Consider the following 109,675-nt stretch of genomic DNA (forward strand, 5'->3'; position numbering starts at 1 on the left):
GCCGCCGCTGTGACCGACGCCGGAACGCGGCTGTGCCTCTGACATCACCTCGCCTCGCATCTCGCGTTGAGGACGCAGTCTGTCGGCATGGCACGACGGCCTCGGCCCAGTGCGAGCGGAGGCCGTCTCTGACGGTACCTGGGATCAGCAGGTGGCTGAGCTCGAGATGCGTACCGCATCGAGCTGGCCGCCGGTGACGGTGAATGTGCTCTGCGGCACGAGGCATGCCGTTGTGCCACCCACCCACCGGATGTATGCCACGTCGTCGTGGCGGGTGTTCACGACGGTGATCGGTGCCGTCGGCTTGGATGGAAGTGCCTGCCAGCCCGATGTCACGTCCTGGAAGTGGCCGATGATGTTGCCGTTCTTGATGAAACACACGTATGGGTATTCACACGTTGCTGTGGCCGCCCGGTCAGCGGCGCTGGCGGCCACGGTCGTGCCCGTGAGCAGCGCTCCGGCCACCGCGAGCGTGGTCACCCCGGCTCTGAGTCTTTTCATGGTCCCTCCCCATTTATTCAGTGAGAACAGGAGATATATATGACATATGCATAACAACATGGTGAGTCGTAATCAGGTCAGATTTTCGGATCTGCCGGACCGGTTGTTCCGCGATGGCAGTGAGCTCGGTTGTCGGCCCCGGCTGGCCCGGCGGGGAAGTCCCGTCATGGCCTACGCCTGGAGGGTCTACGTGGGCGGGGAAACATCGTCGAGCACACTGCGGCAGCGCATTCCTTGGCGCTCTGGAGGTCGAGTTGGGGCAGTCACCCGAGCGCGTAGTGGCCTTATGCTGCAACGCCATCGCATGGGTCACAGAAGCGGCTGACGGCGCGTCACCGGCCTCCAAATCGGCCATGAATGCGTCATGTGTCACCACCGGCCCGCCCTCGGCCTTGCGGTGATCGGCTTCAGCGATGTCGGCTTCCTCCTGCAGGCGCCGCAGCTTCGCGAGTTCGCCGACGGGGATCAGGGCCGCCGCAGGAGCACCGCCGTGGTCGCTGATCACGATGGTCTCGTGACCATGCGGGACCCGCTCGACCAGTTGGTCGAGCTCGCTACGGGTTTGAGTGAGCGGATATATCTGTTTCATTCCCAGAATGTACATATGGGGGAGTATGTGGGGAGCGGCGATCGGGTGACTTTGGCGCCGTGCGTACTGGTGGTTCCGTCGGACTGGTGACATGTAGCGCGCCGATCTGGTGACAACCACCGTGCTTCGCCCGATCGAAGCGGCAGGTCAGCGGATTCCGATGGTGACAACTACCGTGCTTCGGCTCACGTCGTGCCCGATCAGGGGCTGTCGGTTCTCGCCCACTGCTCGTCTAACGTGGTCGCGCCGACCGACCCAGCCACGGCCTCACGCTCGATCGTCATTTCACTCACTTGGCGTTTCCATGATCAACAGATCCGCCGTTGATCAGACGCTCCCAGCCAGTCACCCTGAGCTGTCTGCGAATGGCCTGGCTCAACCCTCTATCAACTGTGCCAGTGAGGACGCAGCTTCAGCATCTCCTCGCTCTGCGGCGCGGGTCCACCAGGTGCGTGCGCCGTCGGTGTCCCCCTGCTCGTACTGCAGGATCCCGAGGTTGACCATGGCACTGGTGTCGCCGGCGTTGGCTGCTTGGGTCCACCAAGAGCGTGCGCCGCTGGTGTCTTCCTCCTCTCGCCGCAGAAGGGCGCCGAGCTTGACCATGGCGTCGGTATGGCCGGCGTTGGCTGCTTGGGTCCACCAGGTGCGCGCGCCGTCGGTATCGCCCAGGTCGTGCTGCTGGAGGCCGACATAAGTCATGGCAACGGCGTTGCCCCCTTCTGCGGCGCGGGTCCACCAGGTGCGCGAGCCCTCGGTGTCCCCCTGCTCTTCGAGGAGGATGGCGAGGACGGTCATGGCAACGGTGTGGCCCCCTTCTGCGGCGCGGGTGTACCAGGTGCGCGCGCCCTCGGCGTCCCCTTGGTCGGATAGCAGGAGGGCAAGGGCTCCCATAGATCAGTGTCGCCTCGATCTGCCGCGCGTGTGTACCAGGTGCGCGCGCCTTCGGTGTCGTCCTGGCGGTGCAGCAGAGCGCCCATGGCTCTCATAGAGCTGGTGTGGCCTTGTTCCGCGGCGCGGGTCCACCAGATACGTGCGCCGTCATTGTCCCCCTGGTCGGATAGCAGAACGCCGAGATTGAACATGGCCTGGCTGTGACCTGCTTCTCCGGCACGGGTCCATGCCGCGGTCGCTTGGGGAAGTTGGCTGTTGACGTATGCCGCGTATCCGATGCTGTTGCAGGCATCCGCAGTGACGGTGGCGATGAGGGTGTCCCACACCTCAGCGCAGAGGCGGTCCGGCAGCTGGGCGGGTGCGGTCGGGACGGTGTGATGGGTGAGGATGTCGGTGACGCGGTAGCCATCGATGTGGCCGATGGTCTTGGCGTGGGGGCGGAGGGGCGCGATGTCTCCGGCGTGGTGGACGGGTCGGCAGGCCCAATCCAACGCATCGTCGTACCAGGTGGCGGTCGCGGTGGCGCACTGGGTACCGGTGAGGAAGTGGATGGCCAGGGCCTTCAGGACGGAGTTGGGGATGGTGTCGGGGTGGCCGCAGCGACGGGCGGTGACAGCGGCGGTCAGGACTGCCTTGCCATAGGGGTTGTCGGCCTGCTCCCAGCGGTGGATGAGTTCGGGAGCGGCGGACAGAATCTGAGTCATGCCCAATCTGCTCTCGCGGTGGGTGGTGGCCAGGGCGAGGCGGGGGCCGCGGCGGGCGAGTTCGGCGGCGCGTTCCCATTCGGCTCCGCTGAAGCCTGACACCGCGAATGGACGGGCCTGATTGAGAACATCGCGTGCGTTGTGTCCTGGCGTCTCGACGGGTTGCCCGGCCTCCGCACCAGCAAGCGTCTGATCCCCTTCTGTCGACTGAGAGCCCGCTGCAAGATCACCGACGGATCGGCTTTCAGGTGCCTCAGGGGTGCCGCGGAGTTGGTCGTAGTGGTCGGGCCAGATGGTCCCGATGAGAATGACCGGGCGTGCGGTGTCGGCCAGCAGGCGGCGGACGGTCGCGGCGCTGAGCGGGTTGCTGCCAGTGAGAAAGTCCTGGGTCTCATTGAGCCAGATGACGCTGTGACTGAGATCCACTCCGGCGGCTGCCAGCTCGTTCGCTTCGGCGCCAGTAGCGGGCATCAGCAGCCGCCAGTCCGGCAGGACCTGACGCAGTGCTTCGTAGGCGGTGCGGGTCTTTCCTGCGGCAGCCGGACCGACCAGCAGGGCGAAGCCGCCGGTGGTGGATCGGGCTGTGAGGTAGGTACGCAGGTTCGCGTCGATGTCGCGGGCGACGTACTCAGGAAGCTCGTCCGACAGGCCCACGCCCGCAGCACCAGCGGGCAGCGGGATGGCTTTATGGATGTTGAGCACCGCCCGACTTGTGACCTCCTCAACCCGGAGCACCTTGTCCTTGCGGGTCGGCAAGGCCCGCACGGCATCCGACGCACGGTTCTCGCGATCAGCGCGCGCCTTGATACGAGCCGCGTGAACGTCGCTGTGAGCTGACAGCAGTGGCTTCCACAGACCCAAGAGCGCCCCCGCGACAGCGAGCACTATCGGCACTGTCCATCCCGGTTGCGGCAGGTGCACGGCCTTGACCACCCCCGGCACAGCGGTCAGTCCAGCGACGATCAGGACCAGGACGGATAACCCAGACAACGACCTCAGCTTTCCCCACTTCATGACGTCATCCTCACTGTCATCCCTGGCTGAATCTCGGCGTGCGATCGCGGTTCAGGAACACACTGTCTATCCGTCTCCGGACGAGATCTGGTTCAATGTTGCCGAGCGTCAGACCACCCGCCGGGGCGTGTTCAAACCCGTGCGCGATGTCAACGCCAGGGTCCGCGCGTTCGTCGACGGCTGGACATCCGTTCGTGTGGACCGAGACCGCCGACCAAATCCTCGCGAAGGCCAACCGTCCAACTACTTCAAACACACGCCCCCAGCGCAGCGGTTCATGGGACGAGCAGTCGCTCGGTGATGGTCCAGAGTCGGCGGGCGTCTTCCGGGTCGAGCATGGCCGCGTTCGCGTCGGAGGGGATGCTGTCACGGGTGAGCAGGCGTTCGCTGTTGTCTAGGACGGCGATGTCGCTGTCTTTGAGGTAGACGCCGCCGGTGCCGTCGAGGAGCGGGCTGACTGCGCCGAAGACGAGAGTCGCGGCGCCCTGTTCGGCTGTCTTCTTGCCGGCTGCGGGATCGATGACCGTTCCGCCGTCGTCGTCGACGAGGCCCTGCGCGCGGTAGTTCGCAACTGCGCTGGGGGCGTGCGGTCCGGGGCCGATGACCACTCCCGGGTGCGCCGCGAACGCACGGATGCCGTCATCGGCGTACCGACGGTCGAGCTCGACGGTGAACAGGACGTTGGCCAACTTGGACTGGGCGTAGGCCGCGCCCGCGTCGTACCCGCTGCGGAAGGACAGGTCGTCCCATCGGATGGAGCCGAATCGGGCGGCGCCGGAGGTGGTGGTGAGCACTCGCGCGCTCCCGGCTAGCCGGAGGGCGGGTAGGAGTGCCCGGGTGAGTTGGAAGTGGCCAAGGTGGGTGGTCGCGAACGAGAGCTCGTTCCCGCGTGCGTCGAGACGCCGCTCGGGGGCGAAGAGCATCGCGGCATTGTTCACCAGCGCGTGGAGCGCCCGGTCGGCCTTCTGCCATCTCTGCGCGAAGGCCTCGATCGAGGCCGGGTCGGCGAGGTCAAGCCGCTTCACCTGGACGCCGCCCAGACCGTTGATGTCGTCGGCGTTGGTGATGTCGGTGAGGATCGCTGCGGCTCGTTGCGGGTCACGGGCGGCTACGGTCACCGAAGCCCCTGCGGTGACAAGCGAACGGGTGACCTCGCGACCGAGGCGACTGTGCCCGCCGGTGATGATCACCTCGCGGCCGCTGAGGTCGACCCCGGCCAGGACATCGGTCGCGGTGGAGGCGGCGGTGAAACCGCTGCCGATGGGGTGTTGTCTGGTTGTCACAGTGGCGTCCTTGCGTGGATCGAGATCTGTGTGGGGCGGGGGTGGTGGGGTCTACTTGGAGTCGATGTGACCGATGGGCTCGACGGAGGTAGCGGCCACGTCGGACCAGGCGGTTTCGTTGATCCCGAGCGCTGTGTGCAGGAACGCCGTGGTGGTGCGTCGTACCAGGTCGACTCGCTCGGGGCTTTCGTCGGTGGTGTCGGTCGAGTTGTAGTTCTGGATGCCGCCGAGCGTGTGCTCGCCGCCATGGAGGGTGACGAGGTGTCGAGCGCCAGGGCTGTGGTGGTAGACGTCGGTGAACCAATCGGGACCGCGGGTGGAGAGCGGTGACTGGTCCTGGTCGCCGGCGACGACGATCGAGGGCGTCGCGAGGCGGGTGAAGTCCGGGCTCATGAACGCGAAGTGCGCCTGCGCGAAGGGGGTGAGGTCCCCACGTGAGATTCCGGTCGTGGACAGGAGGACCCCGGCCTTCACGCGGGCGTCGGTGCGGTCCTCGCCGGACTGGCCGTCCGCGCCGATGACGCGCGCCCCGAGCAGCATCCCGACTGACTGCCCGCCCCAGGAATGTCCGGCAACCGCGAGGCGGTGAGTGTCGACACGACCGGTCAGCCCAGGGACCGCGGCGATGACGGTGTCCAGCTCGTCGATGACCTGCACAAGGTCGTCGATCCGGGTCTGCCAGATCGTCGGGTAGCGCGGGTCGGCGGGCGTCAAACCGAGGGTCGTGGAGTCGAGGAAGGTCGGCTGCACCACGACGAATCCGTTGGCGGCCCAATAGTCCACCAACGGGTCGCCCGCAGTCATCGACTGACCGAAGCCATGGGCGAAGACGATGACAGGCAGATCGGTGCCCGCGGCCGGTGCCGTGATGCGTACCTGCAGATCGTCGCCACGAGCCGGGGCGGGGAGAATCACCGGCCGCACGCTCAGGACCTGAGCGGCGGGACGGGGAGTTGCCTCAACGAGAGACACGAGAGTCCTTCCATGGTCACGGACAAGGACGACCCAAAACGGATCGTCGTTCCGCAACAATACGGAACGCGGATCCGTTCTTCAAGCCGAACCGGATCAATGTTCCGCACACGCGAGGGGCGTGCGATGATGAGGCGGTGAGCTCCCCCAGGAATGCAACCCGCGCGACCGACGCGCCTCGGCGACGCCGGGATGTGGAGCGTAATCAGCGGGCGCTACTCGAGGCCGCCGCTGTGGTGTTTGCCACATCGGGGGTCGACGCGCCGGTCCGCGAGGTTGCTGCGGCCGCCGGAGTAGGCGTGGCCACGCTCTACCGGCACTTCCCGACCCGCTCGGATCTGGTGGTCGCGGTGTACCACCATCAGATCGAGGAGTGCGCACAGGCCGGACCGCAGTTTCTGGCGTCCACACCGAGTCCCTTCAAAGCGACCCTGCACTGGGTGCACTTGTTCGTCGACTTCCTCGGAACGAAACATGGACTGGCGCGAGTCTGGGAGGGGGACGCCGACGAGTTCACCGCCCTGCACGTTCTGTTCCTCGACCGCCTCGTGCCGGTCCTGGCCGACCTGCTCGACGCGGCCCGCGCATCAGGTGAGGTGGTCGCACCCATCTCGGCCCACCGCCTCCTCCGCGCCGTCGGCGACCTCGTCGCCTGGAGCCCACACGACCCGGACTACGACGTGCGAGAAGTCGTGACCCTGCTCATCAGCGGTCTGAGGCAGCCGCAGCTCCATCGGACCGAATCAGCAGGACCGCGCACAGAACCCCTGTCGGACTCAGTCAACTGCGGGACGAGGCCCTCGCCCGACTGAACTATGTGCTGATCGCTGCAGAAGATCACCGCCGCCCAGTGCCGGAGTATCAGCCACAAGTCGATCTATCAGCCCTCGCGGGAAGCAGTGCACGCTGGCCTTGACACGGTCGACGCGGCGGCCGGCTCGTGGGAGTAGCGCGATGAGCATCGATCTCTTCATGAGCTGAGGGACGAGACTGCAGTTCTCCACCTACCGCGACGACGAGGACACCTCCGTGCCCGCAAGGAGCGAGTCTGACCTATTCCGTGCGCAGGAGATCGATGAGGGTGGGGACGATGGGATGCGTCTGGTGTGCCCGGTGCGCCACTTGTACGAGCGTTCGAGTGTCCGTTCCGCCGAGCGGCACCACCGCCACGCCGGCGGGAACCTGATCAGCCGCGCTCTCGGGGGCGATGGTCGTGCCCGTGCCTGCGGCGACGAGTTGGAAGATGCTGCTCCACTGGGATGCATGGAAGGCAATCACGGGTTCGACCTCCATCTCCCGAAACGGCTGAAGCGCCCGCGCGTAGGCGAGAGACCCTGCCGTCCTCGGAAATAGCACAAGGGGTGAGCCTGCGAGGTCCGCGGCCGTGGCCTGGGCTTCTTCGACGAGTGCGTGACCGCGAGGAAGCACGGCGACGTAGCCCTCGACGCGCACCGTGGTGAGGGTGATGCCCGGCCGATTCTCGGCATCGCGGACGATCCCGAGGTCCGCGGTGCCGCGCTCGATGTGGTCGAGCACGCTCTCGGTCGTACCCTCGTGGAGGTCGAGAGGCACGCCCGGGCGTTCGCCGGCGATCCATCGTGTGATCGTCGCCACGACCGGCGCGGCGGAAGAGATGAATGCGAGGTCTATTCGGCCGGACTCTCCCCTGTCGACACGTCGCGCTTCCTCGATGTCTTCCTCGATTCGCTGCAGGTGATCGCGCACCCGCGCCGCGAAGACACTCCCAGCCCGAGTCAGGGCGACCGATCTGGACGTCCGTTCGAACAGCGTGACGCCGACCGCCCGTTCAAGTTGGCGGATCTGCTGAGACAGTGCCGGCTGCGCGATACGAAGCTGCTGCGCGGCACGGCCGAAGTGCAGTTCACCAGACAGGACGCTGAAGGACCGCAGCAGACGCAGTTCGACCCGAGAATCCATTCTCCAATCTTATCGATCCCTTGGTTCATTCGTCTTAGACATCTGAATTCTGGACCGGCATGCTAGATGAATGGCCGCCACCTCCGACACTGTCCACATCACACCGCTCACCGACGCCGAGGACGCTGAGGCGTTTCAGCGGATCAACGCTGCGTGGATCTCGGAGCTCTTCGCACTCACAGACGAAGACCGCCGCGTGCTCGACGATCCTGTGGGTCAGATCATCGCGCCGGGCGGGGCGGTGCTCATCGCGCGCACAGACGATGACGCACGGGTCGGCTGCATCGCCTTGCTTTCCTACCCCGGTGATGTCTTCGAGCTGTCCAAGATGGGCGTCACCCCCGAGGCGCAGGGACACGGAATAGGCAACGCTCTGATCCGCGCAGCCGTCGAACATGCCGCCGCACGTGGCGGGCGGCGGCTGTTCCTTGGTACGAACTCCCGCCTCCAACCCGCCATCCACCTCTACGAACGGGCAGGGTTCCGCCGCATCACCAAGGACGATCTCCCCGTCGACGACTACTACGCTCGCGCGGACATCCTCATGGGCATGGACCTGACGACCGTCAACACTGACGCCCTCCCATCATCCGGCCGGTGACAACGGGGCCCGACAAGCACGAGCCGAATCACTGCCCGCGAACGTCAGTTCTTCGACCATAGACGGTCGACACCGATCGCCGACGGCCCCTAGGGACTGTCTCCAGTTGTGATCATTGGGCTTTCAGGATGCTGCTGATCCAGATGGTCGCTGCGCGGAGATGGAGTCCGGCGAGGTAGCTCTCGGGCGTCTTGTCGTAGCGGGTCGCGATGCCTCGCCAGTCCTTCATCCTGTTGATGGCCCGCTCGACCGTGTTGCGGTCGCGGTAGAGATCGGCATTGTGGGTGACGGGCCTGCCGCCCCGGCTGCCTTTCTTCCTGCGGTTGGCGGCCTGGTCCCTCTTCTCCGGGATGACTGCCTTGATGCGGCGTTTGCGCAGATGGGCTCGGTTGGCGCGGGAGGAGTAGGCCTTATCACCGGCCACGGCAGCCGGCCGGGTGCGGGGACGGCCGACCGGCAGACGGACCCGTACCTTGCTCAGAACCGGGATGAACTGCGGGCTGTCGGCGGCCTGTCCGGCGGTCAGAAGGAGCGCCATCGGTCGGCACCGCCGGTCGGCAGCCAGGTGGATCTTGCTGGTCAGCCCGCCGCGCGACCGTCCGAGCAGGGCGGCCTTCAGCCGGGCCCGCCGTCGTAAGCGGATGCGCCGGCGTTCGGCCCGGACCGGATCGCTTTTGCCGTCCTGCCCGCCTTGTCCCTGCGATGCTCCCCCTTTTGCCCGCCTGCAGATCCCCGGATACGGCGCGTACGCCGCGTCCAAGGGGGCGGTCGAGGCGATCACCCTCATCCTTGCCCGCGAGCTGCGCGGACGGGATATCACGGTCAACGCCGTCTCCCCCGGCCCCACCGCTACGCCGCTGTTCTTCGAGGGGAAGAGCCAGCAGCAGATCGACGGCATCGCCGCGGCCAACCCAATGGAACGACTGGGCACACCGAAGGACATCGCCGGGATGGTGTCGTATCTCGCCGGCCCCACCCGGTGGGTGAACGGTCAGGTGCTGTACGTCAACGGCGGTGCCGCGTGAGCGGGGACACGCCCTTGATGAGCACCGTACTGATCACCGGAACCTCCACGGGCATCGGACGCGCGACAGCCGAAACCTTGCTCTCGCAAGGCCACACCGTGTACGCGACGATGCGCGATGCGGAGGGACGCGACGCCGCCGCTGCGTCCCAGCTGGGGGAGTTCGCCGCCTCGCGGCCCGGATCCCTGCGTATCGCCGGACTCGACGTGACCTCGCAAGCCTCGGCGGATGCGGCAGTGCAGCGAGTCATCGATGAGGCCGGACACCTCGATGTCGTCGTGCACAACGCCGGACACCTCTTCGTGGGGTACACCGAGGCATTCACCGAGGACGACCTCACTCGTCTTCTCGACGTGAACGCCGTGGGTGCTCACCGCGTCAACCGAGCGGCCCTCCCACATCTGCGAGGACGTCGCTCTGGAACTCTCGTGTACGTGGGCAGCACGATCCTCGTCACGACACCACCCTTCCTCGGCCCGTACGTGGCGTCGAAAGCCGCCTTCGACGCCCTGGCCGTGGTCACCTCCTACGAAGTGTCGCAGTTCGGGATCGAGACCTCGATCGTCATGCCGGGTGCCATCCCGCACGGCACGAACCATTTCTCCGGGGCGAGTCGGGCCAGTGACGCTCAGGTGACTGCTGCGTACGTTGACTTGGACGCGCTGGTGGCGCGTACCAACGAAGCGCATGATGGACTTTTCCACCCGGAGCGCCCGGCCGACCCGCAGAGTGTCGCCGACGAGGTCGCCAGAATCCTGACGCTTCCCGAGGGCTGCAAACCGTTTCGCTCCGTCGTGGATGCCGCGCGTGCCGGCGTCGACCATGTGATGGCGTTCAGCGACCTCACTCGTGAGGCGTTCGTCCGCCGCCTCGGCTTCGAGGAGGTTCTGGAGTTGAAGCGATGAACCGGGGGAGGCGTGAACCCCGAGTGAGGTGCGCACCCGCCACGGCGGCGCTGCTCGCCGTCATCACGCTGGCCGGGTTCGCGGCGCCGGACTCTACCCCGTCGCCACGGCCGGGGCGCACGGGTGAGCTCCGGCGGCCACATCGTTCGCGACCCCAGGGAGAACGACCGTCCTCACCACCGGACTTGAGGCTCCATGGGGGCTGACGTTCCTTCCCGACGGATCCGCACTCGTCTCCGAGAGGACCACGGGTGAGATCCTGAGAGTGCCCGCTCGCGGAGGTGACGCGACCCTTGTAGGTGTCGTGCCCGACGTCGATGTGTCCTCCGAGGGAGGGTTGCCCGGAATCGTCGCGTCCTCCACGTTCAACGACGACCGGACCGTGTTCGCCTCTGTGTCGGGGGCCGAGGAGAACCGCATCGTCGCGCTGACGATCGCGGACGACTACGCCTCGCTCGCCGTCGGCCGTGTCCGGCTCGACGGTATCCGGACAGCGGACCGCCACCATGGTGGCCCCCTCGTGATCGGCCCCGACGGAATGCTGTGGATCGGCACCGGCGATGACTTCGAACCGGAAAACGGGCTCTTCCCAATCCAGGGTGTAGAGGACTTGAGGACACGAATGACGTAGTCCCGCTGCGCAACCGGGGGCGGCACGCATGCCCCATGGCGCATGCGTCACGCACTCAACGACGCGTGACGATCGGTTCAAGGCTTGGGGCGGAGGCCGTGCATCAGGGTGTCCAGTAGGCGATCGGCTCTGGCACGGTGCTCCGGCAGAGGGGCTACGGTGAAAATGCCGATCAGGTGGGCGGCGAGGTCTTCGGCGGTGACGTCGGTACGCAGCTCTCCGGTCGCGTGTCCGGCGCGGAGGATGCCGTCGATCGCGGCGATTAGGTCGGTGTGGGTCTGGTCGTGGGCGAGCTCGTTGGACTCGATCATTGCGAGCAGCGTGTTCAGCATGCCGTCTTTGGTCGCGATCCAATCCCCAAAGAGGTTCATCCAGCGCCGCAGCGCCTGGGATGGGGGGAGCGCTGCCAGGAGCTCGCGGGCGCCTTCGGTGAGTCGGGCCACTTGGTCGGCGTAGACCGCGGCGACCAAGGCTTCTCGGGTGGGGAAGTGCCGATAAAGCGTGGCGATGCCGACTCCGGCTTCGCGCGCGATTTCGCGAAGTGACGGTTCGGTGCCCGCGGACATGAAGACGCGGGTGGCGACTTCGAGGAGGTGCTTGCGGTTGCGTGCGGCGTCCGCCCGGGGCGCGGGTGGTGAGGGTGTCACTTTCAAAACGGATCACGCTCCGGTTGTGTTACGGTCTTGAGAAACGGATCATAGTCCGTTTCTCCGTTCCTAGTCTTCTCGAGGAGTCAGACCAGCATGAGCATGTCGACCAACACCAGCAGGGCTGTCCAGTTCGTCGATTCGTTCGGAGGACCTGAAGCCCTCGACCTGCGCGAGGTGCCCGTCCCAGACGTCGGCCCTGGCCAGATCCGCGTGCGGGTCATCGCGGCCGGGCTGAACCCTATGGACTGGTTCATGACCTCCGACGCAGACACTGCCGCCCGCTTCGGGCTGAGCCTGCCGTGCGGATTCGGGAACGACTACGCGGGCGTCGTGGACGAGGTCGGCGACGGGGTCGGCGAGTTCAACGTTGGAGACCGTGTGTTCGGCGGCGCCTTCTCACGAAGCGTCGCCGATTACGTGGTCGTGGACGCCCCCGGTCACATCGGCAAGGGCGGCGACGCGCACCACACGCCCGACGGCCTCGACGACCGCATCGCTGGCGCCCTGGCCATCGCGGGATGCACGGCCGCCGCCGCACTCGCCATCGTCAACCCCGGCCCGTCTGACACGCTGCTGATCGGTGGCGCTGGAGGCGGGGTCGGCGTGTTCGCCGTCCAACTCGCTCGCCTCGCCGGCGCGCGAGTCATCGGGACCGGATCGGCCGCCTCGGCCGACGCCCTGCGGGCACTGGGAGCCGAGCCGGTAACCTACGGCGAGAGCCTGGCCGACCGACTCCGCGAGCTGGCTCCCGACGGCATCACCGCGGCCATGGACCTGCACGGCACCGACACGATCGCGGTGGCACGCGAGCTCGGCGTACCGGACGCCCGCATGGCCACGATCGCCGCCGCTGTGGACGGCGTCACGCCGGCCAACGGCGCCAACGCCGCCCCCGGCGCCATCGAGAAGATCGCCCGTCTGGCCGCGGAGGGCCGACTCCGAGTGCCGATCGCCGCGACCTTCCCCGTCAACGAGGTCCGCGCCGCCGTCGAGCTGCAGGCAGGCCGGCACGTGCACGGCAAGGTCGTAATCGACCTCGCATGAGAACCAGGACCAGAGCCGCGACCACCCCGCGCTGCTGGAAAAGAGCAGCAATCCGAGAGTCGTGAATGTCAGCAGCGGCCTCGGTTCGTTCGCGCTCTTCCACGACCTGGACCGCATCGAGTCCCGCGCCGCCACCGTGCCGTACGCGGCGTCGGAGGCGGCGATCAACATGATGACCGCCCGCCTTGCGCGGCTGCTGCCCCACATCCACATCAACGCCGCCGACCCCGGTCAGACCTCGACCGAGCTGAGCGGCAACCAGGGCCACTCGATCCATGACGGCACGGACGCCATCGTCAACTTCGCTCTTGCCGGTCCCGACGGTCCCAGCGGCACGTACGCCGACCGCACTGGCGAACTCCCCTGGTAAGCAACCCACTTCGCAAAGGAACCACACGCATGATTCTCGTCACCGGAGCCACCGGAAACGTCGGCAGTGAGCTCGTCAAGCAGCTCGTCGACGGCGGACACGACGTCCGCGCCTACATCCGCAATCCCGACAAGGCGGCCCAGCTCCCGGATGCGGCCGAGATCGCGATCGGCGACCTCGATGACACCGCCGCTCTCCACAAGGTGTCCGAGGGAGTCGACGTCGTCTTCTTCATGCAGGCCGCCCCCCTGCCCGCGCAGGCACAGAACGTCGTGGACGCCGCCAAGGCCGGCGGGGTGAACCGGATCGTGGTGCTGTCCTCGATCGGCACCGTCATTCACCCTCGCCCGATCATCGGCGAGATGATCAACACCCGCGACGAGGTGCTCCGTGATTCGGGGATCGCGATCACCTACCTGCGGCCCAACACCCTGTCGTCCAACGCCCTGTGGTGGAAGAACAGCATCGACAGCGAGGGCAAGGTCTACGACCCGACCGACCCGGGCCTGACCTCCCCGATCGACCCCTATGACATCGCGCGCGTCGCTGCCACGGTTCTGACCCAGAGCGGCCACGAGGGTCACGGCTACATCCTCAACGGCCCCGAGGCGCTCAGCGCCAAGGAGCAGGTGGAGATCCTCGCCGATGTCCTGGGCCGCGACATCGAATTCGTATCCGTCACACCAGAGCAGTTCGCCGAGGTCAATATCGAGCGAGGCACCCCCGAAAGCCAGGCCCGCGGCCTGCAGAACCTCCACGAGCTGTTCCGTGCCGGCCGCTCCGGCGTTCTTGCCGACGACGTGCAGAACCTTACGGGCAGCGCCCCGCGGACGTTCCGTCAGTGGTGCGAGGAGCACCGCGTCGACTTCAACTGACACCACACGGGGGCGCAGTACCACACAGGTAGACCGCGCCGCGTGGTGACCGGCCTGCACGTTGACGGCCCGTCGGTACGTAAGCGTGCGCTAAGCTTAGCGTTTACTGATCTCGGCTCGTTAGGGTGATGTGGGGGTGTCCAGGGGCAGGCCGGTCCCGGCTATGAACCCATCGAGGGTGTCGGGTCGGTACTGCAGGCGTTTGAGCCGGTTGCGCACGAGCTTCTCCAGGCGGTCGAGAGCGACGACGGCGAGGTTGGCCAGGCTGCGTTTGACGTGTGCCCACACGCCCTCGACCGGGTTCAGATCGGGCGAGTACGCAGGAAGCAGGAACACCGTCAGCCACTCACGTTCAGCAACCAGCTCCTGCATCGTCTTGGAGACGTGGGTGTTGAGCCGGTCCCACACCAGCACGACGGGTGCCTTCACCAGTTGGTGGACGCCGTCCGGAAGGGCGATGTAGTCGCGCTCGCTCATGCTGCGTCGCGTGCCCTTGCCCGCGGGGTGAGTGAGCAGGCGGTGGCACAGCCGGGTGCGGGAGCCCGGGCGCCAGGCGATCAGCCCGGCCACCGACAGGCGCCCCGAGCGTCGTCCGCTGACGGTGACGACCGGGGTGTGGCCTCGCCGGCCCCAGGTGCGTCCTTTGGGCGGCCTGCGGGTGAAGCCCGCCTCGTCCTCAAAGCAGATGTAGCCCCCGCAGGCCGCCCGGGCCCTTTTACCTCCCCCCAGGTCGCCTCCTTCCAGCCGGTCACGGCCTGCTCGTCGCGCTCGGCCACCCTGCGTGCGGGCATCCGCGGAGTGAAACCGAGCCGGCGCATCAACCTCGTCGCGCCCGAGACGCTGTAGGAGACGTGGAACTTCCTGCCGATCAGCGTGGCCACCCGTGCAGCCGTCCACACCTGGTCCTCCGTCCAGCCGTGCGCGGCCGGCTCCTGCTCGAGATACCCGGCGAGCTTTTCCAGACAGCGCGGCGACAGGCGACACCGGCCCCCGCTCGGCCCTCGCGAAAGCAGCGCGTCGGCACCACCTTGCCGCCACAACCGCTGCCACTGGTAAGCCGACTTCACACTCACACGCAGCTGCCGGGCCACCTCGGGCGGTTTGATCTGCTGAGCGAACAGCTCCGCCGCCTGTATCCGCACCGCTTCCCGGCGCCGCCGTGCTGCAGGCGTCAGCCCGCCCCCATCCGCATATCTCACGCACCACGGACTACCGACAACACCACACCCACATCAGGATGTTCCGCAAACATCACCCTAACGAGCCGAGATCAGTAACGCTGGTCCTGCTGTGCTTTCCACAGCTTCTGTTCATGTGACCGCTGCGCACACGACTTCGGACACCCGCGCAAGCGACTTCGGAAATTGACACCTGCGGCCCTGGACGACCTGGGCATCCGGCCCGATGTGGCCTACGCGGCGCGCTCGCCGCTGCTGCACGCCCACCGGGCGGCGCGGGACGTGGCCTACCACTTCTTCGCCAACGGCTCGGCGACCGAGGCGGTGGACCACGAGGTCGCCATCGCCTCGCCCTGGGCGAAGGCCACCCCGTACCCGCTCGGCGCCTGGACCGGCGAGGTCGGGCCGGTGGCCGTCCACCGCGGCGACGGGACCCTGGCGCCCGGAGCCACCGCGCTCGTCGCGCTCGCCCGCGGCGCCGGGCCCGTCCACGCGATCAGCACCGATGCCGAGGCGGCCCGCTTCACGGACGGTGTCCTGGAGGTGGTGGACACCCGCCCCGGCGCTCGCGAGACCATGCTGAGCGAAGGGCGGTGGAAGTTCCTCGCGCGCATCGGTGAGCTGTCCGCGCCGCTGGTCCTGGACCGCTGGTCGCTGTGGGTGGCGGACTGCCGGCCGGGGAGCTCGCCCGACTGCCATGTCACGGTGGACCACCGGCTGGACCTGGGCGCCCTAGCGGCATGGCCGGACATCTCCGGCTTGGAGGACGTCTCCGGCGTCGGGCGTTACCGCACCACCGTGCGGCTGGGTTGTGGCTGGACCGGAGCCACCGGCACTCGGCACGCACTGGGGAGAGGTCTTCGAACACCTGCCGGGTCACCGTCAACGGCACCGCGCTGGGCCCCGTGGACCAGGCGACGGGCGTGGTGGACCTCCAGGGGCCTGCTGCGGCACGGCGAGAACACCATCGAAGTCGAGGTGGCCGCCACGCTGCTGAACCGGTTGCGCACCGTCCGCCCCGCGGAGTTCCGCGCCGCCGAGCGGCAGCGGTACGGCCTGGTCGGGCCGGTCCGCCTGGTGCCCTACGGACGGGCCGTGGTGTCCGACGGCTGAGCGACCGCGGCCCGGGGCGGCTGAAGTGCGCTCCAGAAAGGCCTGGTGAGGCGGGCTCGCGTTGCCATGGGCGTTATTGGCGCGGGTTCTGTCGTCGCTGCGGGCGGACCGGGCCGCATAGCGCGTGGTGTTCATAGCCGGTTGGTCGCGGCGTGGGGGACCCATGTGGGTTCCAGCAACCCCTCCATGAATGTCCCGGCGAGACATGAGTCTCGCTGAATCATATGTCCCATGGGGACGTGTGTGGGTTATGGTGAAGCCATGACGGCGACGACGCTTCACCACGGCGGCATGGTCCCGACGGAGGACCGCAGGCAGCGAAAGGCCCGACGGACCCGGGAGGCGATGGCGGCCGCGGCGCTCGATTTGATCCTGGAGCGTGGTCTTACGGCCGTCACCGTCGAGGAGATCGCCGAGCGTGCCGACGTCACCCGCCGCACTTTCAGCCGCCACTTCAACGGCAAGGAGGACGCGGCCCTGGACGCCACCCGCGCCGACGGCGTCCGTATCAACGCCGCCCTGCGTGCCCGTCCGGCCGACGAGCCGCCATTGCTCGCCTACCGCAATGCGGTCGGGGAGTGGCTCACCGCCCGTGATGCGCTGGGCCCGGCTGCCGCCGAGCGGTGGCGCGCGCTGCTCCGGCTCGTGGACACCGAGCCGGCACTGTTCGCCGCGTACGAGCGGATCCGGGTCGACGCACAGGGCGAGTCCGTGGCGATCATCGCCGACCGGCTCGGCACGGACCCCGCACGGGACCTGCGCCCGGCCGTCGTCGTGGGGGCCGCGGCGGGGGTGCTCACCGCGGCCCTGTGCGGCTGGGCGCGCGAGGAGCACCGGGATGCCGGGAGCCTCACCGGATGGGTGGACCGGGCCTACGACGCGCTCACCGATCAGATCGGCTCTGGCCGGGGCTGATCGTGTCCGGCAACGGCCGTGTCCGCCGTCTGGGCTCCCTGCGGGGCAGCCGTGCCGAGTTCATCGAGGTGCTCGGCCTGGCCAGGGCGGATGTCCTCTCCGCCCACACCGAGCCCTTCCCCTCGACGAGGCACCGCTCGCCCACGAGCGGCTGCCCGACGGATAGATCAACGGCCGCGCCGTGATCCTGCCCAACGGCTGATCCTCCCCGGCTTCATCCCGAAGAAAGTGAGTACCGTGAGCACCACAGAACCCGCCGAGTACGCCACCGAGTTCGCCGGCAAGACCGCACTCGTCACCGGCTCCGCCTCGGGCATCGGCCTCGCCATCGCCCACCGGCTGGGCCACGGCGGCGCCCGCCTCGTCATCGCCGACTACAACCTGGAAGGCGCCGAGGAGGCCGTCGAGCGGATGGAGGCGGAAGGCCTCACGGCCGCCGCGGTGCGCGTGGACGTGGCCGACCACGCCTCGGTCGAGGCCGCCGTGCGGTTCGCCGTCGACACTTTCGGCGCCCTGCACCTGGCGGTGAACAACGCGGGCATAGGCGCCGACGGCATGCCCGTCGGCGAGCACGACATCGAAGTCTGGAACCGGGTCGTCCGCACCGATCTGGACGGCGTCTTCTACTCGATGCGTTACGAGATCCCCGCCATGCTGGCCGCCGGGGCCGGCGCCATCGTCAACGTCGCGTCCATCCTCGGCTCGGTCGGCTGGGCGGGCTCCTCCGCCTACGTCGCCGCCAAGCACGGTGTCGTCGGACTGACCAAGTCCGCCGCGCTGGAGTACGCCGACAAGGGCGTCCGCGTCAACGCGGTCGGCCCCGGCTTCATCGAGACACCGGCGCTGAAGGCCATGGACCAGGATGCCTACGCCGGCCTCACCGCGCTGCACGCGACCGGCCGGCTGGGCCGCCCCGAGGAAGTCGCCGACCTGGTCGCCTTCCTCCTCTCCGATCGCGCGTCCTTCATCCACGGCAGTTACCACCTGGTCGACGGCGCCTACACCGCCCGCTGAGCCGGAGTGGAGGGGCCACCCGCCCGCCGTGGTCTCCGCGCCGGGCGTGGCGGTCGGACTGTTGGTGGGTGTGGAGCCGGCGGTTGCCGTGTTCGCCAACCCGATCTTCGCCCGGCTCCCGCGGGACGGCGGTTCGGCGGCCCGTAGCGACGGCGCCGGGTACTCGGCCGGATCATGCCGTTCTGGCGCCTCGGCCCGGTCGTGCTCGGAGCGCTGTCGGTCCTTCCAGGTGGGGGACCGACCGCGGGCGCCGGTGGTCATCACGGCCACATCCCGGCGGACCGGCGGCGGCTCGGCCGGTGGGACCGCTTCCACTACGTCCGCGTGGGCGCCATCGTCGGCGGGTTCGTCCTGTCGGCGGTCGCCCTCGTGCGACCGTCTGCGGGCAGTCCCGGCACTGGTGGAAGAGCTGCCCGCCGGTAGCGAGCGGGAAGCCACACGGGGTTCGTAAGGTCGAGGGGCTGGTGCGCGCGGTACTTCTTTGGCGTTTCCCCAGTGCCGGTGGAAATGGGACTTGAAGTACGAGGTGGGCTTGCTGTCCTCTACGCGCATGCCCTGGACGCGGTTGCCGACTGTGCGGGCGAGGAACACCACGCTGGTGTCCATGCTGGCCATGCTCATGAGGTCCACTGTGATCGGCCAGGTCACTTCCCCCATGCCGTAGCTGTGCAAGTCGCGGGTGTCCTGCCGGTGCCGGGCGGTCCAATCCGTATTGGTGCTGGTAAAGCCGGTGCAGAAGAGGCGGTTGACCGAGCCGCCTGCCCGCGCTCAGTCGAGCACAGCCGTAAAGTAGTCGGCGAGGGCCGCTGTGGAGGTGCTGAAGTCATCGGGGGTCTCGAGCCGCATGTACCAGGTGCCGGGGGTTGCGGCGGGCGAGGTAGTCGCCGGCTGCCCGCTAGTTGTGGTGTCGCAGGACCTTGGTTACAGGAGGTCCTCGAACGTCAGCTGCTCCGGAAAGGTGTTGATCGGTTCCGGCGGCTGGTCGAAGGTGACGCGGCGGTCGCTGCCAGGGGTCCGGCTGATTGGCGGTCGGCCGCCGAGCGCGGCGTTCGGGCGCTCGTGGTTGTAGTAGTTCAGGAAGTCGGCGAGGGCGACGCGGCGTTCGTGCTCGGAGGCATAGTCGCGGACGTACGCCCACTCGCGGGACAGGGTGCCGTTGAAGCGCTCGACCTTCCCGTTGGTTCTGGGGGTGTAGGGGCGCGTGCGCTTGTGCTTCGCGGCGGTCACGGCGAGAGCGTCGGCCCAGGTCTGGGACCGATAGCAGGCGCCGTCGTCGGTGAGGACACGCTGAATCGGGGTGATGCCGTGAGCGGCGAAGAACTCGACGGAACGGTGCCAGAACGCCGCCGCGGTGACCCCGCGTTCGTCTTCCAGTGCCTCGGTGTAGGCGAGCCGGGAGTGGTCGTCGATCGCCGTGTGGAGGTAGGTGTAGCCGACCTTGCCGGTGCCGGGACCAATGCGTTTGGAGGCGCGAGCGGCATCGGTGCCGACCCTGTGCATCCGCCAGCCGCCGCCGTCCGGGATGCGCCCGAGCTTCTTGATGTCGACGTGGACCAGGTCGCCGGGGTGTTCGTGCTCGTAGCGGATGACCTCGCGCAGCTGCTCGCCGGTGGGCGGGTCGAGGTCCCGGAGCCGGTTGAGTCCTCGCCGGACGAGGATGCGGTGCACGGTGGCCGGCGCGAGCATGACGCCGTGCAGGCGCTTGAGGTCGGCAGCGAGCCGGGCGGGCCCGTGCTTGGTCTGCCGCCGCAGCGCCTCTACCAGGTCCGAGATGTCCTCAGCTGTGCGGGCCGGACTCGTGGCAGGGCGGGAGGAGTGATCCAGTAGCCCGTTCTCGCCGTGCGCCTGCCAGCGGGCATACCACTTGGCCAGACAGCGGCGGGAGATCCCGGCTTCCGCCGCGACGTGCGCGATCGGACGTCCGGCGTCCACGCGCTCGCACAATCGGCGACGCCCTTCCGGCGTCAGCGGGGCGTTGGGGTGCCCCGCCATATCGACCCGTCGCAGTCCTCGGTGTGAGTGCCCATCAGTTTCAGCGTGCACGCGCCCACTGACAGCGCCCGCCGTATCGGCCCCAACTCGGCGTCCGCAGCCGCAGGAGGAGCTGACCGCCGCTCAGGCCCCGGCGGGGTGACGGCGCCGGGCGTCGGGAATGGCGCACTCGCCAGGAAGGAGCCACCGCAGCATCCCCGGCCCGTGGAGGCCGACGTCCATCCAGGTGATACCGGGATCAACCGCCCTGCCCACACCCCGAACACCTCCAGGATGAAAGGGATCTAAGCGGACACTCCATCGAATCCCTTCACGTCGGCGCGCGCGTGAATGATCGAGGCGGGGTGTTGTCGGTGCGGGTCAGCGTTCCACGGTGCCGATGAGTCGGCCTCGGGCGAGGACGGGTGCGGCGATGGAGGGCAGGAGGGCGCTGGGCCTTGCCTTGTCCGGTCCGGTTTTGCCGGGGATGGCGCCCAGGGGGGTCGCGAGGGCGAAGAGTTGGAAGGTGTAGTGGTGCGGTCCGTGGCCCTTGATGGGTGCGGGTCCGTGGTACCCGCGTCCGATGGCGGAGCGCAGCACCGTGATGCCGGGGGCGGGCTGCTGTGCGGCGAGGGCGCCGGGGGCGAGGTCGCGGACCGCCGGGTCGATGAGGACGACACAGTGGACGGCGGGCTTGGGGATGGGGACGTCGGTGTCCTCGACGACCAGCAGTAGTTGGGTGGTGCCCGCCGGCGGCGGGTTCCAGGCCAGGTGGGGGGAGAGGTTTTGGCCACCCGCGTTCTTGGCGTGGTGCTCTGGCGGGATCGTGCCGCCGTGGTCGAAGTTCCGGCTGCTGAGGTCCAGCAGTTCGGGGCCGTGCAGGTTCGGGCGATTCCACGCGGCGTGGGTCTCGCCTGACCTGCGGTTCTTCAGCAGTCGGCCGAGCATGGTCATCGTGTTGCTCCCAGCATGTCGAGGGTTTCATCGGGGGTGGCAGTTTCGCCGGGCTCGGGGAGGATCCGTCCGGTGCTGTGGCGGTGCGCCTCGGCGTCCGGGCCGGTGTCAGTGGTGGTGAGGTCGGCCTGCGTGGCGCGGTGGTGGTAGGCCCTCAGGTGCTCAGGCGGTCTCGGGTGATTTGATGGCTTCTGGCTGCTTGACGGCTTCCGTCGGGGTGCGGCCGGGCAGCAGCAGGCTCAGTACGAGGGAGAAGGCGGTGAAGCCGGCTGCCCACCAGAATGACTGGTCGAAGGCGTGCGCGGCCTGGGCCGCCGACCCCGGGTGGTGGCGCAGGGCGACGTCGAGGATGACGGCGAGCACTGCGACGCCGAAGGACCCGCCGATCTGCTGCGTGATGCGGGTGATGATGCCGGCGTGCGGTATCTGGTCACGCCGAAGGCCGACGAACGCGGCCGCCTGCAGGGGAATGGACACGGCGGCGAGCCCGAAGCCACGGACCACGAGTACCGCCATCAGGAACCACTCGTTGGTTGTGGCCGAGGCCAGTGCGAAGGGCACGGTGGAGAGTCCGACGATCGCGAAGCCGGTGAAGGCGACCCACTTGGCCCCGATTCTGTCGCTGAGTCCGCCAGCCAGCGGGCGGCTCAGGAGCGCGCCAATGCCCAGGGGGGCGACCAGCAGGCCGGCGTGGAGCGCGTCGGCTCCGCGCACCTGCTGCCAGTACAGCGGCAGTAGTGCCATGCCGCCGTAGAGCGCGGCTCCGGACAGGAACATCGACGCGGATGCGGACGCGAGCGGGCGGTGCGCGAGCAGCCTGACGTTGACCAGCGCGTTGCCGGCGCGACGGACTGAGTACAGGGCGAATATCAGCAGCAGGAGTGCGCCGACCAGTAGCGGGGCGAACGAGTCGGTACGGCCGAAGCCGCCTGCCTGTGAGGAGTTGGTGAGACCGAGCAGAATCGCGACCAGGCTGGGTGAGAGCAGCAGCCAGCCGAGGGTGTCGAAGCGCGGACGCGCGTCGGTGGCGTCCGGGTCCAGCATCCGCCAGGCGAGTATGAAGCCGACCACGCAGAACGGCACGTTCACCCAGAACAGCCACCGCCAGTCGAGCCAGTTCAAAAGGACGCCGCCGATCACCGGGCCCACGATCGGTCCGACCACGAACGGCAGGGTCACGATCGACATCGTGCGCCCCAGCGCTCTGCCTGCCGCCGCTTGCATGATCATCGTCGAGAACAGCGGGAGCATGAGGCCCCCGCCGAACCCCTCGATGATTCGGAAGACGATGAGGCTTTCGGCGTTCCAGGCCAGGCTGCACAGAATCGAGCCGACCAGGAACACGGTCAGCGAGAACATCCACACCCGCCTGCCTCCGAAGCGGGACTGGGCCCAGCCTGCGAGCGGAATCGACACACCGAGCGCCAGCAGGTACCCGGTGCTCACCCACTGAATCGTGGAGATCGGCACGTGCAACTGCTGCGAAAGGGTCTGCAGCGCAACACTGACGATCGTCGTATCGAAGACTACGGCCAGCGAGCCGACAATGAGCGCGACAGCGATCTTCATGACTTTTGGATCGATGCGATCCTCTGCGGTTGCCTTGGCCACGGTGACCCCTGCCTCTCTTTTGCGGGTTGAGACTGGATGCTGAGGGCTCTGGACAGGCGCAGCGGGGCGGCCCCGCTTCCAGTTCGGTCGGGATCAGATTCTTTGAGCCAGTCGATCGAGCAGCGGCGCGGCCGCCGCGAGCTGTTCCAGCTCCTGCGGTGTGAAACTGTCCGCCAGCGCCCGCGCGACCTGCTCGGTGCGAGCGCCGCGCTTGTCCGCCAGCGCTTGCCGACCCGTGTCGGTCAGCGCCAGGAGTACGCGCCTGCCGTCCCGCGGGTCGGCGCTGCGCTCGACCAGGCCTCGGGCCTGGAGGCCGCCGAGCGTGGCCCCCATCGCCTGTGCGGTGATCTGCTCCTGCCGGGCCAGCGCCGACGACGTCGTCGGGCCGGTGCGGTCCATCTGGGACAAGGCGGCGCGCTCGGGCATCGTGAGCTCGCCCTCGACCCGCGCTTGACGCACTCGCCTCAGCAGTGCGCCGATGCTGGTCAGCAGGGCGGTGGCGATCTCGCTGGTGTTCAGCTCGTCACTCATATACTAAAGCTACCTTATCAATTTGCCTTAGTAAATCCAGAGTGCCCTCGTCCGCCGCCCCGGCACGCCGTGCCGGGCTCCAGGCGGGGCGGACCCGGCCGCAGGAATCGCTCCGTGATCACCCGTGGCCGCCGGGGGTGGGCGCTGGACCGCCCCCTCGACGGCAGCATCCGCGCCGCCAGCCGTTTGAGCGCCGCTGATGTCGGCGTTGATCCGGTGGGACGGCGGCGCGCGGAGTCGTGCCACTCACCTTGGCCGAACCCCCAAAACGCCCGTCAGGATGTCCGGATCACCCCGGCGATCCGGTCGGCGTAGGCGCGGTACGCCTTGCGCCAGGCCGGGCCGGAGCCCTTCCCGGCAAAGGCAGCACACTGCTGAAGAGTGGCCTGGTAGAACGCGAGCGGGGCAGTGACGCGTACCGAGTAGCCCTGTCCGCGGCGAACGGTCCGGCCACCGCGCAGGGCCTCGCGAACAGCGTCGTCACCAGTGCTCTGCAGGTGGTCGGCGAGCAGGCCCGGCACGTCGAGGATCATCGCCGTGCCGGCCTCGGCCATCCGCGGCGCGGGCACCGCGCCGACGGCGTCGGGGAGGAGCGGGGTGTCGGGGAGGGCGCGGGCACCGGCGGCGTCGAGTGCCCGCCGGATCGTCTTGGGTGAGACGCCGCACTGCCGGGCGAGGCCCTTCACGGCGACACCCGCGCGGTAGGCACCGATGGCCTCAGTCGCCCGGTCCCTGTGAGCGAGGCCGGACGGCCGAGGGTCGTGCCGGAGGCTTCCACCCTCGCTGCATGGCGCAGCCAGACCCTCTCCGAGACCGTCCGCCGCCGCGCCGCTGCCCGACGCTGAGCTGTAACCAATCTCCCTGGACAGCACAGGGCGTGACGACCCTCAACGTCGCCACCCTCAACCGGTTCCAGCGGCTGTCGTGCGAGCTGCACCAGGGGCACTGCGAAGGGTGGGGCCTGTACGCCGAGCGGCTGATGGACGAGCTGGGATACTTCGCTGACCCGGCGTACAGGCTGGGGATGCTGGCCGGCGGGCAGCAGATGCGCGCCGCACGGGTCGTCCTGGACATCGGGCTGCACCTACGGCTCCCCATCCCCGCGGGCACCGGGTTCCACGAGGGAGAGCGGTGGACGCCGCAGCTGGGCCGCGCGTCTCTCACGGAACACTGCGGGCTCGGTCCACCAGGGTTCGTCGAGTTCGAGATCGACCGGTATCTGGGACGCCCGGGACAGGCCCTCGCCTACAAGCTGGGAGAGAAGGTGTGGCTGGAGGCGCGGGAGGCGGCCCGCCGTCGCGACGGCGCCGCCTTCGACCTCAAGCGGTTCCACCACCACGCGCTGAACCTGGGGCCGATGGGCCTGGACCTGCTGCGCGCGGAGCTGAGGCGCGCGGGTTGTGCTCGCTGAACAGGCGTGGACAGGACGGATACGAGCGGAGCGCACCACATGGTGAGAAAGCGAGCGATCGGATGATCACGGCAGTAGGACATGCCGACTTGACCTCGACCACATGGGATCTGGTGCAGGCCGAACTCCGGGAGCGCATGCACGGCCTGCCGCCCGACGCAACGGTACTGGTACGCGCCGGCGCCGGACTGCCCTTGGTGTTCGGGCGGGTGGTGCACGAGGTGGGGCAGCGCCTGGTGGTCCTGCTCCCGGAACGGGGCGATGCCTTCGCCGACGCTCCCTTCCACGACCGGCAGGCGCACCGGGAGTTGCTGGCCCTGGCCGAGCAGAAACGGATGCTTCCCTTCGACCCGCTGGACCGGGACGCCTGTGTGAGCGCGGACGAACGGCTGGTCAGCGGCTGCAGCCGGCTGCTGGCCGTCTGGGACGGTTCACCGTCCAGCGGGCAGGATGCCACCGCCCACATGGTCGCGCGTACGCCCGTGCCCGGGGTATCGCCGTGGAGGTCGTCTGGCCTGCGGGGGCCGCCCGTGAACCGGCCGGGCACACCGCGTCGCTGTGCGTGGCCGGGCACAGACGCTGACCGTCTCGCCGGCCGTCACCTCACCGGTGTCGTTCGCTGCCGGTCTTTTGCACGTGAGTGGTGTCGGCGTCGATGAGGGCACCGTTGGCGCCGGTCGGCTTGATGTCCGGCACGCGGGCGCCGTGCTGGTCGACCAGCGTGGAGTGTGGCTCGCCAGGTTCGAAGGCGTGGCGCTCTCCCCACTGGCGCAGGGTGAGGAGGACGGGGAAGAGGTCGCGGCCGGCGTCGGTGAGTACGTACTGCAGGCGGCGGCCCGAGGGCGCGGTCTGCAGGGTCAGGACTCCGTGGGCGGTGAGCTTGCGCAGGCGGTCGGTGAGGATGTTGCGGGCGATGCCGGTCCGTCGCTGGAACTCGGTGAAGGACCGCGCCCCGTCCATCGCGTCCCGGATGACCAGGAGGCTCCACCGGTCACCGACGAGGTCGAGCGCGCGGGCTATCGGGCAGTCGGGATCGGTCCAGGCAGGGCTCGGAGTGCCCGTGGAGGGGCGCGGCATAACACCTCCCGATGAGTTGCGGATTGAGACCATCATGCCCTACGGTCGAATTAGTTTCACTTTGCTACTCATCTCGTTAGGAGTGCGATGGACGTCTGGCGACGGTTACTCCTCGCGACCGTGTGCGGTGTCGCGGTAGCGAGCATCTACGCTGCGCAAACAGTGCTGCCGCCCATGGGAGACAGCCTCGGGGTGTCGACACAGCACGCCGGGTGGATCGTCTCGACCGGCCAGTTCGGCTACCTGGCCGGTCTGGTGCTGCTGGTGCCGCTCGGCGACGTGGTCGCCAACAGGCGCCGGCTCATCGCGGTGCACCTGGCCATCACCGCGGCAGGCCTGTTCCTGACGGCTGCGGCTTCGGCCGCATGGACGGCCTTCGCCGGGCTCGCGCTGGCCGGGATGTTCGCGGTCGTGGTGCAGACCACGGTGGCCTACGCCGCATCGGTCTCACCGCCCGCCGAGCGCGGACGCAACATCGGTGTCGTGACCTCGGGCGTGGTGGTGGGCATCCTGGGCGCGCGGGTCGTCACCGGTGTGCTCGCGCAGGCGTGGGGCTGGCGAAGCATGTACGCCGTGCTCGGCGTGCTCGCGCTCGCTCTCGCCGCTCTTGTCCTGCGCGCGCTGCCGCCCGAAGACAGCTCTCGCCGGCCTGCGGGCTACCGGCAGGCCGTCGTCTCGCTCGGCGGGCTGTTCGGGCAGCGTCTCTTCCTGACGCGCGGTCTCATCGCGTTCTTCCTGTTCGCATCGTTTGGCACCCTGTGGAGTGGCCTGTCCCTGCCGCTGGCAAACGCACCGTGGCATCTGAGCGAAAGCCAGATCGGACTGTTCGGCATCGCCGGACTCGCCGGCGCACTGGGCGCAGCACGTGCGGGACGGTGGGCGGACGCAGGACGGGCGATCCCGATCAGCGGCCTCGCGCTGGCTCTGCTCATCGTCTCCTGGGCCGCGACCGCGCAGTTGTCCTGGTCCCTGTGGCTGCTCGTCATCGGCATCGTGGTGCTCGACTTCGCGGTCCAGGTCGTGCATGTGAGCAACCAGCACCTGCTCACCACCGCGCATCCGGAACGCACCAGCAGCGTCATCGGCGGCTACATGGTCTTCTACTCCCTCGGCTCCGCCCTCGGCGCGGCCACCACCACCTCCGTCTTCACCTCCCACGGCTGGGCCGCCTCCAGTCTCCTCGGGGCCGGATTCGCCACCTGCGCGCTGATCGTCTGTGCAACCGACGGACGCCGGCGCTCCAAGACTTCGGACGTCCGTTCCGAGGCGGCAGACGTGCACCGTAGCGAGGAGGAGAAGCAGAGGAGCGAAACGGAGCAGGTCGCCCCCGTTGTGGGTTCTCGTCTCATCAGGGGCAGGTGAGATCGTCTGCTGTTCCTTCGACTGGGGTTCCTGCCTTGATATGAGATTGATCTTGTTTTGTGGCTGTTGTCTGGTGAGCTGCGTGTCTGACGGAACGTGCATCTGTGGCCTGGGGAGTTGAAGAGTCTGAGGTGCAGTCCCTCGATCTATCTGAGATTCCCTCACAGTCTTGAGAATCCTTATGGGGATGCGGGGTTGGCGCAGCAGTCGTGGGCCAGCTTGGGGTCGAACTGCGCACTGAGCGGGGGCACTCGCCCTACGACGACCGCACACCGATGCGCTCTTGGGTCTGGACGTCTTCGATCTGGTCCTGCTCGACGGGGCCTGGGATGTTGGTGCCTGCCGGAGGAGGGGTGCCTAGGGACTGTCTCCAGTTGTGATCATTGGGCTTTCAGGATGCTGCTGATCCAGATGGTCGCTGCGCGGAGATGGAGTCCGGCGAGGTAGCTCTCGGGCGTCTTGTCGTAGCGGGTCGCGATGCCTCGCCAGTCCTTCATCCTGTTGATGGCCCGCTCGACCGTGTTGCGGTCGCGGTAGAGATCGGCATTGTGGGTGACGGGCCTGCCGCCCCGGCTGCCTTTCTTCCTGCGGTTGGCGGCCTGGTCCCTCTTCTCCGGGATGACTGCCTTGATGCGGCGTTTGCGCAGATGGGCTCGGTTGGCGCGGGAGGAGTAGGCCTTATCACCGGCCACGGCAGCCGGCCGGGTGCGGGGACGGCCGACCGGCAGACGGACCCGTACCTTGCTCAGAACCGGGATGAACTGCGGGCTGTCGGCGGCCTGTCCGGCGGTCAGAAGGAGCGCCATCGGCCGGCACCGCCGGTCGGCAGCCAGGTGGATCTTGCTGGTCAGCCCGCCGCGCGACCGTCCGAGCAGGGCGGCCTTCAGCCGGGCCCGCCGTCGTAAGCGGATGCGCCGGCGTTCGGCCCGGACCGGATCGCTTTCGCCGTCCTGCCCGCCTTGTCCCTGCGATGCTCCCCCTTTTGCGAGGCTGCCTCCCCGAGTGCGGCCAGAGTCTGTTCGCTGACCCGCATGCCGGCGGCGTCGTGATGGGCCCGCGCGGTGGTGGAGTCCACGCTGACCAGGGACATGTCGATCTCGTCCCTGCGGGCGGCCTCGGCGATCGCTTCGTCCAGCAGGGTCTGGAAGACGCCCGCGTCCCGCCATCGCATGAAGCGGTTGTAGACGGTCTGCCAGGCGCCGAACCGCTCGGGCATCTCTCTCCACTGGCTGCCGGTGCGGAACCGCCAGATCACCCCCTCGAACTGCTCACGCAGCCGCTCGGGGTACGGGCCGAACCTGCCGACCGGCAGGAACGGCTCGATGAACTCCCACTCAAGGTCGGTGAGTTGCGCACGCGTCACAGCACAGTCTTATCGGACCGGCCCCCACCCCGGGGCTTGATCACAACCGGAGACAGTCCCTAGTACTCCAGTCTGGTTTCGCGATCTTGTCGCGGCCCCGGCTGGGAACGGGTACGGCCACCGCGTGATCATCGGGGGTGTGGACTCCTGAAGATCGGTGCGGTGGTCGGAGGCTACAACGTGGTGACATCGTCGAGGACGCTCCCAGAGGACAAGATGTCCGGGCTGGGACGTCTGTGGCGGTGCCGGCGCGATCCAGCCTTGATGCCGGTGTCTCAGGCTCGGGGATCTCTCTCGTTGAGTACGTCGAACTTGCGTACCTCATTGCGCATGTGCGGGCCCCACTTGGTGAAGAGCGCCATGACCTCCGGTGTGGCAAGGTGCCGATCGAGCGCCTCTTGGGACGCCCATTGCTCGAGCACCGTGACGGTTCCGGCCGCCGCGTCCTCCACACAGAACGAGATCAGCACGTTTCCCGGGTTCGCCGCAGCGATCGGGTAGGTCGCCTGCGCCTCGGCGATAAACGTTTCGATGTCGCTGACAGGGACGAAGACCCGGCCGGCAACGATGATGGCCGTCTGCTCGGTGTCTGCGATGGCGGCCGCCTTGTCCTGGAGCGCATTCATTTCTCATCCTTCGTGTTCCGGTGCAGGGCCGGACCGGCCCGCCTTGATGACGCCGTGCGCAGTCTGAGAGCCACGGCGCAGCCCGTGCAAGGTAAACCCTGACATCGGCGTCAGGTGCAAGAGCCAGTTGAGCGGTGAGGAAGTGGTCGGTTGTTCTCCAGTGCAGTTTTGCGATCTATCCAGTGGGTTCGTCGGCGGTTCGTCGTCGGTAGTGGCTGCGCCGGGCTGTTGCCTGATGGCGTCTGCGCCAGGTGGACCAGTGCAGTTGTCTGGCGACGGTCACGGCTGGCGGGTTGAAGACAAGGGTGAGGAGGTGGCGGATCTCCGGGACGGTCAAGGAGACCGGATCGTTCCTGCGGGCGGTGTGGTGGTGCGGATCAGCGCAACGGTTGGGGGCCGCGCTGGTGGCGACGGCGGTCAGGAAGGCCAGGGCGAGCATGGCGAGCGTGATGTGCCGCTGCCAGCTGGTCCAGTTGCGGACCTGGTAATGGTCCAGGCCGACCTGGCTCTTGGCGGCCTGGAAGCACTCCTCGACGCTCCAGCGGACACCGGCGACGCGGACCAGTTCGGCCAGCGTCACCGCGATAGGTGACCAGCACAAGTAGAAGGCGAGTTCACCGGTGGTCCAGTTCCGGCGGATCAGCAGATAGCGGTGGTGATCGGTGCCGATGTGGATCCAGGCCCAGTCGTAGTAGCGCGGGCCCTTCGCCCCCGGCCCGGCGCTGTGCCGCTGCCAGGCCGTGGCGGGCAGGCGGTCGGCGAGGGTGTCCGCGCGGACGGGAGTGCGGCCGTGGTTGATCCGAACCCGGATGGAGCGGGCGACGGCCATCACGTAGCCGGTGCCTCGCCCTCCAGGACGGCGCGGAGCTGGGGATCCTGGCCGTAGGCTTCGTCGCCTGTCACCCAGGCGGCGGAGGTGCCGGCGTCGAGGGCGGCTGTGATCATCTCCCCGGCCAGGCGAGGCTTGGTGGCGAACTGCACCGTCTCGGGTATCCCGGCAGCGCGGCGGCGCCGGGCATCGGTGCACCAGGAGTGCTCGGGCAGGTAGAGCCGACGGTCGATCAGCGTGCGTCCTTGGGGCGTGGTGTAGGCGAGGAAGACGCCGACCTGGCTGTTCTCGATGCGTCCCGCGGTGCCGGTGTACTGCCGCTGCACACCTGCCGAGGCGTGGCCCTTCTTTAGAAAGCCGGTCTCGTCGACGACGAGAACTCCGCCGTCAATGCCGAGGTGTTCGGCGACGTAGGAGCGGATGTCGTCACGGACGGCGTCGGCGTCCCAGCGGGCATAACGCAGCAGACGCTGCATGGGTCCGGGCCGGGCATGGCCGGCCTGTTCTGCCAGCCGCCAGCAGTTCTTGCGTTCGGCACCCGAGAGCAGTCCGAGCACATAGGCACGGGCGGTTGCACGGGGTTCCACCCGCCCGAACCGGCCCGCGATCCGGGCCATGACCTGGTCGAACATCGCCCGCCAGCGGGCAGGGTCTACGCTATGGCCTGCGGCCACCGCACGATCTTCAGGAGTCCACACAACCCCCGATGATCACGCGGTGGCCATACCCGTTCCCAGCCGGGACTGCGACAAGATCGCGAAACCAGACTGGAGTACTAGGCCAGGAACTGCCCCTCCATCTGGTCCCGCTGTCCCTGGTCCTGGAGGTACTGCCGCCATTCTCGGCCATCGTCGGTAGGCGCGAGATGGCTTCCCCCGTCCTGCCGGTCAAGCGGATGCGGATATCACGACGGACGACGCGGCGAGATCTGAGGTCAACGTGATCTGTTCAGTCGTCGGTCGCGGATGTCTTCCGGGGGTGGGTGGAGTAGACCTTGTGCCAGTGCTGGACCGAGCGAACCAGGTCATCGATGACGTGGAGGAGGAACTGGCTGGTGTTCTCCAGGCGCGCGCCGGCAGGGGTGGTCGCGCCCAGTTTCTGGGCTCCGATCTTGCAAGCTTCGGCAATCTGGGTCTGGGCGCGCGCGCTGGCCATGATGGAGTGGAATGCTACGTCGTCGTCGATGGAGTAACGTTCGGCGCGGCTGTGAGGGTCGCGCTCACGTTTGATGAGTGCCTGGTTTTCCAGGTAGCCAATGGCCTTGGAGATGGAAGCGGGGCTGACGTGCAGGCGTCGCACAAGTTCCGCGGAGGTGAGGCTCCCGCTGTCGGTGGTGAAGAGCGCGGCGAGCACCCTGGCCATCATCTGCGGGAGCCCCGCCTGAATCATCAGTTCCATGCTCTGCGTGCCCACTTCGTCCACGAGTCGTGGATCGCGTCCGCCGAGGTGGGCATCTCCTGGTGACGGTGTCGGCGGAGTGGTCTTGCGCTGACGCGTGTGTCCTGTGCCGACTCGGTGGGCCACCTCGGCGTGGTAGCCGCGCGGCCCGCCGTTGCGCATCACTTCGCGGGTGACGGTGGAGGTCGGCCGCCCGATGCGGCGGCCGATGGCGGCGTAGGTCAGCTCCTCGCGCAGTCCCGCGGCGATCTGCTGTCGGTCCTGGAGGGTGAGTCTGTCACCGGGCATCGGGTGTCCTCCACTGTCGGCGGCTCGAGGGCAGCTTAATGCAACCCGACTCTGTTGCATTAGTCGGCATGGGTCATGCAATGATTTTACGACTCTGACCAGCAGATATAGAGTTGCTTCATCTGGACATGATTGACGCCTATATGAATGCAACGTAACTTTCGCTGGATCGTAAAGGCGCTCATGTGGTGCCCGTCTCACCAGCGGAAGTGAAACCCATGACTACCGATCTCGGTCGACGCGCGGTCGCCGCGACTGCAGTACGCAAGGCGTACGGCGACCACGTGGTGCTCGACGGCATCGACCTCGACATCCCCGCGGGATCTGTCTTCGCGTTGCTCGGCCCGAACGGCGCCGGCAAGACCACCGTGGTGCAGATCCTGTCCACGCTTATCCGCGCCGACGCCGGCGAAATGCGGGTCGCCGGCCAGGACGTGGTCCGGGATTCGGACGCGGTCCGTGCCGCGATCGGCGTCACCGGCCAGTTCTCGGCGGTGGACAGCTTCCTCACCGGCCAGGAGAACCTGCTGTTGATGGCCGACCTGAACCGCCTGCCTCGCCGGGAACGGCGGCAGCGTGCCGAGGACTTGCTGGCGCGGTTCGATCTGGTGGACGCGGCCCGCAAGCCTGCGGCGACGTATTCCGGCGGGATGCGCCGCCGCCTGGACCTCGCGATGACGCTGGTCGGCCAGCCCCGCGTGATCTTCCTCGACGAGCCGACCACCGGACTGGACCCGCGCAGCAGGCGGACCATGTGGGAGATCGTCCGCAGGCTGGTGACCGACGAGGGCATCACGATCTTCCTCACCACCCAGTACCTTGAGGAGGCCGACCAGCTCGCCGACCGGATCGCGGTGCTGCACCAGGGAAAGCTGGTCGCGGAAGGCTCACCGGAGGAGCTCAAGCGGCAGGTCGGCGGCGGCCATATCACCCTGCGCTTCGCCGACCCCCGTGGCTACGATCATGCGGCCCGGACGCTGGACGTGGTGTCCCGCAACGATGAGACATGCACCCTACAGATCCCCAGCCAGGGCGATGTCCGGTCGTTGCGCGCACTGCTGGACTGGCTCGACCACGCCTCGCTCACCGTGGACGAATTGCAGTTCCACACCCCCGATCTCGATGATGTCTTCTTCGCCCTGACGGGCAACCCGGTCACGGAACAGGAGCCCGCCCGATGAGCTCCGTTTCCAGTGCTGTTTCCCACGCCTTTGCCGACTCGGCGACCATGTTGCGCCGCCAGTTGCGGCACATGCTGCGTTATCCAACGCTCATCCTGACGGCCGCCGGGGTTCCGGTGATCTTCCTGCTGCTGTTCGTCTACGTTCTCGGCGGCATCCTCGGGACCGGCCTTGGCGGGCCGTCGGGCGGCCGGGATGCCTACGCGAACTACGTCGTCCCCGGCGTCATCCTGATGACTGTCGCGACCGCGGCTCAGGGCACGGCGATCTCGGTAGCCATCGACATGACCGAGGGCATCGTTGCCCGGTTCCGCACCATGGCCATCGCCCGGGTCTCGGTACTCACCGGTCATGTGTTGGGCAGCCTGATCCAGACCCTGCTGAGTATCGCTGCCGTCATCGGGGTCGCGCTGCTGGTGGGATTCGAGCCGACCGCGGACTTCAGCGAATGGCTGGGCGCGATCGGCGTGCTCGCAATGATCATCCTCGCGATTACCTGGTTGTCGGTCGCACTGGCCATGGTCGCTAAGCGCGTTGCCACCGCGAGCAACATGCTGACGCCGCTGATGATGCTGCCCATGATGGGCAGCGGGTTCGTCCCCACCGACACGATGCCCGGAGGGCTGAAGTGGTTCGCTGAGTACCAGCCGTTCACCCCCTTCATCGAAACTCTGCGCGGGCTGCTGATGGGCACTCCGATCGACAACAGCGCAATCCTGGCCATCGGTTGGTGCGCCCTGATCGCTCTGGGCGGCTACCTTTGGGCCAAGAAGCTCTACAATCGCGAGCCCACCAAGTGAGCGGGGCTGCAGTGTCGCTTGATCGTCTTTGAAGTCCCGCCGGTGAGCTCGTCGACGAGCTGAACCGCCAGGCCGCCGAGGCCGGCATCACCGACGCCGCGATCGTCTCCCTGATCGGGGCCGCGGACTCCTTCACCGTCTCGACCATGCCCGAGGGCGACGCGCTCAAGGACACCATCACCAAGTACGGCCTGCCCGGCGAGATGACCGGCACCGGCGAGATCCGCCACGGCTTCGTCCACCTCCACGTCGTCGTGGGCGTCGAAGGCGACCGCGCCATCGCCGGACATCTCCACGAGGCGCACATCGGCACCCGCTTCGATCGCACCTACGTCATCCCCGTCACCTGACCGGCCCCGCGTCAGGTGCCCGTACACCTCGGCCCCGGCAACGTCCTTCCCCCGTGGGACGCCGCCGGGGCCGATCGCCGCCTACAGCCGGGCCGCCGGGTCGTCGGTGGCCATCGTCCGTAGCGGGCGGCGGCCTTGCTCGTCGAGCTGGGCGAGTTCGTGTTCATAGTCGACGGTGATCGAGCCGTAGTAGTTCACCGCAGAGCTGCGGGCCGGAGAGATGTGCGCCAGGACCTCGGCGGCCACCTCGCGGCCGGCGCCACGCAGTTCATCCACAGCCAGGCCCATGTACTCCGTGTGCCAGCAGATGACCGCATTCGTCGTGACGGTCAGGCACCACGCCTGCTCGTTCTGCTGCTCGGGCTGGCGGCGGGTGATCTTGCCCTCGCGGGCGTAGTGCAGCTGGCGGCGCAGGGAGTGGATGGACTCGCCCTTGTTCAGCTGCCGGGCGATCTTGCGCCGGTACGACGGATCTGACAGGTACTTCGCCGCGTAGATCGTCCTACGGATCGCCCCGTACTCCTTGAGCGCGGCGGCCAGCGCGTTCTGCCGGGAGGACGCGGAGAGCTTGCCGACGATCAAAGAGGCGGTCGCGTGCCCGTACTGCACAGCCGATTCACTCGCATGCGGAGCCGGACCGGGTGCCGCGTAACGCCGAGGGCATCGCGGTCGCGCTTGAGGGCGAGCGGCGGATGGAGTTCTACCGCGAGCTCCTGGCGGCCGCACCGGAGGACGCCGAGGGAGTCCTGCGCCGCTGGTGGTGCGAGGCGATGCTGGACACCGACCTGTCCGGTGGCCGGTTCACCGAGGCCGCGCTGAACGGCACCCTGCCCACGAAGAGCGTCGCGGCGGCCATCGCGCGTCGTCAGGCGGCCGGGCTGCCCGTTGAGTGAGTCGCACGGCCAGGAGCCGGAAGGTTGGCCTTGTGAACTGTCCGAAGAGGTCGACGCCTGGCCGCCGACACACGACTGACCGGCCAGCCAGGCGAGGGTCTGCTGCGGCTCACCTCCGCCTGCGCGGAGAAGAGTAGGGCCCTCTTCAAGCGCTGCAGGGTTCACGTCCTGAGGTCTGTCTTGCGCACGACCTGAGGCGTGGACACATGGCCATCGCGAAGGACGGAAGCTTGTACGAGCACGGCGACGTCGGCGGCCAGAGAACGGCTGGCTCCGTTCTCGGCCAGCCAGCGGGCTGCGGCGACAGTGCCGTAGGTGGACCAGCCGCCGATGAGTACGACGCGTTTGCTCAGGTTGAGGGGATTCGGGGCTCTGACGACGTAACCGCAGTCGCGTACGACCTCGCCGTCCGTGGCCTCTCCCGTATAAGAGGTGCCCTCCCAGGTGATCGCTCCCTCACCCAGTCGAAATGGCAGCGCCTCCGCCATGGCCTGCAAAATCCTGTGGGCGGCCTCGTTGTTCTTCGGTCCCCCCAGGACGAGCAGATCGTGCTCCATCTCATGGCCCGGCAGGTGCGCCGACAGGCGGACCCGCTCCAAGCTGAGATCCCGATAGGCGTGGGTGAGGGAGGGGATAAGTACGGACAGCGCCCGGACCTGTCCCAGGCCGGCCACGGGTCGTTGATAGCGGCCGGTGTCGATGTAAGAGGTGTCCAGAACGATGGAGAGTTCACTGGCACCCAGGTAACGCCAGATGCGGCGGGCAGGCAACCGTCTGACCACGAACCAGCGCACCAGGCCGGCGATGCCGGTGAGCAGAGCAGCCACCACCGCGCTGAGAATCTGCGAGCCCACAGCTCCAGCAATGCTGCCCATGTCGATCTCCCCCTTCACTGGCGCAGACCTTGACGTTCGCGCGCTGTAAGCCGCCGCCCTGGGACGATGACGGGCTGCTGGCCACCACCGCGATGACGCCCGGCTGACGACGACCAGGCCCAGGACGCGTTCACGGCTGCCAACCGCACCCCGGCCGGATCCACTGCTCCAGCCCCGGCACACCGGGACGGCTCACCTCCGCTCGCGCGCAGAACACGGGTGGTATCGCCGACGTCGAGTTGGAGGGCCGGGGCAGCTGCACCTGTGCGGGTAACACGCTCAGGCCAACACGTGGCTCCACACCATGACGGGAATTTGAGTACCCGTACTCAGGTCGCCGTCACTGTTTCGTGAAATTGTGGTGACATGGCGAAGAGCAGGACTGCCCGCGGAGTGAAGGGCACGCTCGTGTCGGCCGCGGCGGCCATCGTCTGTTACTGGGTGTGGGCCTCCCTGCTGGAGTGGGCGGACGACGTAGCCGAGGCCAGTGGGCGCGCGATGGGCGCCGGGTGGTTCGAGGGCCTTCTGGCGTTGATTACGGGCTTCCTGTCGATGCCGGTTCTGTTGTGGGTGGGGATGCGGCTGCTGGGCGAGCGGGGCAACTATCTGCTCGTCCTGGTCGGGGCCGTGGCATGGTTGATCATCGGTGGTCACGTGGCCGACGGCTTCGTCAGCGTCACGGCCACTACCGCGCTCCTCACCCTCTTTGCGGTGCTCGGCGGTCTGCTGTCTCTGGTTGAACTTCCGGGGGAGTGAGCGGCCGGGAACAGCCCTCCTGAAGAGCGCCTGGGGGGCCACCTCTCCTCTGCCAGCGCGAAGAGGACGGAATCGCGAACCGCCGTGCAGTCAGCTTGTACGGCTAACTCCGCCTGCGCGGAGAGGACGGTCGCCCGAGCAAGCTGGAGGTCAAGTCAGCACGATCGGGTTGGTGAGAGCGGCCATATGGCCGTGCGGGTGGCGTACCTCGATCCGGGCAAACGCCGAGTCTTCCGAGGTCGTGTGCCACTCGACGGTACCCACGCCGGAGTCTGGCAGCGCTTCGCGGTGGACTTTGCCCCGGTCGGTGTGGAAGCTGACGGTCGCAGATGGGACACCGCGTATGTGCGCGCGCACCATGACGGGTTCCCCGTGGGTTGCCAGGCGTTCGCCGATCCCCGCGTTGTGGTCGGCGGCGACGGCCGTGAGCGACAGATCGACGGCAGCCGATTCGGCGATCCAACTGCGGCCCACGCGGATTCCCTCGAGGACGGCCGGCGTGCTCAGATCCTCGGCGAACACGACGGTGTGCGGGATGCCGATCTGACCTTCAAGGTGGGTGTCGCTGTTGCCCATGGCCGGCCGCCAGCGCCCCGCGTGTATTCCCTCCGCCAGTCCTCGGCCCCACTCGGCGAGGGCGGCCTCGTTGTCGGCGTTCCACGGCCGGTCCGACGTCCACAGTCCGTTCCATACCTCGACTGCATCGAGGTCCCGGTAGGGGTACATGAAGCTGCCTGAGGGATAGGGCGCGTGCGGGTGCGCGGCCACGCACAGTCCACCGGATTCGCGGACCTGGTCCAGGCATGGGCCGATGAGTTTGTCCCCCACGCGATAGTCCCAGTCGATCACCTGGCCCGGGGCGATGCCGAGAGCGAGCCAGTGCCCGGTCTTGGTGGTCACCTCCTCACCCAGGAGGACCAAGAAGTCATCTGCGGCATGGCGTCCCCAGGCATTATGCGCGTTCGCGGAGTTGTGCTCGGTGGTGGCGATGAAGTCGAGTCCCACTGAGCGAGCGTCGGCTGCCAGTTGCTCAGGAGTGAGCTCGCCGTCCGAGTACACGGAGTGGATGTGGCAGTCTCCGCGATACCAGCTGGCTCCTCGGCCACGCGCTTGCCTAGGCGGGAATCCGGAGTCCGGCATCGCTCTCCTCGTCTACGACGGCCCAACCGCCAGACGAACGAGCCCAGTCGACACAGTGTTCCCAGCGCCGACTTGGCTGCGCCTGCGCCTGCGCATCGTGCACGCCCGCTCGGCTACATTCTGGCTCAGCCAAGGCCCGCCAGGACACGGCCGCCCGAGAGCCATCCATCAATTCCCGCTGGAACAACCTGCCCGAGCGTCGGAAACCTCACCCCCGTCGCCGTCATCATCCCCGGAGGCGTCAGCCAGGTCGCCCACCTCGCTCAGGAAGCCGATGAGCGTGATGGGCGGCAGCAACAGCTCGCCCGCCGAGCCGGAGAAAGGCAGGCTCCGCCGGTGCTCCGCCCGGGCTCACCTCCGCTTACGCGGAGAGCACATCGAGCTGCCGATCGGGCGCGGGTCAGCCATGTCGGTTCCATGTGGGGCCAGGAAGCAGCGATCATCTGGTATCGCTGATACCGTCGGTATCATGAGTGAGTCCAAAGAGCCCAAGGCCATGAGTCTGCGCTTCCCTGACCCACGGCAGCGTGCTGCGATCGCCGCCGCGGCCAAGAACGCCGGCGTCAGCATGCAGGACTACATCCTGTCGGCGGCCTTCGAGCGTGCCACCGCCGTCGAGGCGACGTTCCTGGAGCACTTCGAGGCTTCGGTAGCCCGCAGCCACGAGGCCTTCGCCGTCGAGCCCAGTGGCATCGATCCCGACTCCGAACAGCGCGCCGCCGAGCAGGAAGCACGCCGCGGCCTTGAAAACGACGGGCAGGGCCACGCCGCGTGAGCCAGCCCGACCCTGCCCTGCCGCCCCGCCTCGACGTCCCCTTCCTGCTGCATGCCGCCGAGCGGCTCCCCGGCGACCCGCAGGTCGACGACCTCGGGCCGCTCTACGCCGCCGTCGAACGCATGTATGCCCGGGCCATGGACCGTGACATCTACGGCTCTCCTCACCTCAAGGCGGCCGCGCTGCTTCAGACCCTGGTGAAACTCCCGTGTCTGGAGCACTCGAACGAGGCCTTCGCATGGCACAGCACCGAAGCCTTCCTCGCCCTGAACGGACACCGCCTCAACTACGCCCCGAAAGACGCGGTCGCTCTCGTCCGCGACGCGTCAGCAGGCTCCCTGGGCATCGCCCGGATCGCCCGCCAGCTTCGGGACTGGACCACCACCTGAAAAAAGGCGGGCAGGCACCCTGACCGTGGCCTAGCCGGCCGATACACCCTCGGGAGTCATTCGGCCACGTCCCGGTGGGAGGTGCGCGCCGGAGCCTGGCCCGAGGGACGCCCGACCTGCCGATGCTCGGCTCACCGCCGCTCGAGCGGAGAGTACCCCGGATGCATCAGCCCGCCTGGGCCTGGCACCGGCTCATGATCCGTTGCAACGAAGTCTGAGTCGGCTGCGAGAGCGACCGGCCTGGATGATGTCCCGCGTCAGCATCATCATGGAACATCGGCGGCCTTTCCGATAGAAACCACCAGACCGAATCCTCTACCCACTACTCCGGAGCGGCTGGGTAGCATCCGGCCATGGCTCAGAAGATTGTGACCGTCTACTCGGACGACCTCACCGGTGCGGAATCGGACGAGGTCAGCACGCACAGGTTTTCTCTGAACGGCGTGAACTACGAAATCGACCTCACCCCGGAGAACTACGACAAACTGGACGAGGCGCTCCGGCCGTTTATCGAGAAAGGCCGGAAGCTGGGCCGGACGAAGGAGACGGGCCGGGTGCGCAGGGGCGCCGCGAACGGTCCCAGCGCGGAAGAGGTTCGTGCGTGGGCTCGAGAGAACGGCTATGAGGTGAACGACCGCGGTCGCGTCCCCAAGGAAATCCGAGACGCGTTCGACGCCTCCCACTGACGCACGAACGATCGCCCCGGCGCAATGCCGGGAAGGGAACAAGAACAACCGCGCCGGTTGGACCGCCGTCAGGGGAACGTCATGAGGCGTCAGCTCGCCGTGCACCGCTGACCAGACTGCCAAAGCGGGGACTCCGGTGTCGTGGCCTCCGGTCTCAACCGAGCCGTCTGGCCGACCGCGGCGCCGGAGCCAGCCCCCTCAAGCGGTGGCCGGTCTACTTGGCGTACGCAAGGGTCCTCCACCCCGCATTGACCGCTTGGGCGCTGTCCGGCACCATCGGGTCCGGCTCACTGCCCTTCTCGTCCAGGCTGGTGAACTTCCAGTCCCCCGCGGCCCACACCAGGTCGGCCGTCTGCACGGTCGTGTCCGAGTCCGCGATCCCGCGGGCAGACAACTCGGTGTCGGTGAGGATCCACACCCTCACCCGGTCCTTGGATGCGGAGTCGATGCGGTACGCCCGGGAGTGCAGGGTGTAGTAGTTCCCCGTGTCCGACTCCCCGACCAGCGACAGACCCGCGCTGTTCCGGAGCGCCATGGAGAAACGCAAAGCGTCGTCGCCGATTTGCTTCTCCTTGCCCGGTTCAGCGGTGACACGGTACTGCTTCTCTGCTGCGACCGGGTTGAAAGCGTCGATGATGTCGTAAAAGTGGGCCGCCGCTGAGATAGCCCCGTTGAGGGTGCGCGGGTAGCCGACCGGCACCCCATCCTTCACGCTCTTGGCGCCGGGGAGCACGGTCGGCTCGGTCGTGCCCTGGGTCGGCGGCAGAGAAAAGGCATCTGGGGACTGGGAATGCTGCTGGTCGCCGGAGCCGCTCTTATCCGCACCCGACCCGTGGGTGAAGACCGCGAAAGCGGCCGCGCCCAGCGCCGCGGCCGCCACCAGGGCTGCCAACATGACCAAGCGGTTACGAGCCCGGTACCCGAGTTGAGGCTGCTGGTCGATGGACATCTGTGTACCTCCCCCACCCCTGGTCCGACAGCAGTCTTCTGTATAAGGCCTTGATCGCTCCGAAGACCATACGTGGCACCGCCCACGCGGCAGTACGGGGTCCGCGTGCCGCCTCCTCTCCAACATGTCCGCAGAGAAGCTGCGTTCATGCCCACCCGGCTCCGAGGGCTCGACCGTCTGCTGGTCAGCTTCGTGGACGGAGCGGGCGAGCACGCGCCGTGCGTACTCACCCAGCGGGAGTCCGGCGGCCGGCCGCGCTCGCCTTCGCCGCGCTCCAGGCGGTGCAGCAGGCGGCACCGGAGTACCGGCGGTGCGCCCTGGCGATGCTGGGCCGGACCGAGGAAGCCGAAGCCGAGGCACGGCGGGCGTACGTGACCGAGCAGAACCGCCGCTGGTTCCGCGCGAACCCGAACGGCGCCGACGCGGTTGCCGTCGCGACGAAGGCCGCTGACGCCGCCCGGATACGCACCGCCGAGTACCTCCTGGCCAAGCGGTTGGAGCAGCTGCGCGAGCTGGCCGCGACCCACACCGAGATCGAGACGGCCGCAGCTGTGCGGTGGCGGGACCGCATGCGCGAGCTCGCCGCTCGGCCCCTCGATGGCGACACGGCCGGGGCGGTGATCGCATGACCACCGGGCCGAGCGGCATCGATCTCGTCCGCCAGGCCCTGGTCGCCGCCCGCGAGCAGGCGAAGAAGAACGGCTCCACCCGCAGAAGGAAACTGAAGCGGCGCACCGGCCAGGTCGTACGGCGGGACGGCCGCGAGCCGCTCGGACTCGGCACCGCGATCACGGTGATGATGACCGAGCGCGGCATGGTCGCCCCGGCCGCCGGCGGCGACGTCCTCGCCCGGTTCGACGACATCCTCGCCGCGGCCGCGCCCGAACTCACCGGCCACGCCCAGGCGGTGAAGTTCGACGCGGACACCGGCCGCTTGGGCGTCGTCCCCGATGCCCCGGCCTACGGAACCAAGCTGCGCTGGAGCGCGCCGCAACTGATCGCGGCGGCCAACACGGACCGGAACGGGTCCTTGACCCGCGGGTCGCGGTCGCCATCGAGCCGCAGAACGCAGGCTCCTCAATGCGCGAGCCGGAGGAGGCATTCGGCGATGGGCAGGCCGCGATCGAAGAGCTGCGGGCGAAGGCGGCGCGGGCGGCGGCCGCGGACAGCAGCTGTGTTCGCGCACTGCGGCGGGCCCGTGCTGAGCGGGCTGGCTCCGCGGCTGCGGCCGCGCCTCGAGAGGCCCGTACCGCGGATCACTGGTAGGGCTGCTGGGCCTGGCCAGGGGCCGTCGGCGCCGGGACGGCGATTTCAGGAACGGCAGCCGCCCGTGCGGCACGCTCCCGGGTAACCTCGTCCTCCCAAAGACGCCGCTCTAGTTTGCGTTCCGTGCTGTAGACGGACGTCACGATCAACCCGGCGATGAGCACCCAGACGAAGCCGAAGATGCCCACGGCTTGGACGAACTGTGCTGTCTGCGGGGCAGCGGCACGCTTAGAGTCAGCCAGCCACCTGATCCGCAACACCTCGGCAACCACGTGCAGAATCACTGACCAGTACCAGCCGGAAAGCACGATCACGCTTGCGGCCTTCCTCCGTCTGCTCACACCGGCGGGCTCTGGAGTCCCGGACCGGATCGCAGCAAGAACGGCCTCGCGGCACCGTCTTCCGTTGTCCCGGCTGTTCTTTGTCAGCGCCGTCATTTCCAGTGAGGCGGCCACCAGGACGATCGGAATCACCGTCACCATCGCCGAGGCGAACTCCTCGGTCATCCGCACAGCCAACGATCTCCCCCTCCGCGCGCGTGCCAGAAGTGTAGGAGGCGATGCGTGCGCGCTCGCCGCACGGTCGAACGCACGAGCGAAAACGGGTTTGGAGGGAGGACACGGCGCCAGCCTGGGCATCGACGTCAAGCTTGAGCAGACCTACGGGATCTTGATACTGCACCGCCGCCTGGTCCGTGACTACGAGCACGGCACCGCCTCGTCCGCCGCCCTGCGCGCCCGGGCCCGGGACTGGTGCAACGAACTCACCCGGCGCTCGCACGAACACCCCACCGACGACTGACAAGCGATCGCGCTGAGGAGGGCTGGACGACATAGCGTCACGTTCAGCGATCACGTCAGGTGACGCGTGCGGTGGGTTCGCCGCGCAGCAGGTCGGGGCGGGCATCGGCGATCGCGAAGGCCCGTCTGAGCCCTTCTACCAGTGGCCGGTCGATCTGGTAGAGCCGGGCCCGGTCATTCCGCTGGAGCAGCCGGCACGTATCGGCCGGGCCGACGCGGCGCTGTACCGCCGGGATGCTGGTGAGGGTTCCGCCGATCTTCGCCTTCGTGATCGGGGTGGTCGGATGGTCGGCGAAGTACTGCTGCACTTCGTCGAACGAGGCGGTGCCGCCCAGGTCGGTGATCCGGCGCAGCACCGCGCGGGCACCGGGTATCAGGGAGGCGATCATCCGGAACAGTGCCTGCTCGCTCCAGCCGTCCGCGATGTCATCGTCGCCCAGGTCCTGCGGGCCGGGGCGTGGGTCGACGGGCGGTGGTTCCGGCCAGTCGTCGGGGGTGACGGGGCGCAGTCCGTAGGCGGCCTGCACGGCCGCTATCGCCTGGTCGTAGGTGTCCGTCTCGGTGTCGATCGTCAGCCGCACGATGCTCCCCCCTCGTGATCGCTGGCGGCATTCTTCCTCTGAGCTTCGCTCGGTGGCGGCCGACCGGGACGGGGAGTCTGTCAGGATGGTGGGCATGGCGAATGAGACGGCGACGCATGACGAGCGGCTGCGCGACCTGGAGGCGGAAGCGTTCCGCACCGGGCGGACGCTTGCGGAGCACAGCGAGCAGCTGACGACGATCCGCGAGCAGCAGCGCACGGCGTTCGGGAACATCGACTCCCTCGCCAACGCCGTCGGCGCGCCGGGGGACCGGTCGATCACCGAGCGCCTGGACACGATCGAGCGTGTCCTGTTCGCTCTCGCCCGTGCACAGGGCATCGACCCCGATGCCGCCCCCTGAGGCAGTCCAGGTAGCCCTGCCAGCCCTCAAGCTCACCTTGACTCTGTCGGGTCGGCGCTGGCCAGGGTGACCGCGAGCGCGATGTGGGGGACGGCACTCAGGCAGAGCTCCGCCGCCGTGCTCGGATCGGACGCGGTGCGCGCCTCCTGCAATGCCAGGAGACCGGTCAGCACCGCGGAGTCGACCGCCTCGTCGAGGACGTCGACGGCCCGGCACGAACAGGCTGCCCAGGATCTGCACAAGTTGTCCACCCTGGTGATCCGCGACTCCCGGCCGCTCACCACATCGCGCTCCTGGCCCAGTCGTGCCGCGCCGAACCGGCCAGCGCGCTGATCTTCGCCTGCCTGCTGCACCTCGCGGACAGGGGCGGAGCACAGTTTTGGTGGCAGTTCTCCGCCGGCGCCGGAAGCGCTACGGCGGCACTGTGCCTGTACCTGACGCACATGCAGCGCGGAGAGCTCCGCGATGCCGAGCACTGGGCACGCAAAGCCGCCTGCCTGGAACACCTGGAGAACCAGACCAGCCCCAGTGACGACCTGGTCAGCCTCCTGCGCCGGCCCCCAGCCAGGGACACCGCGGCAGCTGGTACACCCCCCAATCCATGATCAACCGCACCATGGCGATCCTGCACTCCGGTGTCGCCGCCAGCACGCGCGTCGTCGACAACCACGCCCTCGCCGATCAGCCGCTATGCCAGTCACTCGCCGTGGCGGTCCAGCGTCTGGAGACCAAATCCGACGCCGACTACGGCACCATCCCCAAAGCCTCCTTCGAACTCGCCGCCCGGCTGGAGGACTGCACAGCATCTTCCCCCTGACCCACGGCCCTTCTGCGGCGGGCAGCGAGTTGGGTGACGCGTGCGGGCAGCTTGCAACGCATGCCGCTGATCATCTGTAGCTGTGTCCGCCCCAGGCGAGTGGAACAAGCCGTCGACCGCTCGAAACCCGCCGCGCACTCAACCGGAGGTTTCGCCACACCCCGTCGGCCAGCACCGTTGAACCAGCGGCCCGGCCGCACCGGACGGGCCAACCGGCCGGAGGGGATAAGCATGGGCAAACAGGCGAAATGCGGATCGACCGACACCGCAACGGGCAGGCCTTGCCAGAGGCCGGCCATGGTGGGCTACTCCCGCTGCCAGCGGCATCGCGGGAAATGGAACAAGCTGCAGGTGAAGAAGACAAAGAAGCGCTGAACGCAATGGTGCCCCCGGCGCCGCAAGCGGCGGGGGCACGCTCAGTGCCGTTTTTGATCCAGCCGGGTGGCTGCCCTTAATGACGTGCACTACGTGTTGATCCGGGACCAGACTCGGCCCATGGGTTCTCGAGGACGAGCAGGAACGGACAAGGGCGAAGCGATCCCGGGTGACTACGACAGTGATCCCGGGCGCTTCGCCGCGAACCAGGCAGCCACGCAACGCTTCGCGGCACGAGGTGACGTTCATCCCATGGTCGCCCGTCGCCTGGCTGCCGAGGGTGCTCGGATCGTCGTCGACATCGGAGGCGGCAACGGCCTCCTCGCCGGTTATCTCGCCCGCGAACACGTGGGAACCGTGGTCGTCGACCGAGCGGGCCACGTCGGTCACGCTCCCCGTCCCGCCGTCCTCGGGGACGCCCTGAAGCTGCCTTTCCGGGACGAGTCGTTTGACGGCGCTGCCGCCCTGTGGATGCTCTATCACCTGGCCGACCCGGTGCCCGCCCTTAAGGAGGCGCACCGGGTGCTGGGGGTGGGAGGGCTTCTCGCCGTCAGCACGGTCAGCCGGCACAATGACCCCGAGCTGGCGCCGTTTCTTCCGGACTGGGGGACGCCGTTGAGCTTCGACGCGGAGAACGGGCCCGAACAGCTTGGCCGTGTCTTCGATGTCGTCGATGTCCGGCGCTGGGACCGGCCCATGGTCCACCTCGCTGACCATGCCGCTGTCACGCTCTTTCTTCGTGGCCGTGGGCTTTCGGAGCAGGATGCGCCCCAGGCCGCGGAGCGACTCAAGCCTCCGTTGACCATTACTAAGCGCGGCATGATCGGCTGGGCCCGCAAGCGGTGACGCGAGCCTCAGGTTCCTTCAGCCGGAAACAGAGCTGAAGATGCTTGCGCCCGGAGGGGCTCAGGCAGAAGGTCGGGGTTTTTGGACCAGTTTGTCGCGCCCTTTGCGGGTCAGGCGCCTGGTCATCAAGGTAGCGCGAGGAAGGCGTCCCACTCACTCCTTGAATGTCCTCGCTGGACATCGCTCCGCGCTCCGGAACCAGATCACAGAAGCGCAGCCGAGGCCGTCCGTGGATTTCGGGGAGCCGTAGCGGGGTGGCGCGTGGATGCGCGCGTCCCACCTCGGCCTGGAGGAGGTGGGACGCCATGCTGTCCCCACGCCGCCAGGCCCGGGGCGAGCGAGATGATGTGGGCGAGGAGCAGCCGCATGACGACGACCAAGCACCTTGCCACGCTGCAGTTCGAGGTAGACGGCCCAGCGGTCGAGGCCGAATGGACCGTCCCCGGCACTGCCCAGCGCCGGTACGCGGAATGGGTCGGACTCTACGGAACCGACCCGGCTGTCGTGATCAGGCTCATCGAGGAGACTGGCGACCGCCGCCGCGTTCACAAGACCTGGACGGCCCAGGACGAGACTGAGGAACAGACCACCTGAGCGTCTGCCGGCGCCTGAGTTTCCGGCTGGTGAGCCCACATCGCGTGGATCCATACGTGGCGGCGTGGTCGGCCCGCGTGGGACATACGATCAGCGGATCGAGCTGGCCCGTCCATTCCCGCAGGTCAGTGAACGCCTCTGGATTCAACGCCCCCCTCGGGGCGGGCGATGTCCTGATGGGCTCTGCTCTCCCTGCCGCAGAAGACCCTGATCGGAAGCCTGGGGCGCTGAGCGCCGTAGTTGGCGCGCTTTAGCTGGCGGTCTCTGAGCGTTGTACTTGGCGTGCACATGGGTGAAGCTGCGGTCTTGGCCAGGTGATGGTGGGGCTGCGTCGTTCGATGCACAATGTCGCGCAGGTGCCGTGGTGGCGACTGATGCGTTCGCGGGTGCCCAGGTCGAGTGAGCCGAGCCCGAGGTTCAAGCTGCGCTCCGGCGCGGGCTGGGACATTTGGGCCCCTGCGATCAGGAAGGCTCCTGATGATCCGTAAGTTCCGTCGAGCATGTGGCGTTCTCGCCCTGGGCACCGCCCTGTTCGCAGCCGGAGCGGCTGTGCCCGCCACCGCGTTCTCCGCGTCGGCAGCGGCGTCCGCCCCCTCTCAGGCGCGTTCCCTGCCCCCTCAGCAGAACGTCCCCGACCTGGACGCAGGCGGGCCGGCGAAGACCGTCGACTATCCGCCGGACGGGCAGCGGTACCACCAGCCCAGCTCCATCAGCATCCAGGCACCGCCGCACACTCGCATTGTCGGACTGGATCTGCGCTGCACAGGGATGTCGTGCCCGGTACAGATCGCCGGGGACGGCAAGTCCGCTACGGCGCAGGGCTCGGCCAGCACGTGGGACTTCATCCGGCCTTTCACCGTCCACGTCGTCGCTGACAGCGATGCTCCTCTGGCCGGGGGGACTTTCACCGGGAGCTTCACCCTGAACGGGGTGACGCAGCCGCTCACCGTGCACATCGCCCCCGGAATCCAGGGCATCATCGCGGGCAACCTCAAGAACACCAGCCCTGCGGGCGGAGGCGTACGAGTGCTCGCCGTCGACCCGGGCAGCAGCACCGAAGCCGCAGGACTCCTCCCCGGTGATGTCATCACCGAAGTCGCGGGAATCCTCACCCCCACCGTCAACGACCTCGATGCGGTCCTCAGCGGCAAGAGGTCGGGCGCCACCTACCCGGTCGTCGTCAAGCGCGCAGGCGCACTCGTGACCCTTCAGATCCCACTCGATCCGGAGCCGTAAGCGGCATCGAGCTGCGCATCATGTGGAAGAGCTGGAGGGCAAGGTCGCACGGATCAGCGAGCTGGAAGCGGAGGTCGCCCGGTTGCGTGAGGACGCTGCCAGCTCCCGGGCCCCGGTCGGCATGGCCGACCGGGATGTCGCGGAGATGCGCACGACGATGCGCGGTCACATTCAGGTCCTCAACGCGCTTCGCGAGACACAGGTTGAGCAGGTGCGGACTCTTCAGCAGCATGGCCGGATGTTGGAGCAGCTGGCCCAGGTGGTGGGCGGTCTTGTGGCCGACGGCAGGTCAGCTCCAGGCCGGGCAGTCCACCATCGCGCCCCGGCAGGATGGCATGGCCGAGCAGCTGGACCGGATAGAGACTCTGCTCGGCGGAGGCAGCTCCCAGGCGCTGCATGCTCGCTACCTGCGCCTGACAGATCCAGTGGCCGGGCATGCTACCGCGCGCAGTGCTGAGAGCCGCGTGCAGGCGGCCACCTGCACGGCCTGGACGGCCGACAGAGGAACCGTGCCCGGCGCGGCACGGCCGCGCATCAACCAGGGGCTGCCCCGCGGACACCACGGCCAGCCCCAGCCCCTCGGGCGACAAGGTTGTCCTCTGCGCCGGGACGCCCCGAAGCCGCTCTCTCACCCAGTGCGTCCTCCACTACTTCCCGCCAATCCATCCACTCACTGGCTCGGCGCCGAGGTCGAGTAATTTCGCCACGCCATAAGCCAACCTCGCCCAGATATGACCAGCTCAGGCCCTAGATGGGGTGTTTTCATGCTTAGTAAAAAAGGTGGGTACTTTTCGAGAGTATGCCATCAAGCATGACAATAAGGGCGGAAATACTTTCAGTCATTACCACTGCTGCACCTTTGCGTCGAAAGCCTGAACCGTCAAAGATCTCCTTGCTGTGTGACAAATCCGCTAAGGATCACTAGATAAGTGAAGCGATGACCTGGGGATCTAGTGATCATTTCAGGATTCGTGACCGTGGTGTGGTGCGTCTCTGAACTGGGGTTTTCATGGAACTGCGGTAGCTGGAGGGGGCCCTGACGTGCAGATTCAGTGATCGTCTCGGAATGTAGTGATCGACACAGGATTTTCCTAGTGCTGCGCGGCTGGGTGAATTTGTTGGCCCTGGTCAGGGCCGATGTGGTGGATTGTGCCTGGGCCACGTCCCCACAACGCGAGTCGGACCGGCGATGGCCGCCGCTGCCGGGGAGAGCTGTACGGAGGCGCAGCGCGGCGCCGCGCGCGTGTGCCTTCCAGGAGTAGCGGGCCCGCGAGGACCCCAATTGGCGATGACGTCGAGGAGCGGCTATGCCTCGTCTTCGTCGTCGGGGCGTTTGAGGTCCTGGTTCAGCGCACGCAGTAAGCCGTGGGCGAGGAGGAGCGCCGGCAGAACGAACTCCGGACGGTAGCTGTCGGGCGAGGCCTGGTGCGCTCCGAGGTGGCGGTTGAAGGTGTCCTGGGTGGTACCTGGCCCGAAGGCATTTCTCATGCCCGCCAGGACCAGGTAGTGCTTGAACTGCAGCAGCGTGAGGTCGCTCCAGTCGTCCGTGTCGTCCAGGACGCTGCCGATGGTGCCGTGGTGCCCGGCCTTCGACGGGTAGGTCACTTGAGGGAAAGAGCGCCGTATCCAGGCGTTGCCGTGCCTCTTCATCGCGGTCTCGAGGACGTTGCCCGCCAGGGCCTGGGCGCCCTCGCGGAAGCCGGCCCGCGCGGTGCGACTGGCAGCGCTCAGGATGGTGACCATGTCGGTGAGCTCAGGGTGGGTGACGATCTGGAGGCTGACATCGACGTCGTCGAGAACGTCGTCGTGGCGCTCGGTGAGGAGGGCGTAGCGCTCCTCACGCGTGGTGAGGGGAAGCAGAGCTTTGACGATCTCAGTCCGTGGCGCCCATGCGAGGGACAGCCCGTCGTCCTGGCCCAGGTCCAGGATCGTGTAGAGGTCCTCGGAGTCGAGGCCGCTGAGATTGGCGGGCAGGAAGAGGGCCGCTGTCGCCGCGAGTTGATCCAGCAGTGTGCGGGGGAGCGACACGCCGCGCACGACGCCGTTGATGCGGCTGTGCCAGTCGTAGATGTCGCTGAGATCGCTCTGGAGGGCCAGGACGGGTGCGGCGATCGCCTGGTACCGGCGCTGGACGTCCACAGCAGCCTGATAGGTCGCGTTGGCCGGTCCCACGGCGTGCACAATCGAGCGGCGTGTGGACTCGAGTATGCGGAGCTGGCGGCGGAACGGCTCGAGCTGCTTGTCGATGGAGTTGAGCCAGGCGGCCGTCTGCGTGGCGGACTTCATGAGACCGGACAGGTTGGCACCGGCGCCCTGCTGTGACTCCGCTTCCTGATTGAACTCTTCTTCACCGTCTTCTGTGCCGGGGGTGTCTTCGTCGTTCATCCACTCATGATCCTGCCTCTGGCACAGGTGAGCACTCGCATTTGTGGCTACAGGGCCCACCGCGCGAACCGTCCTTGGCTCATCCGGTGCAACGGCTGCCGGCACACGCAGCCGCGCCCGTAGAACCGGCGATCGAGGGTCGGCCAGGGTTGAGGACGCGCAGCCCGGACCAGGCGATGTGCAGCGGTAGCCCCACTACCCCGTGCTCGGGTCCGGTCAGCTCGTTGAGGTTGGACGGCAGGTGCCGCCGGAACCTCATTCGCAACACCGATGCGATGAAACTGGGGTCGTCTCCTCCAAGTAAGGCGACCCGCGGTCGAAACTGCTGGACGGGGACGCGTGGGAGCAGGCCAAGTCCACCGTGCAGGGATGCAGGCGTCGCCCTGCTTCTCTGCTTCACCCGGGGACGGAGGCTTCGCCGGAGTGCCCGGCGAGAGGAGAACCTGGCATCGATGGGGCAGCATCACCGACGTGCTCCCTGTGCAAAGGGAAACGGTCCGCGTCAACCGTGAGAGATTCACGAAAGACTGACTCCGGACTGTCACCGGCCACAACGCCAGGAGAAGCCATAGCCGTTGAGGACGCAGACGGGGAAAGGAAGAGGCGGCCAGACAACGAGTTTCTCCGCCCGCTCGCACTGCGTCAGGCCTCCAGCCGGGAGCGCTGAGCGTGCCTACCGTAGGTCATAGCATCGTCGGAGAGGTAGCGGGATGGCGCAACGGGAGTGGATGCGGTCCTGGCCGCACAATTGCAGAAGCGGGCGGCACACGACGCGGGGGTGCGGGAGTCCGCCTTCGCCTGCGTGGAAGCCCGCTGCCGAGGAGTCGACGAGGCGCAGGAGCCGGTCCACAGCGTCTCAGCAGCCGCAGACGTGCGTCTGTGCCGAGCAGTTGGACGCGGAAGCAGGACTGGCTGAACCGGAAACCGCCGGAGAGCTGTCGGGGCCCCAGCCGGCGGCAGCGTTGACCGTGGCGGAGGATATTCGGGGGTTCCTGCGGCGGGTCGGGCAGGCCACGATCAAGGAGATCATCGCGCATGTCGGGAACAGCCGCCCATGGATCGGCCCCAGGAATGTCGGCCCGGAGCTGAGCCGCCTGATCGCCTACGGCGACATCGTGCGGGAACGCACGGGCCTGTACCGTCCGGCTGCCCGCGAACAGGAGTGTGACGCTGGCTGACCACTCCCGCGTACCACCCGGAACGCACAAGCACCGCTGATCCCCGTAAACCGGCGGCACCTTGCGGATGCTTTTGGGCTCACGCACCCGTTTCGCGCAAGCCTGCCGGTATCACCTGCTCTGTTCCACCCCTGCGGACTCGGTGCGCCAACCACACCCGTCGGGACACGCAGCTCCTGCAGACTCAGGGCCCTCAGCCTGCGGGGGCACAGGAACATGTGTCAGCAGCTGCGGCAACAGGGCCTGACCACTGTGGAGCAATGCGTGGACCTTGGGCTGGGGCAGGGCTTCTTGCCGCAGGACCTCGCCGCGGAGCAGCAGGTCGGTGGCGTGGGTGGCGAGAGGCTCGGGAAGCCAGGAAGTTGCTGCGCGAATCCGGGTGAGGTTGCGGCAGGGGAGGGTGCGGGGCCGTTGTGCCAGGAGCCCTCGGTAGAGACCGGCGGCCGGTGCGAGTGGCGGCATTCCGGCTTCGCAGGCACGTTCGGCCGCCAACCGGGCGCATTCGAGACCGTCGAGGTCGAGCTCGGTGTACAGCAGCAGGTCGTTGATCGGATGCTGGCGTTCTTCGAAGCCCTCCAAGCAGGTGGTGAGGGAGGAGATCAGGTGGTCGCCTCCGCCGTAGGCCAGCCATCCCACTTCGTGCCGCCGTGGCCATGCGTTCAGGATTCGCCGGAGGCTGGTAAAGGCGGCGCTGTTCTCGACGATCAGCATCCATGGTGCGGGTCCCAGCTCGAACATCGCCAGTGGCGCCGGGGCGGGGAAGGCCCGCAGGTGGTCGGGGATGCTCAGGAGTCCGGTGGTGACCAGACGATGGGAGGTGATGCGGGCAAGTCGTTTCTCGTCCCCGTACAGCTCGTAGGAGCGTTCGGCGATCGGGACCGCGGCAGTGTCGGGCCGGTCCCGAAGGAGGGTGTTGATGGGGGAGAGGAGTGCGTCGTCTGCCCGGCTCAATGTCAGGCGCGTGGCGAAGGCCAGGGCCTCGACCCAGGCTCGGGGGCCCGGCCGTGCGGTCCGGACCCGGCGTGGGGTGGTCTGCTCGACCCAGCGTGGTAGCGGAGGGTGGGAGCTGTGGTCCCAGCCGCGGCCACCGGTGGCAGGAAGCCGGACGGTGCCGCAGGCGGCCAGTTCCTTAGCGGCGCCGGCCAGGACGCGGCGACGTAGGGGAGAGGTGATCAGGGCAGAGTCGCCCTCGTCGGCGGCCTGCGCCAGCAGGTCGAAGTCGATTCGTCGGCGGGTCTGCGTCTTGAGCAGGGCGGCCATGTGTTCTGCGGGAGTCATTGTTCGTTGTCCGGGGTGCTGTCGGGCCCTGCCTCAGGGCTCTGCTGGGGAATATCCGCAGCGTTGCCGCTCTCCTCGGCGCCGTGGCGGTGCAGCCGCGCGGAGGTGATGCCGTCGTCGTAGGCATGCTGCAGGCCTCGGCTGACCGCGTCTCCGTAGCGGTCGGCGATCTGGACGTACTGGATGCGGGTGCGGGCATCGATGCCGTTGCGCAGCCGGATGATGAGGGGGAACTTCTCCAGTGCGGGCAGGTCGTTGGAGGCCGTGGTGTAGACGAGCTGGATGCCGTGCGCGGCCGCGACCTTGCGCTGCAGGCCGATGAACGGTGTGTAGTTCGCCTTCCCGAAGGGGTTGTCCAGCACCAGCGTACCCACGCCACCTGATGCCTTGCGGCCCTGTTTGGCGGCGCGTAGCCGGGCGAGAGTGCAGTACAGCAGGACCGAGACGGTGAGCAGTTCCCCGCCGCTGAACTTCTGGATCTGCGTCACCGAGTTCCGCTGCACGATGTCGAGGGATTGCGTCGGCTTGATGATCTTTGCGACGACGTTGCCACGCCCGCCGAGAGCGGCCAGGACGAGTTGCTTGGTCAGCGTCATCGCATCCGGCAGGGCCGTGGCCTTGGCCGGGGTGCTCTGCGCGACGGCTGCGGCCATCCGGTCGATCTCGGTCGACAGTCTGCGGGTGAGTACCTCGTCGTCGGGCAGGTGACGGATCTCCAGGCTCAGGAACTGCTGCCCGGACCAGCTGCCGAGTCCCTGTGGCAGCCTGGAGTGGCGGGCCACCTGCTGCAGGTCGTCCAGAGCCGTCTTCACCAGAGCCAGACACGCCTGGACCACCATCAGTTGGTCGTCGGTGAACTCGGCCAGCTCACCGAGGACGACCTTCTCCCGCAGGCCGATATCGTCGATCAGCTCCGACAGCCGCACCGGATGGGCCAGGTCGGTCAACAGCCGCTCCAGCAGCTGTCCGTCGACCACATCCGCATAGGCCCGGTCCTGGGCCAGGGCGTGCACCTTGCGCAGAGATTTCTCGAGTTTCCTACGGGCGCTGTCGCGCTCCTCGGCAGCCGAGTCGACTGCCGTCACCACCCTGGCCTCCGTGGCTTCGGCCTGGTCGGGGGAGAGGACGGCCATGGATGCGGCACTGATCTGCAGCGGTTCAAGCAGGCCGAACAACGGTGGATCAAGGTCTTCCGGAGACGCCACGTCCGGCGGTGCCTGCTGTTCCGGGCCGCAGTGACGCTCTGCCGCCGCCTTCACCCCTTGTGCGCACCGGCTGACGGTGTGGGCCGCACCGCGTGCCTTCTCGGCGGCCAGATGCTGATCCGCCGCTTTCAGCTGGTGGGCGTGCACTTCCTCGCCTGCCCGTTCCACGGATGCCTGAGCCTTGGCCTGCGCATTCCGGGCGGCCTCGGCCTCGGTGAACGGTCCGGCCTGGTCCCTGCTCGCATCGTAGGGAGGATCGAGGGCCTCCACGGCAGCTCTGGCCTCGACCCGCGCCGTGTCCGTCTGCTGCTTCGTCTGCTTGGCGACGCCCCGGCGCTCGATTGCCTCATGCTCCGCTTCTGCCGCATCGGCCTGTGCCCTGAAGCGGTCCTCAGCGTCGCCCAACGGTGCGGAGCGCGCCAGTTTTTCGGCCCTGGCACGGACCTTCTCAGGCTTGCTGTCCAGTACCCGGGTCAAAACCGCGATGCGTTTGGCGCAACTGTCCGCACGCACCCCCAGCGCGTCATCTCCGATTTCGCTCTCCCAATCACGCCGGGCCTGCTCATAGCGCCCGCGCAGGGTCTCCAGCGCGGTTGCGGCCAGCTCGGCTGCGCTCAGCGCGTGCATTTGACCATCGGGGACGACGCCATCGAGCTGACGGGCCTCCAGCGCCTGCTGCCGAAGGCGGTCCTGGAACTGCCTGAGCTGGTCCCGGGCCTTCTCCTGCCGGGCTTCTGCCTCCTTCCCCGCCTTGTCGTACCGCCGCACAGTGACCTGGTGCACCGACAGGGCCCTTCTGGCCTGCTCCATCTCGGTGCGGCACGCGGGCCTCACGCGCCCGTGCTGGTCGGCCACCTCCCGTACCATGGGCAACCGGGAGGCCAGCTCCACCAGGCTCGTGGTGAGGACATCGATCTCCGCCCCCACGGCCTCCGCCTCCTGCCGTGTACGAGTGATCTCATCCCTCAGCAGACGGTCCTTGTCGTGGAGCGTTTCAACCTCCTGCTCCAGACGCGCGACAACCTCCTCAAGGGCTTCACGAGGGCCCGCGCCGAAGACATCCCAGTGGGCCTGCAGCCGGCGCGCGAGCGCGGCATCCGCCTCACGCTGACGGATCAGGCCGGCCATCCGCCCCTCCAGCCCCTCCAGCCGGAACTCCAGCCGGCCCCGTTCCCGCTCAGCGGCGTCCGGCTCCAGCAGCCCCTGGTGCACGGGCAGCACGACCGTCCCACAGCCGTCCGTGGACGCGATTGCCCGCCGCGCCTGGCCGTCATCACTCACCGCGATGACGGCCGTCATCACACCGGCACGTCGCGCAAGCGCCGCCAGGTCCCCACCGGGGACCGGCCCGCACACCACCACACCACCGACCAGGTGAGGCACGGCGGCCATCACCGCCTCATGCTCCTGGACGGCGAACGCTTCACGCAGGAACTGCAGCCCCGACACAGCCGGAGCGCCCAGTTCCCGCAGCTGCTCAACGGCCCGTTCCACCTCCGCCGGGGCCGGCAGGAAGCCGAGATCGTTCAGGGCGTCCACTGCACGCCGCTCTTCGGCGGCATCTGCCTGCTCCTTGAGCAGGCGGGCGTCACAGTCCCGCCCCGCCGCGGCCAGCAGATCCAGCAGATCCGCTGCCACCCGGTCCAGGTCCAGCACGGTGCCGGCCTCGGCGCAGGCAAGCTCCAGCAGACGCCGGTCGGCTGCGAGCTCCCGCCGCTCCGCCCGCAGGGAACCGAGCCGGTCCCACTCCGCACTGTGGCGCTCCCGCGCCGCCGTGAGCTGCCCGGCACATGCCACCCGCTGCTCGGAGAGGACGGAAAGCCGTGCCAGGGTCTCGGTCCGCCGTTCACGACAGACCTCCAGCCGCTGCGCGGCAGCAGTGTGCTCGGCCTCGTAGCGGCTCAGCGCGTCACCCGGATCCTCCGAGGAACCGATCAGCACCTCCCGGCGGGCCGCCGCGACCGCTTGCTCGGCCGCTTTCAGCTGCTTCGAGGCGTGCTCCCGCCGGTCCTGCGCCTGCCACGCCTCCTTGGCCGCCTGCTCGCGGCCGGCTTGGGCCGCAGCGCGCTCGGCGGCGGCCGCCTCGCACTCCTCCCGCGCCCGGGCCGCCTCACCGGTCAGTTCCTCGACCGCCCCCGCCAGCCTGTCCCGCAGCGCTGCTCCAGCGGCCTCCATCGCCTCACGCAAAGGCGCCTGCCGGACGTCGTGGCGTTCCATCAGCTCCTTGAGATCCCGTGCCTGCTGTTGCTGTGCCTGAAGCTCGAGGACGGTGTCCACCAGCTCCCACGCCTGGCGGACCACGTGAGCCGCGGCGGCCTTCTCCTCACACCGTTCGACCTCTTTGGCCGCCTCGAGGGCCGCCCAATGCGCAACCTGGTGAGCCAGTACCACCAGGCGCCGTTTCTCCTGGTCGGCGCGCTTCTCGGCCGTGAGAGCAGCCGCCCGTGCCTCGTCTGCCCGGGCAGAGGCGTGTGCTGCCGCGCTGTCCAGCGCCTCGGCCCGGCTGGAGAGGTATTCCGCCGCACGCAGGGCCACCGCTACCTGCTGCGTGAACAGGTCCTGTTGTCCTGTGGCCAGGGCACTGTCCTCCTTGACCGGCTTCAGTGCCAACGACGCCGCGGCGAGGAAGCTCTGCTCCTTCTCGCGGCCGGGGCGCCGCGCAAGCTTCGCGGCTTTCTCCTCCAATGACGCGCGGACCACGGCGGGCTGCCGCGCGTCGCAGACCAGATCGATGAGGAAGTCGATGAAGTCCTCGCAGGTGGAGAACTGGAACAGCTCGGTGATCCCGCCTTCCTCACGGTTCATGTCCCGCTGGATCCGCAGCACGTCCGGGTCGAGCCTGAGGTCGGTCAGCAGCGTGCGCCACCGCGTCTGGTCCTCGGCGACGCGCAGGTTCACGCCGCGCTGCGCTTTGCTGGCATCGGCCAGTCTTTTGAGGAACGCGGCCTGCGTCAGCTGCCCGGCCCCGGTGCGTACGGGAAGGGTGTCCAGATCGAGCACTCCCGGCAGGGGCCGGAGCACGTACCAGCGGCGCACCAGCCGTTCCCATTCGGCTGCGGGATCGGCCGGCCGGTGCCCGTCCTCCCACTGGTACACCCCGCCGGTGATCAGAGCGGGACCTCCCCGCGGCAACGAGGTGTCCTCCCACTCGGCGATGACGTGGGAGACCTTCTGGTCCGGTACGTAGTCGGCCAGAGACTTGTCCTTCCTGCGGCCGATGAAGTCGATCTTGGCAGGCAGGAAGAGGCTGAAGAACAACGACAGCAGACTCGACTTGCCACCGCCGTTGCGCAGCCACAGGATCGCGTCGACGGCCGGCATGGCCGTGCCGTCGATGTGGCTCACGCCTCCGGTCAGGTCCAGGACCAGCGATTTGAAGCCCGCGGCCGCATGTCCGATGTTCTCCAGCCGCAGGCGTCGAAGACGGTGCATGTCACATCTCCTCGGTGTCGGGAGTGGCGGCCGCGATCTGGGCACGCCGGATATCACGCAGGATCTCGAAGGCGGGCAGGGCCGCTGCCTCACTGACCTGGAGCCGGAACCTGTGCAGCAGCCGGTAGTTCCCGGCGCCGAACTCCGGCGCCGGCAGCGCCATGCCCTGGTGCACCAGCCACTCCAGGACCTCACGGATCACACCCTGCGTACTGCGATGCGTCACCGTCCGCCCGCCTGCAGTGGGCCGTCCCGCCGGACGCTTGGCATACAGCCGCCATACGGCATCGACGGCGGCATCCGGCACGGGCAGCCCGTCCTCGCCTTTCGAGGCTTCTCTCAGTTGTTCCACCAGGTGCCGCAGGAACTCGTCCACCTCACCGACACCGACACGCTTGACCGACTCGTCCTCCAGATCGTGCTCGGTCGGATACACGCGCGCCGCGATCGCGATGTGGACCAGGCCGAGCATCAAACGCTGCTCCGCCGAGCGCCGTAGATCGTCCTTGAGTCTGTAGGTGAACAGTCCGCCGTCATGGGCGTGAAGGACGAGCCCCTCCTGGGGGTGAGCGGCGATCACCTCCACGCCCAGCCCCTGGGCGATCGCCTCGACCTGGTCGCGGAAGGCTTTCTCCATCCGGTAGCGCTGCAACAGATCGCGGTAGCGCGCGTCGGCCAGCGGACGCTGCTGTGGCCGGCATCCGTATCGCACCAGTTCCGCCGCGTCCTGAAGGTCTTCGGATGCCGAAACTGCCGTGCTCATGCCGCTGTCTCCGCGAGCAGGCCTGCACCGGTCAGAGCGTGGGCCGGCACGACGAGCAGGTCGTTCCCGCAGTAGGGGCCTTGGTCGAAACACTGGCCATCGTCCAAGACCACGAGGCGCTCATCGAGCAGGCCGGACAGGCCGAGCACGGCGACCTCGTCCTCGTGTTCGGGATCCGGCGCGAAGGCCGCCAGCACCGCCAGCGCGACGACATCGGCCACCGGCGGACCGGATTCCAGTGCCTCCGTCAGCAACTGTGACAACCGCACCGGTCCGGCCAGCGCCCCGGACAGCACACTACGGGCCTGCGCATACTCAAGATCACTGTGGCCCGCGGCGTCAGCGACCAGATCGTCGTCGGTCAACTCAACGACCTCGTCGTCTTCGAACGTCCCGCCGGCCTCCCGCACCGGCGCCAGCAGCAGGCTCCACCAGTCACGCAACCGCGGCAGACGCGTCACCATGGGCCCGCACAGCGCGTCGGTGAACACCTCGGTCACCCCGGCCGCCTCATCCGTCCCCAGCTCCAGCAGCGGTACGAGAACATCGCTGTGCAGGGAAACTTGTGCAAGATCCGGAATCGGCCTGAAACGCTGCTGTACCTGGGACCGCAGGAACGTCGACCGCGCGCCCAGCACCTCCTTCAGCAGTTCCATATGACGGTGACGCGCCCGTTCCAGCAGTTCAAGGATGTGCATGCAGGTCAGCAGCACATCGCTTTCCTCGATACCGTCGCGCGCCCTGCGCATCAGCTCGATCAGACACAGCTCCGCCTGCTGCCGCTCGATCAGGTGGCTGCGGGAAGCATCCAGCAGCTCGGGCACCTGGTTCCCCCAGTCCACGGCCCGCACATCACGCTCGGTCTCCCGCAGTACCACCCGGATCCGCTCGGCGTAGGCCAGCGACAGCTTCAGACTCTCCCCGGCACTCTCCTCCGCCCGGCCCCACCGGCCGGTACGCACCTGGCGCCGGAGGATCTCGTCATATGCGGCCTGCTGGTCCTCCACGTCGTAGTCCATCCCGGCCAGCAGCAGGTTGATCGCCGGAACACTCGCCCGCAGGACCGCCTGCCCGCCCTGCCCGATCTCCTCGCTCAGCAGCCGCAGGCCCAGCTCCTGCCGACAGTGCCCGTCCCGGTAATCGCTGTAAGGCACGGCGAACTCCACACCGCCGTCCTGATCATTGAGCAGCTCACGCAGCACGAACCGGGCCACCGCAGAGTGCTCACTGCCATCCCGGTCCGGAGCAGCCCTGCGCGCCAGCTCCACCAGGAAGTCCACGACCGCCTCCGTGGTTGCTTCCTGGTCCAGTCCCTGGTGATGCATCACTGCCTCCAGCGCAGCAAGAGCCAGCGTCCGCGGGTCGTACAACCCGGCGGGGAACTGCTGCCAGGCCTGACGCAGGTCGAGCCGATGCAAGGGACTCGAACGCGCCAGGACTGCGCTTCGCCGCACGAAGCCGGGATCAGCGACCAACGAGATCCAGCTGCTGTCAGCTCCATGCTCGGGAGCAGTAGCGAGGAGCTGCCGCTCCTCGCTGTCCAACAGAGCTTCCACAGCTGTTGGCCCGATTGGAGCGGAGCAAAAGGACCTCGGGGGTGAAATGCGCACTTTCGTCATGCGCAGAGTGCATCATCTACTTATGACAATCGGAGCAGAATGGTGCTAACGCTTTCATTACGGTGGCTGACGGCCATACCGGTGAATCTCGGGTCGTCATACGGCTCTCCACCAGGGGCGATTCACCAGCCCACCCGCACGACCCCGCTCCAGATCCGCCGTGTGTCACAGCAGACTGCCCCGCGCGGACCGCGGGTAGCGGTTGGAAGTCCGTCGCCCTGGGAAATCGCCGCAGGATCTTCGTCAGGGGGTAGTGGCAGCCCCCGCGCCACACACCCCCCGGACAGTGTCCGTGTCCCGCTCCTTCGCGGTCTGAAGGCTCCGGCTCCCGGCAAATGCCGGCACCGGGCGGCACTCTCTCTTCCTCAGGCGGAGTGCGCCAGCCGAGCGAAGGAGACAGTCATCATGGCGCCTGGTGATGGTCAGGTTTCGTCATCTCCCGACACTCCCGCAGACCGGGGGAGCCCAGCGCCTCCTTGGTGCAGGGGGCAGTAGAAGTAGGGGGCGTCGAAGTTCCAGTCCGCGCGTGGAGGGTAGCGCTGAGGTCTTACGCCGGAGGAAGACTGCATCGCAGGGGTTGCCTGCTCTCGTGCACGCTATGGGCTGTTGGCCGGTGAGAGCTGGTGAGAGGTTGTCACTGGTCTGCGGGTGGGCGGGTTCCGCGCTGCTGGTTGATGCGTGAGGCGCGCTCTTTCAGCGTGGCTGGCCGGGTGTCGTAGAGCAGCCTCAGGGCGTGTTCCAGGAGATCGACCCCGTCGAGGACATCAGCGACGGACAAAGAGTCCTCGTGGCTGGCGTCGTTGCCTATCCACTTGACCGCTTCGAGCAGGTCGGCTTCTTCCGGATGGCCGGCGGTACGGAACTTCACGATGCGGTCGTGGGCCGTGAACCGCTGTGTCTTGCCTTTGGCTGTTGCCGCAATGCGGGGGATGTTCTGATCGTCCAGGAGTGCTTCGGCTGCTGCTCGTACCCGGTTACCGGCTGAGCTCGGGTCCGCCCACAGGACAGTGGAGGCCGCCTGCAGTCGTTCCTCGATCGGAGCGGGTATCTCAAGGCGCGGCGCGGTAGGGAGGAGCTTGAGGGCGGGAAGGAAGAAGCGTGGTGTGAAGAGCGGGTAGAAGCTGTCCCCGTCCCAGCGGTTTTCGTCATCTCGCTGCTCGATCAGTTTCCAGTCGCCGGTAACCGCGACGTACTCACGGCACTGCGCGCGGCCGCAGACCAGTGCCCCATGGAACTGGCCATGGATCCATTCGGGTTCCCAGAAGTCATGCTTGCGCCAGTCTCTGCTCTCCCAGCTTTCCTCCCGTGCGAGAGGGTGCTGATCGTCGGGGCCGAGCTCTCCGCGGGAGCAGGAAGGGCAGGGGATCATAGGCCAGGTGTCGTCTGTCCAGCCCCGCGCGAGGGTTTTCAGAACTTCGACTTCCATGACCGGCTCCTGACGGTGTCTGGAGGAGTTGCTGGGTGGGGGCAGGCCTGTGGAACGTACACGCCGTAAAAGGGAGTACGGCTGGTATGAGGCTGTGGGGTGGCACAAATCAGACGATGTGGACGCGTTCGGTGTTGCCGTTCTCGTCTCGCAGGAGGACCTCTTTTCCGTTGGCCATCTGCTGGGCGAGGAAGGCGTAGACCTGTACGGCCCGGTTGATGGTGTCGGTCTTGGACAGTCCGGTGATCCTCATGAGTGCGGTGACCGCCTGGGCGGCCACCGGGATGAGGGTGACGGTGAAGCGCTCGTTCTCCGTGCGTACGGCGTGAAGCTTGTCCGCTTCTCGGGCCATGTCTCTCAGCCTCATTCAGGTCGGGGGAGGCACCTGCTTGATGCCGGTCTTCCCATCATGACATCTCCGCACCTGAGTGGCACCATTTTGGTGTGTGGATGCGGCCGATCAGGTGCTCCCCAGTTCTGCTGGCACAAGCATGCAGCACCAATCTGGTGACTTGTCGGTGCGCTGTAGGTCTGTCGTCGTGTACTCTGGGGCTGCGGCGATTGCCGTGGAGTGCAGTCGATCAGAGGGGTCCAACATGCCAAATCTCCTATGCCAGCGGTTCAACGGGCGTCTTTGGAGAGCCCGTTGCTCGGCCCTCTACGACTCGTAGGGGCGAGCAGCTGGCTGGGAGTGAGTGATCGAGCTGAGTCGCGCGCCGGTTCGCGGTGCGGGGTTCGATCGCCGCAGCTTGGAGGACCCAGCCCTAATGATCGAGACCAATGCACCGGCCACCCTTCCGGCAATTGACGGCGAGCAGCCGTCGCCGCAGGCCGAGGTGCAGATCTGGACGACCTCCGTCGACCAGGAGGAAGCGCCCAGCAGCGAAGCGCGGGTGGACATCGAGGTGTCCAAGGCGAAGCTCAAGGCCGGGATGCGTGTCCCGGGCCATAATACCGGACAGATGATCAACGCGTCGACCCGTGTCCTGGGGATCACCGGCTCGGTGGCCGGCCCCTTCGTCGTGCTGAAGCTGTCTGTGGACCTGCAGATGCCCTGGCAGGGCATCTGGGCCCTGGCGCTGGTGATCGGGATCCTGCCCGTGATCCACGTCCTCCTCGGCAACCATCACGACAAGCAGTAGCCCGTAGCGGGCTGATCCTACGTTCGAATCGGCGCCGGATTTTGTCCGGCGCCTTTCGTGCCTGGTGGGTCAGCCAGCTGGGGCTGGGCAGTACCAACGGAACCAGGAGCTCGCGGCTTGCTCTCGAATTCGGCGTCTGGCTGGACGACCCCGAGTTGCTGACCGGCGCACGGCAGTCTCTGGCCAAGCTGATGCCGTCATCCGAGAACATCGATCCGGACGGCGACCTGTTCGAGTTGGAGTGCGTCAACGTCGGGTACGACGACGAAGCCTTCTGCGACGCGATGTGTGACAGTTCCGACGTGCTTGCTGAAGATGACGAATGACTCTGCGCTGTCAGGAGCCCATGGCCCCGGAGGTGATGCCTGAACAGGCCACGCCAGCCCGGGACTTAGTGGCTGTTGTCGTTCCGAATCTGAGGGCGGCGTTTTCGCTGGTCAGGAATGGGGTGGGTGATTCGGTGGGAGTGGTGGCGTGTCATGTCGTCGCTCCCCGGGAGGTTGCGGATGCCGTCGGTCGTCGGACTGCTGGAACAGCACGAGCTCGCCGCTCGCCGTCGGGTCGACGGATTGCGTGAGGAAGCCGATCGCATCCAGGCCGAGCTGGCAGCGGCCGAGCAGGAATGGCAGGAGTGGGCGATCGCCCGCAGGCGAGTGGGCACCGTCCTGGCTCCGGACGACAACATCGCTGATGAGGAGGCCGTTCCCGGCCCACGGGACGCGGACGCGCGCTCGGCGCCCAGGCAGGCGGCGAAGCCGAAGTCGCAGGTGCCGGTGTGGCGTGAGGGGCTGGCCTGGTCGGTACTGTCGGTGGACTATCAGCGCATCCTCACCGCCCTCGCGGACCGGCACCGGCTCCATCGAGGGCCGCTGACCTGCCAGGAGTTGGCGGTGGTGTTCAGTCTGGACGCGGTGCCGGCCACGGTGGAGGCGCTGCGGTCGAAGGCGAAACGCCTGGTCGCGCGGGGCTGGCTGGCCGAGCGGCAGCCGGGCCGGTTCACCCTCGCCCAGGGCCCGGCCGGGCAAGACGGCGCGTCATGAGCAGGATCATCGACCAGTAGACCATCGCCTCGGCGCTGGCGGTGCGGCGTTCGAAGTCGCGCACCAGACGGCGGGTGCGCATCAGATGGGCGAAGAACCGCTCGACGATCCATCGCTTGGGCAGCACCACGAAGCCGCGCATGTCGTCGCTGCGTTTCACGATCGCCAGGACCAGCGCGAGCGTGGTGAGGCAGTAGGCGACGAGGCCGCCGGTGTAGCCGCCGTCGGCCCAGACCAGTTCCAGCCGGTGGTGCACGTCGGCGACCTGCCCGAGCAGCACGTGGGCGGCGGTGCGGTCGCCGGTGTCCGCGGCGGTGACCATGACGCCCAGCAGCAGCCCGAGCGTGTCGACCACGACGTGCCGCTTACGGCCGTTGACCAGCTTGCCGCCGTCGAACCCCCGGCTGTCGGCACCGACGACGGCGTCCGCCTTGACCGATTGCGAGTCGATCACACCGGCCGTCGGTGCCGCGTCGCGGCCCAGCGTTACGCGGACCTGCCCGCGCAGCCGGTCGTGGAACTCCTTGACCAGCCCGTGGTCGCGCCAGCGGCGGAAGAACGCATACACCCGGTCCCACGGCGGAAAGTCGACCGGCATACCGCGCCATTTGATTCCGTTGTCCACGAGGTAGCGGATCGCGTCCAGCATCACGCGGTGGCAGTACGCCTCCGGCCGCCCGCCCCGGCCGCGCAGCCAGGCCGGCACCGGCAGCAGCGGCCGGACCGTCTCCCATTCCGCGTCCGTCATGTCCGACGGATACCGCCGAACACGTTCCGGGTGATCGGCTGCGTTTCCGAACCGGTGGGCGACACAATCACACGACGGAGACGCCGAGTTGAACTCCACCGGCGCGAGGACGTAGAACTGCGGCAACAGGGTCTCCTGGATCTCGGTTGGCTTCGCAACCCCGAGCTACCAAGAGGCCCTGCCTTCATGCCCGCGGCCAGCGGCGATCACCCGATCGAGACTCCCGTTCGACGCGCACCCCTCAAGATCGGAACGACAACAGCTACTTAGCCTCGATCCACGTGTGTCACGAACGCCGAGAGGAGCCTGATGTAGGAGGAGCTTCTCGAAGCGATGCTGTGTAAGAGATGAGGGTTGGCCCCTCGGAATCGGCCTGCGGAGGCAGATTCCAAACCGCCCACTGCTGCGTTAGCTGAAGACTGTCGTGGTGAGCGATGTGGGAAAAGGCGCACAAGATGCGTCAGGTAGGGATCAGGAAGACGAGTGTCATAGCCATTGAAGTGTCGAAAGAGGCATGGTTGGCATCGAAACCGGAGCATGTGGATAGCTCCGGGAAGGGCCTGGAGGGTGTCCGCTTACCGGCCAGGTGGTGCCCGGCATAGAGGCGACGTGAGCCTGATCTGCTGCTCTTATACGGAACGTGAGAAAGCGTGCCCTGATACCGCCACCCTGGTTTTCCAGGGGCAAGAGGAAGCGTTCCAAGCGGCGGAAACCGTGAGGAACTGAGTACCGATGCGGGGTGCGCTGGCGGACTGGCTCGTAGTAGCTGTGAAGCTCCTGCTGGACACGGTGGGAGTGGAGCCAAGGGGCCAGGCCATTCGTAGTTTGTTCGTTCGATCAACCGGATGTTTTCTGGGAGGAGTCGCGTGAGCGAACTGAAGTCGTCATGCAAGCCGTTTAATATCTCGAAGTGGGAAGTATGGGAGGCGTGGGAGAAGGTCAAGGCCAACAAAGGGGCACCTGGGGTGGACGGATGCTCCATCGAGGACTTTGAGGCCCGGTTGAAGGGCAATCTCTATAAGGTGTGGAATCGCCTGTCCTCGGGGAGTTACTTTCCGCCCGCGGTACTGGCGGTGGAGATACCGAAGCCGCACGGCGGCGGGACCAGGGTGCTCGGTGTGCCTACTGTTGCTGATCGCGTCGCCCAAACGGTGGTGGCCCGCAGGCTGGAAGAGAAGGTCGAACCGGTCTTCCATCCGGACTCCTATGGCTACCGGCCGAAGAGGTCGGCGCTGGACGCGGTGGCGGCATGCCGGGAACGGTGCTGGAAGTACGACTGGGTGATCGATCTCGACATCCAGAAGTTTTTCGACAGCGTGCCGTGGGATCTCATCATCAAGACGGTCGAGGCCAACACCGACCAGCCGTGGGTCATCTTGTACGTGAAGCGGTGGCTTGCCGCGCCAGTACAGATGTCCCACGGGGCCTTGCAGCAGCGGAGCTGCGGGACCCCTCAGGGATCAGCGGTTTCGCCAGTGCTGGCGAACCTGTTCCTGCACTATGCGTTTGATGCCTGGATGGCCCGAGAATTCCCGGGCGTACGCTTTGAACGCTATGTCGATGACGCGGTGGTGCACTGCGTCAGCAGAGCCCAGGCCCAATTCATAGCCAGGGCGATCTCCGACAGGATGGAACAGGTTGGGCTGCGTCTGCACCCAGATAAGACCCGGATAGTGTACTGCCAGGACGGGAACCGGCGGGGTTCATATGAGCACACGTCGTTCACCTTCCTGGGGTTCACGTTTCGTCAGCGCAGAGCGCGAAACAGGAAGGGGCAGAACTTTAGCGCCTTCCTGCCCGCGATAAGCAAGGATGCCCTGAAGAAGCTGAGCGCGGAAGTACGGTCCTGGATACTGCATAACCGCACCGGCCACACCTTCTACGACCTCGCACGGCGCATCAATCCGGTCGTGCGAGGGTGGATGCAGTACTACGGAGCATTTCATCGCTCGGCACTGTATCCGCTCCTATCGCGCATCAACGCCTACTTGGTGCGTTGGATCCGCAACAAGTACAAGCGGCTGCGGGCCGTGAAGAAGGCCATCGAGTGCTGGCGAGGAATTACCGAACGGTATCCCCGCATGTTTGCGCACTGGGTGTGGGTCCCTTCGGTGCCACGCGTCTGGTGACCAGGATGGCAAGAGCCCGGTGACGAGAGATTGTCACGCCGGGATCTGTGGGAGCCGGAGGGTGAGATTCCCTCCGGCCACCCGACCGGTCGGTTCTGAAGCTGGTTTTTGGGGCTCGCTGGGCTGAGCGTGAGGTTGCCGACCGGATGCAGGCATGGGGTATTTGCTGGTCTGTCCAGCTTTTCCACGTTGTCAGTTCCGGTTGGGCCCAGGTGAGTGGGGCGGGTGGACAGGGAGGTCAGGTCGGTTCGGGTGGTGCGTGGACGGTGTCGAACAGGCGCGTCCAGGCGTGTTGCCAGGGCCAGTTGTTCGGCAGGTGCAGGGTGAGGCGCCGTGCGGAGCGGGCGATCCGGGCCGGGACCTAGACGAGGTGGGTGCGGAGGGTGGCGGTGGTGGCCTTGGTGTGGAAGGCAGAGGTCAGTGCGCCGGTGGCCCGTAGGAGGTTGTAGGCCATGGCCCACAGGGTGAGCCAGACCGCGTTGGCGTGGAAGTGGCCTGAGGGCAGGTGGGCGAGGGCTCCGGCTTTGCTGTCGGCGATGACCTGCTCGACGACCGCGTGGTGGCGGTGCTCGCGTTCGGCCTGGAGCATCGGAGCGGGGTTGTCGGTGAAGAAGGGGTGGTAGCGCCAGACGGGGAACAGTTCGCCCTGCTCGCTGAGAGTGGCACATTTGGCCAGGTCACGGACCCGGCGCACGATGAGGCGAGCGGTGACGCGCTCGCTCTTCTTGCGGCCTGTGAACGCGGTGTAAGCGGGGATCTCGGCGACTTCGGCGTCGAAGATGAGCTTGCCGGTCTCGGGGTCGGGCACGGCGGTGGGGTAGCTGATCTGCTGCCATGCACCCTCCGGGATGCTCAGGACGGCGCGTTTGACGGAGGGGTTCATACCGCAGGTGATCGAGAAGCGGGCCCCGGCCCGGCGGCAGGCGGCGATCACCCCGGCGTTGTAGAACTGCGAGTCCGCCCGCAGGATGCGGGTGCCGGTGCAGCCGGCTTCCACCGCCGTCGCCAGGGCCTGACTGACGAACTTCGGGGCGCCGCGGGAGTCGGCTGCCTTGCCCCGGCGCATCCGCACGGTGGCGATCACCGGCCTCGAGACGGGGGTGCAGATCGTGGCGAGCAGAGGATGCAGGGTGCGGACGCCCTTGAACCGGCCGTACTCCGCGCCCTGCTTGGTACGGCCGTAAACCCGTTTGTGGGTGGAGTCGACATCGATGAACGCCTTATCGCCGCAGCCGGGGAGCAGTGGGGTGCGCGTGGCCAGTGAACTCAGGAACCTGCGGTGCACGGCGTGCAGCTGGAGCGCGTGACCGTGGGTGAAGGAGCGCAGGAACGTGCCCAGTGTGGACGGAGCACGGATCCCTGCGAACAGGGTCGGCATCGCACCGTGCCGCAGCACATCGAGGTCGTCGATGCTGTCCGCACCCGCGACCATCCCGGCCACGATGCTGGTGACCTTGGCGTCCGCCGCCGCACCCGCACCGTTGGGCGCACCGGTCAGCTTGACCTTGTCCGTCACCAGGCGGGCAAGCCCGCACCGCTCGGCCAGCCGCATCACCGGCACCAGCCCGCCATGCGCGATCAGAGTCCGGTCATCGAACACAGCGGAGACCGCTGCCGATGTGTGGGAAGCTTTCATCTACGAGGTGCCTTGCTGATTGTGCGCGATGGTTGTGTGGTAACTCCCATCATCGCAGGTCAGCAGGCACCTCTCTCCGTTTCCTCATCCACTAGCTCTCCACCACTCGGCGGATCGAGGCTAAGGGAGAGAGCCGGGCGTCAGGCGGCGACGCCAAGCTCCTTGCGGGTCCGCTGGACGAACTCGCGGACGGCCGGCTCGCGGCGCCACGGGGCAAGGGCGGCATTGAACTCGCGGACGTAGTCCTTGGCCCGGGAGGACTGGACGCGGGCGAGGATGTCGACGCTGCGGTTGCCGAGTTCGAGCCCGTGGTCGAGTTTACCGACTGGCGTGGCGTTCGGGTCGTCCATGGGCTGCGTCGATGCGTCGCGTAGCCGTCCGGGATGTTGCATGGGGCCAGGCTGTTGTCGGCTTGTCGGTAGACCTCCGGAGTGGTGCTGACCCGTACAGTCACGCCCTGGTCGAGCGCGGCCCGCCCGGCGGGCTCCAGTTCGGCGGGGCGGAGGAAGTCGGCGCCCTCGCCCGGCATGTCGAGGGCGACCGGCAGATCCGGAGCCGGGGCGTTCTCACTGGCTGCGGTGTGCTCTCGGAGATCTCCCGCTTGGCGCGGGTGTCAACGGCCCTCGCTGTACGCGTCCTCCTTGGCCGCAGGGACGTGACAGCGGCCAAGATCGATCGTTTCCCCATGTACGGCCACCGATCCCCCGCAGGCGGCCCCCACTGGCGGCCACTTACGCTCCCCGCTCTCGGCAAGCTGAACACGATCAGTCACCGTTGCTGATGTCGCCGCACCGCCCACACTGGCGCGGACGCGGCGCTCGCGGCCCAGCGGCCCGTACGCGCGGTGGCAAGGGCCTGCATTCTCGCTGATCGTGGCCGTTGACGGCTCTGCGGGCGATCCCAGGGCACCCCGTGACGGCTGGTCATGAGCACAGTCGGGTGTCGTCACTGGCTGTGAAATTCTACCAAGTGACTCCCCGTCAGGCGGCCGTGGGCGGGGAATATCAACTGGTCACTGACACACCAGTCCGCCGGTCTTCGTCTTCGAGCGAATCAGAACCTTGCTGCCGCTGTCCGTAGTTGAATGGTCGCACCAGGGTCTGGCACATCGCCGCCGTCGATTCGGAGCACATGGGGGATGATCAGTGGACGATCTCATTGCGGCAACGGTGGCGACCGTCGCCCGGGCGACGGTGGGCCGGCTGGGCGCACAGTTCGGGAAGCCCGAGCTCCTCGAGGTACAGGTCGAGACGGCGCTCCGCCGCAACGGCGCGGCGTCCGCGCCGGACCGGTTCGCCGATCCCGTCGCGGTGGGCGGCCTTGTCGTGACCATCGCGACACTGGCCTACCAGGTCTACCAGGACCACCGGAAGCAGCACGGGACACGTCCGAGTCGGAGCACGCTGGTCGAATACATGCGCGTCGAGCGGCGGGCGGCCGGGGAGCTCATGTCCGTCGAAGAGACGATCATCGAGGTCGTCGCCGAAGAGATCGTCACGGCCGCCGACGATGACGAATAGTGCCGGGGCGGACGAGAGACACTCCTCATGACCGGCCGGCTGATCGTCGACCTCGGCGAGGACGGGACCGTGCGGGTCGGCGAGGTGGCGCCTGGGGAGCCGTTCGCGCCGGGTGAACCTCTTCCGTTCGCGTGGCCGTTGGACTCCGACGCACTGGAAGACCTGCGCTGGTATCTGGAGGACTACCTGCGCGCCCCGTTCGGGGTCTACGAGGACCGCGGCGCTCGGATCGAGGGGGAACTCCCCGGCTGGGGAGCCTCGGTGTTCGCGTCGGTCTTCGGCTCAGGTCCGGCGCGGGACGCCTACGTCCGTCTGCGGACGCGCGGGGACGTGGAGCTTGTCCTGCGGTCGGCGTCCCCGGCGCTGCTCGGGCTTCCGTGGGAGCTGATGACCGATCCTCGTCAGGGGGCCCCGCTGGCCGTCGAGCTGGCCGGCCTGAGCCGGACCCTGTCGACCTGCGCTGCCCCGGCCGAAGCGGTTCCCGTTCCCGGCGGCCGACTGCGCGTCCTGATGGTGATCTCGCGCCCCTCCGGAACCGACGACGTCGGGTACCAGATGATCGCCCGCCCGCTGTTGAAGCGTCTGGAGGCGATGCAGGGGGCTGCGGAGCTGACGGTGCTGCGACCCCCGACGCTGCACGCCCTCCGCGACGAGTTGGACGCGGCTGACCGGGAGGGCCGGCCGTATCAGGTCGTCCACTTCGACGGACACGGGACGTTCATCGGCGGACGCGACGTCGGGGGCGGGGAAGGCGCGCTGGTCTTCGAAAGGCCCGACGGCGGTCCGCACCTCGTCCCCGCAGCGGAAATAGCCCGGGTGCTGAACGCCGCGCACGTCCCCGTGGTGGTGCTGAACGCGTGCGAGTCGGGCGCGATCGGCAAGGACCTGGAGACGGCGGTTGCGACCCGCCTGCTGAGCGAAGGCACCGCGTCGGTCGTCGCCATGGCCTACACCGTGCAGGCTGTCGCGGCAGCCGAGTTCATGGCGGCGTTCTACGAGAAGATCTTCTCCGGCGGCTCGGTGTCGGCGGCGGTGACGGCCGGCCGCCGGCAGATGTTCCACAGCCCCGGCCGACCGAGCCCCAAGGGACAGATGCCGCTCCGGGACTGGCTCGTCGCAGTCCACTACCTCGGCCGTCCGGTGCGCTTCCAGCACACGGCGGCGGCTCACGGCGAGGGACCGGCTTCGAGGGCAGACGCCCCGAAGGCGCAGGTGCACCCGCGATCCGCCTCGCCGGTCGAGCCGGAGGCAGGCGTGCTCGACGCCGCCAACGGCGTCTTCGTCGGCCGCGACGCCCGAATCTACGATCTTGAGGCGGCCGCACGGCTGCGCAAGGTCGTCGTCGTCACCGGCATCGCCGGAAGCGGCAAGACGGAACTGGCGAAGGCGTTCGGCCGGTGGTGGCGTGACACCGCGGGAGTCGAGAGACCGGAATGGATCTTCTGGCACTCGTTCCACCCCGGCGTGCCGGCCGTCGACCTCGACACGGTGATCGCCCCGATCGGCGTCGCTCTCCATGGTCCCGACTTCGTCCGGCTGACACGGGACCAGCGGCGGGCTGTCGTGCGAACCGCGCTGCACGACCACTGCATGCTGTTGATCTGGGACAGCTTCGAGTCGCTACGGACCATGCCGGACCCGGAGAACACCACGCCGATCCTCGACGAGGAGCAGTGCGTCGAACTGCGACAGTTCCTTGATGACCTGGCGGAGAACGGGACCAGCAGTGTGCTGATCACCAGCCGGAGCCGGGAAGACTGGCTGGGCGAGGTCGGACGCGTCCGGGTCGAAGGTCTGGCCCGGCATGAAGCGGCCGAGTACGCCGACGTATTGCTTGCCGGACACCCCACGGCCCTCGAACGTCGGGCCGAAAGGTCGTACGCGGCGCTGATGGAATGGCTGGACGGCCATCCGGCGAGCATGGAGCTCGTCCTGCCTCGTCTCGACCCGGCGAGCCCGGATGAACTCCTCGCCGAGCTGCGCGGCGGCACATCGCACACGGCGCTGAGCAACCGCGGCGAAGAACACGCCGCAGCCATGTGGGCCGGCATCGCCTTCTCCTACGCCCATCTCACGGAGACGACGCGCCGCCTCCTGCCCGTCGTCTCGTTGTTCTACGGCGTTGTCGACCTGACTGTTCTCAGCGCCCTCACGGTGATCCCCGGGGTTCCGCAGCGGTTCGCGAGAGCGACGTTCGACGACTGGAAATCAGCCCTTGACGATGCCACCGCACTGGGGTTGCTGACCTACATCGGCACAACGTTCTACAAACTCCACCCGGCACTGCCTGCCTTCTTGAGAAACGCCTGGCGTACGGAGAATCCGGACACCTACGAGGCTGACCACGAAGCAGCGCTTGGTGTCCTGACGCACGCGCATGCCGGCATCTGCATCGCGCTCACTCAACAGGCCGATGCGGGCGACCAGATGGTGTACGGAATGATCGCCATCGAACGCCACACCCTGGGCAACTACCTCGGCTACGCGCTTGATCACACCCGCTGGGACGATGCCCAACTCATCCTGCGCGCACTCAAGAAGTTCTGGCGGTTCGTCGGTATCGAAGCGGAATTCGACCCCTGGAGCGAACGGATCATCCGCGCCACCGGCGGACCGGACGGCACGATTCCCCGAGTCGACACCCCCGCCGGAGACCTGTGGCTGTACGCGGTGGAGGGTCAAGCCGGTCGCGACCTGGACCTCCGCCGCCTCGACGAGGCCGAACGCGGTTACCTGAAGGCCGTGGCGGCGATCGAGCTGACCGGCGCCGGTGCGGAGCGGCGGCACGGGCTGGACGTCTGCTACCACCAGCTCGGCATGGTCGCCGCGGCCCGCGGTCGAACCGCCGAGTCCGAGGACTGGTATCGCAAGGCGATGGCACTCAAAGACGAGGACGACAACGCGTCGAGCGCTGCCAGCACCTACCATCAGCTGGCCCTGGCTGCGCTCGAACGCGGTGACCACGTCGAGGCGGAGGAATGGCAGCGTAAAGCGCTCGCCATCCGGCTGGAGGCCGGCGACAAGACCCGGATCGCAGAGAGCTGTCAGAGCCTCGGCATGATCGCGGAGTACAAGGATCAGCTGGTGGCAGCTGTGGACTGGTACCTCCAGGCGCTGGACGCCCTGGGCTCCCTGGGCAATCCGACGCGCATGGCGGGTGACATCCGCTCCCAACTCGGCAATGTCGCCCTCCGCCGTTCCCGCCTCGATCAGGCCGAAGGCTGGTATCGCGAGGCGCTGGTCATCCAGGAGGCGCTCGGCAATCGGCCGGGGATGGCCCACGCGTACCACAACCTGGGGATCATCGCTCACCAGCGTCGACGCCTGTCGGAAGCCGAGGAGTGGTACCACAGAGCCCTGGCGATCCATGAGGAATTCGGCGACGACGAACGCATCGCCACGTGCTACCACCAGCTGGGCACCCTCGCGTACAGCCGGAACGACCTGGAGGAAGCGGAGGACTGGTACAACAAGGCTCTGGCGGTCAAGGAGCACGACGCCGCCGGCCCGAACAGCCTCGCCCCCACCTATGGCCAGCTCGGCCTCCTGGCCGAGAAGAAGGGCAACCTCCTCGAAGCCCTCACGTGGATGATCAAGTGCGTGGCCCTCTTCGACGAGTTCCCGCACCCCATGACGGGTCCCGCGCCCAAACACCTGGTGCGGCTCGTCGACAGCTGGACCTTCCCGCCGATGGAAATGCTCGAGGAATGGTGGGACGAGGTCACGGGAGAGCCGGTCCCGGGCTCCGTGCGGGACTATGTCCACGCGAATCTTGCTCTCCGGGCCAAGGAAAGGCAGAAGAACCGGACCGCTCCTCCACCGACTCGCAAACCTGAGCGCCGAGCACCGACATCGTCAACGCTCGCTGGGCGCAAGAATGTGGGAGATCTGCTTCTTTCCGTCGGTATCGACGAGTCGATCGATGTCTCCGAGATGTCCGGCTCCGGTCTGACTGCGGTTCTGAGAGAGGAGAACCGCTCCGGTTGGCGACTGTCCCCACCGGAAGGCCGCCGCTTTCTCGGAGAGGAGAGCTGGCCCGTTCATCATCACGACCACTTTGTCGGCTACCTCCTCTGGTGCCGCGACAAGAGCGGTGTCACCGGCTGGGAGATCGCCATGCCGGACGGCCGGTGGGTGGAGAAGGGCGAGGAGTTCTCCGAGACCTTCCGCCAATGGCCGTGGAGATACGTCTCTCCCCCGCCGGCCAAACGGTCGGACGGCATCGGGCGGCTGTGGACCGATCCCGCCGATCTCCTGGTGGGCGTCGCCGACTGGCACTACTGTCCGCGGACGGCGATCGCCACACTGTTTCGCCTCGTCGAGGAGGGGATGTCGGCGTCCGAGGCATCCAGGACCGTCCACCTTGTCGGAAGTGTCGGTCAACGCCTGGTGCGTCGGGCGAAACGCAAGCGCGCGGCTTCGGGCCTCCCGCTGTCGGCGCAGGTGGACGACTTCCTGCCGATCCGGGAGTCCGACTGGGAGTCCGGCCTCGTCTGATGGGACGTCGATCGGCCGTCCGACGACTCCGCGCCTACGACTTCTGCCCGAGGCGGGCAGCGGCCGGCGCGGGCCCCGATCACCACCCGCGGCTCGACGACGCGCTGCGAGCACTACGGCGTCCGCCCTGCTGGCGGTTGAGCGGAATCGTGCCGTGGGTGGCCTGCGCGGTCATGGTTGTCCCTGTTCGAGAAGTTGGACTTCGAGGGCAGCGATGCGCTTCTCGGCGAACCGAAGGTTGGAGCGGGCGCCTTCGAGTCGCTCCTGCGGAGCGCGATGTTCTTGAGTGACCTGCTGAAGACGGCGCTTGAGGCTGGTGTTCTCGGTTGACGAGGTGCTGGACGGACTCGCCGGGGACCATCTGGTCGAAGTCGCGGAGCCGGCCCATCAGCTCACCGATCTGTTGCCGATCGGCGAAGATCTCCTTCTGCGCCCGGGTGCGTTCGGCCTCCGCATTGAGTGCGCGCTCGCGCCAGGACGCCTCGATCCGCTCGTGTTCCTCATGCGCCTGCCGGTCATGCTGTGTGCGGCAGGCGGCAGTGGCGTTCTGGATGACGGACCGCGCCTCGACGTTCTCGTAACAGAATGTGGCAGACACCCCGGCTCGCTTAGCGATGGCTCGGACGGTCAGGCGTCCGCGTTCGCGGCGGAGTTGGCCGATCGCCGTCTCGACCTGGGTGAGTTTGCGCCGAGTCTGCTCGCGCCGGGCGGCGTTGGCCGCGGTGGAGGTGGGGCCGGAGCTCATGCCGTCTCGCCGTCCTCGTTCTGGCGCGCGAGCTCGCTGGCCCGGAAGGCAGTGCTCCAGACGCGTCCGAAGTAGTCCTGCGGGCGTCGCAGGTCGAGCGTCCGTCACCGATCCGCAGGCACTCGACAACGCCCGCAAGACGCACCCCGAACTCGACTACGTCGAGGACCTCATCGCGGCCGTCCAGGACGCCGACCTGCTGCTGCACCTGACCGAGTGGCCGCAGTACTCCCACGTCGACCCGCACCGCCTCGCCGCACGCACCGCCACTCCGCGCGTCATCGACGGCCGCGGCACCCTGAACACCGACACCTGGCGTGACGCCGGATGGACCGTCCGCGCCTTCGGACGCCCCTGAGTGGCGGTTTCGTCGCCCGGCCGCGTGACGCCTCCGCAATCGGCGCACGCGGCCGGGCCGGAGCCGCCAACAGCGTCCTGGCGGTCGTGGAAGCGATGGCACACTGATCTGCCCAACTTGCCCATCAATCCAGGGAGATCACCCGATGAACGCCACCCCCGCCGGCGCCCAGCGAACCGAACCAGTCGAGGATCGCACCGGTGGGTGCCTCTGTGGTCGCATCCGCTTCACCGCCCAGGGCCCCGCGGGCTTCCCCCACACCTGTGAGTGTGGGCACTGCCAAAAACTCGGTGGCACCCCCGTGATGTGGTGGGTGGGGTTCGCGACCGTCACCTGGACCGGCGAGGGTGGCGAACCGACCTGGTACGAGACCTTCCCTGGTGAGGCGAAGCGCGGCTTCTGCCCGACCTGCGGCAGCCGCGTCGCGGCGATCGACAGCGACATCCCGGATATCGGCATCAACGTCACCGCCCTCGACGACACCAGCGGCGAAGACCTCGTCCCGATCCACGCCTCCTTCCACGACAACGCCGTGGGATGGCTGCCTTCGGTAGCGAAGACCGAGCCCACCACGGCCAGCTGACCGAGAGCCGACGGAAGTCCAAAGCAGTCCAGGGACGCTCAGGGCACTTCAGAAATGCGCGGGGCTACTTCCTGGATGAATTCGGGCTGCCGCCCCACCGAGACGAAAGCAGAAGCGGGAGCCAGAACTTTGGGTTTTCGGGCGGTGCCGGTTTCGACGAGTCTGGGTGCGCGGAGCATCGGGACATCGGTGATGCTTGTGAGCCGCCCGCGAACGGGTCCGTCGAATTCATCGAAGAGGCCCACAACCTGCCTGAAAACACGGGAGAGTTGGGTTTGCAGAAACTGCTCATCCCGTTCGTTGGATGGCCGTCCCGTTCCTTCGACGGCCGCCACCCAGAGGAGGCACAAGACGTGAACACAAGGACTTGACAGGGAAACCTGTGAGTGTGAACATTGCCAGAAACTCGGCGGCACCCCCGTGATGTGGTGGGTGGGCTTTAAGACAATCACCTGGATCGGCGAGGGTGGCGAGCCGACCTGGTACGAGACCTTCCCCGGCGAGGCGAAGCGTGGCTTCTGCCCGACCTGCGGCAGCCGCGTCGCGGCGATCGACAACACCAGCGGCGAAGACCTCGTCCCGATCCACGCGTCCTTCCACGACAACGCCGTGCGTTGGCTGCCCTCGGTGGCGCAGACAGAGCCCAGCGCGACCGGCTGACCCGAGACAGTCCAGGGACGCTCCGGGCACTTCAATACGCGTAGGGCTACTTCCTCGACGAATTCGTACTGCCGTCCCCACCGAGGTGCGAAAGGGGAAGTGAGAGTCAGGGCTTTGAGTTTTCGGGCGGTGCCGGTTTCGAGGAATCTAAGTGCGCCGAGAGTCGGGGCATCGTGGATGAACTGCGAGCCGCTCGCGAATGGGCTTACCGATTTCATCGAAGCGGCCCTCAACGCACCTGTAAGCACGGCAGAATTGGCCTTACAGGAACTGCTCATCCCATCCGTCAGATGGTCGTTTCAGTCCTTCGGCGGCCACGCCCGCGCGCCACCACGAAGAGGGGGCACAAGACGTGAACACAAGGACTTGACAGGGAAACCTGTGTCTGCCGCCACTGTCAAAAGCTCGGCGGCACACCAGTGATGTGGTGGGTGGGTTTCGAGACGGTCACCTGGACTGGTGAGGGCGGCGATCCAACCTGGTACGAGACCTTCGAAGGCAAGGCGAAACGCGGCTTCTGCGCGACCTGCGGCAGTCGTCTCGCGGCGATCGACAGCGACATCCCAGAGATTGGCATCAACGTCACCGCCCTCGACGACACCAGCGGCCCAGACCTCGTGCCAATCCAAGCATCCTTCCGCGACAACGCCGTGCACTGGCTGCCCCCGGTGCCGGAGACCGAGCACAGCACGGCCGGTTGACCGCCCATCCACTGGTCGGCAACGTCACCTGCTCCCTCGATGACCCCGGCCGACATCCCTTTCTGGCCCTCGAGCAGGGCGTGAAATCCCGAGCCGGGCCCGCCGCGGGACATGCTCAGCGGGGACGACGGAGAACTCTGCGAGAGCCGTGTGGCAGTCCAGGGGGGTGCTCAATCAGAGCGACTCCAACGCCAGATAGTGCTGGGATACGTCTTCCCGACGTTCCCGTTGCTGTGTGCGTTCCCGTTCGCTGGCCGCGTCCCGCTGTCGGGCGTCGGCGGCCTGCTGATCGCGTCGCTCTAGTACTCCAGCTGTAGATCGCGATCTTGACTGATCAAAATTCGATCGCACGAGAAAGAGGTGAGCTGCCAGGCTGTGGCCATGGATGATGCCGAGGTGCTGCTCATCGGGGGAAGGGCCGGGGTTGGCAAGACGAGTGTGGGGTGGGAGGTTTCGGCGTTGCTGCGGGGCGCTGCGGTTCCTCATGCGGTCATCGATGGTGACTTCATGGGCCAGGTGCATCCGGCTCCGGAGGGAGATCCGCACTGTGCGGAGATCACCGAGAGCAACCTGACTGCCGTGTGGGCGAACTACGCTAAGCGCGGTTACCGGCATTTGGTCTACACGAACACGCTGAGCGTGGTGCCCGAGGCGACCGGCATGTTCGAGCGGGCCATGGGCTGCCAAGTGCGGATCGTGAGAGTTCTACTCACGGCCACCGACGCCACTACGCGTGCACGGCTGGAGCGCCGGGAACTGGGCTCGGAGCTGGAGACGGAGTGGGAGAGCAGTACGCGTAAGGCGCGGTTGCTGGATCAGCGGACTCCTGCGGATGCGGTGAGGGTCGCGACGGACGGGCGGACTGTCTCGGACATCGCGCGCGAGGTGGTCGCCGCCACCGGCTGGATCGGACAGCACCCCACAGCCAGGCCGTGATCATGCATGTCGACCGGTCCGGAGATGGCCGCTGCCACCGGTGATTATCGGTGTGTGAAGACAGAAGATCAGCCGGTGGCCGCAGGTCACAGCAACTCTCTGCCGGTGTCGGAGCCAAAGGACACCGCTTCTACGACTGGGCCCTGGCCGACATCGCCGACGACCAGCCCGACCACCACCATCTGCTCGTGCGCCGCAACCGGCGCACCGGCGAACTCGCCTTCGACCGCTGCTCAGCGACCCAGATGCCGCTGTCCACCCTGGTGCAGGTTGCCGGACGCAGATGGACTGTCGAAAAGACCTTCCAGTCCGGCAAGGGACTGGCCGGGCTGGACGAACACCAGGTCCGAGGCTGGACGTCCTGGCACCGCTGGGTCACTCTCGCGATGCTCGCCCATGCCTTTCTCGCCGTCGTCCGCGCCGACGAATACACGACCGCTGGACGAGCGGTCCGCAGGAGGTCGAGTTCTGCCGCTGACCGTCCTCGGGTCCTCGTTGGGTCTCGTACGCGGAGAGCGCGGCCCATACCTGGGTATTTGGTTGACGGCTGGAGACGGCCGCGCTGGATCGGTGGCTGGCCAGTGGGCTGGGGAGGCCGGGATCGCTTGGCCCATCAGCCAGGCTCATGAGGTGGGCATGGTGATGTCGTTGTAGGACTCCAGGAGGGTCCAGGGCCGTGCTGCGCGCATTCCGGTGGGGAGCCGGTCGGCGGTCGGCAGTGGGCCCAGGTCCAGGCCGGTGAGGTGGGCGATATCAACCACAGGTACCTGGAATGTGCGAAAAGCGCCGAGCGGCGGAGGATCTCCTGCTCGCGCGGCCTCCGCCATTGCTTGGGCAGCGGCGCCTTTGGTGAGGTCGGGGCTCTGGTCGAGGACATAGCCGGTGGCCGCCAGGTCCCCGTCCTGCATGAAAGCAGCGATTTTCCAAAATCGCAGCGGTACCTGGATGCCCCGGTAGGGCGGATCGGAGTCCTCGAGCACCGGCCCGGTGAAGACCGTCAGCTTGCGGTCGAAGTTCTCGGCGTGCTCGAGCAGGAAGTTCTCGAGCCCCTGCCAGAGCTTTCTGCCCTGGTTGAACACGTTCATCTGGGGTGCCGAGTTGGTGTAGTGGAACGTGTCGTCGTTCGCCTTGGGCGCATCGGGACCCCATACGGGGTCAAGGCGGCGGACCAGGTGCCCTTTGTCCAGCGGGTTGTCCCTGTAGATGAGGTGGCCGGCCTGCTGGGCCTCGGGGAGGCGGGGGTCGAAGCGCCACTCGTCCTCGCGCGGCACGTCGATGAGGCGGGCGCCGTCGATGATGACGGCGGTTGCCGCGGCCAGCCGCCGGTCCGGGCGGAAGACGACGGTGAAGTTGGCGTAGGGGAGGACGACCGTTTCGATGCCCGAATCGGCAAGCGCGGGCAGCGGTACAGCCGGTCCCAGGAAGCGGTCGTCGTAGCCCTTGCGGTTCGCCAGGGATTCGCGGCCGGCGCTCTCCGTGTTCGGCTGAGGGTCGGGGTGAGTGGCCATGTCGTTGTCGTACCGCACCGGCCTGGCCCATACGCTGGAGCGAGGTGCGGACTCACCCGGATGCTCGAGAGCAGACTCGAAATGCGACCAGCCCCAACCGCCATCTGGTGCACAGCGGCAGGCAACACCGTGTTCTCGCATCCCAGCTTTATCAGGGCCACGCGTGTTTCCGCCCGATCGCGTGGTTTTGTCTCCCGACGCCCTCGTGAGTGCGGCCGTGGCCTTTCACTGTGGGCATGAACTATCTCTCCCGCGGTCTCGTGGCCGCCGCTCTGACCGTGCCTCTTTTGACCGCGATGGCTCCCGCTGCCGCGTCGGCGACCGCGGCGTCGGCAGAGATTGACTGCCCCGATGGCTACGTGTGCATCTACCCCGAGATCGGCTTCGGCGGCCAGCCGTGGGTGAAGCGGGCCGTCGACGGCAGCGTGAAGGACCTACCCTCCGCCATCCGCGACCGCGGCAGCTCAGTGCGGAACAACTCCGGCCGCACCGCACGCGTCTACGAGAAGCGCAACTACTCCGGCCGGTGGGTATGCGTCACCAAGAGCGGCGGATCAATCCACGACCTGCGCGGCTACAACCTCAACGACCAGACCCGCTCCCTGCGTATCAACCGCAACGACTGCGGCTGACCCTCTCACGGGTCGCCGCGCTGCGCAGGGCACGCCTCGGCTCCTCAGGAGCAGCTGGCCGGTGCGGGAGATCGGCGTCGCCCCGCTCTCCGGCCGCCCCGTCTACGAGCCCGCGCCGCCCTGCCTCGCCGCCGAGCCGGCCGGCCCGACCGGGCGGCCCTGCCCGCCTAACGTCCGGAGGGGCGGCACTCCGCCCAGTGCGGTCAGCAGCCGCCGGCCCCAGGCGCGCGCCCGTCCGCGTCCTCGCCGGCCTCGGCCAGCGTCGCCGCCCAGCGCCGGGCCACCGCCGGGCCCGCCTCGCAGGCGCCGATCCCGTCCAGCAGCGCCCCGGGCAGCTCCGCCGAGGACCGGGCGCACAGCAGGTGGTACGTCTCCTCCAGGCGTGGTGTGCACCAGGCGTCCCGCTTCCAGCGCCCATCCGGGGCGGTGTCCTCCTCCGCAGCCTCACGCCGGCGGGCGAAGGGCCCCGGCCAATCGGAGGTGACCCTCGGCCCACCGCCGCGGTGAGGTGTTCCGCTGAAGCCGCAGCATGGTCGCGCGTACGACCTCGTGGTAGTGGGCCGATCCGGCGTGCTCGGTCACGAAGGGCAGCGACCGCAGCCAGCCGAACAGCTCCGCCGCGTCCTTGTCCACCGCCGCCCGGAACACATCGTCGTCGAGCCGGCGCGGCAGCGCGCCCGCGAGCGTGGCGGACTGGGTCGTCCTCCCACTTCAGAATCCGTTCCACTGCCGTGGCACTGGGGTCGTCCACCGTGCCCGGGTTCGCGGCCAGGGTGGACACCAGGGGGGACCGGCAACCGGACGGAGAGCCGCAGCACATCGCGGACCACCCCCTCGTCGGTGACCCCCTCGTCCCGCCGGAGCAGCCGGGCCAACACGGCGCCGTGCCGCCGGGATGGTGGTGAGGGTTCCGCCGATCTTCGCCTTCGTGATCGGGGTGGTCGGGTGGTCGGTGAAGTACTGCTGCACTTCGTCGAACGAGGCGGTGCCGCCCAGGTCGGTGATCCGGCGCAGCACCGCGCGGGCCCCGGGCATCAGCGAGGCGATCACCTGGAAGAGCGTCTGCTCGCTCCAGCCCTCCTGGATGTCGTCGCCGTTGAGGTCCTGCGGGTGGGGGACGCGGGTCGAGGGCTGGTGTTCCGGCCGGTCGGCAGGGCCGACGGGACTCAGTAGCTGTTGTCGTTCCGATCTTGAGGGGTGCGCGTCGAACGGGAGTCTCGATCGGGTGATCGCCGCTGGCCGCGGGCATGAAGGCAGGGCCTCTTGGTAGCTCGGGGTTGCGAAGCCAACCGAGATCCAGGAGACCCTGTTGCCGCAGTTCTACGTCCTCGCGCCGGTGGAGTTCAACTCGGCGTCTCCGTCGTGTGATTGTGTCGCCCACCGGTTCGGAAACGCAGCCGATCACCCGGAACGTGTTCGGCGGTATCCGTCGGACATGACGGACGCGGAATGGGAGACGGTCCGGCCGCTGCTGCCGGTGCCGGCCTGGCTGCGCGGCCGGGGCGGGCGGCCGGAGGCGTACTGCCACCGCGTGATGCTGGACGCGATCCGCTACCTCGTGGACAACGGAATCAAATGGCGCGGTATGCCGGTCGACTTTCCGCCGTGGGACCGGGTGTATGCGTTCTTCCGCCGCTGGCGCGACCACGGGCTGGTCAAGGAGTTCCACGACCGGCTGCGCGGGCAGGTCCGCGTAACGCTGGGCCGCGACGCGGCACCGACGGCCGGTGTGATCGACTCGCAATCGGTCAAGGCGGACGCCGTCGTCGGTGCCGACAGCCGGGGGTTCGACGGCGGCAAGCTGGTCAACGGCCGTAAGCGGCACGTCGTGGTCGACACGCTCGGGCTGCTGCTGGGCGTCATGGTCACCGCCGCGGACACCGGCGACCGCACCGCCGCCCACGTGCTGCTCGGGCAGGTCGCCGACGTGCACCACCGGCTGGAACTGGTCTGGGCCGACGGCGGCTACACCGGCGGCCTCGTCGCCTACTGCCTCACCACGCTCGCGCTGGTCCTGGCGATCGTGAAACGCAGCGACGACATGCGCGGCTTCGTGGTGCTGCCCAAGCGATGGATCGTCGAGCGGTTCTTCGCCCATCTGATGCGCACCCGCCGTCTGGTGCGCGACTTCGAACGCCGCACCGCCAGCGCCGAGGCGATGGTCTACTGGTCGATGATCCTGCTCATGACGCGCCGTCTTGCCCGGCCGGGCCCTGGGCGAGGGTGAACCGGCCCGGCTGCCGCTCGGCCAGCCAGCCCCGCGCGACCAGGCGTTTCGCCTTCGACCGCAGCGCCTCCACCGTGGCCGGCACCGCGTCCAGACTGAACACCACCGCCAACTCCTGGCAGGTCAGCGGCCCTCGATGGAGCCGGTGCCGGTCCGCGAGGGCGGTGAGGATGCGCTGATAGTCCACCGACAGTACCGACCAGGCCAGCCCCTCACGCCACACCGGCACCTGCGACTTCGGCTTCGCCGCCTGCCTGGGCGCCGAGCGCGCGTCCGCGTCCCGTGGGCCGGGAACGGCCTCCTCATCAGCGATGTTGTCGTCCGGAGCCAGGACGGTGCCCACTCGCCTGCGGGCGATCGCCCACTCCTGCCATTCCTGCTCGGCCGCTGCCAGCTCGGCCTGGATGCGATCGGCTTCCTCACGCAATCCGTCGACCCGACGGCGAGCGGCGAGCTCGTGCTGTTCCAGCAGTCCGACGACCGACGGCATCCGCAACCTCCCGGGGAGCGACGACATGACACGCCACCACTCCCACCGAATCACCCACCCCATTCCTGACCAGCGAAAACGCCGCCCTCAGATTCGGAACGACAACAGCCACTAAGACTGCTCGCGGGCGCCGGACAGGCGGCGGTCGATGGCGGAGGGAGCCATGTAGGTGTCCGGCCTCCATCCGGGCTGGACCCACAGCCATTCCACGAACACGGTCAGGGAGCCGGAGGCGATGGCGGCGACCGGCAGCTCGAGCAGGGCGGGGAACTGCTCCCACTGTTTCCAGCCGGCGGCGTAGCCGTCGGTGGTGTTCTCTCGGTCGCAGGTTCAGGTCGTGCCGGGCGGAGCGTTCCTCCAACTCGGCGAGCTTGGCCCGGACCTCGGGGCTGAGCGCCGCGGCGCCGGCCGGGCGGGCCGTCGCCGGGAGCACCGCCGAAGGCTCGATGACCTGCCCGGCCCTCTCCTGGCTGCTGGTCGAGGTCGTCCACGTCACGTCCCCTTGCGGGTGGCCCACTCCGGGCGGGGCTCGTCGTGGTAGGGGTGGGTGACGACGCCCCAGGCGGCGAGGTCACGGGCGAACCACAGGGAGGATCTGTGGGGCAGGTGGGCGCAGGCGGAGGGGGCTTCCCGGAGGTACCAGGACACCCCCAGCAGGGAGCGGGCCTCCCAGGCGGAGGAGAAGGTGCCGTTGACGCGCTGGTAGCGGTAGACCATGCCGCAGACGGTCCCGTTGTGCTCGACCAGCCACCGGTGCCGTTCGACATCCCCCTCCCGCTGAATCAGCGTCCAGCCGGGCCCCAGCCGGGCCGAGCGGTCCAGGACCTTGATCCGAGGGCGGGCGAGGTCGGCGTCCAGGCGCTGCCGGGCGGCGCCGGGGGCGGCCTCGGCGCGGGCGAGGCAGGCGGGGCAGCGCAGCCAGTCGCCGCCGAGGGAGTCGGTGCGGGCCGCGGCGGGCGCGGTCGTCGCCGAGTGTGACGTCCGAGCCCTCCGCCCGCAGCCTCTCGCGCAGTTCCCCCGGGAGCAGGGAGTCGTCCACCACCAGCTCCCGGCCGTCCGGTCCGGTCACCGAGCGCCGGATCTACTTCCAGGCGCCGTACACCGAGGTGGAGGAGATCATGCGCAGGGCGGACGTCCGGGAGGACATCGCGCTCGACTGCCTGGGCAAGGCCATCCCCTACTACCTGTCCAGCTGCCTGAAGGAGCGGGACCCCAATGGCGGCCGGAACCTGACCAGCTTCCTCGTGCCCATCGCTCTGGCTTCTTCCGGGACGCCTACCGTCGGTGGGCCACCGGCCACCGGCCACCGGCCGCCGGCGGCGCATGCGCGAGATCCTGGGGCCCAACACGATCCCGGTGTACGACGCCGAGTGGGAGATGTGGGAGCTGGTCCCCGCGCCCGGGCCCGAGGAGCAGACCGTGCTCCGGGAGGCGTTGGGCACCATCCTGGCGCAGGCGTCGATGGAGGAGCGCGCGGTCTGCGAGGCGATCCTCACCACCGTGGCCACCCAGGAGGTGATCGCGCAGCAGCTCGGAACGACGCGGAAATCGGTCGAGCGGCGTCTGAACAGGGTCCGGCGCCGCGCCGGGGTGCGCATGCGCGGCGCATGCGAGCTGGGGTCGTCGACAGCCACCTCGATGGTGTCGGGGTGGGCGGCCAGGCGGAGGGTATAGGTGCCGCCGCCGTGGCGTAGGGCGTTGGTGACGAGTTCGGAGACGACCAGGACGGCGGTGTCGGCCGCTTCTGGGTCGACGGTCGGCTGCCGGAGGGCTTCGAGGAAGGCCCGGGCGGTCTCGCGCGCGTCGGCGACGGCGGTCGCGGAGCGGATGGTCGTGGCGCCGACGCACATCGTGTCCATCAGGTTCACCCTGGCCTCTGGCTCGTCAATGCCCGGTCCTGCCTACCCGTCCCTCGTGCCCCGCCCAGCGCCCCTTAACCCGGCAGGGTCCTATTACCTCACCGTCGAACACGCGGAAATCTATGTCGGCCGGAGTAGACATTGGGTGGTGCTGTGGTTATGGTTTCTCTCGTAGCCGAGATCAGCAAGGCCCGGCAGAGATGAACTGCCGGGCAGCAGTACACGCAGTTGCAGTGCGCAGGACGGTGCGGTGGTGGAGTTCCGAAGCCAGAGTGGTTGCAGGACGGCGACGGGACTGACGACCGGACCGGGTGGCCCGCAGTGATCAGGGGCCGCCGTGAGCAGTACCCAGCAGTGAAGGGTGAGCAGCACCTCGGTGAAGGCGTCGGCTGCGGACGCGCGCACCGGGAAGTTCGGCAGTGGGGTTCTAAGCCAGAGCAGACGCAGGACGGGCGACGGGGCTGGCTGCCGAAGAGTGGCGCTCTCACAGGCCACAGAGCAGTTCGCATCACCAGCAGTACGCAGGAGAGCAGTACCAGCAGTAGGTAAGTGATTGATCCTAGAGGGAACAAACGGAGGAGCCAGGCACCATCAGGATCGCCCGGGCGGAATCACTGAGCTCGGGTACCGCAGGACATCGATAGTGAGGTGGTCTCCGGTCAAGCAACCGCGATCCCCGCACCCCCGACAGCATTCAGGTCGGGTCTGCGGAAACAGAAGGCCGGCGCAGTACCAAGGTCGGCAGATGGTGTAGCAGTTCCTTCGGGGCCCTGGTGCCATATGGCACCAGGGCCCCTCCAAGCGTTCTACAGAGAGGTGCAATGACAGCAGACGACTCGTACGACCGTCTCGATGACGACGACTACCCCGCCTACACCATGGGCCGGGCCGCCGACATGCTTGGCACCACCCAGGGCTTCCTCCGCGCCATCGGCGAAGCCCGCCTCATCACCCCACTCCGCTCCGAGGGCGGCCACCGCCGCTACTCCCGTTACCAGCTGCGCATCGCCGCCCGCGCCCGGGAACTCGTCGACCAGGGCACCCCCATCGAGGCCGCCTGCCGCATCATCATCCTCGAAGACCAGCTCGAAGAAGCCCAGCGCATCAACGCCGAATACCGCCGGGCCGCCGAATCGGCGATTCCAGCGGCCCCGGCCTGAGACGGCTGGGACCTGCGGCTTTTGTCAAGTACTTCAGCCTTTGCCCTGGTTGACGGCGATGATCGGCAGGAGTGTCGCGGTCGCCGGAACGCCGATCTCGCGGGGCGTCGTCCCGGCCGGCGTGGGAACGTCGACCAGTCGTTCCAGCAGCTGGTCGAGCGCGGCCCGGCCGTCGTCGACGGCGGCGCGTTCGGCGTCGCTGAGCGGGACGCTGGCCTCCTCAAGGAAGAGGCCCTCGACCCGTACCTGCGGCTCGCGGAGTCCGGCGCGCTGCGGACCCGGATGGTCGACGGGCGGCGCCCGCCGACGTCGGAGGCAACGAACGAGATCCGCCGGCGCGTGGACATACTGCGCGACGCGCTCGGCCTGCCCGCGCTGCTGCTCGGCGGCGGCGCACTGCCGTTGCAGCCCACCCCGGCCTTCGGTGACCTCGCGGCCCTGCGCCGCCAGCTCGACCAGGACCTCGCCGGGCACATGCTGCCCGGCCCGATCCGGCTGACCGCCGTGCTCGCCCTGGTCCTCGATGCGGCCCTGCGGTCCGGTGAACTGGTGGCCCTGCGCCTGGACGACTTCACCGCGGGCAACACCGCGGTGTACGTCGAGCGCCACCCGCAGCGCGGTGGCGGCGACCAGGACGGCGAGGGCGAGCACATCGAGCTGTCGCCGCTGACCCGGGCCGCGCTGGAACGCTGGCTGCCGGTCCGCGCGGAGCTAGCTGTTCTGCCCACAGAGGTTGGTGACGGCGCGCTGCAGCTGGGCGGCTCAGCTTCGGTCATGCGGGCTCGGCCTTCCCTCGGCTGCTAGGCGGTGGGCGGGCTGACCGTGACGCCGGCGATGATGAGGTCGATGCCGGCCAGGAACTGCGCGCGGTCGTCGTGGTCGAGTCCTTGGTCGGCGTGCGGGATCTGCCAGTGGAGACAGCGGCCGTCGTACGGGCGGCGATCGACCGGATGGTGCAGGACGGCACCGTGCCGGCGGACGAGGACGAGGTCGCGGCCCTGGTGCGGGCTGATGAGCTGTCGGCGCGGCGGTGGGCGTGCGAGGTCGAGGACTGCGACGGGCTGCCTCATGCGGGGTGGCTGCATCACCATGCCCGTGCGGCGCAGCGGCGGCCGTTGTGGTTGTGGACGGTGTGGATGCTGCTCACCGGCCGTGGCTGGGGGAAGTCACGGACAGCGGCGGAGGCGGTGCGGGAGTGGGCGAAGGCGCCGGGGCAGCAGATCGCGGTGGTGGCGAAGAACGCGACGCTCGTGCGGGACATCTGCTTCGAGTCCCCCAAGAGCGGGCTGTTGTCGGTGTTCCCGCCCGAGGAGATCGCGAAGTACACGTCGTCGCTGGGTGAGACGACGCTCAGGTTGAAGAACGGCACGCTGATTCGGGGGTTCGGTGCGGAGACGCCGGACAACCTGCGTGGCTGGGCGTTCGACAAGGCGTGGGCGGATGAGTACGCGGCCTGGTCGCGGCACACGGCGCAAGAGGTCTACGACATGCTGTGGTTCTGCCTGCGTGAGGCGGACACCCCGCAGGTCGTGATCTCCACGACGCCGAAGCCGCTCCCGCACGTGAAGCGGCTGGTGGAGCGTGGCCGGGCGCAGGAGAAGGCGCACCGGGAGGGTGGGGCTGCGCCTCGGATGGTGCTGACCCGCGGGCACATGCCGGAGAACGACGCGAACCTGAGCATGGCGGCCCGTGAGGAGTTGGAGGAGGAGCACGCCGGCACCAGGTTGGGGCGGCAGGAGCTGTCGGGCGAGCTACTCGAGGACGTGGAGGGCGCGCTGTGGCAGGGCTGGATGCTGGAGGTCGAGGGTTTTTAGCGGAGGCCGAGGCATCTGCCGGACCTTCAGCGGGTGGTGGTGGCCGTGGACCCGGCGACCAAGAGCCACGAGAACGCGGACATGACGGCGTTCACGGTGGCGGGGCGCGGGTTTCCGGTGGAGTCGATGTTCGGGGACGACCGGCCCCGTGGATATGTGCTGCACGCGGAGCAGGATCGGTATACGCCGACGGCCGCGATGAAGAGGGCCGCGCAGCTGTACCACGAGCATCGTGCGGACTGCGTGGTCATCGAGGCGAACAACGGTGGCGACTACCTGTCCGCGCTGCTGGAGCAGGTGGACCCGACGGTGAACTGGCGGATCGTTCACGCGACGCGCGGGAAGCGGGCGCGGGCTGCTCCGGTGGCGCAGTTGTACGAGCAGGCGCGGGTGCATCACGTGGGGGCGGCGCGGTTGTTCGCGGAGCTGGAGGAGCAGATGACCACGTTCGTCGGCCAGGGAGAGACGGAGGACTCACCTGACCTGCTGGACTCGGCGGTGTGGGCGCTGTGGGACCTGTTCCTTGACCCGACGATGCCGCCGCCGCGAGGCGGGAACGATCAGCGGCTGAGCGGTCGCCGGTGAGCTGGGCGTGCCCACAATGCTCCGGCGAAGCTCGACGGCCATTGTGAGAGCTGTCCTTGCTGCACACGAGGATCACTCGTTGGCGGTGAAGATGCTGGCTGCTGACGGCGTTCAGCAGCCAGCATCTGAGTGCTGTGCAGTACGCGCCTTCCGAGGCCGGCGCGGTCTGGTCAGGAGGTGGCGGAGGCGTGATCGTGTGCGCGGTTTGCAGTGCGGCTGGGACGGAGCCAGCGGCGTAGGTGCGTAGTGAGGGACGGTCCTCCACGGAAGCACCACAAGGCGATGACTGGATCGCAGATGGCACACCCCAGGGACGAGTCGTGGGAGAACGGAAGGATCGGGTTGCCCTTGAAGTGGTGGGCCAGGTCCCATGCAGTGTGGAGGAGCCAGCCGATACCGATGAAGGTCCAGGATTCCAGACCGCGGTAGGCGACGTAGGCCATGAGCGCGACGAATGGGAGCTCCCACAGACCGAACCCGCCCCCGCTCAGATAGGCGGCTCCGGCCCCGCCCACCATGATTGCGTTGAATCGGCGGCGGTGGGGTTCTTTGATCAAGGACATCAGCAGGCAGTAGATGACGCCGATGAGTATCGGAGACACAAGGTTCATGAGGGCAGGGGTCCTTCCGCCTTGGTGCGGGCCGGAGCACCGCGGTGAAGTTGTCGCAGAGCGAGGAGCCCACCGGCGCCGGGAACCAGGGCCAAGACCTTGGCCGTGGCCGAGGCGTTCGGGAAGCGCCAGGTGGCGATCACGACGAAGAGGTAGGCGCAGCCGTGGGTGGGGCCCATCACCGAGGAGATGGGCTTGAGGTGGACAGTGAATACGTTGGCCAGCATCACGATCAGTGAGATCAGCTCTGCGTGAGCCGCGATGCGCAGGTGGCGTGGAGGCTGGGGTCGCACGGTCATGCTCCTGTCGTGGAGCCGGGTCGGATGATCATCAGTACCGTGACCGTGGCCCAGAGCAGGTTGAAGACGCCGGTGAGCATGGCAAGGCGGCCCGCCGCCAGGTGAGCCGGTGGTGGTGAGGCGGTGTCCGCCGCCTCAGTCAAGGCGCGTTCCTGGGTGGGCAGGATCCGCAGGGCCAGTACGCCGGCGGCCAGGGCGGTCAGCAGGATCGAGGCGATCAGCCAGGTGTCACCGAGAACGCCGAGGCTGCTGGCTGTGGCGAAGCCGAAGAGCGGCCACGACGTGCAAGGACAGGAGGAACTTGGTCACGCCTGGTGCTCCGGGGCGGTCTGGCGCTCGCCGGTGACCTTCGAGGACGGGAGACGGCCGGCTTTGGAAGTGCCCTTCAGGATGTCGCCGTCGACTGTCACGTCGAAGGCCAGGTTCAGCCGCATGGGTTTGGTGACGGCCTGCTTCCAGGTGAGCCGGTCGCCGTCAAGGGCGACATCACGGAGGGGTACTTCTTCGTCGGCTCCGCGGGCGACGCCGGTCAGGGCGCCGTCCTGTTCGCGGAGTTCTACCACGGCTTTGATCTTGCCGATGGGGGTGGAGATGGACAGATTCCAGGTGCCTTCGACGGGCATGGTGATGCTCTTTCTGACGGTGCAAGGAAGGTGATGAGCCGGTGATCGGCCTCTCGGGCCGGGTGCTCAGAGAGTGGCGGGAGTCGGCCCCTGGGCGCGCCAGACGGTGCCGCGCCGCTCGTGGGCGAAGAGTTCTTCGACAGCGTGCGCGATGCGGGGGCCCACCTCGCGCTCCAGCAAGTACAGGCCCAGATCGAGCCCGGAGGTGACACTGGCGCCGGTGACCAGGTCGCCGTCGTCCACGACGCGGGCGCGGACCGCGTGGGCACCGGTGGCATCCAGCATGTCCAGGCCCATGTGATGGGTGGTGACGTGACGCCCTTCGAGCAAGCCGGCCATGGCCAGGACCAGCGAGCCACCGCAGACGGCGGCGACCGTGATGTGCGGATCGTCCATCGCCTGCTTGAGGAGCGCGGGCAGCTCGGTATTCAGCGTCCGGCCCAGCAGCACCGGGATGAACTCGTCCTGCTTCCACTCTCCGGCGCCCACTTCCACGTCCGGGACCTCGCCGGGTTCGCCCACCCGTCCCGAGGCGCCGGGCACGAGGAGCATGTCGGCACGCTCCGGGTCGAGAGCGCCGGTGGCGTGCAGCACCAGTCCCCCCGTGCCGCTCACTACCTCGCGAGGGCCCTCTGCGCTGACCAGCTCGACGGTCACCGCGCCGTCCGACGCCGTGCCGCCGGCGTACAGCACCTCATACGGGGCGATGACATCAAGCGGGTCGAAGCCGTCGAACAGGACGATCTGGATGTGCATGGGCGATTCCTTCGGGGGCGTTCTTCATCGACGCTCCGAAGTCAACAGGTTGTCGCCGCGACCGCCCAGTGGCACTAGTGACATGTTTCAACGGAATAATGCCAACACATTGCCGAACGCCGTGAGCTGCGCAGATATGGAATTTCTAGGGTAATATCCTGACTCAACCAGTCCGATGACAGGGTATGTTCTGGCCATGCATACCGTTGCCGTTCTCGCACTGGATCAGGTGATCCCGTTCGACCTGTCCACTCCCATCGAGGTGTTCTCCCGGACCCGCCTGCCCGATGGGCGGCCCGGCTACCAGATTCGGGTGTGCGCCGAGCACGACGAGATCGACGCCGGAGCGTTCACCCTGCGCGCACCCTGGGGCCTGGAAGGACTGCAGGACGCGGACACGATCATCGTGCCGGGCGTCACCGACCCCACGGCCGCGCTCCCGCCCGCCGTACGCGACGCGCTGCGTTCGGCCGCCACCGACGGCACCCGGATCGCCTCCATCTGCGTGGGCACCTTCCCTCTGGCTGCCACCGGGCTCCTCGACGGGCTACGCGCCACGACCCACTGGCGCGCAGCCAGCCTGCTGGCCGCCACCCACCCCGACATCGACGTCGACCCTGACGTCCTCTACGTCGACAACGGCCAGTTCCTCACCTCGGCCGGCGCCGCCGCGGGAATGGACCTGTGCCTGCACATGATCCGCCGTGACTACGGCTCGGCCGTAGCCGCCGACGCCGCCCGCCTGTCGGTGATGCCCCTCGAACGGGAGGGAGGACAGGCACAGTTCATCGTCCACGACCACACCCCCACACCGCAGGGCGCCGAACTCGAGGCGCTGCTCGCCTGGCTACAGGACAACCTGTCCCGCGACCTCACGCTCGCCGATATCGCCTCGCGCGCCGGGACCAGCACCCGAACCCTGATCCGGCGCTTCCGCGACCAGACCGGCACCACTCCGCTCCAATGGCTCCACCGAGCCCGCATCCGCCAGGCACAACACCTTCTCGAAACCACAAAGCACTCCGTCGAACGCATCGGCAGCCAAGTCGGCTTCGGCTCACCCACTACCTTCCGTGACCGCTTCAAACGCGCCACGGGCGTCAGCCCGCAGACCTACCGCCGCACCTTCAGCTGACCCGGACCCGACCGGCAAGGGCCGGCGCCGCTGGACGATGCGCTGGAAGGCGCCGCTGAACGCCTTCCAGATCGCCTTCGAGGGCCGCCTCACCCCCACCGACCAGCGGTAACTCAACAACCAAGATCAGCCGTTAACTTGACACACCCCTCCTGCCGCCCGTGAGCGCCATTGCTTCCGACGGACTGGCGCAGTTGAAGTATCCGGAGTGCCCTCTATTTCTGGCGGGCGACGAAAGAGCAGTGAGCCCGGACGGGCCGCGACGGCCATTCGGTCATGGTTGGGTCATCAACCGGCCGGTTCCGGTTCGGTCGGGCGCTATCGAGCGCGGTGACGGGCCGGCTCGGCGCTGCTGGGCGATGCGATCGGACATCGCGGCCATGCTGCTGCCGTAGCTGGTGGGCGTCCCGCCGTGGTCGGCCCACCGGCCTTCATCCCAGGCCACGGCATCGATCTGCACCGTATTGGCTCCGTGATCCAGCGCCATGTCGACCCCGTCGACGGTGAGCACGCGGTGCGCGATGGCCCACACCGGCCGCTGGTCCTGCCGCTGGGCGGCGCCGGGGTCTGCGCGTTGCTGACCGTGTCCGTCCTGCCTTCCTGCGCAAGATGCCGCAGTCGGTCACAGGGAAAGTACGTGGCTGTCGACGAGGTCCAGTAGCGCCTGCAGTGCCGAGCTCGTGCGGCGGTTCGTGGCGGTGCCCAGGTACGTGGTCCAGCGCAGGTCGGAGTCGTGCACTTCGAGTAGCCGTAGTTCCGGTATGCGGGGGACTGTGAAGGCGGGCAGGAATGCCAGACCGAGGCCGTTGCGGACCAGAGCCGCCGCCATCGCGAAGTCGGGGACTTCGAAGGCCACTTTGCGTTCGATCCCGGCCGTGGCGAATGCGCGGTCGACCACTTCGCGGTTGCCATGGCCGGGTGGGGAGTCCACGAACGATTCGTCGTGGAGGTCGGCGAGCGTCACGTACTGACGCTCTGCCAGTCGGTGGCCGCTGGGGACGACGAGGGCCAGGGGCGTGGTGCTCAGCTCGCGTGCGTCGATCCCAGCCGGCCGGTGGCCCGGCAGCGCCAGGAGGGCCACGTCCAGGTCGCCGTTGAGCAGTGCCTGGGAAAAGCCCGACGAGCCGGTGGTCGAGAAGAGCAGCCGTACCTCGACCGCCGGGTGGAGGGCGTGGAGCTGCCCGAGGAGGGCGGGCAGGTCGACCACTTGGACCGATGCCATGGCGCCGACGTTCACTGTGCCGCGCAGCGTGCCCTGCGCGTCTCGTACCGCATCCTGTGCCACCTGCGCGGCGTGCAGGGTGGCGCGTGCCTCCGGGAGAAGAGCCGCGCCAGCTCCGGTGAGCCCGACGCCCTGCGACGACCGCTCGAACAGCTGGCAGCCCAGCTCGCGTTCCAGGGCTCGGATGGCGGCGGAGACCCCGGACTGCACGACGTGCAGGCGTTGGGCGGCGCGGGTGAAGCTCAGTTCTTCGGCGACGGCGATGAAGTGCTCCAGCTGTCGTAGCTCCATACCACCAGTATCACTCAGATTGATGGCGTTCAGCAAAAACAATCGTTTGCAGTGATTCTCGCTGGTGGCGACTATGGAGAAGTCACTGATCACGTGGAGAGCCGGGAGGAGCGTCATGGAATGGTCCACTGCCATGAGGCACCCCACGTCCGGTACGAAATCCCGGATCGGCCGTCGCCTGCTGCGGCTGTATGCCGGCCTGGCGCTGTATGGCGCGAGCTCGGCACTGCTCGTGGCGTCCGGTCTCGGCCTTGAGCCGTGGAACGTGCTCCACCAGGGGCTGGCCGAGCTCACCGGGCTGTCCATCGGCGTGGTGTCGATCACCGTCGCCGCTGTGGTGCTGGTGCTGTGGATCCCGCTTAGGCAGCGCCCCGGCCTTGGCACCGTGTCCAACGTCTTCGTCGTCGGCCTGGCGATGGACGGCACCCTCGCCCTGCTGCCGCACCTGCACGGACTCGTGGTTCGCGGCGCGGTGCTGGGCGCCGGGATCGTACTCAACGGCGTGGCGACCGGTCTCTACATCACGGCACGGTTCGGCCCCGGTCCGCGGGACGGTCTGATGACGGGATTGCATCAGCGCACCGGCCGCTCGATCCGTCTGATGCGGACATCGGTCGAGGTCGTGGTCGTCGTCGCGGGCTTCGCCCTGGGCGGCACCGTGGGCGTCGGCACGCTCCTGTACGCGCTGTCGATCGGGCAGCTCGCCCAGTTCTTCCTGCGCGTCTTCACCCGTCCCCCGCCGCCCCGTTGAAGTCACCCACTCACAATCCGCCCGTCGAAAAAGGAATCCGCATGTCCACCGCCCAAGCGCCGCTCAGTCGCGGCGCCTCCCAGCCGACCCCCGGGGCCGTGACCCACTCGCCTTCCCTGGCGAGACCCCCGGCGCGGCCCGGCCGCAACCGGCGCGCCTCGTACGCGGCCGGATTCTGGTTCGTGGCCACGGCCTTCGCCGTGCTGATGGCCTTCGGCACCGTGCCGACCCCGCTCTGGCAGCTGTACGCGGCGCGGGACCACTTCGGCGCGACCATGGTCACCGTGGCGTACGCCTCTATGGTCGTGGGCGCCGTCGGAGCGTTTCTCGGCCTGGGGCACCTCTCGGACCGGTTGGGACGGCGCCGCGTCGTCGCGCCGGCCCTCGCGATCGGCATCGTCGCCTCGGTCGTCCTGATCACCTGGCAGTCCCTGCCGGGCCTGATCGTCGGCAGGGTGCTCACCGGTCTCGCGATGGGGACCATGGCCTCGACAGCGACGACGTATCTGCACGACCTCCACCGTCGGGCCCGGCCGGAGCAGGCAGGATCGCCGCTGCCCGGCATCGTGGCGACCGCGGCCAACCTCGGCGGACTGGCCGCGGGCCCCCTGGTCGCCGGGATCGTCGCGGAGTGGCTTCCGGTGCCTTTGACCATCGCCCCGGCGCTCTGCTCCGTCGCGCTGACGGTGTGCCTGCTGCTGGTACTCGCCACGCCGGAGACCGTGGACCGCACGCCGCGCACCTCCCGCCCGGCCGCCCGGTTCGCACTGCGCCCCGGGAGCGGGGTGGCCTTCGGCGCCGCCGGAATGCTGGGCGCCATCGCCTTCGCGAACTTCGGTCTGACCTCCGCGCTGGGCGCCAAGGTGCTCCAGGACACGCTGCGCATCGACTCCCACCTGGTCGCAGGGGTGGCGGTCTTTCTCATGTTCGCCTCCGCGGCGGCCGCCCAGCTGGTGCTCGGGCGTCTGCCCCTGCCGCGGCTCCTTCGGCTGGGCTGCCTGGCCTTCCCCGCCGGTCTCGCTCTGTGCGCGCTCTCCCTGAACCACCCCGCGCTCTGGCTCTATCTGGTCGCTGTCTCCTTGTCAGGGGCAGGCTCCGGCTTGCTGTTCAAGGGCGCCATCGACCGCGCCATGTCGGCGGCCGCCCCCGACTCTCGCGCTGGAGTGCTCGCCGTGTACTTCGTCATCGCCTATATCGGCATAGGCGTTCCGGCCATCATCTTCGGCATCGCCATCGACCACATCGGCATCGAAGCCGCGATGATCGGATTCGCGTCCGCCCTGTCCCTGGGCGCCGCCGTCTCAACCGCCGTCGCCTCGCACCACCGCAACAAGAAAGCTTGATCTCATGCGCTACATCATCATCGGAGCAGGGGCGATCGGCGGCACCGTAGGTGGCCGGCTCGCGGAGGTGGGGCACGACGTGGTGCTCGTCGCTCGCGGCGCCCACTACACGGCACTGCGCGAGCGCGGCCTGCGGGTGACGACACCCGACGGCACCCGTACCCACCAACTGCCCGTCATCCAGCACCCGGAGGAACTGGGTGAACTACGGCCGGACGATGTGCTGTTCCTCGCCGTGAAGACGCAGGACAGCGAGGCGGCCCTCGATGCCTGGAGCCCCCGCCCGGTGGCCGGCGGCGGCACGGCCGCCGAGCGACTCCCTCTGATCTGCGCGCAAAACGGCGTCGAGAGCGAACGCATGGCCCTGCGCCGCTTCCGCCACGTCTACGGAATGTGTGTCTGGCTGCCGTCGACATACGTGGAGCCCGGCGCCGTATCCGCCGCAGGCACCCCCTATACCGGCATCCTGCACATCGGCCGCTACCCGACGGGCGTCGACGAGACGGCCCGTAACATCGCGGCCGTCCTGGAGAAGACCAAGCTGCTCGCACCCGTCGTGCCGGATGTGATGCGCTGGAAGTACGGCAAACTCCTCGCCAATCTGATCAACGCCCTTGAGGCCACCACCGGGCCGGTCACTTCCGGTGCAGGCATCGCGCTCCTCAAACGAGCCCAGGACGAGGGCGAGGCGGTGCTCAAGGCGGCGGGCATCGCGGCGGCAGGCGATCAGGAACAGAAGGAAGCCCGCGGTGACCGGATCCGCCTCGCGCCCCTCGAGGGCGCCGGGCGAGGCGGAAGCTCCACCTGGCAGAGCCTCGCCCGCGGCACCGGCACCATCGAGGCCGACTACCTCAACGGCGAGATCGCCCTCCTGGGTCGCCTTTACGGCGTACCGACCCCGGTGAACGACACCCTCCAACGCGTCGCAAACGCGTTCGCGAGGGAGCGGAGACAAGCCGGCTCCATGCCGGTGAACGAACTGACGGCGCTGGTGGACGAGGCAACCTCACGATAGACACAGCTGATTGTCCCAAGGTGCAGTCGCGAATACGCCAACTCCACGCGGGCAAATGAGAAGGCCGAGCGGTTGTCGACACCCGAATCGAGCAGCACACCGCATTCACATGTGGGTGCCGTCGGCGGCGACGATGGAGCCGTCGCCCCACACCTGGGAGATGTCGAGCTCGGCGTGCGCGTTGACGACGTCGGCGATGGCCTCGTTCAAAAGCGCGATGGAGAAGTGCCGGTTGGCGGCCAGCGACAGCTCGTGCCCGATGACGCCGGGGATGTGCTTGGCCGCCTCGTACGGCCCATGTTGGTGCCCTTGGTGAACGTGGTCAGCACGTACCGGCCGAAGGGGTCCTTCAGCTTTGGCTCGGCGCCGGAGGCCGGGCCGAAGCGCCGCCGCCACTCCATCCAGTACGCCGTGCGAACTCAGTGAGCGTGCTCCGCCGTTGCTTGATCTGGTGTTCTGCCCACAGCGGTTGGTGACGATGCTCTGCAGCTGGGCAGCTCAGCTTGGATCATGCGGGCTCGGCCTTCACGCGGCGGGTGGGCTGCTCGTGACGCCCGCGATGATGAGGTCGATACCGGCCAGGAACTGCGCGCGGTCGTCGTGGTCGAGTCCTTGGTCGGCGACGGCTCGGGTGAAGGGGTAGTCCTGGGGGCTGAGCTGTTTCCATGCGCCCGCCACGGTGTCCATGTAGGCGCTGCGATCGGCTTCCGATCCGAGGCTGCGGGCGCGTTCGAGGTTCGCGGCATTCTGGCCTGCCGCGCCGAGGATGTAGTGCATCAGGGCGGACGCCGCGGTGAACCAACTGCTCGCGGGTACCTCCAGCGCGGACACCTGGCGGCCGATGTCCTCGAAGATGCGGGTCGTCACCGGGCCGGTGGGGTTGTGGGAGAGCTGGGCGGTGATCTGGGGAGCGAGCCAGGGGTGCTTTTCGATCGCGTCGAAGAGACCGAGGGCGACATCGTGTATCGCTCCCCGCTGCCCGGTCTTCCCTGCGGCCAGCGCGATGCTGACGACGCGGTCTGTGGCCGTGGCCAGGAGTTCGCTTTTGTTGGCCACGTGCCAGTAGATCGCGCCGGGGCCGGTGGCCAGGCGTTCGCTCAGCGCCCGGAAGGTCAGCCCGCTTTCGCCTGCCGTGTCCAGCAGGTCGATAGCGGCATCGACGATCCGCTCGCGGGAGAGAGGGCTGGTGCGTCGCTCGGGCTTCTTGCGCGTCGGTGGTGGTGTCACACGTCCATTTTGACATAATTGGAACGTCGTTCCACACTAGTTCTGGAACGACATTCCAGCGGTTGAGCGGCGGCTCGCGCCAAGCGCCCCGCCGCTGACGCAGAAGGAGACAGACATGGCTCTGCAGGACCAGCCCGCCTACCTCATCAAGATGCGCGCCAAGCCCGGACTCGGCGACAAACTGTTCGCCCTGGCCACCGAAGGAATGGAGAAGTCGGGATCCTCCGACCGGTTCATCATCGCCCGCGAGGACGCTGACCCCGACGTGCTGTGGAACATGGAGGTGTTCCGCAGCCACGAGGCCAAGGACGCCTACGAGAACAGCCCGCTCGCCGACGAGCTGCGCGACGAGATCATCGACCTCCTCGCCGAGCCGCCCATGCGGATCGAAGTCCACCCGTACTCGGCGCTGCCCGCCGACCCGGCCTGAGTGCGGCGAGGTGCCCGCCGAACCAGCACTTCGGCGGGTGCCTCGCCCCTCTCGCACCACCACCGGCGATCGCTCCCGGCTTCACCCCGCCCCTCCGGTCGGGAACCAGATCGGACGCCACCTCACGGCCGGGTGCACGAGACATCACTCGTGCACCCGGCCATCGTCATCCCCTGAGCCAGAAAGACCGGCATGGTCCACCGCAACGCACCCCTGACCGAAACCGGCCGCCTGCGCTTGGCGCAGTGCGTGGTCGACGATCGATGGCCACTGCGCCGTGCGGCTGAGCGCTTCCAGGTCTCGCCCACCACTGCGAAGCGGTGGGCTGACCGCTACCGCGAGCAGGGCCCAGCCGGGATGACGGACCGCTCCAGCCGCCCGTACTTCAGTCCGCGTCAGACGCCGACACGAACCGAGCGGCGCATCATCAAAGTCCGCGTCCTGCGCCGCTGGGGCCCAGCCCGCATCGCCTACCTGCTCGGCCTCAACCCCGCCACCGTGCACCGAGTACTCAGCCGATACCGAATCGCCCGGCTGTCACACCTGGACCGCGCCACAGGCCGCGTCATCCGACGCTACGAGCACGCCGCACCAGGCGACTTGGTACATGTCGACATAAAGAAGCTCGGCAACATACCCAACGGCGGCGGCCATCAGGTCCTGGGCCGCCAGGCCGGTCGCAAGAACCGGATCGGCGGGGGCTACAGCTACATACACAACGCCGTTGACGATCATTCCCGCCTGGCCTACAGCGAGATCCTCGCCGACGAGAAGAAGGAGACCGCCGCCGGATTCTGGACCCGGGCGCAGAACTTCTTCGGCCAGGCCGGGATCACCGTCCAGCGCGTCCTGACCGACAACGGCTCCTGCTACCGCTCGCGCACCTGGGCCACCACCCTGGCCGACGCAGGAATCACCCACAAACGCACCCGCCCCTACCGCCCCCAGACCAACGGGAAGGTCGAACGCTTCAACCGCACCCTCCTCGACGAATGGGCCTACGCCAAGCCCTACCTCAGCGAGCAGGAACGCCGCGACGCGTTCCCTGCATGGCTGCACACCTACAACCATCACCGGAGACACACCGCCCTCAAGGGACAACCACCCGCCAGCCGTGTCCCCAACCTCTCGGGTCAGTACACCCAGGCCACCCCCAAGGACCTGACCGACGAGCAGCAGCAGGCCGTCCTGACCGCGCTCACCACACCGGTGTCGGTCCTGACCGGAGGCCCCGGCTGCGGCAAGACCCACACCCTGCGCACCCTGGTCACCCTCGCCGACCAAGCGGGCCTCACCATCGCGCTGGCCGCCCCCACCGGCAAAGCCGCCAAGCGCATGGAGGAGACCACCGGACACCCGGCCACGACCGTCCACCGCCTGATCAGCTCCCCGCCCGCTCCGACCGACCGGTCTGATGAGCCCACGAGGCTGGAAGCCGCCGACCTCATCGTCATCGACGAAGCCTCCATGCTCGACGTCCAACTCGCCGCCCGCCTCACCGCGGCCATCCGTACCGGATGCCACCTGCTCCTGGTCGGCGATACCAACCAGCTCCCCAGCGTCGGCCCCGGCCGCGTCCTGCGCGACCTCCTCGCCGTCCCCGACATCCCCCGCACCCACCTCACCCACATCTTCCGCCAGGACGACGCAAGCGCCGCCATCATCAACAACGCCCACCGCATCCTGCGCGGCCTGCCGCCCCTCCCCGCACCAGGAGTCTTCGGCTGTCACCCCCTGGAAAACCCCGACACCATCGCCGAACACGTCGTAGAACTCGTCACCACCCACATCCCGCACCACTTCAACGCCGTGCCAGACGACATCCAAGTCCTCTGCCCCGCCCGGCGCCACGCCACCGGCACCCTCGCGCTCAACGCCCGCCTGCAGGCCCGCCTCAACCCACCCGCACCCGATAAGCCCCAGCACTACCACGAGGGGCACATCTACCGCCTTGGCGACCGCGTCCTGCAGATCCGCAACCAGCCCCACCGCGGCAAGAATGGCGTCTTCAACGGATCCACCGGCACCATCACCGCCATCGACCCCGAGATCCACCAGCTCACCGTCACCCTGACCGACGGCGAGTCCATCCCCTACCTCTTCGCCGACCTCGACGAACTCCTCCACGCCTACGCCCTGACCGTCCACCGCTCCCAAGGCAGCGAATACCCCTACGTCGTCATCCCCATGACCACCTCCGCCAGCCAACTCCTCCAACGCAACCTGCTCTACACCGCCGTCACCCGCGCCAGCCGCGGCGTCGTGCTCACCGGACAAGCCACCGCCGTGCACCGGGCACTGACCAACACCCACACCCGACGCAGATTCACCGCACTCGAACATCGCATCCGCCAGCAAGCCGCAGCCACCCTCCAGACGCGCGTCATCCACGCAGCGGGACAACTTGCCTTGAGCTAGGGGATGGTCGCAACGACGCCTCAGGAACAACGTGCATGTCGGGAGACATCCGCCGTGAGCCACAATGCTGCGCCATCGGTTCCCATGACCTATCCGCACGGCTGCTGCCGCAGCGCACTACAGTCCAGGCATGGACCCTGATGCCCAGCTGCGCGACGACCCCGGCGGGGAGGGACAGCTGCCCACGGGTATCAAGCGGGAAATCCGTAACCGGACTCCAGCGAAACAGATCGCCGAGGGAGGCCAACAGACGTTCGGGCGAGACCGGGTGCTGGACTACCTCCTCGCGGTAAAGCTGCCCGCCTCGGCCCGCAAGGCCCTGACCGTGGCGGGGCCGGGATGGGCAGCCCATGTCGCGCTTTCGGGGATCGAAACGCCGCGGGAAGCCCGCATCCACCTGTCGGTGGAACCCGCCGAGACACCGGGCCTCGACGACCTCCCCTTGTGCGCCCGCGAAGCTCTGGCACCCTTCCTCACCACGCTGGCGTTTTCGGTGGGCGGGCATGGCGCCGTCGGTGAGCGCCTGCTCAACACCGGGGCGGTGCGACTGACGAAAGCGCGGCCTCGCACGTGACGCGCATGCCATCCCGGGCAGAACACAGGCCACGTCCCGCGATGTCGTCGTCCGCGGCCGCGTCGGCGCGCACGCTCTTCCTCCGCTGGTCCCATACGTGCCGCCGATGGCCCGCGAACCGGTGTACTGCCCGTGCGGCCGCTCGGGCCCCACAGCTGAAGAGTCCCTCTGCCGGCCCTGCCGGCAGCGTGCTGTCGAGGAACACGGCGAGCGCCTTGCCGGGCTTCTCGCGCACGTCACCTACGACCATCGTGCAGTCCGACTGAGCTGGACCTGCCGCGACGACCACCCCAGCGCGTTCACCCCACGCGTGCACTTCACCGCTCCCGACGTCCTTGACCCGTTTGGGGCGACCATCGCCTTGCGCTGGTTCGACCACTGGGCCGACGACCAGCTCATCGCCGCGTGCGCGGCCGGAGCCGATGACGAGCATCTGCTGGCACTGTCCGTGGCCCAGGCCCACTACGCTCTGGCCACGCTCGTGGTGCACGAAGTGGGGGAGTGGTACACCTACCGCGGACACCAGGTCTACCCGCCCCACCGGCCCGACCCCTACCTGCCGCACGACGAGGACGGCGGCCCCGACGGCAACGGGCAGGTCGTCCTGTGGCTCACCTACGGCGGCGCTTCTGGTCCCATCGGCGACAAGCCCCGAGCCAGCGCCATCCCCTGCGTGGCTGGCCGACCCGTAAACCGGGACGATATCGGCACTCTGCCGGGACAGGTCCTGGTTCTCGCCCCACACGGGATCACCGTGACCCCACCGCACACCACCCTCACGACCCTTGCCCCCTGGACAAAGCCCCAGGTCAACGAAAACCCTGTGGAACTGGCGCTGCGCGACATACATCAAGCGATGGTCATGTCAGAGCTCTCCATTGTTGCCGCACACCTGCACCTATCCGGCGCACCCGTGCTCGCCCAGAACCCTGGCCCGCGCCTGGGTAGAGACGGTATTGCCTGGGCAGCCTCTCTCACCTACGACGGATGACTCCAGGCAGATTCCGACGCACGCCGTGATACCCCGAGCGCACGGCTCACCGTCCGGTAGCGGGGTGGTCTCAGTGCCGGTCTACCAGATGCCTTCGATGACCTCGTCGAGGATGAGGTTCCACTGTGTTTGCTCGTTTTCAAACGGCAGTGTGTCGAAGGCTTCGATCTGCGCTCGCAGCTGGTCGACTTGCTCTTCGATGTCGCCGTCGTCATCCCGCTCTTGGTCATCGAACTTCTTGAACAAGTGCAGGGCGTAGACGAGGGACTCGATGTCGCGGTGGAGTTGTGTGTAGGAGTCCAGGGGCTCGCCCTCGCCGAACGCGTACACCTTGCCGTTCTCGGGGTCGAGGGCGATGACGGAGGCGGAGAAGTATCCGAGTACCAGCCATGCCCCGCACTCCTTGGGCAGGGTGCCGTCCTCGGGTCCGAACCACTCGGCCAGGCTGACCGACTCGTCCTGGCCGACACTGGCCTTGGACTTGAACCATTCCTCGTCCGGGAGCCCGACGCTGCTGAGGAAGCCAGCGGTCCGTGTGTCGAGACGGTTGTGCGGCGACTCGTAGCGCGGGAAGTACACGACGCCCGACAAGCCGAACGTGCTGATGAGTTCGTCCGGGGAGACAGCGAAGCTCATGGGGGGACCTTAGCGTGTTTCGTTACAGGGGGTGGTGGTCGATTCTAGCGGCCGTGGGATTTCTGGAGCTCCTCCATATATTTCTGGTGCGCCAGGTCCCGGCGATGCCGGGGAACGGCCTGGTCGTAGTCGTTCGTGTGATGGACCGTCTTGGCTTGCGGGAAGTGACGGTCCAGCCACCGGTCGCAGCTGGGTTTGAGCTGGCATGGCTCGCGTTCGGTGAAGACTTCCTTGAGGCCCGACTGTTTCCCGTTGTGTAGGAGGGGATAGCCGATGGAGCGTTCGGAGTGCATGCTCTTCTCGCTGTAGCCGACGAGGATGCTTTCTCCTTTGCCATCGGGGTCGATGTAGCGGCCTGCAGCGTAGTTGTTGCCGCTGTAGTCGTTACGCGCATAACGGGCTACTTGGGTGGCTTGCCCGAGTTCGTCTGTGTAGGGATCGACCTTGGTGGAGCGGACCTTCCCGGTGTGGGTGTTGGGAACTTTGGTGTCGTCTTGGTCGCGCCGGGTCTGCGGCCGCCATACCTTGCCGTTGTCGAGGATGCCGCCGAGACGGTCCTTGTCGGTGCTGTCGAGGCGGTGCAGATCACCGTCGGCGTCCAGACGCTGGACGGTTCCGTCAGTGCTGAGCAGGTACATGCGCGTGTCGTCATCGCCCCTGCACCTGTCGATCTCCTCTTTGGTCTTCTCGTCGTTCTTCTTGTGCCCCTTCTTGCTCTCGTCGATCTTGCCGCCGTGCTTCTCCAGGACGTGGACGGTCTCGTCGGCCTTCTTGTCCACAGCGTCCTCGGCCTTGTCCATCACCGTGGCCAGCTTGTGGAAGCGGCTGTCCTTCTTCACCGAGCTGCGGCGCTTGGAGCCGCCCGTCTTGTGGAGGCCCTTCTTCTTGTCGAAATTGCGCTTGGTCTCGTCGTAGCCGCCTGAGGCCTTCTCGAACTCGTCGAACTCGATGACCAGGTCCTGCGCCATATCGCCGCTCCCGACGGCGTAGCGGGAGAGGTCATTGTCGTCGTGAGCGTCGAGCTGGTCGGTGAACAGGGCCTCGATCTTCGTGAGGATCGCCAGCTCGATCTTGTCGGTGACGATCGAGGCGATCTCCGAGATGGCGTGGTTGATCGCCTCGTGCAGGGCCAGGCGACAGGCAGCGATGGCGCCAGCGCTGAGCAGGCCGCTCAGGCCGGCGGTGAAAAACATGCCGATGATGCCTGCGGTAGCGGTCGCAGCGGTGGCGCTCAGTTCGGCGATGCACGCGATCTTGCAGCCTTCGATGAAACCCGCGCAGTCATCGAGAGCGTCGGCGAGGTCGTCGAGCGCCTTGACGAACGTGGACAGGTCCTTGGTGGTCAGCTTCCCCCAGCGCCGGTCGATGGCGTCGACGGTCTTGCCTTTGCTGCGACCGGCGACAAGGTGGGAACAGGCCTTGTTGCCTTCCACGATGACATCACGGATGCCGTCGGCCAGGTGGCGGTAGTCCTTCGCTGTATCGCGGACTTCGTCTTCGTCGATATTGGGCCATGCGACGCCGACGAGGTCGAGCACCTCGACGAGCTCGTCGGGCAGTGTCTTCCCCACGTCCTGGTCCCCCCGGTAAAGCCAACCAGCCCACATGTGTCATATAAGTGACACGGCGTCAAGCAACTACCGCGCAGATCAAGCCTCTGCTCCAGCATCAACAGGACGCAGACACACGACCATCTCGTCAGTACCAACCACCAGGCAACCGGAAGCAGCTGACGCGAGCGAAAGGACCGGCGGGCCGGGACGAAAAGTACGCACCTGACCGGAGCCCGGAAGGTGGCACTCGACCAGGCCATCCGCCCACGCAATGGCCAGTACCGTTCCGCCAGGGGCCCGCGTGGCGGCCAACGCCGTGACCGGAAACGGCCGGGCAGCAACAGGAGAATCCAGCGGCTCCCTGCCGGGGGACCAGACACGCACAACGCCATCCGCCCCGCCGCTGTACAGCAGAGGCACAGACTCGACCCCCTCGGACACCTCCAGCTCCACGACGGCCAGCGCGGTCACTGGCCCCCGATGAAGCACCGCGGCATGGGGCTGAGGCACAGGGCTCTGCAGACCGAAAGCATGGACTGTGCCAGTGCCGTCACCAGCAGCCAGGCACGTGAAGGATGCTCCCAGGACGCGGCCGGGATGCCCGGACAGATGCTCCCGCGCCGTCTCGGCCAACTGCTCGACAGGCGTTGGCTCACTGGACAAAAAGGCCTCGATCCCCGAAAGCCTCGGTGCCGAAGGGACGCGCTCAATGTCCAGATGGCCCTGCCGGTCTAGCGCGAGCACCGTCCCGTCCGGCAGCGTGGTCAGCGTGCCCGCTGAAGGAAAGGGCCGCGGCAGGCGGCCTGAGGGGCTCCCGTCAGCCGCGCTGATCCTGCGCACGACACCCTGGTGGTCGGCCACCAGGAGCTCGCCATCGAGTACTCCGTGCCCAGCTGCCAGCGCGAAGGCGGGACCGGGCCACGGAGGGCTGACATCGCCGCTGACCCGGCTCCAGACCAGACGCCAGGGAGCGTCGGCAGCAAGCGCCGACAGATCCTCTGACAGCCGCGGGTCGGCCCTGTCACCGAGGGCAGCCTGGAGGACCAGTGCACGGTGGGCTGGGCGTGACTCGTTGCTGAGGGACTGGCCCGCGCGCAGCCAGGCAGTACGCAGCCCTGCGTGATCCGTGTGGCTGGTCTCGTACCAGGTGGTCACCTTCAGGGGGTCCCCGCTGATGACCTGGGCGGGATCATCTAAGTCCGGCTGGCTTCCTCCCGCAGAGGCTTCCGCGTCCGGCTCCGGAGACGGTGCGGTCATGGGCATAGCGGCCCGCCAGGCCGCCAAGCGCTCAAGATCGGTCCACTGGCCGTGATCGAGGTTCATCACAGCAGGCGCGCGCGAGCCCAACCGTAGGGCCGCGGGACTGCCGCTGACCGCTTCGACCAGCAGACGTACGTGCCCAAGCCCCACCAGCGCCACCGCGAGATCCCCAAGTTCCTCAGGGGCCTCGGAACCATCCAGATCCGCCAATACGATCGTGACCGCCCGCTCATCGGCCGCCAGAGCTGCCACCAACTCCCCAGGAGCGCGCGCGACCACCCCCAGCTGATCAGCCAGCATCCACACCGCCCCTCGCACCCCAAGACCCTGCAACGGGACCACCGCGTGCACCCGACGCTCCGGCGGCGTACCGGGACGCGATCCATGCGCCACCAGCCAGGCCAGCAAGGCGGACTTACCGCAGCCAGCGCTCCCCGTGACCAGACACATCAAAGGCGCCGCCGGGTCGGCCAGCCACGCCAGCAAAGCAGCCGCCGCCGGCTCCCGCCCGGCCGCAGGACGCTCCCACTTCTGGTCGTTCACTGACGCTCCGCCTGCTGGGCGGCGAACGTGATCAGCCCCCTGAGACCCTCCTCACGCGAATCCGCGTCGGAGCCATAGTCAAAGCTGTGGGTGAATTCCGCATGCGGAAAAGTACGCTGCAGCCACACCGCGCAATAGTGCCCCGGCATCATGCACGGCTCCAGCTCGCAGTACACCCGGCGCACCTGCTCAGGAGCAACGCCCTCGGCGGACAAGCGCTGCCACACCAGCTCCTCCGGATGGGCACGCCCCGGCCCGGTCGCGTCCGTCACGATCTGCTTGCCGCCCGCAGCGTCGATGTACTCGAACGCCGACGAGAACGGGAAGTTGAGAGTGTGCCGCACATCGTCCAGGACCCGCCGCCACCAGCTCTCGCGCTCCACGAACGCGGCATCATCGAGCTGGCGCAACTCCGCGTTCAGCTCCCGAAAGGCCGCTGCGGCCACCTCCAGCCCAGGGGAGGCGGCGATCACTGGCATCCGGCGATCAAGCACCGCAAGCGCCGCAGTGAACGCGGCAACGTCAGAACTGGCGAACACATCCTCCTCGTCATGTCCGAGGAACACTGCCTGCACGGCGCCATCAGGCCGCACGCACAGCTGGGCACAGCCGTCCGTCCCGATCCGCACCCACCCCTCCATCTCGGTAGACGGCGCAGGCAGATTGTGGTGGCCGGCGAAGACGCCGAGGGGGATGGCGTCTGACGGGCTGGCGGCTGTGAAGTACGGGGCAACGTGCAAGGGCACACCCGAGCCTTCAAGCCTCGCGAGGGCGGCCTCGGGCAGCCGGACCCCATACACACCGGAAACATTGAACCGGCGCATCCCGTCCGTTCCAAAATGAGCCACGGAAGGATCCGAGGCAGGCTCAGACATCAGATACCTCTCACAGCAGGCCAGCAGACGGCATAGACCCTAGTCGGCACGCATGCTGTATCAGAACCAGGCGATCGCCATAGGGGAACTTCACCCCTCACGTCGACACGGGGAGCCGCCATGGGCCTCAAGCTGCATGGCACGCATCGCCGGGAGCAACTGCACCGGGGTGTTGATGAATTCCGGTCGGAGGAGCGGGAGGCTCCACCGCGCCGGTGCTCTCCGACCAGGTGCCGCAGGCGCACGCCCGTTGGCTGGGCATGGCGCTTGCTGATTACTCCGTTCCGAGCCGACGACACAGTGGTGACCCCGCTGCGTCGGCTGCGGAGGCACATGCCCGCGGTCCCGGTGACCGACGCGCCCCTGGAGCTGGAGCGCGATCTTGAGCCGATCGGGGCGGCGGATCTCGCTGACCGCGTCGTCAATAGTGCAAGGCGGACATGTCATTGCAGCAGCCCAGTTAGCGCTACATCTGGGTGAAGAGTGATGCCTGACTGCAGACGATGCCGTTTGTGACGAAGGACACAAGGTGACTGTTGGTAGTGGTTTAGACCTCATCTGCTGAGGTGATTTGTTGCGGTGGACCTCGCGGGGGCAGGTGTCGTTACCGTAGGTCACCAATAGGCGGGCTGGCGGGGGTGGTCGTCGGACACCAGTCTTTTCGGAATCTCATTCGATCCGTAGTCTCAGGCCCGCCTTCAAGGGCTGCCGCGCGTCTGAACCGGGGGGTTCAAGCGAGTTCTCTTCGCGCAGTCCTGATTCTGTTTCACTTCATGGGAGGGGACACGTATGACCAGCAGCCGGAGGTCTGGCTTAGGCGCCGCTGTAGCAGCGGTTTCGATTGCCGCCCTGGGGTTGATTGCCCCGCAAGCAGTGGCCGCTGACACGTCGCAGCCCGGCGTCAAGGTTTCGGCTCAGGCCGACGCCACCACGCGCGCAATCGCTGCGCAAAATCCGGAGAAGGTCCAAGCGATGGCCCTTCTCTGCGGATCGGGCTACAGCCTCTACAGCGTCGATCTGCTGCCTGACGACCGGCGGTTCGGGACCCTTTTCAGCTACGTCAAGGGTGGCGCCGGACCGAGCAACTACGCATGCGCGCTCTTCGACAACAACCTTGAGGGCGCCAGGTACATGAAGCTCAAGATCTGCGAGAACAAGGTGTCCAACCCCAGGTGTGACACCGACGAGGGCAACTTCACCCAGTACGCCGGCCCGGTGCGCATGAACAACTGTCCCCAGATCACCGCAATCATGAAGAACAGCAGCGGCGGGGCGATCATTGACGCGGTACGCGGCCCCTTCTGCGGCTGAGAAATCAAGGGGCCCCGCGCACGAGCATTGTGCGTCGGCTGCACGACCTCAGGTCCAGTCACGTTGCCTAGCAGTGGAACGGAAACATGCACACATCGGCACAACATTCCGCCCTCACGCGCCGTCGGCCGGGAGCACGCGGTTCGGCACTCGCTCTCACCGTGCTGATGTTGTCAGCGGGCGTCCTGACCACTGCGTGCGGCGCCGATGGGGATGACTCGAGCGCTGCCACGGCACCGCCCTCCAGGGCTTTGAACGCCGCGGAATCACCTTCCTCATCGGGCACTGGCGAACCTTCCGCGTCAGCGGAAGGAAGTTCTCCCACTCCTCAGACGGCTGAGCAAAGAGCCCAAGAGGAAGCGGGCAGAGAACGGGCCGCAGCGGCTCCAAGCGGCGTGCCGGTCACGCCGGGGGAGCCCAAGGAGAATAAGCACTTCAGGCATCCTGTGGTGACCCAGGGGGATGTGACGGTTTTCAAGCCCGTGCGCAGCGGATCCGCTTTGACGGTGCCGATAATGGTCACCAACCGTGGCGATCAACGTTGGTTCTACGAGGTCGCTGTCCGCATTACCGGCGATCATGGATTTGATGCGACGGTTCGCATGAAGAGCGAAGCGGTCGGTTTGTATCCCGGGACTTCATGGCCCGCCGAACTCACCGCACGGGATCCTGGTAGTCCGGTCCCGGAGAACCCCCAGGTGACCATCGTGAAGAGCACGAAGTCAAAGTATACCCGCTGATGTCGAGGCGACTCCTGCGCCAATAAGTCGCGGGGGTCGCCGCGTCAGTATCTCCACCATGCCCCACCGTGCTTAATCGCATCAGTGGGGCATGTCTGCACGCACACCTGGGTCGCGAGTCCGCAGACAAACCGTCCAAACAGTCGCCCAGAACCTCGGACGGATTCTCTCAATACCCCGTCAGGCGAACCGAAATCCGGTAGACGCCTCTATCAGTGTTTTCATCCGGCCACCATCCGTTGCCGCGCGTGGAAAGACACGGGGACGGTAAGGCATCCATACCTATGGAGTTGAAGCATGAGACGAAGTAGACGCAGACGTGCTCGCTTATCGGTGACCACAGCCGTCGCCCTGGCACTGCTCGCCGGCGCCACCAGCACCCAGGCGTTCGCGGCCGACGGCCCGGCCGTTCCGGGGAACGCCGCAAACGGCTGGAGCAAGCCCGCGGCGAACGATGCGGACGGTGCCAGGCCGGGAGACTGGCCGCAGGCCGTCCCGGTCAAGGACCGTACGGCGACACTCGGCAAGAACTACCGAACGTCGCATGACACAGCGTGGACGACCTCGGGAGACGGAACCGGATTCCATCTCCTGACCGCTGTGGAGAAGGACGGCTACCGTTGGCGGACCGCCGCTTCGCTGTCGGAGACCGGGTTCGACACGGACACATGGATCGGCAACGCCTGCGTGACCGCCTCCGGAAAGTACGCCGCCGTCGCCTACGCGCCGCGTACCTTCACGAACAAGCCCGAGATGATGACGCGCGGCGCGTTCACCGCCGTCGTCGAACTGGACAGCGGGACGATCACCAAACTGCCTTTCCAGGCAACACTCGGCTACTTCTCTCCTGGCTGCGGCCAGGGGGATGATGCGGTGTTCACCGCACTGACGGACGACTCGGCGAAGAGCGAGAAAACCCGCCTGGTCACCGTCGACGCCGCCACCGGCAAGGTGGAGACCAAAACCACCGTGCCCGGCCAGGTCACCTCCGCCATCCCCGTCAGCGGCGGCATCGCCGCGGCACGCGGTAACCACATCGTCAAGGTGAACGGCGACACGGTGCGGGAGGTCGCCACCACGAAGGCAACCCCGTTCGAACTCAAGGCCGACGCCAACGGCGGCGTCACCTTCATCGACCGTACGCCACGCGATGCCAAGGCCCTCAAGCGCGCCCGCGCGGCCGCGGACGACACGGCGACCGTCTCCCGGGTGACGGCGGACGATCTGCGCAACGGCAGCGCGAAGACTGAGCCGTCCGCCCTCGCCGAGGGCCGGCTGATGGAATTCGACCTGTCCGCGACTGCCTCGGGACAGGTGTACGTCACCGGCAAGGCGACCTCGACCGGCCACGCTGCCAAGACGCTGCACAACCCAGGCGGTCTGGCCAAGGACGCCCTCGTCTCCAGCCGCGGACAGGCAGCTGTCACCTCGCGCTGGGCAGACGGGAAGGACTCCCGCATCAGGCCCGAGGAGGCACTGACCGAGCGGACCGTCCGCACCACCCTGAAGAC

At 67.7% G+C, this 109,675-nt stretch carries 112 protein-coding genes and 11 pseudogenes (1 of these 123 running past the window's edge); 65 read left to right on the top strand and 58 right to left on the bottom strand.

Annotation, left to right across the window (positions count from 1 at the left end):
- Nucleotides 1-144 precede the first annotated feature (144 nt).
- The 6 genes from ACMTAK_RS51805 to ACMTAK_RS51830 form a co-directional block, all read right to left on the bottom strand.
- Nucleotides 145-480: a hypothetical protein gene (locus ACMTAK_RS51805; RefSeq protein ID WP_413812638.1), complete on the bottom strand. Its 336-nt coding sequence runs from the start codon at nt 478-480 to the stop codon at nt 145-147.
- Between the two features lie 34 nt (nt 481-514).
- A complete protein-coding gene (locus ACMTAK_RS51810) occupies nt 515-1,105 on the bottom strand; it encodes a type II toxin-antitoxin system Phd/YefM family antitoxin (protein ID WP_413812639.1) in 591 nt (196 codons plus the stop codon).
- Between the two features lie 360 nt (nt 1,106-1,465).
- The gene (locus ACMTAK_RS51815) at nt 1,466-1,885 is read right to left on the bottom strand and encodes a tetratricopeptide repeat protein (protein WP_413812640.1); all 420 of its coding nucleotides are present in this window, start codon (nt 1,883-1,885) and stop codon (nt 1,466-1,468) included.
- Nucleotides 1,882-3,699, bottom strand: a complete 1,818-nt coding sequence (locus ACMTAK_RS51820; RefSeq protein WP_413812641.1) for a tetratricopeptide repeat protein — start codon at nt 3,697-3,699, stop codon at nt 1,882-1,884. Before ACMTAK_RS51820 ends, ACMTAK_RS51815 begins: the two co-directional genes overlap by 4 nt.
- 275 nt (nt 3,700-3,974) lie before the next feature.
- Complete coding sequence (locus ACMTAK_RS51825; protein WP_413812642.1) at nt 3,975-4,982, bottom strand: SDR family NAD(P)-dependent oxidoreductase; 1,008 nt, start codon at nt 4,980-4,982, stop codon at nt 3,975-3,977.
- Nucleotides 4,983-5,033: 51 nt separating this feature from the next.
- Nucleotides 5,034-5,897 carry an alpha/beta hydrolase family protein gene (locus ACMTAK_RS51830; RefSeq protein WP_413812643.1) on the bottom strand — a complete coding sequence of 288 codons (864 nt, stop codon included), beginning with the start codon at nt 5,895-5,897 and terminating at the stop codon, nt 5,034-5,036.
- Nucleotides 5,898-6,148: 251 nt separating this feature from the next.
- Here ACMTAK_RS51830 and ACMTAK_RS51835 point away from each other — a divergent pair, with 251 nt between their 5' ends.
- Nucleotides 6,149-6,766 (top strand): TetR/AcrR family transcriptional regulator, encoded by a 618-nt coding sequence (locus ACMTAK_RS51835; RefSeq protein WP_413813253.1) that lies wholly within the window; start codon nt 6,149-6,151, stop codon nt 6,764-6,766.
- A 241-nt stretch (nt 6,767-7,007) separates the two neighbouring features.
- Here ACMTAK_RS51835 and ACMTAK_RS51840 read toward each other — a convergent pair whose 3' ends face one another.
- On the bottom strand, nt 7,008-7,892 hold the full coding sequence (locus ACMTAK_RS51840) for a LysR substrate-binding domain-containing protein (RefSeq protein WP_413812644.1): 885 nt from the start codon (nt 7,890-7,892) through the stop codon (nt 7,008-7,010).
- A 70-nt stretch (nt 7,893-7,962) separates the two neighbouring features.
- Here ACMTAK_RS51840 and ACMTAK_RS51845 point away from each other — a divergent pair, with 70 nt between their 5' ends.
- On the top strand, nt 7,963-8,493 hold the full coding sequence (locus tag ACMTAK_RS51845) for a GNAT family N-acetyltransferase (RefSeq protein ID WP_413812645.1): 531 nt from the start codon (nt 7,963-7,965) through the stop codon (nt 8,491-8,493).
- 112 nt (nt 8,494-8,605) lie between these two features.
- On the opposite strand, the pseudogene ACMTAK_RS51850 reads toward ACMTAK_RS51845, so the two are convergent.
- Nucleotides 8,606-9,331 (bottom strand): annotated as a pseudogene (locus ACMTAK_RS51850) (IS5 family transposase); the annotation flags it as partial.
- On the opposite strand from ACMTAK_RS51850, the pseudogene ACMTAK_RS51855 reads away from it, so the two are divergent.
- The 3 genes and pseudogenes from ACMTAK_RS51855 to ACMTAK_RS51865 form a co-directional block, all read left to right on the top strand.
- Nucleotides 9,213-9,518: pseudogene (locus ACMTAK_RS51855) on the top strand (SDR family oxidoreductase); the annotation flags it as partial. The pseudogenes ACMTAK_RS51850 and ACMTAK_RS51855 sit on opposite strands and share 119 nt — an antisense overlap.
- 17 nt (nt 9,519-9,535) lie before the next feature.
- Nucleotides 9,536-10,423: an SDR family oxidoreductase gene (locus tag ACMTAK_RS51860; protein WP_413812646.1), complete on the top strand. Its 888-nt coding sequence runs from the start codon at nt 9,536-9,538 to the stop codon at nt 10,421-10,423.
- A 196-nt stretch (nt 10,424-10,619) separates the two neighbouring features.
- Nucleotides 10,620-11,054: pseudogene (locus ACMTAK_RS51865) on the top strand (PQQ-dependent sugar dehydrogenase); the annotation flags it as partial.
- A 77-nt stretch (nt 11,055-11,131) separates the two neighbouring features.
- Here ACMTAK_RS51865 and ACMTAK_RS51870 read toward each other — a convergent pair.
- Nucleotides 11,132-11,701, bottom strand: coding sequence for a TetR/AcrR family transcriptional regulator (locus ACMTAK_RS51870; protein ID WP_413812647.1), 570 nt, complete (start codon nt 11,699-11,701; stop codon nt 11,132-11,134).
- Nucleotides 11,702-11,797: 96 nt separating this feature from the next.
- On the opposite strand from ACMTAK_RS51870, the gene ACMTAK_RS51875 reads away from it, so the two are divergent.
- Genes ACMTAK_RS51875 through ACMTAK_RS51885 form a run of 3 tightly spaced genes read left to right on the top strand, consistent with a single transcriptional unit; the run spans nt 11,798 to nt 13,993 of the window.
- The gene (locus ACMTAK_RS51875) at nt 11,798-12,748 is read left to right on the top strand and encodes an NADP-dependent oxidoreductase (protein WP_413812648.1); all 951 of its coding nucleotides are present in this window, start codon (nt 11,798-11,800) and stop codon (nt 12,746-12,748) included.
- A gap of 34 nt (nt 12,749-12,782) precedes the next feature.
- Nucleotides 12,783-13,118, top strand: a complete 336-nt coding sequence (locus ACMTAK_RS51880) for an SDR family NAD(P)-dependent oxidoreductase (protein WP_413813254.1) — start codon at nt 12,783-12,785, stop codon at nt 13,116-13,118.
- A gap of 29 nt (nt 13,119-13,147) precedes the next feature.
- Nucleotides 13,148-13,993: an NAD(P)H-binding protein gene (locus ACMTAK_RS51885; RefSeq protein ID WP_413812649.1), complete on the top strand. Its 846-nt coding sequence runs from the start codon at nt 13,148-13,150 to the stop codon at nt 13,991-13,993.
- Nucleotides 13,994-14,113: 120 nt separating this feature from the next.
- Here ACMTAK_RS51885 and ACMTAK_RS52770 read toward each other — a convergent pair.
- Nucleotides 14,114-15,192 (bottom strand): IS630 family transposase gene (locus ACMTAK_RS52770; RefSeq protein WP_461773838.1). Its coding sequence is split into 2 segments (ribosomal slippage): nt 14,114-14,691 and nt 14,691-15,192, totalling 1,080 coding nucleotides; the frame shifts between segments, so codons are not numbered across the junction.
- A 165-nt stretch (nt 15,193-15,357) separates the two neighbouring features.
- Between ACMTAK_RS52770 and ACMTAK_RS51900 the strand changes: the two genes are divergently transcribed.
- From ACMTAK_RS51900 to ACMTAK_RS51915, 4 genes are all read left to right on the top strand, one after another.
- A complete protein-coding gene (locus ACMTAK_RS51900; protein ID WP_413812650.1) occupies nt 15,358-16,284 on the top strand; it encodes a hypothetical protein in 927 nt (308 codons plus the stop codon).
- A 261-nt stretch (nt 16,285-16,545) separates the two neighbouring features.
- Nucleotides 16,546-17,199 carry a TetR/AcrR family transcriptional regulator gene (locus tag ACMTAK_RS51905; protein ID WP_413812651.1) on the top strand — a complete coding sequence of 218 codons (654 nt, stop codon included), beginning with the start codon at nt 16,546-16,548 and terminating at the stop codon, nt 17,197-17,199.
- Nucleotides 17,200-17,201: 2 nt separating this feature from the next.
- A complete protein-coding gene (locus ACMTAK_RS51910; RefSeq protein ID WP_413812652.1) occupies nt 17,202-17,384 on the top strand; it encodes a hypothetical protein in 183 nt (60 codons plus the stop codon).
- Between the two features lie 43 nt (nt 17,385-17,427).
- The gene (locus ACMTAK_RS51915; RefSeq protein WP_413812653.1) at nt 17,428-18,213 is read left to right on the top strand and encodes an SDR family NAD(P)-dependent oxidoreductase; all 786 of its coding nucleotides are present in this window, start codon (nt 17,428-17,430) and stop codon (nt 18,211-18,213) included.
- Between the two features lie 921 nt (nt 18,214-19,134).
- Here the strand turns inward: ACMTAK_RS51915 and ACMTAK_RS51920 are convergent.
- From ACMTAK_RS51920 to ACMTAK_RS51940, 5 genes are all read right to left on the bottom strand, one after another.
- Nucleotides 19,135-20,205: an IS481 family transposase gene (locus ACMTAK_RS51920; protein ID WP_413812654.1), complete on the bottom strand. Its 1,071-nt coding sequence runs from the start codon at nt 20,203-20,205 to the stop codon at nt 19,135-19,137.
- A 360-nt stretch (nt 20,206-20,565) separates the two neighbouring features.
- The gene (locus tag ACMTAK_RS51925; RefSeq protein WP_413812655.1) at nt 20,566-21,138 is read right to left on the bottom strand and encodes a YbhB/YbcL family Raf kinase inhibitor-like protein; all 573 of its coding nucleotides are present in this window, start codon (nt 21,136-21,138) and stop codon (nt 20,566-20,568) included.
- Nucleotides 21,139-21,300: 162 nt separating this feature from the next.
- Nucleotides 21,301-22,749 carry an MDR family MFS transporter gene (locus tag ACMTAK_RS51930; protein WP_413812656.1) on the bottom strand — a complete coding sequence of 483 codons (1,449 nt, stop codon included), beginning with the start codon at nt 22,747-22,749 and terminating at the stop codon, nt 21,301-21,303.
- A 93-nt stretch (nt 22,750-22,842) separates the two neighbouring features.
- Nucleotides 22,843-23,280, bottom strand: coding sequence for a MarR family winged helix-turn-helix transcriptional regulator (locus ACMTAK_RS51935; protein WP_413812657.1), 438 nt, complete (start codon nt 23,278-23,280; stop codon nt 22,843-22,845).
- A 275-nt stretch (nt 23,281-23,555) separates the two neighbouring features.
- Nucleotides 23,556-23,966, bottom strand: coding sequence for a hypothetical protein (locus ACMTAK_RS51940; protein ID WP_413812658.1), 411 nt, complete (start codon nt 23,964-23,966; stop codon nt 23,556-23,558).
- 191 nt (nt 23,967-24,157) lie between these two features.
- Between ACMTAK_RS51940 and ACMTAK_RS51945 the strand changes: the two genes are divergently transcribed.
- Together ACMTAK_RS51945 and ACMTAK_RS51950 are read left to right on the top strand one after the other, a co-directional pair.
- On the top strand, nt 24,158-24,691 hold the full coding sequence (locus ACMTAK_RS51945; protein WP_413812659.1) for a DUF885 family protein: 534 nt from the start codon (nt 24,158-24,160) through the stop codon (nt 24,689-24,691).
- Between the two features lie 89 nt (nt 24,692-24,780).
- Nucleotides 24,781-25,350: a hypothetical protein gene (locus tag ACMTAK_RS51950; protein WP_413812660.1), complete on the top strand. Its 570-nt coding sequence runs from the start codon at nt 24,781-24,783 to the stop codon at nt 25,348-25,350.
- Here ACMTAK_RS51950 and ACMTAK_RS51955 read toward each other — a convergent pair.
- Nucleotides 25,295-25,768: a winged helix-turn-helix transcriptional regulator gene (locus ACMTAK_RS51955; RefSeq protein ID WP_413812661.1), complete on the bottom strand. Its 474-nt coding sequence runs from the start codon at nt 25,766-25,768 to the stop codon at nt 25,295-25,297. The genes ACMTAK_RS51950 and ACMTAK_RS51955 overlap by 56 nt on opposite strands.
- A gap of 87 nt (nt 25,769-25,855) precedes the next feature.
- Here ACMTAK_RS51955 and ACMTAK_RS51960 point away from each other — a divergent pair, with 87 nt between their 5' ends.
- A complete protein-coding gene (locus ACMTAK_RS51960) occupies nt 25,856-27,130 on the top strand; it encodes an MFS transporter (RefSeq protein WP_413812662.1) in 1,275 nt (424 codons plus the stop codon).
- A 380-nt stretch (nt 27,131-27,510) separates the two neighbouring features.
- Here ACMTAK_RS51960 and ACMTAK_RS51965 read toward each other — a convergent pair.
- The 4 genes and pseudogenes from ACMTAK_RS51965 to ACMTAK_RS51980 form a co-directional block, all read right to left on the bottom strand.
- Nucleotides 27,511-28,493, bottom strand: a pseudogene (locus ACMTAK_RS51965) (IS5 family transposase).
- Nucleotides 28,494-28,768: 275 nt separating this feature from the next.
- A complete protein-coding gene (locus tag ACMTAK_RS51970; protein WP_262700631.1) occupies nt 28,769-29,119 on the bottom strand; it encodes a putative quinol monooxygenase in 351 nt (116 codons plus the stop codon).
- Between the two features lie 397 nt (nt 29,120-29,516).
- A pseudogene (locus ACMTAK_RS51975) lies at nt 29,517-30,580 on the bottom strand (IS701 family transposase); the annotation flags it as partial.
- Between the two features lie 316 nt (nt 30,581-30,896).
- A complete protein-coding gene (locus ACMTAK_RS51980; RefSeq protein ID WP_413812663.1) occupies nt 30,897-31,634 on the bottom strand; it encodes a GbsR/MarR family transcriptional regulator in 738 nt (245 codons plus the stop codon).
- A gap of 218 nt (nt 31,635-31,852) precedes the next feature.
- On the opposite strand from ACMTAK_RS51980, the gene ACMTAK_RS51985 reads away from it, so the two are divergent.
- The 3 genes from ACMTAK_RS51985 (at nt 31,853) to ACMTAK_RS51995 (ending at nt 33,965) form a co-directional block, all read left to right on the top strand.
- Nucleotides 31,853-32,815, top strand: coding sequence for an ATP-binding cassette domain-containing protein (locus ACMTAK_RS51985; RefSeq protein ID WP_413812664.1), 963 nt, complete (start codon nt 31,853-31,855; stop codon nt 32,813-32,815).
- Nucleotides 32,812-33,615, top strand: a complete 804-nt coding sequence (locus ACMTAK_RS51990; protein ID WP_413812665.1) for an ABC transporter permease — start codon at nt 32,812-32,814, stop codon at nt 33,613-33,615. Before ACMTAK_RS51985 ends, ACMTAK_RS51990 begins: the two co-directional genes overlap by 4 nt.
- A 101-nt stretch (nt 33,616-33,716) precedes the next feature.
- Nucleotides 33,717-33,965: a PCC domain-containing protein gene (locus ACMTAK_RS51995; RefSeq protein WP_413813256.1), complete on the top strand. Its 249-nt coding sequence runs from the start codon at nt 33,717-33,719 to the stop codon at nt 33,963-33,965.
- Nucleotides 33,966-34,046: 81 nt separating this feature from the next.
- Here the strand turns inward: ACMTAK_RS51995 and ACMTAK_RS52000 are convergent, their stop codons facing one another.
- Nucleotides 34,047-34,574, bottom strand: coding sequence for a Tn3 family transposase (locus ACMTAK_RS52000; RefSeq protein WP_413812666.1), 528 nt, complete (start codon nt 34,572-34,574; stop codon nt 34,047-34,049).
- Nucleotides 34,575-34,606: 32 nt separating this feature from the next.
- Here ACMTAK_RS52000 and ACMTAK_RS52005 point away from each other — a divergent pair, with 32 nt between their 5' ends.
- Nucleotides 34,607-34,858 (top strand): hypothetical protein, encoded by a 252-nt coding sequence (locus ACMTAK_RS52005; RefSeq protein WP_413812667.1) that lies wholly within the window; start codon nt 34,607-34,609, stop codon nt 34,856-34,858.
- Between the two features lie 161 nt (nt 34,859-35,019).
- Here the strand turns inward: ACMTAK_RS52005 and ACMTAK_RS52010 are convergent, their stop codons facing one another.
- Nucleotides 35,020-35,751, bottom strand: a complete 732-nt coding sequence (locus tag ACMTAK_RS52010; RefSeq protein WP_413812668.1) for a hypothetical protein — start codon at nt 35,749-35,751, stop codon at nt 35,020-35,022.
- A gap of 348 nt (nt 35,752-36,099) precedes the next feature.
- Here ACMTAK_RS52010 and ACMTAK_RS52015 point away from each other — a divergent pair, with 348 nt between their 5' ends.
- A complete protein-coding gene (locus tag ACMTAK_RS52015) occupies nt 36,100-36,489 on the top strand; it encodes a hypothetical protein (RefSeq protein WP_413812669.1) in 390 nt (129 codons plus the stop codon).
- A 150-nt stretch (nt 36,490-36,639) separates the two neighbouring features.
- Here ACMTAK_RS52015 and ACMTAK_RS52020 read toward each other — a convergent pair whose 3' ends face one another.
- Complete coding sequence (locus ACMTAK_RS52020) at nt 36,640-37,629, bottom strand: CehA/McbA family metallohydrolase (protein ID WP_413812670.1); 990 nt, start codon at nt 37,627-37,629, stop codon at nt 36,640-36,642.
- A 469-nt stretch (nt 37,630-38,098) separates the two neighbouring features.
- On the opposite strand from ACMTAK_RS52020, the gene ACMTAK_RS52025 reads away from it, so the two are divergent.
- The 3 genes from ACMTAK_RS52025 (at nt 38,099) to ACMTAK_RS52035 (ending at nt 39,479) form a co-directional block, all read left to right on the top strand.
- The gene (locus tag ACMTAK_RS52025) at nt 38,099-38,404 is read left to right on the top strand and encodes a type II toxin -antitoxin system TacA 1-like antitoxin (RefSeq protein ID WP_413812671.1); all 306 of its coding nucleotides are present in this window, start codon (nt 38,099-38,101) and stop codon (nt 38,402-38,404) included.
- Nucleotides 38,401-38,793 (top strand): type II toxin-antitoxin system death-on-curing family toxin, encoded by a 393-nt coding sequence (locus tag ACMTAK_RS52030; protein ID WP_413812672.1) that lies wholly within the window; start codon nt 38,401-38,403, stop codon nt 38,791-38,793. The genes ACMTAK_RS52025 and ACMTAK_RS52030 overlap by 4 nt, the downstream gene beginning before the upstream one ends.
- Nucleotides 38,794-39,146: 353 nt before the next feature.
- Nucleotides 39,147-39,479, top strand: coding sequence for a histone-like nucleoid-structuring protein Lsr2 (locus ACMTAK_RS52035; protein ID WP_413812673.1), 333 nt, complete (start codon nt 39,147-39,149; stop codon nt 39,477-39,479).
- Nucleotides 39,480-39,693: 214 nt separating this feature from the next.
- Here ACMTAK_RS52035 and ACMTAK_RS52040 read toward each other — a convergent pair whose 3' ends face one another.
- Nucleotides 39,694-40,428, bottom strand: coding sequence for a hypothetical protein (locus ACMTAK_RS52040; protein WP_413812674.1), 735 nt, complete (start codon nt 40,426-40,428; stop codon nt 39,694-39,696).
- Nucleotides 40,429-40,646: 218 nt separating this feature from the next.
- Here ACMTAK_RS52040 and ACMTAK_RS52045 point away from each other — a divergent pair, with 218 nt between their 5' ends.
- Nucleotides 40,647-41,057 (top strand): hypothetical protein, encoded by a 411-nt coding sequence (locus ACMTAK_RS52045; protein ID WP_413812675.1) that lies wholly within the window; start codon nt 40,647-40,649, stop codon nt 41,055-41,057.
- Nucleotides 41,054-41,779, top strand: a complete 726-nt coding sequence (locus ACMTAK_RS52050; protein WP_413812676.1) for a DciA family protein — start codon at nt 41,054-41,056, stop codon at nt 41,777-41,779. The genes ACMTAK_RS52045 and ACMTAK_RS52050 overlap by 4 nt, the downstream gene beginning before the upstream one ends.
- On the opposite strand, the gene ACMTAK_RS52055 is transcribed toward ACMTAK_RS52050, so the two are convergent.
- On the bottom strand, nt 41,685-42,200 hold the full coding sequence (locus ACMTAK_RS52055) for a hypothetical protein (RefSeq protein ID WP_413812677.1): 516 nt from the start codon (nt 42,198-42,200) through the stop codon (nt 41,685-41,687). The two genes, ACMTAK_RS52050 and ACMTAK_RS52055, sit on opposite strands and share 95 nt — an antisense overlap.
- Nucleotides 42,201-42,300: 100 nt before the next feature.
- On the opposite strand from ACMTAK_RS52055, the gene ACMTAK_RS52060 reads away from it, so the two are divergent.
- Entirely contained in the window at nt 42,301-42,495 is a 195-nt protein-coding gene (locus ACMTAK_RS52060) for a hypothetical protein (protein WP_413812678.1), read from the top strand.
- 55 nt (nt 42,496-42,550) lie between these two features.
- Here the strand turns inward: ACMTAK_RS52060 and ACMTAK_RS52065 are convergent, their stop codons facing one another.
- Nucleotides 42,551-43,075, bottom strand: a complete 525-nt coding sequence (locus tag ACMTAK_RS52065) for a hypothetical protein (RefSeq protein WP_413812679.1) — start codon at nt 43,073-43,075, stop codon at nt 42,551-42,553.
- A 94-nt stretch (nt 43,076-43,169) separates the two neighbouring features.
- Between ACMTAK_RS52065 and ACMTAK_RS52070 the strand changes: the two genes are divergently transcribed.
- Nucleotides 43,170-43,436: a hypothetical protein gene (locus ACMTAK_RS52070; RefSeq protein WP_413812680.1), complete on the top strand. Its 267-nt coding sequence runs from the start codon at nt 43,170-43,172 to the stop codon at nt 43,434-43,436.
- Nucleotides 43,437-43,468: 32 nt separating this feature from the next.
- Here ACMTAK_RS52070 and ACMTAK_RS52075 read toward each other — a convergent pair whose 3' ends face one another.
- Entirely contained in the window at nt 43,469-43,942 is a 474-nt protein-coding gene (locus ACMTAK_RS52075; RefSeq protein ID WP_413812681.1) for a hypothetical protein, read from the bottom strand.
- A gap of 95 nt (nt 43,943-44,037) precedes the next feature.
- On the opposite strand from ACMTAK_RS52075, the gene ACMTAK_RS52080 reads away from it, so the two are divergent.
- The 4 genes from ACMTAK_RS52080 to ACMTAK_RS52095 all read left to right on the top strand — a co-directional run bounded on the left by ACMTAK_RS52080 (nt 44,038) and on the right by ACMTAK_RS52095 (nt 47,304).
- A complete protein-coding gene (locus tag ACMTAK_RS52080) occupies nt 44,038-44,253 on the top strand; it encodes a hypothetical protein (RefSeq protein WP_413812682.1) in 216 nt (71 codons plus the stop codon).
- Nucleotides 44,254-44,748: 495 nt separating this feature from the next.
- Entirely contained in the window at nt 44,749-45,474 is a 726-nt protein-coding gene (locus ACMTAK_RS52085; RefSeq protein ID WP_413812683.1) for a class I SAM-dependent methyltransferase, read from the top strand.
- Between the two features lie 366 nt (nt 45,475-45,840).
- A complete protein-coding gene (locus ACMTAK_RS52090) occupies nt 45,841-46,068 on the top strand; it encodes a hypothetical protein (protein ID WP_413812684.1) in 228 nt (75 codons plus the stop codon).
- A 477-nt stretch (nt 46,069-46,545) separates the two neighbouring features.
- Nucleotides 46,546-47,304, top strand: coding sequence for a PDZ domain-containing protein (locus ACMTAK_RS52095; RefSeq protein WP_413812685.1), 759 nt, complete (start codon nt 46,546-46,548; stop codon nt 47,302-47,304).
- A gap of 1,305 nt (nt 47,305-48,609) precedes the next feature.
- Here ACMTAK_RS52095 and ACMTAK_RS52100 read toward each other — a convergent pair.
- Nucleotides 48,610-49,689: a hypothetical protein gene (locus ACMTAK_RS52100; protein WP_413812686.1), complete on the bottom strand. Its 1,080-nt coding sequence runs from the start codon at nt 49,687-49,689 to the stop codon at nt 48,610-48,612.
- An 890-nt stretch (nt 49,690-50,579) separates the two neighbouring features.
- On the opposite strand from ACMTAK_RS52100, the gene ACMTAK_RS52105 reads away from it, so the two are divergent.
- Nucleotides 50,580-50,867 carry a hypothetical protein gene (locus ACMTAK_RS52105; protein WP_413812687.1) on the top strand — a complete coding sequence of 96 codons (288 nt, stop codon included), beginning with the start codon at nt 50,580-50,582 and terminating at the stop codon, nt 50,865-50,867.
- A 111-nt stretch (nt 50,868-50,978) separates the two neighbouring features.
- Here the strand turns inward: ACMTAK_RS52105 and ACMTAK_RS52110 are convergent, their stop codons facing one another.
- The 6 genes from ACMTAK_RS52110 to ACMTAK_RS52135 form a co-directional block, all read right to left on the bottom strand.
- Nucleotides 50,979-52,145, bottom strand: a complete 1,167-nt coding sequence (locus tag ACMTAK_RS52110; protein ID WP_413812688.1) for a hypothetical protein — start codon at nt 52,143-52,145, stop codon at nt 50,979-50,981.
- Nucleotides 52,142-56,782: a coiled-coil domain-containing protein gene (locus ACMTAK_RS52115; RefSeq protein ID WP_413812689.1), complete on the bottom strand. Its 4,641-nt coding sequence runs from the start codon at nt 56,780-56,782 to the stop codon at nt 52,142-52,144. Before ACMTAK_RS52115 ends, ACMTAK_RS52110 begins: the two co-directional genes overlap by 4 nt.
- A gap of 1 nt (nt 56,783) precedes the next feature.
- Nucleotides 56,784-57,545 carry a hypothetical protein gene (locus ACMTAK_RS52120; protein WP_413812690.1) on the bottom strand — a complete coding sequence of 254 codons (762 nt, stop codon included), beginning with the start codon at nt 57,543-57,545 and terminating at the stop codon, nt 56,784-56,786.
- Nucleotides 57,542-59,089, bottom strand: coding sequence for a hypothetical protein (locus ACMTAK_RS52125; protein ID WP_413812691.1), 1,548 nt, complete (start codon nt 59,087-59,089; stop codon nt 57,542-57,544). Before ACMTAK_RS52125 ends, ACMTAK_RS52120 begins: the two co-directional genes overlap by 4 nt.
- 709 nt (nt 59,090-59,798) lie before the next feature.
- The gene (locus ACMTAK_RS52130; RefSeq protein ID WP_413812692.1) at nt 59,799-60,590 is read right to left on the bottom strand and encodes a DUF4145 domain-containing protein; all 792 of its coding nucleotides are present in this window, start codon (nt 60,588-60,590) and stop codon (nt 59,799-59,801) included.
- A 109-nt stretch (nt 60,591-60,699) separates the two neighbouring features.
- Nucleotides 60,700-60,942, bottom strand: coding sequence for a hypothetical protein (locus tag ACMTAK_RS52135; protein WP_413812693.1), 243 nt, complete (start codon nt 60,940-60,942; stop codon nt 60,700-60,702).
- Between the two features lie 415 nt (nt 60,943-61,357).
- On the opposite strand from ACMTAK_RS52135, the gene ACMTAK_RS52140 reads away from it, so the two are divergent.
- The 3 genes from ACMTAK_RS52140 to ACMTAK_RS52150 all read left to right on the top strand — a co-directional run bounded on the left by ACMTAK_RS52140 (nt 61,358) and on the right by ACMTAK_RS52150 (nt 62,772).
- Nucleotides 61,358-61,732: a hypothetical protein gene (locus ACMTAK_RS52140; protein ID WP_311039697.1), complete on the top strand. Its 375-nt coding sequence runs from the start codon at nt 61,358-61,360 to the stop codon at nt 61,730-61,732.
- A gap of 41 nt (nt 61,733-61,773) precedes the next feature.
- A complete protein-coding gene (locus ACMTAK_RS52145; RefSeq protein ID WP_413812694.1) occupies nt 61,774-62,058 on the top strand; it encodes a hypothetical protein in 285 nt (94 codons plus the stop codon).
- A gap of 180 nt (nt 62,059-62,238) precedes the next feature.
- Entirely contained in the window at nt 62,239-62,772 is a 534-nt protein-coding gene (locus tag ACMTAK_RS52150) for a hypothetical protein (protein ID WP_413812695.1), read from the top strand.
- Here the strand turns inward: ACMTAK_RS52150 and ACMTAK_RS52155 are convergent.
- Complete coding sequence (locus ACMTAK_RS52155) at nt 62,729-63,520, bottom strand: IS5 family transposase (RefSeq protein WP_413812696.1); 792 nt, start codon at nt 63,518-63,520, stop codon at nt 62,729-62,731. The two genes, ACMTAK_RS52150 and ACMTAK_RS52155, sit on opposite strands and share 44 nt — an antisense overlap.
- A gap of 866 nt (nt 63,521-64,386) precedes the next feature.
- On the opposite strand from ACMTAK_RS52155, the gene ltrA reads away from it, so the two are divergent.
- Nucleotides 64,387-65,649 (top strand): group II intron reverse transcriptase/maturase, encoded by a 1,263-nt coding sequence (gene ltrA, locus ACMTAK_RS52160; protein WP_413812697.1) that lies wholly within the window; start codon nt 64,387-64,389, stop codon nt 65,647-65,649.
- A gap of 238 nt (nt 65,650-65,887) precedes the next feature.
- Here the strand turns inward: ltrA and ACMTAK_RS52165 are convergent.
- Both ACMTAK_RS52165 and ACMTAK_RS52170 read right to left on the bottom strand, forming a co-directional pair.
- Nucleotides 65,888-67,285 (bottom strand): annotated as a pseudogene (locus tag ACMTAK_RS52165) (IS1380 family transposase).
- Nucleotides 67,286-67,425: 140 nt separating this feature from the next.
- Entirely contained in the window at nt 67,426-67,677 is a 252-nt protein-coding gene (locus ACMTAK_RS52170; protein WP_391001021.1) for a hypothetical protein, read from the bottom strand.
- A 753-nt stretch (nt 67,678-68,430) separates the two neighbouring features.
- On the opposite strand from ACMTAK_RS52170, the gene ACMTAK_RS52175 reads away from it, so the two are divergent.
- A complete protein-coding gene (locus ACMTAK_RS52175) occupies nt 68,431-68,805 on the top strand; it encodes a hypothetical protein (protein WP_391001018.1) in 375 nt (124 codons plus the stop codon).
- Nucleotides 68,806-68,832: 27 nt separating this feature from the next.
- Nucleotides 68,833-73,302: a tetratricopeptide repeat protein gene (locus ACMTAK_RS52180; protein WP_413812698.1), complete on the top strand. Its 4,470-nt coding sequence runs from the start codon at nt 68,833-68,835 to the stop codon at nt 73,300-73,302.
- A 79-nt stretch (nt 73,303-73,381) separates the two neighbouring features.
- Here ACMTAK_RS52180 and ACMTAK_RS52185 read toward each other — a convergent pair whose 3' ends face one another.
- Nucleotides 73,382-74,047 (bottom strand): DUF6262 family protein, encoded by a 666-nt coding sequence (locus ACMTAK_RS52185; protein WP_413812699.1) that lies wholly within the window; start codon nt 74,045-74,047, stop codon nt 73,382-73,384.
- Here ACMTAK_RS52185 and ACMTAK_RS52190 point away from each other — a divergent pair.
- A complete protein-coding gene (locus tag ACMTAK_RS52190) occupies nt 74,046-74,405 on the top strand; it encodes a UDP binding domain-containing protein (RefSeq protein ID WP_413812700.1) in 360 nt (119 codons plus the stop codon). The genes ACMTAK_RS52185 and ACMTAK_RS52190 overlap by 2 nt on opposite strands.
- 145 nt (nt 74,406-74,550) lie before the next feature.
- Entirely contained in the window at nt 74,551-74,988 is a 438-nt protein-coding gene (locus ACMTAK_RS52195) for a GFA family protein (protein ID WP_413812701.1), read from the top strand.
- A gap of 38 nt (nt 74,989-75,026) precedes the next feature.
- Here ACMTAK_RS52195 and ACMTAK_RS52200 read toward each other — a convergent pair whose 3' ends face one another.
- On the bottom strand, nt 75,027-75,323 hold the full coding sequence (locus tag ACMTAK_RS52200; protein ID WP_413812702.1) for a hypothetical protein: 297 nt from the start codon (nt 75,321-75,323) through the stop codon (nt 75,027-75,029).
- 88 nt (nt 75,324-75,411) lie between these two features.
- On the opposite strand from ACMTAK_RS52200, the gene ACMTAK_RS52205 reads away from it, so the two are divergent.
- The 4 genes and pseudogenes from ACMTAK_RS52205 to ACMTAK_RS52220 form a co-directional block, all read left to right on the top strand.
- Nucleotides 75,412-75,648: a GFA family protein gene (locus tag ACMTAK_RS52205; protein ID WP_413813257.1), complete on the top strand. Its 237-nt coding sequence runs from the start codon at nt 75,412-75,414 to the stop codon at nt 75,646-75,648.
- A 422-nt stretch (nt 75,649-76,070) separates the two neighbouring features.
- On the top strand, nt 76,071-76,349 hold the full coding sequence (locus tag ACMTAK_RS52210; RefSeq protein WP_413813258.1) for a GFA family protein: 279 nt from the start codon (nt 76,071-76,073) through the stop codon (nt 76,347-76,349).
- 381 nt (nt 76,350-76,730) lie between these two features.
- On the top strand, nt 76,731-77,285 hold the full coding sequence (locus tag ACMTAK_RS52215; RefSeq protein WP_413812703.1) for a hypothetical protein: 555 nt from the start codon (nt 76,731-76,733) through the stop codon (nt 77,283-77,285).
- Between the two features lie 80 nt (nt 77,286-77,365).
- Nucleotides 77,366-77,716, top strand: a pseudogene (locus ACMTAK_RS52220) (transposase); the annotation flags it as partial.
- A 192-nt stretch (nt 77,717-77,908) separates the two neighbouring features.
- On the opposite strand, the gene ACMTAK_RS52225 reads toward ACMTAK_RS52220, so the two are convergent.
- Nucleotides 77,909-78,793: a DNA/RNA non-specific endonuclease gene (locus ACMTAK_RS52225; protein WP_413812704.1), complete on the bottom strand. Its 885-nt coding sequence runs from the start codon at nt 78,791-78,793 to the stop codon at nt 77,909-77,911.
- Between the two features lie 236 nt (nt 78,794-79,029).
- Here ACMTAK_RS52225 and ACMTAK_RS52230 point away from each other — a divergent pair, with 236 nt between their 5' ends.
- Complete coding sequence (locus ACMTAK_RS52230) at nt 79,030-79,425, top strand: peptidase inhibitor family I36 protein (protein ID WP_413812705.1); 396 nt, start codon at nt 79,030-79,032, stop codon at nt 79,423-79,425.
- 444 nt (nt 79,426-79,869) lie between these two features.
- On the opposite strand, the gene ACMTAK_RS52235 is transcribed toward ACMTAK_RS52230, so the two are convergent.
- Entirely contained in the window at nt 79,870-80,058 is a 189-nt protein-coding gene (locus ACMTAK_RS52235) for a hypothetical protein (protein WP_413812706.1), read from the bottom strand.
- A gap of 312 nt (nt 80,059-80,370) precedes the next feature.
- Here ACMTAK_RS52235 and ACMTAK_RS52240 point away from each other — a divergent pair, with 312 nt between their 5' ends.
- Nucleotides 80,371-80,598, top strand: a complete 228-nt coding sequence (locus ACMTAK_RS52240; RefSeq protein ID WP_413812707.1) for a hypothetical protein — start codon at nt 80,371-80,373, stop codon at nt 80,596-80,598.
- Nucleotides 80,599-80,860: 262 nt separating this feature from the next.
- A complete protein-coding gene (locus tag ACMTAK_RS52245; protein ID WP_413812696.1) occupies nt 80,861-81,652 on the top strand; it encodes an IS5 family transposase in 792 nt (263 codons plus the stop codon).
- On the opposite strand, the gene ACMTAK_RS52250 is transcribed toward ACMTAK_RS52245, so the two are convergent.
- Both ACMTAK_RS52250 and ACMTAK_RS52255 read right to left on the bottom strand, forming a co-directional pair.
- Nucleotides 81,609-82,142: a hypothetical protein gene (locus tag ACMTAK_RS52250; RefSeq protein WP_413812695.1), complete on the bottom strand. Its 534-nt coding sequence runs from the start codon at nt 82,140-82,142 to the stop codon at nt 81,609-81,611. The genes ACMTAK_RS52245 and ACMTAK_RS52250 overlap by 44 nt on opposite strands.
- Before the next feature lie 492 nt (nt 82,143-82,634).
- Nucleotides 82,635-82,859, bottom strand: a complete 225-nt coding sequence (locus tag ACMTAK_RS52255; protein ID WP_413812708.1) for a hypothetical protein — start codon at nt 82,857-82,859, stop codon at nt 82,635-82,637.
- A gap of 606 nt (nt 82,860-83,465) precedes the next feature.
- On the opposite strand from ACMTAK_RS52255, the gene ACMTAK_RS52260 reads away from it, so the two are divergent.
- On the top strand, nt 83,466-83,816 hold the full coding sequence (locus ACMTAK_RS52260; RefSeq protein WP_413813298.1) for a hypothetical protein: 351 nt from the start codon (nt 83,466-83,468) through the stop codon (nt 83,814-83,816).
- Here the strand turns inward: ACMTAK_RS52260 and ACMTAK_RS52265 are convergent.
- Nucleotides 83,729-84,001, bottom strand: a pseudogene (locus tag ACMTAK_RS52265) (ATP-binding protein); the annotation flags it as partial. The gene ACMTAK_RS52260 and the pseudogene ACMTAK_RS52265 overlap by 88 nt on opposite strands.
- A gap of 821 nt (nt 84,002-84,822) precedes the next feature.
- On the opposite strand from ACMTAK_RS52265, the gene ACMTAK_RS52270 reads away from it, so the two are divergent.
- The gene (locus ACMTAK_RS52270; protein ID WP_413812709.1) at nt 84,823-85,161 is read left to right on the top strand and encodes a MerR family transcriptional regulator; all 339 of its coding nucleotides are present in this window, start codon (nt 84,823-84,825) and stop codon (nt 85,159-85,161) included.
- Nucleotides 85,162-85,182: 21 nt separating this feature from the next.
- Nucleotides 85,183-85,965: a hypothetical protein gene (locus tag ACMTAK_RS52275; RefSeq protein WP_413812710.1), complete on the top strand. Its 783-nt coding sequence runs from the start codon at nt 85,183-85,185 to the stop codon at nt 85,963-85,965.
- On the opposite strand, the gene ACMTAK_RS52280 is transcribed toward ACMTAK_RS52275, so the two are convergent.
- Nucleotides 85,962-86,231 carry a hypothetical protein gene (locus tag ACMTAK_RS52280; protein ID WP_413812711.1) on the bottom strand — a complete coding sequence of 90 codons (270 nt, stop codon included), beginning with the start codon at nt 86,229-86,231 and terminating at the stop codon, nt 85,962-85,964. The genes ACMTAK_RS52275 and ACMTAK_RS52280 overlap by 4 nt on opposite strands.
- Nucleotides 86,232-86,297: 66 nt before the next feature.
- Between ACMTAK_RS52280 and ACMTAK_RS52285 the strand changes: the two genes are divergently transcribed.
- Together ACMTAK_RS52285 and ACMTAK_RS52290 are read left to right on the top strand one after the other, a co-directional pair.
- Nucleotides 86,298-86,975 (top strand): terminase large subunit domain-containing protein, encoded by a 678-nt coding sequence (locus ACMTAK_RS52285; RefSeq protein WP_413812712.1) that lies wholly within the window; start codon nt 86,298-86,300, stop codon nt 86,973-86,975.
- 33 nt (nt 86,976-87,008) lie between these two features.
- On the top strand, nt 87,009-87,560 hold the full coding sequence (locus ACMTAK_RS52290; protein WP_413812713.1) for a phage terminase large subunit family protein: 552 nt from the start codon (nt 87,009-87,011) through the stop codon (nt 87,558-87,560).
- Between the two features lie 170 nt (nt 87,561-87,730).
- On the opposite strand, the gene ACMTAK_RS52295 is transcribed toward ACMTAK_RS52290, so the two are convergent.
- The 5 genes and pseudogenes from ACMTAK_RS52295 to ACMTAK_RS52315 all read right to left on the bottom strand — a co-directional run bounded on the left by ACMTAK_RS52295 (nt 87,731) and on the right by ACMTAK_RS52315 (nt 89,849).
- On the bottom strand, nt 87,731-88,171 hold the full coding sequence (locus ACMTAK_RS52295; RefSeq protein WP_413812714.1) for a DUF6010 family protein: 441 nt from the start codon (nt 88,169-88,171) through the stop codon (nt 87,731-87,733).
- Nucleotides 88,168-88,470, bottom strand: a complete 303-nt coding sequence (locus tag ACMTAK_RS52300) for a DUF3817 domain-containing protein (protein ID WP_413812715.1) — start codon at nt 88,468-88,470, stop codon at nt 88,168-88,170. The genes ACMTAK_RS52295 and ACMTAK_RS52300 overlap by 4 nt, the downstream gene beginning before the upstream one ends.
- A pseudogene (locus ACMTAK_RS52305) lies at nt 88,467-88,745 on the bottom strand (hypothetical protein); the annotation flags it as partial. The gene ACMTAK_RS52300 and the pseudogene ACMTAK_RS52305, both read right to left, overlap by 4 nt.
- Before the next feature lie 30 nt (nt 88,746-88,775).
- The gene (locus tag ACMTAK_RS52310) at nt 88,776-89,093 is read right to left on the bottom strand and encodes a hypothetical protein (protein WP_413812716.1); all 318 of its coding nucleotides are present in this window, start codon (nt 89,091-89,093) and stop codon (nt 88,776-88,778) included.
- A 66-nt stretch (nt 89,094-89,159) separates the two neighbouring features.
- On the bottom strand, nt 89,160-89,849 hold the full coding sequence (locus ACMTAK_RS52315; protein WP_413812717.1) for a DJ-1/PfpI family protein: 690 nt from the start codon (nt 89,847-89,849) through the stop codon (nt 89,160-89,162).
- Nucleotides 89,850-90,045: 196 nt separating this feature from the next.
- Here ACMTAK_RS52315 and ACMTAK_RS52320 point away from each other — a divergent pair, with 196 nt between their 5' ends.
- Nucleotides 90,046-90,984, top strand: coding sequence for a GlxA family transcriptional regulator (locus ACMTAK_RS52320; RefSeq protein ID WP_413812718.1), 939 nt, complete (start codon nt 90,046-90,048; stop codon nt 90,982-90,984).
- Nucleotides 90,985-91,258: 274 nt separating this feature from the next.
- On the opposite strand, the gene ACMTAK_RS52325 is transcribed toward ACMTAK_RS52320, so the two are convergent.
- Entirely contained in the window at nt 91,259-91,495 is a 237-nt protein-coding gene (locus ACMTAK_RS52325) for a PI-PLC domain-containing protein (RefSeq protein ID WP_413812719.1), read from the bottom strand.
- 111 nt (nt 91,496-91,606) lie between these two features.
- Nucleotides 91,607-92,497 (bottom strand): LysR family transcriptional regulator, encoded by an 891-nt coding sequence (locus tag ACMTAK_RS52330; protein WP_413812720.1) that lies wholly within the window; start codon nt 92,495-92,497, stop codon nt 91,607-91,609.
- A 133-nt stretch (nt 92,498-92,630) separates the two neighbouring features.
- On the opposite strand from ACMTAK_RS52330, the gene yczE reads away from it, so the two are divergent.
- Genes yczE through ACMTAK_RS52345 form a run of 3 tightly spaced genes read left to right on the top strand, consistent with a single transcriptional unit; the run spans nt 92,631 to nt 95,606 of the window.
- Nucleotides 92,631-93,248 (top strand): membrane protein YczE, encoded by a 618-nt coding sequence (gene yczE / locus ACMTAK_RS52335; RefSeq protein ID WP_413812721.1) that lies wholly within the window; start codon nt 92,631-92,633, stop codon nt 93,246-93,248.
- A gap of 41 nt (nt 93,249-93,289) precedes the next feature.
- Nucleotides 93,290-94,591: an MFS transporter gene (locus tag ACMTAK_RS52340; protein ID WP_413812722.1), complete on the top strand. Its 1,302-nt coding sequence runs from the start codon at nt 93,290-93,292 to the stop codon at nt 94,589-94,591.
- Nucleotides 94,592-94,595: 4 nt separating this feature from the next.
- Nucleotides 94,596-95,606 (top strand): ketopantoate reductase family protein, encoded by a 1,011-nt coding sequence (locus tag ACMTAK_RS52345; protein ID WP_413812723.1) that lies wholly within the window; start codon nt 94,596-94,598, stop codon nt 95,604-95,606.
- Nucleotides 95,607-95,711: 105 nt separating this feature from the next.
- Here the strand turns inward: ACMTAK_RS52345 and ACMTAK_RS52350 are convergent, their stop codons facing one another.
- The gene (locus ACMTAK_RS52350) at nt 95,712-96,002 is read right to left on the bottom strand and encodes a Tn3 family transposase (RefSeq protein ID WP_413812724.1); all 291 of its coding nucleotides are present in this window, start codon (nt 96,000-96,002) and stop codon (nt 95,712-95,714) included.
- A 129-nt stretch (nt 96,003-96,131) separates the two neighbouring features.
- Nucleotides 96,132-96,833 carry a TetR/AcrR family transcriptional regulator gene (locus tag ACMTAK_RS52355; protein WP_413812725.1) on the bottom strand — a complete coding sequence of 234 codons (702 nt, stop codon included), beginning with the start codon at nt 96,831-96,833 and terminating at the stop codon, nt 96,132-96,134.
- 115 nt (nt 96,834-96,948) lie between these two features.
- On the opposite strand from ACMTAK_RS52355, the gene ACMTAK_RS52360 reads away from it, so the two are divergent.
- The 6 genes and pseudogenes from ACMTAK_RS52360 to ACMTAK_RS52380 all read left to right on the top strand — a co-directional run bounded on the left by ACMTAK_RS52360 (nt 96,949) and on the right by ACMTAK_RS52380 (nt 101,246).
- A complete protein-coding gene (locus ACMTAK_RS52360; protein ID WP_413812726.1) occupies nt 96,949-97,263 on the top strand; it encodes a putative quinol monooxygenase in 315 nt (104 codons plus the stop codon).
- Between the two features lie 192 nt (nt 97,264-97,455).
- Nucleotides 97,456-98,403, top strand: a pseudogene (locus ACMTAK_RS52365) (IS481 family transposase); the annotation flags it as partial.
- Nucleotides 98,404-98,436: 33 nt separating this feature from the next.
- Nucleotides 98,437-98,928 (top strand): annotated as a pseudogene (locus ACMTAK_RS52775) (ATP-dependent DNA helicase); the annotation flags it as partial.
- 144 nt (nt 98,929-99,072) lie between these two features.
- Nucleotides 99,073-99,681: an ATP-dependent DNA helicase gene (locus tag ACMTAK_RS52780; protein WP_461773854.1), complete on the top strand. Its 609-nt coding sequence runs from the start codon at nt 99,073-99,075 to the stop codon at nt 99,679-99,681.
- Nucleotides 99,682-99,811: 130 nt separating this feature from the next.
- On the top strand, nt 99,812-100,255 hold the full coding sequence (locus ACMTAK_RS52375; RefSeq protein WP_413812727.1) for a hypothetical protein: 444 nt from the start codon (nt 99,812-99,814) through the stop codon (nt 100,253-100,255).
- 106 nt (nt 100,256-100,361) lie between these two features.
- Entirely contained in the window at nt 100,362-101,246 is an 885-nt protein-coding gene (locus ACMTAK_RS52380) for a hypothetical protein (protein ID WP_413812728.1), read from the top strand.
- Nucleotides 101,247-101,327: 81 nt separating this feature from the next.
- Here the strand turns inward: ACMTAK_RS52380 and ACMTAK_RS52385 are convergent, their stop codons facing one another.
- The 4 genes from ACMTAK_RS52385 to ACMTAK_RS52400 form a co-directional block, all read right to left on the bottom strand.
- The gene (locus ACMTAK_RS52385; RefSeq protein WP_413812729.1) at nt 101,328-101,882 is read right to left on the bottom strand and encodes an SUKH-4 family immunity protein; all 555 of its coding nucleotides are present in this window, start codon (nt 101,880-101,882) and stop codon (nt 101,328-101,330) included.
- A 44-nt stretch (nt 101,883-101,926) separates the two neighbouring features.
- The gene (locus ACMTAK_RS52390; protein ID WP_413812730.1) at nt 101,927-103,453 is read right to left on the bottom strand and encodes a nucleic acid/nucleotide deaminase domain-containing protein; all 1,527 of its coding nucleotides are present in this window, start codon (nt 103,451-103,453) and stop codon (nt 101,927-101,929) included.
- Nucleotides 103,454-103,531: 78 nt separating this feature from the next.
- Nucleotides 103,532-105,238, bottom strand: coding sequence for a WD40 repeat domain-containing protein (locus ACMTAK_RS52395; RefSeq protein WP_413812731.1), 1,707 nt, complete (start codon nt 105,236-105,238; stop codon nt 103,532-103,534).
- The gene (locus tag ACMTAK_RS52400) at nt 105,235-106,113 is read right to left on the bottom strand and encodes a nucleic acid/nucleotide deaminase domain-containing protein (RefSeq protein WP_413812732.1); all 879 of its coding nucleotides are present in this window, start codon (nt 106,111-106,113) and stop codon (nt 105,235-105,237) included. Before ACMTAK_RS52400 ends, ACMTAK_RS52395 begins: the two co-directional genes overlap by 4 nt.
- Before the next feature lie 789 nt (nt 106,114-106,902).
- Between ACMTAK_RS52400 and ACMTAK_RS52405 the strand changes: the two genes are divergently transcribed.
- The 3 genes from ACMTAK_RS52405 to ACMTAK_RS52415 form a co-directional block, all read left to right on the top strand.
- The gene (locus ACMTAK_RS52405; protein WP_413812733.1) at nt 106,903-107,424 is read left to right on the top strand and encodes a hypothetical protein; all 522 of its coding nucleotides are present in this window, start codon (nt 106,903-106,905) and stop codon (nt 107,422-107,424) included.
- A gap of 464 nt (nt 107,425-107,888) precedes the next feature.
- Complete coding sequence (locus ACMTAK_RS52410) at nt 107,889-108,164, top strand: hypothetical protein (protein WP_413812734.1); 276 nt, start codon at nt 107,889-107,891, stop codon at nt 108,162-108,164.
- Between the two features lie 297 nt (nt 108,165-108,461).
- A protein-coding gene (locus ACMTAK_RS52415) for an SGNH/GDSL hydrolase family protein (RefSeq protein ID WP_413812735.1) crosses the window boundary here: on the top strand, nt 108,462-109,675 show its 5' end (the start). Its footprint extends 2,827 nt past the window's final position; 1,214 of the gene's 4,041 nt are visible here — the first part of the coding sequence; the start codon lies at nt 108,462-108,464; the stop codon falls past the right edge of the window.

Origin of the sequence: Streptomyces lacaronensis (assembly GCF_047337785.1) — a bacterium.
Classification (GTDB): domain Bacteria; phylum Actinomycetota; class Actinomycetes; order Streptomycetales; family Streptomycetaceae; genus Streptomyces; species Streptomyces lycopersici.

Excerpts from the sequence above, each read along its gene's own strand:
- ACMTAK_RS51810 (WP_413812639.1), bottom strand. The coding sequence starts at position 1,105 with ATGTACATTCTGGGAATGAAACAGATATATCCGCTCACTCAAACCCGT.
- ACMTAK_RS51815 (WP_413812640.1), bottom strand. The coding sequence starts at position 1,885 with ATGACCGTCCTCGCCATCCTCCTCGAAGAGCAGGGGGACACCGAGGGC.
- ACMTAK_RS51820 (WP_413812641.1), bottom strand. The coding sequence starts at position 3,699 with ATGAAGTGGGGAAAGCTGAGGTCGTTGTCTGGGTTATCCGTCCTGGTC.
- ACMTAK_RS51840 (WP_413812644.1), bottom strand. The coding sequence starts at position 7,892 with ATGGATTCTCGGGTCGAACTGCGTCTGCTGCGGTCCTTCAGCGTCCTG.
- ACMTAK_RS51845 (WP_413812645.1), top strand. The coding sequence starts at position 7,963 with ATGGCCGCCACCTCCGACACTGTCCACATCACACCGCTCACCGACGCC.
- ACMTAK_RS51860 (WP_413812646.1), top strand. The coding sequence starts at position 9,536 with ATGAGCACCGTACTGATCACCGGAACCTCCACGGGCATCGGACGCGCG.
- ACMTAK_RS51875 (WP_413812648.1), top strand. The coding sequence starts at position 11,798 with ATGAGCATGTCGACCAACACCAGCAGGGCTGTCCAGTTCGTCGATTCG.
- ACMTAK_RS51885 (WP_413812649.1), top strand. The coding sequence starts at position 13,148 with ATGATTCTCGTCACCGGAGCCACCGGAAACGTCGGCAGTGAGCTCGTC.
- ACMTAK_RS51905 (WP_413812651.1), top strand. The coding sequence starts at position 16,546 with ATGACGGCGACGACGCTTCACCACGGCGGCATGGTCCCGACGGAGGAC.
- ACMTAK_RS51920 (WP_413812654.1), bottom strand. The coding sequence starts at position 20,205 with ATGGCGGGGCACCCCAACGCCCCGCTGACGCCGGAAGGGCGTCGCCGA.
- ACMTAK_RS51925 (WP_413812655.1), bottom strand. The coding sequence starts at position 21,138 with ATGACCATGCTCGGCCGACTGCTGAAGAACCGCAGGTCAGGCGAGACC.
- ACMTAK_RS51935 (WP_413812657.1), bottom strand. The coding sequence starts at position 23,280 with ATGAGTGACGAGCTGAACACCAGCGAGATCGCCACCGCCCTGCTGACC.
- ACMTAK_RS51955 (WP_413812661.1), bottom strand. The coding sequence starts at position 25,768 with ATGCCGCGCCCCTCCACGGGCACTCCGAGCCCTGCCTGGACCGATCCC.
- ACMTAK_RS51960 (WP_413812662.1), top strand. The coding sequence starts at position 25,856 with ATGGACGTCTGGCGACGGTTACTCCTCGCGACCGTGTGCGGTGTCGCG.
- ACMTAK_RS51970 (WP_262700631.1), bottom strand. The coding sequence starts at position 29,119 with ATGAATGCGCTCCAGGACAAGGCGGCCGCCATCGCAGACACCGAGCAG.
- ACMTAK_RS51980 (WP_413812663.1), bottom strand. The coding sequence starts at position 31,634 with ATGCCCGGTGACAGACTCACCCTCCAGGACCGACAGCAGATCGCCGCG.
- ACMTAK_RS51985 (WP_413812664.1), top strand. The coding sequence starts at position 31,853 with ATGACTACCGATCTCGGTCGACGCGCGGTCGCCGCGACTGCAGTACGC.
- ACMTAK_RS51990 (WP_413812665.1), top strand. The coding sequence starts at position 32,812 with ATGAGCTCCGTTTCCAGTGCTGTTTCCCACGCCTTTGCCGACTCGGCG.
- ACMTAK_RS52015 (WP_413812669.1), top strand. The coding sequence starts at position 36,100 with ATGGCGAAGAGCAGGACTGCCCGCGGAGTGAAGGGCACGCTCGTGTCG.
- ACMTAK_RS52020 (WP_413812670.1), bottom strand. The coding sequence starts at position 37,629 with ATGCCGGACTCCGGATTCCCGCCTAGGCAAGCGCGTGGCCGAGGAGCC.
- ACMTAK_RS52025 (WP_413812671.1), top strand. The coding sequence starts at position 38,099 with ATGAGTGAGTCCAAAGAGCCCAAGGCCATGAGTCTGCGCTTCCCTGAC.
- ACMTAK_RS52035 (WP_413812673.1), top strand. The coding sequence starts at position 39,147 with ATGGCTCAGAAGATTGTGACCGTCTACTCGGACGACCTCACCGGTGCG.
- ACMTAK_RS52040 (WP_413812674.1), bottom strand. The coding sequence starts at position 40,428 with ATGTCCATCGACCAGCAGCCTCAACTCGGGTACCGGGCTCGTAACCGC.
- ACMTAK_RS52050 (WP_413812676.1), top strand. The coding sequence starts at position 41,054 with ATGACCACCGGGCCGAGCGGCATCGATCTCGTCCGCCAGGCCCTGGTC.
- ACMTAK_RS52055 (WP_413812677.1), bottom strand. The coding sequence starts at position 42,200 with ATGACCGAGGAGTTCGCCTCGGCGATGGTGACGGTGATTCCGATCGTC.
- ACMTAK_RS52070 (WP_413812680.1), top strand. The coding sequence starts at position 43,170 with ATGGCGAATGAGACGGCGACGCATGACGAGCGGCTGCGCGACCTGGAG.
- ACMTAK_RS52080 (WP_413812682.1), top strand. The coding sequence starts at position 44,038 with ATGATCAACCGCACCATGGCGATCCTGCACTCCGGTGTCGCCGCCAGC.
- ACMTAK_RS52085 (WP_413812683.1), top strand. The coding sequence starts at position 44,749 with ATGGGTTCTCGAGGACGAGCAGGAACGGACAAGGGCGAAGCGATCCCG.
- ACMTAK_RS52090 (WP_413812684.1), top strand. The coding sequence starts at position 45,841 with ATGACGACGACCAAGCACCTTGCCACGCTGCAGTTCGAGGTAGACGGC.
- ACMTAK_RS52095 (WP_413812685.1), top strand. The coding sequence starts at position 46,546 with ATGATCCGTAAGTTCCGTCGAGCATGTGGCGTTCTCGCCCTGGGCACC.
- ACMTAK_RS52100 (WP_413812686.1), bottom strand. The coding sequence starts at position 49,689 with ATGAACGACGAAGACACCCCCGGCACAGAAGACGGTGAAGAAGAGTTC.
- ACMTAK_RS52110 (WP_413812688.1), bottom strand. The coding sequence starts at position 52,145 with ATGACTCCCGCAGAACACATGGCCGCCCTGCTCAAGACGCAGACCCGC.
- ACMTAK_RS52115 (WP_413812689.1), bottom strand. The coding sequence starts at position 56,782 with ATGCACCGTCTTCGACGCCTGCGGCTGGAGAACATCGGACATGCGGCC.
- ACMTAK_RS52120 (WP_413812690.1), bottom strand. The coding sequence starts at position 57,545 with ATGAGCACGGCAGTTTCGGCATCCGAAGACCTTCAGGACGCGGCGGAA.
- ACMTAK_RS52130 (WP_413812692.1), bottom strand. The coding sequence starts at position 60,590 with ATGGAAGTCGAAGTTCTGAAAACCCTCGCGCGGGGCTGGACAGACGAC.
- ACMTAK_RS52135 (WP_413812693.1), bottom strand. The coding sequence starts at position 60,942 with ATGGCCCGAGAAGCGGACAAGCTTCACGCCGTACGCACGGAGAACGAG.
- ACMTAK_RS52140 (WP_311039697.1), top strand. The coding sequence starts at position 61,358 with ATGATCGAGACCAATGCACCGGCCACCCTTCCGGCAATTGACGGCGAG.
- ACMTAK_RS52150 (WP_413812695.1), top strand. The coding sequence starts at position 62,239 with ATGCCGTCGGTCGTCGGACTGCTGGAACAGCACGAGCTCGCCGCTCGC.
- ACMTAK_RS52155 (WP_413812696.1), bottom strand. The coding sequence starts at position 63,520 with ATGACGGACGCGGAATGGGAGACGGTCCGGCCGCTGCTGCCGGTGCCG.
- ACMTAK_RS52170 (WP_391001021.1), bottom strand. The coding sequence starts at position 67,677 with ATGCAACATCCCGGACGGCTACGCGACGCATCGACGCAGCCCATGGAC.
- ACMTAK_RS52180 (WP_413812698.1), top strand. The coding sequence starts at position 68,833 with ATGACCGGCCGGCTGATCGTCGACCTCGGCGAGGACGGGACCGTGCGG.
- ACMTAK_RS52190 (WP_413812700.1), top strand. The coding sequence starts at position 74,046 with ATGCCGTCTCGCCGTCCTCGTTCTGGCGCGCGAGCTCGCTGGCCCGGA.
- ACMTAK_RS52185 (WP_413812699.1), bottom strand. The coding sequence starts at position 74,047 with ATGAGCTCCGGCCCCACCTCCACCGCGGCCAACGCCGCCCGGCGCGAG.
- ACMTAK_RS52195 (WP_413812701.1), top strand. The coding sequence starts at position 74,551 with ATGAACGCCACCCCCGCCGGCGCCCAGCGAACCGAACCAGTCGAGGAT.
- ACMTAK_RS52205 (WP_413813257.1), top strand. The coding sequence starts at position 75,412 with ATGTGGTGGGTGGGCTTTAAGACAATCACCTGGATCGGCGAGGGTGGC.
- ACMTAK_RS52210 (WP_413813258.1), top strand. The coding sequence starts at position 76,071 with ATGTGGTGGGTGGGTTTCGAGACGGTCACCTGGACTGGTGAGGGCGGC.
- ACMTAK_RS52215 (WP_413812703.1), top strand. The coding sequence starts at position 76,731 with ATGGATGATGCCGAGGTGCTGCTCATCGGGGGAAGGGCCGGGGTTGGC.
- ACMTAK_RS52225 (WP_413812704.1), bottom strand. The coding sequence starts at position 78,793 with ATGGCCACTCACCCCGACCCTCAGCCGAACACGGAGAGCGCCGGCCGC.
- ACMTAK_RS52230 (WP_413812705.1), top strand. The coding sequence starts at position 79,030 with ATGAACTATCTCTCCCGCGGTCTCGTGGCCGCCGCTCTGACCGTGCCT.
- ACMTAK_RS52245 (WP_413812696.1), top strand. The coding sequence starts at position 80,861 with ATGACGGACGCGGAATGGGAGACGGTCCGGCCGCTGCTGCCGGTGCCG.
- ACMTAK_RS52250 (WP_413812695.1), bottom strand. The coding sequence starts at position 82,142 with ATGCCGTCGGTCGTCGGACTGCTGGAACAGCACGAGCTCGCCGCTCGC.
- ACMTAK_RS52255 (WP_413812708.1), bottom strand. The coding sequence starts at position 82,859 with ATGGTCTACCGCTACCAGCGCGTCAACGGCACCTTCTCCTCCGCCTGG.
- ACMTAK_RS52260 (WP_413813298.1), top strand. The coding sequence starts at position 83,466 with ATGCGCGAGATCCTGGGGCCCAACACGATCCCGGTGTACGACGCCGAG.
- ACMTAK_RS52270 (WP_413812709.1), top strand. The coding sequence starts at position 84,823 with ATGACAGCAGACGACTCGTACGACCGTCTCGATGACGACGACTACCCC.
- ACMTAK_RS52280 (WP_413812711.1), bottom strand. The coding sequence starts at position 86,231 with ATGAGGCAGCCCGTCGCAGTCCTCGACCTCGCACGCCCACCGCCGCGC.
- ACMTAK_RS52285 (WP_413812712.1), top strand. The coding sequence starts at position 86,298 with ATGCTGCTCACCGGCCGTGGCTGGGGGAAGTCACGGACAGCGGCGGAG.
- ACMTAK_RS52295 (WP_413812714.1), bottom strand. The coding sequence starts at position 88,171 with ATGAACCTTGTGTCTCCGATACTCATCGGCGTCATCTACTGCCTGCTG.
- ACMTAK_RS52300 (WP_413812715.1), bottom strand. The coding sequence starts at position 88,470 with ATGACCGTGCGACCCCAGCCTCCACGCCACCTGCGCATCGCGGCTCAC.
- ACMTAK_RS52310 (WP_413812716.1), bottom strand. The coding sequence starts at position 89,093 with ATGCCCGTCGAAGGCACCTGGAATCTGTCCATCTCCACCCCCATCGGC.
- ACMTAK_RS52315 (WP_413812717.1), bottom strand. The coding sequence starts at position 89,849 with ATGCACATCCAGATCGTCCTGTTCGACGGCTTCGACCCGCTTGATGTC.
- ACMTAK_RS52320 (WP_413812718.1), top strand. The coding sequence starts at position 90,046 with ATGCATACCGTTGCCGTTCTCGCACTGGATCAGGTGATCCCGTTCGAC.
- ACMTAK_RS52330 (WP_413812720.1), bottom strand. The coding sequence starts at position 92,497 with ATGGAGCTACGACAGCTGGAGCACTTCATCGCCGTCGCCGAAGAACTG.
- yczE (WP_413812721.1), top strand. The coding sequence starts at position 92,631 with ATGAGGCACCCCACGTCCGGTACGAAATCCCGGATCGGCCGTCGCCTG.
- ACMTAK_RS52340 (WP_413812722.1), top strand. The coding sequence starts at position 93,290 with ATGTCCACCGCCCAAGCGCCGCTCAGTCGCGGCGCCTCCCAGCCGACC.
- ACMTAK_RS52345 (WP_413812723.1), top strand. The coding sequence starts at position 94,596 with ATGCGCTACATCATCATCGGAGCAGGGGCGATCGGCGGCACCGTAGGT.
- ACMTAK_RS52360 (WP_413812726.1), top strand. The coding sequence starts at position 96,949 with ATGGCTCTGCAGGACCAGCCCGCCTACCTCATCAAGATGCGCGCCAAG.
- ACMTAK_RS52375 (WP_413812727.1), top strand. The coding sequence starts at position 99,812 with ATGGACCCTGATGCCCAGCTGCGCGACGACCCCGGCGGGGAGGGACAG.
- ACMTAK_RS52380 (WP_413812728.1), top strand. The coding sequence starts at position 100,362 with ATGGCCCGCGAACCGGTGTACTGCCCGTGCGGCCGCTCGGGCCCCACA.
- ACMTAK_RS52385 (WP_413812729.1), bottom strand. The coding sequence starts at position 101,882 with ATGAGCTTCGCTGTCTCCCCGGACGAACTCATCAGCACGTTCGGCTTG.
- ACMTAK_RS52400 (WP_413812732.1), bottom strand. The coding sequence starts at position 106,113 with ATGTCTGAGCCTGCCTCGGATCCTTCCGTGGCTCATTTTGGAACGGAC.
- ACMTAK_RS52405 (WP_413812733.1), top strand. The coding sequence starts at position 106,903 with ATGACCAGCAGCCGGAGGTCTGGCTTAGGCGCCGCTGTAGCAGCGGTT.